We start from the raw sequence: 108854 nt of genomic DNA, 5'->3' as shown, positions 1-108854 counted from the left end.
GGATCGTGTCGGCGGCGTTCAGCACGAGGTTATCCTCGATCTTCGTGTGGACGTCGGCGCTGACGATCGCCTCGATGGTGATCGCGCCCTCGAAGTTTTGCTTGACCGACTCGACGCTCCAGGCCGCATCCGCTTCGCGCAGCTCTTGCAGTTGGTTCTCCAGCGATGGGCCCTCGCTCAGTGTGGGGTTACGCCCGAGGTGGAAGAGATCGGGCGTCCCGTCGCTGTCGGCGTCGACGAGCGAGCCCATGAACGACTGCTCGCCACAGGCCACGAGGGTGCCGGTCCCCGCGCCCGTCATGCTGTACCTCCGCTATACGCGTGTCTCATGATCATGAGTAACTCCTGAAAACCTGCCGCGTGGTGTCCTCGACGCCGGCCGCGGCGACCGACGGGTCATCAGTCTTGCGTGTACTGAAAAAGCGGCGGAGTCACGGCAACTCTTCGAACCCGTCGAAGGCGACGTCGACGCGCCAGTCGTAGAAGTCGGCGTACTCGCTCGACAGATCGGCCTCGTTGGTCAGCAACAGATGCGTGTACGACGTTCCGGTCCGACCGGCATCGGGGTACGTCCGCGCGCCGTACAGCGCCGACCGGATGCGGTCTTGCAGCTCACCGAACGGCACGCCGTTGGTGCCGTCGGGATCGACGTGGCCCCACTCGCTGTGATGCAGACCTTCGGCACGCAGCGAGACGACACGCTCGACGTCGAGGTCGAACTCGGTGCCGATGGGAGACTGCGAGACGTCGGCGGACCCGGCGCTGACGAAGACTCCCGACTGCAGTTCGCCGGAGCGTGAGCGGATCGGCGTCGTCATGTCGACCGCCTGCGACCCCTCGTAGATGCGGCTGTCGTCGCGGTCGACGCGCTTGATCACGACGTCGTCGCCGTTCTCCAGCGTGTAGTCCGTAGCGACGCTACTCACCACGCTGGCGAGTTGGTCCAGCACCCAGTCGACCTCGGTGCTACTCACTGGCTGACCTCCCGGCGGAGCCAGTTGAGCGAGTCCCGGACGGCCCGGCTCTCGGGCAGCCCCGTCGGTTCCGTCTGCGGCAGGAACGCCGTCCCGCCGGGGAACATCTCCGCCAGACCCGGGTACTCGCTCTTGTCGAACTCGAACACCAGCAGCGGGTCGCCGTCGACCGTGTGGTCGCTGGTCCCGAACTCCCAGAACGGCATGGCCTCGTGGCTCCACGACCACTCGGCGTGGATAGACGTCCGGTCTCGGGCGACGTCGACGCCGGCGAAGCTCTCGATGAGCGGGTCGACGTGGTAGTCGTTCGTCGACGCGTAGCTCTCGAGTTGCTCGTGGGCCTGCCGGACACTCCGGAAGACGAGGTTGTTGCGCTCGCCGACCAGTTTGTGTTCGATATCGTCCAGCAGGGCCTGCCGGGCACTCTCCGCCGGCGCGTTGGGAACGGCGATGTCCAGGACGGCGCCGATGGGGTCGGTCTGGAACGCCAGCGAGACGTCGACGGTGACCGGAATCTGGGCGACGGCCACGTCACTCGTAGACCTCCATCAGTTCCTCGGCTTTGCGCTCCAGTTCGTCGGCTTTCGTCTCGACGTTGTAGACCGTGGCGTTCTGGGGGATCTCGATGACGGCCTCCTCGACGAGGTCCGCCGCCGCCCAGTTCGCGACGGCCCGCCGGACGGTCCGCGGGATGCCCTCGTGGCCATAGTCGAAGTCGACGTACACGGCATCGGAGAACGACGGGATGTCGTCGTCCATCGCGTGGACGTCCAGATACAGCTCTGAGACGCCGCCGTTGTTGACGCGGACCCAGTAGTCCTCGCCGCGGTGGGTGTTTCCGACGCCGCCGTCGTAGTCGTTGCTGGCGACCCAGTCGTCGAAGGCGCCCTCTGCGTTGACGACCGACAGCGAGTTGACTGCCTTGGCGTCCTTCCGAGCGAGCGTGATCCGCGTGTACGCCGGGACGGTGTCGTCGACCGGCGGCTCCAGTGACTCGGGGCGGCCGAACGCGATGCGGATCTCCTCTTTCGGATCCTGGTAGTGCTTGCGCCGGCGCTCGTACCGCGGCCCCGATTCGAGGAGTGCGTCGCTGTTCTGTCGATACCGGTAGCGCTCGTTCTCGCTGGCGCCGTGGACCATCCCGCCGTGGGTTGGGATGTCCTCCTCGTCGTCGCGCGTGTTCGTCGACGTCGGGATGTCGACGTTCGACGCCTCGTCGAGGATGGCGGCGCCGGTCGGGGCGTACCAGTGGCGGTCGTAGGTCTTCTCCAGCCACTCGGTCCGGGAGACGATGGCGTCGGCGGCGATCCGCGTGTCCTGGGTGACATCGCCGGGGAGGCTGGCTTTCCGCAGCGCTCGGCGGAGATCCTCGGTCGTACAGTAGCCAGTCGCCATGTCGTGTTACCTCGGGTTGTTCCGAGCTTCGATGCTGTACGTGACGCCGTTGCTGCTGGTCACCTTGACCGTGTCAGCCTGCGGCGCCTCGACGATGTACGAGCCCACCGCCGAGAGCGTCCGTTCGTCGACCTCGTAGGTGCCGGCGGCGCCGACCACCTCGACGGTGATGGTGTCGTCGGCGTTGCCCTCGAGGTCCTCCAGCGCCACGCAGATCGCCGGCGTGTGGTACTGGCTGATGTCGCCAGTGACCGCGTTGCCGGCGGTGAGGCTCTGGGAGTCGGCGAGGACCGTACTGTCGTACCACTTCGGCATCGGTTAGTCCTCCCGGACGGCGTTGATGCGACCCTGAATCGCTTCGATAGCAGTATCCCGGTCCTTTCCAGCCTCCTCGGCGTCGTAGACCGCGGCCAACACGTCGACGTCGTCGATGTCGCTCAGTTTGTCGCGAAGGTCTGCGACCGAGTGGTCGCTCGGGTCAGGAATCGGGCCAGCCCCATCGGGCGGCCCGTCCTCCTCGTGGACGTCTTCGTCGGCTGGCCCGTCCTCAGCAGCGACAGCGTCGTCGACGCGCTCGAAGTCACCGCGCTCGTCACAGAGGTACGCGGCGTCGGCAGCGCCGACGTCGGCACGATCACCGTGGGTGAACTCCCCGATGTCACGGATGGTGACCCGGGCGCCGGACGTCTTCTCAACGACCGGCATGGTCAGGCACTCCCGGTGCCAGCGACGACCCAGCCGCTGGTCGTGCCGTCGATGTTGCGAACCGTTGCGGTCGCGCCGGCGCTGCTGAGGTTCGCTGGCCCGGTCCCGACGAAGTCGGCGTCGGCGAACGACAGCGTCGGCGTGTTGGCCCCGCCGTTGTGGACGACTGTGACCACGCGGCCCTCTTCGGCTGCAGTGTCGAGGTCGACTGCGTTGGTCCCGTCGGCTGTGACCGCATGGACGTCGGCGTCTGCCGGCACTGTCGTCGAAGCGCCGTTCGCCGGCGCGTCGGTCGCGACCTTCCCGGGCGCACCGTCGTTGAGCGGGTCGCCGTTTTCGTAGCGCTCCCGAATCTCGGCGTTGGTGGTCGGTCCAGACATCACTCACCACCTGCCCACTCGAACTCGGGCTCCTGGACGACGTCGTACTCGTCGCAGTTCTCGACCAACTCGGTCGCACACTTCGCCAGTGTCTTGAGCTTCTCCTCGCGGCCGACGGCGTCGGGGTCGATGTGGAGCCGTCCCTCATCGTCGGTGTAGATGTACTCGTCAGGGTGGTTCTCGATGATGTGGCCGGTTTCGTCGTCGAGGTAGAGCGTCATCGCTTACTCACCTCAGGCGATGTTCTCGACGAGGACGCCGGCCTGCATCTGCTTGATCTGGAAGTCGAACTGCCCTTCCAGCCAGTTCCGGGAGTGGAGGCGGTTCTCGTGGACCTTGTCCGTGTCCGTGGTCTGGTCGAGCTCCATCTCCTCGAAGACCCCGAACGCGAGGTTGTCGGGGTCGGTCAGCATCGCGTAGCTGTCGGGCCAGCCGTTGACGCCGACGACGTCGTAGCTGAACGGCGTGATGTCGTTGTCGCCGAAGATGACCGCCGAGCCCAGCGGGTCCTCGCGCTCGGTCAGGCTGAAGACGTACTCCTGGACGACGTCCGGCGACGTCAGGAACACGAAGTTGTCGGGATCGCGGTAGCGCGAGTCCAGCGTCTGGATCGCGTCATTGAACATCTTCGTGTCGACCGACGACGACGCCATGTCGACGGTCGGCATGGTGTCGACCTCGCCGCCTGCCGTCGTTTCGAGACCCATCCGATCCGACGCCGTGTCCTCGCCCTCGGCGATGGCGATCCAGCCGTTCCACGTCGAGTCCAGCGCAGCGGCGCCGCCGATAGACTGCAGGTTACCCGAGTCGGCGTTCGCACGGATCCCGATGAGGCCGACGTCGTTGAACCAGCGCTGGATGAACTGGTCGACGATGTAGTCGCCGAACTGGTCGGGTCCGTAGTGGGTGTTCTTGAGCGCGTCGCGGGTCGGCTCGACGAGGATGTAGTACTGCTGGTCGGTCGCGTTGAACGCGACGTCCCCGTCCGAGTTGGCGGAGTTGGACGTTCGCGTGCCCTCTTCGGCACGGGTCGACCCCGACAGCTGCGGGACGCCGAACATCGGGACGTCCATCTCCAGGCGCTCGAGGACCATGGTGTCGGCCATCTCCAGCACCTGGACTTCTTTCTGGGCCCGATCGAGGAACTCCTCGGTGACGTCGCGCGGGAGCTGGAAGTTGTCGAGCGTCGCGAGGTCGACGTCCTTGCTGACGCCGCCGGCGACCTGGTTCTGCGTACGGACTGCGTCGATGGTGTTAGTGCTCATCTGTAGTCACCTCAGGAGAGGGCCTTTCCCAGGTCGCTGAGTCGGTCGCCGTCCTCACCCTCGCCGGAGCCCTGCGCGAGCTGCTGACTGCCACTGGCCTCGCGAGAGATCGCGTCGAGTCGGGCGTGGAGCGCCTCGATGTCGGCCTTCGTCGCTGCGGCGCCGTCGGCGTCCTTGTTGGCGTCGCCGTCGTCCTCGAACCACGAGTCGACCTCGCTCTTCGAGACTTCGGCCACGGAGCCGTCGGGGAGCTCTACCTCGGCGGTCTTGTCGGCATCCGCGTCGCTTCCGCTGTCGCCGTCGACGGCCTCGGTGAGGCTCTTGACGGCGTCGGTCAGTTCGTTGATCTGTTCTGCGTTCTGCTCGGCGAGGGACTTGTCCTCACCAGTGTTCGTGTCAGAATCGTCGGACATGTCGTCGGCAGCGGTCGTGCTGCCATCGTCGGCCGGCGTGTCGCCGCCGGCGGCGTGCTTGTCGTCCTGGTCGTCTTCGTCTTCATCGCCGCCTTCGTCGTCCTCGAACGACCACGCACGGGCGTCGTGCTCAGAGAGGTCGAAGTCGACGCTGTCCTGATCGGTGAACCGCGTCATGCCGTGGTCGACGCCGGCGTCCTCGAGGACATCCAGCCCGGCGTCGATGGAGGCCATGATCGACTCGCGATTGCCCTTCGAGAGCGTCCGTCCCTCTTTGTCCCGGTTGGTCGGGAACGTCGGGTCTGGGCTCGGGCCGGTCGCATCTGGGGCGGAGAGAACCGACATGGCCGCCTTCCCGACGCGCTCGAGGAACGATTCCTTGCCGGGGTCACCGGCGCCCTCCTCCTCGAGCGCACGAGTCAGGTTGTCCCACATCCGCTCGGCGTCGTCTTCGGAGTGGCCGCGCTCGACGGCCTCCTCGATGAAGGCGTCACGGTCGCCGAGGTGGTCGCCCAGCCGCTTCGTCTCGAGGATCTCCGCGTCGGGGACAGCCGGGATGTCGACGGCGCTGACCTCGCGGATGACGCCGTCGGTCAGCTCCCAGACCATCGCGTCGTCGGGGAGCTGGTCGGGGACGTCAACGTCGTCGACGGCGTCGTCCTCACCGATGAGGTACGGCCCGTCCCACTCGACGGCTTTCGCGCCGATGGAATAGCCGCTGTAGACGCCGTCCTCGACGAGGTCCCAGGTGCCGGCGTCGTCGAACTGCCACTCCTGCACCCACGCACCCTCGGGGGCGGTCTGGCCGCCGATGTCTTCGGCTTCGTCGAGGACCTCGTTGCGCTCGAGGGACATCCACTCCGACGGCCACGCGGCGTGCATGATACCGCCGTCGGCGCTGCCGGAGTCCATCAGCGCGCCGAACTCGTCGGCGAACGCCCGGATGGTCTCCTCGCGAGCGAAGTCGTGCTGCAGGTCCGCCTTGTCGGGGACCATCACGATGCCGACCGCCCGCTGCTCGGCGTCGTCTTTCTCGACGAACTCTACCTCTTTGCGGAAGGCGTCCCCGCCGGCCTTCGTCACAGGTGGCACGGGTCAGCCCTCGCCATCGTCGTCTTCGTCGGCGTCAGCGTCGGCGTCCTTCGTCTTGTCGAGGTTTTTGGCTCGACCGGTCGAGAGGACGCCGCGCTTCTCGCCGCGCTCTGCGTTCTTATCAGTCATGTCGAGAATCCGTTGTGTCCCGGTCGAACCTCGCACAGGGGAGTCGGGCGCTCCCTGGGTCATCGGTCGCGATCGCTACGTCGGGACGTCGTCGGGGACGTCCTCGGGGTCCGGCTCGGGGCCCTCCGGAAGCCGGTCGTGGAAGTTGGTGATCTCCACGTAGGGATACTCCAGCCGGATGTTGTCGTAGTGGTACGAGCCGTGGCTTGACGCCGCCACGAGCGACGACCACTCCGACGCTGGCACGTCGACGTACGCGTACAGCGAGTTGGTCCCGTCCTCGCGGATGAACGAGAGGTACAGCTCCTGCTCGCCGAAGTCGTACAGGCCTTCGTCGAGGTTCGAGCTGTCGAACTGCGTCTGCTCGATAGGGTCCTTCGTCGCGAGGGCGGCCTCGGCCTCGCTCCAGTCACGCTCGTAGAGCTTGTTGTCCGGCGGCGGGGCGTCGTCCGGCCGGCTCTGCTGGACGGCGTCGCCGACGGGCTGGGGCGCCTCGTCCTGACCGACGTTCGCGAGCAGCGTCTCGCCGTCGACGGGATGGTCGTCGGGGAGCGGCTCCTCGCCGATCATCTCCAGGGCACGGTTGACCGGGATGGCGCCCCGCACGGCCTGGATCTTTCGCCGGGCGACGTCGGCATCTTCTTTCGGTCGGTCGGCGCCCCGGAGTTCGTACTCGATGGTCCAGTCGGTGACGCCGAGGTACTGCTGGTGGATGAGCTTGTAGAGTCGCTGGCTGAACTTGTGCTGCTCCGGCGCGATGACGTTGTTGGCGAAGTCGGCGATCTGCTCCTGAGAGTTCGACCGGTTCGACGTCTCGGTGACGCCGATGAGGATGGGCGGGACCTCGTGGACCTTCGCGATCTCGTGTTCGTTCTTTTTGCGGAACTCGCGGAAGTCCATCTCCTCGCTGATGCCCTGCCCCAGTGGCTCCAGTTCGATCTCGACGTCGTCGTCCATGCCGTCGAAGAACTTCTCGACCTCGAGGATGACCGCCCGGTGGGACTCCTCGCGAAGTCCGTGGAGCATCTGTCGGAGGTCGTTCTTGCTCTCCTCGGAGAGCTCGCCGCCGGTCACCTTGATCACGAACCGCGGGATGGTGTCGTTGTCGAAGAACTCGCGGTTGTAGTCCTTCGCCGCCTCGTCGGCGCCGATGGTCCGGATGGCGCTGACCCAGTCGGGGACGCCGTAGTCCTGCTCGATGGGGCTGGGGTTGCGGACGAAGATGAGTTCGTTCGCGGGCCCGTTCTCAAGCGCGCCGGCGTCACCGATTGCGACGTCGCCCGTCTCCCGGTCGACGAAGATGGGTTCCTTGTCGCTGTCGTCGGGGGTGTAGGTGACACGTGGCTCGTCGCCGCCAGTGATGACCACTTCCTGGCCTCGGTGGCGGTCGCCGGCCTCGCCGAAGTAGCGCCGGCGGCCGTCGCGCTCCTGGACGTAGCCACGGGAGGCGTACTCGCCGAGGTCGCCGTCGACGAAGTTACCCGTCTCTGGGTGTCGCGGCTGGTCGAAGCGTGACTGGGGCTTCCGGACGCGGATGGTGTTCGCGGGGACGTGGGCCAGCCCGACCGGGCGGCCCTCCATGTCGGTCAGGATCTCCAGCGCGCACCAGCCGACGGAGTGGTAGTCCTGGCGGGCGAGCTCCTTGACCTCCTCTGGCGTGGTGGGTTCGGCAGACTGGTGCGGGCCGGTTTCCCAGCGCGAGTCGGGACCACGCCAGAACTGCCGGGCCACAGCGCGCTCCTGGTCGTCGGCTTCGTCGACGTCGACATCGGCGTGCGTGGCGAGCTCGAACCCGAAGCCCACCTCGTAGCGCGCCTTCTTCCGGACCGCGGTGGCGTGGGTCTCGTTGAGCTCGAGGAACGACGCCAGCCGGTCGGGGTGGTACGGCGGCTTGACGCCGTGGCCGACCGAGTGGATCCGCCGATCGGAGAGCTGCTGGCTGTTGGTTGCCTTCGAGAGCGTCTGCTCGCCGCCGATGCCTTCGACGTGGACTTTCGTGGCGTCGTCAGATGTCATAGGTAGCTCACTCCGGAGTCGTCATCGTCACCGTCGTCTTCGAGCGCGCCCATGCCCTCGAGGCGACGGATGCCCTGCTCGGCCATGTACCACGCCGCGATGAGGTCCGGCGTGTGGCCCTGCAGTTTCCCGTCGGCGAGCTTCAGCGACATCGCCGCCTGGACGAAGTCCTCGGTCGGGCCGTGCCCACGGTAGAACTGGATGCCGCCGTTCTCGACGAGCCGACGCAGTCGCGGGATGCCGTTCTCCCACGAGTGTTTCTTGCCCGTCGTCGGGATGCCCGTCACCTTCGCCCGCAGCGAGGCCGAGAACTCCAGGGCGTCGTTGGCGACGTACTGCTGCATGCCGTTGGACTCGATCACGACCACCGCGGGGTCGTAGCGCTCGTCCATGTCGGCGAGCTTCGCCTTGACCTCGGAGGGTTGCATCCCCGTCTCGGCGTGGGCGTCGAGGAGACGACGTCGGCCATCGCGACCGACGCGGAACGCGACGAAGGCCGCGTTGTCGCCCGTGTCGGACTGGGCCGGGTCGTGGGCGACGACGGTCGCCTCGCCGGCGCCGGGTGTGAGTTGGCGGGGCGGCTCCTGCCCACGGATCGAGCAGCCGCCGTCGTCGACGAGTTTGTTGACGTCGGCCTCCTCGATGAGGTTGCCCGACGCCCCGCGGATGGTCAGGGTGTACTCGCGCCAGAAGAGGTAGTCCGCCATCTTCGAGCGCTTGTTCGCGAGCCAGTCCGGGCCCCTGGCCTCGGGCCACAGGAGTTGGAGGGTGCCGCTGCCCCAGGGGTTGTCGACCTCGGTGTAGAGCTCCTCGTCGGGCCGGCGGGCCTGCCAGTCGTCGTCCTCCCGGAACTCCTGGTCCCAGATGTCGAGGATGGCCGGGAACTCTCGCAGCGAGTAGCCCTCGTAGTCGCGGTAGTGGCTGTAGATGTCGTCCGGCCGTTTGCGCGTCCCGACGATCACCGTGCGGCCGTCGTCCTTGACCATCGGCTGGGCGACGCCGTCGACCCAGTTGAGGACGCCCTCGGTCGGGCCGTCACCCTGCTCGGAGATGATGTCGTCGAGGATGAGCAGGTGGGCGCGGGCGCCCTCGATAGAGCCCTTCAGCCAGCCGGTGGTCAGCGACGAGCCGTTGGCGAACTCCTTCGTCTTCTTGCTGTCCGTCTCGCGGGGCTTGTTGAGGTTGATCAGCCACGGGTTGCGCTCGATGAACTTGTTGAGCTCGCGGTCGGCCTTCTCGTAGGCCTGCTCCTGCGTGTTCATCGTCCAGATAACGCGGTACCCGTCGAGGTACTCCATGCAGGCGATGGCGAACGCCGTGATGATCGTCGTCTTCAGGCCATCCCGATGGCAGAGAAGTGCGAGGTCGCCGTCGACGTCGGCCTCGCCGGCGAGGTGACGGAGCCACTGTGAGTGGTGGCCGCCGAGCGGGGCCCAGTCGTCGTACTCCGCGTCCATGTACCCCTGCGTGAGTTTGTTGGTGAAGTCCAGCCAGCACCCGTGCTCAAAGGGGTTGTACGCCGCCCGGATCTCCGCCCGGGAGACGTCCATCGTGGTCGTGCCGGCGTCGTCGGTCGTGCTACTCATCGTCGAGTGTCGCCTCCCGGATAGCTGCAGCAGTGTCTTCGGGCAGTTCGATCGACGTCGAAAGCTCGCCGTCGACGTTCATGTTGATGTCCGTCGAGTAGACGCCCAGCGCCTCGCCCTTCGCTTCGAGATGGGCCGACTGCTCGTTGCGGGCCATCGCCTGTCCCTTGAGATCGTCCTGATCGCGCTGGAGGCCGTCGAACTCTTTGGTGTACCGTGGCGAGCCGTCGACGGCCCGGAGCGGGTACTCCTCGCCCGGGCGGACCGACGTCGTCCGGCCGGTGAACCGGATGATGATGTCCCGCTCGGTCGCCCACTCGGGATAGTCCTCGTCGCCGGGCTCGACGATCTCCCACTCGGGCCACTGCATCGGCGTCTCGCGGTCGTCGTCGACGCGGTCGGTCTTCGGGACGACGCGGATGATCGGCTCGTCTTTGACAGCGTCGGCCTCGGCCTGGCGGGCCCGCTGGTACAGTTGCTCCTCGCGCTCGGCGATCTGTAGGCGGACGTCGGCGTGGCGCTGCTCGATGGCCTCGATGACCTCTTCCTTCGGCTTTTCGTTGAGGTAGTCCCGGACTGTCGACCGGGCGTATGAGCCCATGCCCTCGGCCTCGAAACGGTCTCGAATCTCCTCGACGTCGAGATTGTCGAGATGGTGCCACTTCAGGGCGAGCTGTACGCGGCGGTCTCGTGTGCTCATGGTAGAAATCTGTCGCGCTGTGTCGAGACGGGTCTTATAGTTTAAATAGGGCCAGCAGTGGACCGGCTCTCGCGACGTCGGCCGTCGCGATGAGTGTCAGCATTACGAGTTGTCCTCCCCTGAAGGGAGCCGGCGGCGGATAGTCCGACCGACCCGTCGCAGGACCGGTTTGAGGTCCTCGGCATCAGCGCCGGCGGCGGCTTCGATGGTCCGGGCGTCGGCGTAGCGGTAGACTAGGACGAGGCCGGCCATCGCGACGGCCGTGACGGCAGCAGTAGTTCGGTTCCCCAGCACGAGCTGTTTGTAGGCGAACGGTGCCAGCGCGACGAGAAGCCCGACGATGGCATCGCGGGCCCGGCGTTTGGTCTTACTCATGGTCGTGTTCGTGATCGAGGCGGAGGTCGTCCGGCGACGAGCCGTTCAGTCGGTCGGCGACTTTCTGTTCGTCGATGCTTTCGTTCTCCTGGGCGAGAGCGATGACGGCGATGATGACCTCGTCGACTTTCTTCGCGACGCGTTCGAGGCGCCCGTAGTGAATCTCGTAGAAGAGGTACACGACGACGATCACTGCAGTCATCGCGTTCTCGACGAGGAACGAGAGCGAAGGCGTCGCCATCACGTTCCTCCTGTGCAACTGCGACTCATCGAAGGTCCGGTCGGGGAGTTGCACCCCGCGCTCTGAGGAGCGTACTGGGTCCGGACGGGGCGGTCGGCGATGGACAAGCGAGCTGGGAACCGACCGGTTGACGAACGATGCAGACCCTCGCCTCCTGCCACGTGGCAGTCAGCGGGTCATCGGGGCCGCCGGCCTGATCGGACGGCCCTCGCGACGGCCGTCGCGAACGTCGCGAAGTCATCGCCGGCGTAGTCGGGGTTCTGCTTCAGCTCACCCACTTCGACGATCAGTGCCAGCGGGTCGTGGGCGACGCCGAATTCGGTGAGTGTCGCGATGATACCGACCGCCGCCTGCAGGGCCTCCTCGCGAGACCGCGTGGACGGTGATCGGTGCGCGTCGACGGCGCCGCAGTTCGCGCAGGCCGACCCCGAGTCGAGATCGTCGCCCGGTGGGTTGGCCTGAACCGTGCGCTCGCTGAGTAGTTCCTCTTCGTGGTATTCCCGGTCAGTGGTGTTCCACTCAGGTTCGCCCTCGGGGAGTTCGTAGTCGACGAAACTCAGGATATCGCCGACATCCCGGCCCCACTGATGCGAGAAGTTGTGGCGGGCACGGATGCGACGGTAGCACTGTTGGCAGCACAGCGAGGCGTCGGCGACGAGCTGTTCGAAGACGTCCGCCGGGTCGTCGGGGACGCCGACGTCGTCGGTCGCGATGCTCGCCGTAGGTTGGAACTCGATAGACATAGCTGGGGAGGTCACCGCTGGGTCAGAGCGGCTGAGGGTGCGTCGGCTGACAGATGTGAGTGCGGCGGTATAAACGCAGAGATAGCGCCGGTATCCGGACCGGTATCCGGACCGGATAGCGTCATGTGTCGTACTGCCGACACCGGACATCGTTGAGAACGGGACGCTCGTCGACGAGGTCGCAGTCGACGAGGTCGTCGAGTGCCTCGCGCGCGGTGGTGTCTGGGAGTTGAGTTCGGGAGCGTATCTCCGTGAGATCACACGGGCCGTGCGCGTCGAGGACCAGATAGACGAGCTTCGCGCTCGGTCGAAGCGGTGCAACGTCGGGGTCGGAAATGTTGATGCCGGTCATAGATAGAGCGGTAGCTGCCGGACCGCCGGTGAGAACGGCCCGAACTCGGCTGTCTGATCGTCAGTCTGAGGTGTTCCGCCAGTCCCAGACCGAGGTTGCTGGCTGGTCATCGGTACTCGACCCTGTGGTGAGTGCGTCGACGGACGGGGCGGGGTCCCGAATCGCCAACGACCACGTATAGGTATCCAATACGGCATCGTTGGCGGTGTTGCCCAGATCCACGACGCCGGCGTTCGGCAGTCCGTCGTCGGCGTACAGCGTCGCACCGTGCGCGCCGCCTCCCTCGAAGGCCTGCACCGAGTCCATGCCCTCGAGGCGATCGAGCGTCTGCCGGACGTGCTCTTTCGTGACGCCGACGTCGGCGGCGACCTCCCGAGCGGTCATGGACGTCGTCGACGAGCGCAGTGTCTCGACGATATCGCGCTGGACGTCGGTGAACGTCCACTCGATACCCGACACCTGAACGTCGGCGAAGTCAGCAGGCATCGCGTCGGTTCGGACGAACACCGTGGCGTGACTCTCGGGATCGTCGGGGTTCCGGGCGTAGCGACCGGCGGCCTGGGCGGTGTGGTTCTCGCGAACGCTCGCAAGGATCTCCCGAGCCGTGTCGGCATCCGCGCCCTCGAACCCGCGACCGTGGGCCCGTTCCTGCTCGCCGTCGACGTCGACGGTCTCCGGCGCTGCATCCAGATCGAGCTCGGCGAGCAGGTCCAGGACGAACTCGTCGCCGGGGTCGATGCAGCCCTCGACGAGGCCGACACCTTCGTCGGCGAAGTCGTTCCGTGATTTCTCCTCGCCGTAGTGCATGGTCCGGTCGTCGACGTCGTCGACGCCAGCGTCGTCAAGGATGTCCTGCAGTTGGGACTCGACCGACGACGTCGTGATGGCAGTCCGGAACGCGTCGCCGTACTCCGCGCGGAGATGTTCGACGAGCGTCTCGGCCTGGTCGCGCTGGAAGTACTCCCCACTGGCGAGCGGACGGGTGGCGTCGCCCACCTGGACGACGCGGAGGCCGCGCTCGTACCGACGCCACAGTCGGCGTTCCTCGGGATCGAGGACGCTGGTGGTGTCGATGTGGGGGACGGTGTTGACGGCCCACACCGGCTGGGCAGGGTGGGCGTCCAGCCCGATCACGCTGCGGGCCTGTGAGAGGTCCGGCGCCGTCCGGACTGTTCGGACGTCGTTGTCCTCGTCCATCGCGACGGTCACCCAGACACGGTTCCAGCCGTCGTCGTCGCCGGCGTTGGCGTCGAGCCGTGGTGGCTGGTGTGGGGTCTTCCCCACCCGACGTCCGTTGCCGCGGTCCTCGGCGTGGAAGATGGCCCTCGCGAGCGCTGGCGCCAACGTGTGGGCATCGGGATTGCTGATGTACCACTCGCGGTCGGGTTCGTAGTCGAGACAGCCCTGCAGTTGGTCGCGCTCCTTGCCAGCATCGCCGCCCCAGCCGTCGTGCTCGACCAGCGAGATGAACGACTCCCACGTCGATACCGGCGCGTCAGCGGCCTGTAGGTACGCGGTGATGGCGCGCTCGATGCGCTCCTTCGAGAGGTCCTGCGTGAAGTCCGGTTCTTCGTCGACGACGATGTTCGCCGACTGTCGGAGTCCGGGGACGTGCGCGAAGTTGTGGGTCGCGATGACGAGCGGCCACTCACCCTCCCGAAGCGTCTCCCACTGCTCGATGGCCGGGCACTGCGGCGAGTCGCCCTCGTCGAAGTCGCCCTCCTCCTCGTCGTAGGTGGTTTTCGACCCACGACAACACGGCAGTGTGGTCGACTGGTCGTTGTGCTCGGCGAGATACTGGTGGGCTGCCGAGAATGGGAGCCCCTTCCCCTCGCACTGTCGGTCGAGCCACTGGCTGGCGGGCTCGCCATCGATAGTGATGACCTGTCGGTCAGCATCGGCCTCGCGGGCTTCGCGAGGATCGTGGTCACCCGCAGCGACGGGACAGGCCTCGTGCCGACTCTGCAGGACGAAGTGCTCGCCGCCAGCGTCGGCCGCAGCGGCGGCCGCCTCGTCGCGAGCGTCACGGGTGGCCGATAGGTGGACGACCGGCTGCCCGCCGGTGACGTCGTCGAAGGCGTCCCATCGCGTCGTCGCGACGGTGTAGGACTTCCCGAGCGACGTCGGCGCGTCGACGACGGTCTCGTCCTCGTGACGCATCGCCTGTTTGATCGTCGCGAGGAGTTCGTCGCGAGCTTCACCCGTCGACGGCCAGTCCAGTCCCCGTTTCTTCGCGACGCGTTTCCGGTCCTGCTGGGGCAGGGCTTCAAGCTGCCCGAGTGGAAGGGTACTCGTCGGCTCGCCGTCGACGCCCGCGTCCTGGTCGAACGCGTCCTCGAGGAGCGGGTGGTCGGCGCTGTCGGTCTGGTCCTCGTCGTCGACGTCCTCCAGTTCGGGAATACTGAAGCCGAGGTCGCGAAGGTGCTCGACGCCAGTCCACCAGTCGGCACCGGTGACGCCACCGGCGGCCTGCTCGGGACGAAGCTCGCCGGCGTCGATGAGCGCCATAACGACTGGGCCACCGTACCCGCCACGGTCGCCGGTATCCTGCCAGATACGGTCGTTGACGATGTTCGCCGTCCCGTTCGACGATGGCCCCCACGTCGGGGCGAACGCTCGGTACCCATCGCTCGTCGAGGCGCTGTCGTTCCAGCGGTGGACGATAGTGCGCTCGGCGACGCGCTGGGCGTCGAGGTGGTCCAGCGCGGCGAAGATGTCCCGGATATCGGTCGTGGTTTCGTCGGCCGACGTCGCCTCGGGCTCGTAGTCCGAACTGTCGAACTCTTCGCGAGCAGCGTCGACGTCCTCGACACGGTCGCGCTGGCTGGACGCGACCTCGTCGTTGGCTTCTAGGAGGACATCGAGGACGTCGTCGTCCCACTCCCGGACATCGGTCGGCGTGCCCTGGACATGGTCGCCAGTCATCACGCACACGCGCTTGCCGGGGTAGATTTCGATGCTAGGGAGATCGTCGTTGCTCCCCCACGGGTCCTCGTCGAGTTGCCACGAGGCTTGTTTCACGCCCCCGGGCAGGTCACCGCGGTAGATGGCGTGTGCGCCGGTTCCAGACTGGGAGACATCGGCGTAAGTCAGTCCGAGGTGTTCGAGGATGGCGACGAACGCCGGGTGGACGTCGCCGGTCTCGGGATCGCGGACGTCGTCGCCGTCGACGTAGGCGAAGGGGTCATCGGGCTGCTGCAGGAACGCCCGGCCGTCGAGACGTGGGTCGACCTCGGCCATTGCGATGCCCTCGCCGTCGAGATAGTTCTCGGCGAGTCCCCACTTGTAGCGGGCGTCCTCGTCGGCGTCGGCCTCGGAGTGGTCACGGTCGGCCCACGGCGCGAACGGCTTCTTCTCCTGGTGACCCATCCACTGCTCGCGGTCAAGCAACCCTGGTGGGTAGACGTCGATGTCGGGATCGGTCCAGTCGGCACCAGCCCACCGCCCCCATTTGGGGTCTCGCTGCGGCTGTGATGAAGGCCGAGTCTCGTCACACGAATCATCTGGAGTGGGGTCGTTGAGGGCGTCCGCGACGGCCGCCGGGGACTCCCCTAGCGCGCCGGCAATCGCCGGTACCCCGGCGTCGGGATGGCCTTCACGATAGCGTTCGACACGCTCCTGTAGTGAGAGGTCCGTCACGCCGACCACCCCCAGTCGTCGAGTGTTGTCTGCCCGTCGGCGTCTGGCCGCTCGACGTCGGCTTCGGGGACTGGGACGTTCTCGACGGTTTCCTCACCGTCGGGGTCGGGTGTCGCGTCGACGGTCTCGCCGTCGGGCCCCCAGACAGGGCTCTCGGAGATGTGCTGGTAGGTCCCGTCGAGTGGATCGCCCTCGTACGCGCGGTGGCTCACGCCGAACACCCCCTTGTAACCGCAAACGATACAGCGATATGGGGTGTATTGTCGCATGACAGGGCCCGATCCGGTCTCGTCTGGCGATTCTCGCGGTTCGCTTGTGCCTCAGAATCGAGGCAAGATGCGTGGGTTTAACACTCCGGGCCCCGACCCTCGGAGTATGCAGGGTAATCTTCCGCCTGAAGCACAGGAGAAGCTCGAGGAACTGCAGGATCTGCAGGAGACCGCACAGCAGGTCGCTGCCCAGAAACAGCAAGCCGAGACGAACCTTCAGGAGTCCCGCACCGCGCTGGACGAACTCGAAGACGTCGACGAGGACACGACGATGTACCGCGAAGTCGGCGAACTTCTCGTGAAGACAGGCTTCGACGAAGCACAGGACGACCTCGAAGAGAAGGTCTCCAGCCTCGAAGTCCGCGTCGAGACCCTCGAAAAGCAGGAAGAGCGCGTCCAAGAGCAGTTCGAGGACCTGCAGGGCGAACTCCAGCAGATGCTCGGCGGCGGGCCGGCCGGCGGCCCCGGCGCTGGCGCGTAAGTCATGCCGACCGACGACGAGGTCGTCGAGGTGGCCGCTGACGCGGCCGAAAACGTCGTCTTTTCGCGGTTCGACGCGAGCGATGTCGAGGACGTCGACGTGACCGTCACCTTCGAGGACGACGTACTCGAAGTCGACGTCTACGTCAACGCACCGGAGAGTCGCGCCGACGAGAAACGGGTCGCCGACGACGCCGCGCTGGCCGCTCGATCGGCCGTCGACGACCTGTTCGCCGACGACGAGAACTGACAGGTCGTCTCCCACACACCGATTCGGTGTGTGGCGACACTCACTCGGTCAGTGGCGACACTGACACGTCTCATCGACTCACGATAGCGACCAGTACCGAGAACGTAACCGGGGCGATGAGAACAAGATGCCACAGCGTGCGCTCGTCCGTCAGGTCCGGTCGCTCGCGAACCCGGTCCGGAACGCGATCCACCCGAGGACGCTGACGAACAGGATGGGGGGCAGAATCATAAAGCCCCACAGCGGGTCCAGTCCCCATCCGAGCAACAACACGAGGTCGAACAGACCGATAGCCACGAACGGGGCGACGTACTTCGTGGCCTGCCAGCGGTCGACGCCGCCCGTCTCTGAACCCCCGCTTTTGTCGTCATCGTCGGCCGATAGCAGGTCCTCTGTGGTCCGTTCGGCCGTCTCCGCGTGGACGGAGTCGTCCATACCGGCACTGAGTGACGGACGAGCAAAAACACCGCGCTTGGTCGCTACGTGGGTCGCGTGAGCGGAACGGGCGAAGAATCAGCCGGGTTACTGCTCGCTGTCGGTGCTCGTCTCGGTCTCGGTCGTCTCCTCGTCGCTGTCGTCCCCGTCGTCGGGGGTCACGTCGCTGACCTGCGAACCGAGGTCACCGTCGAGGTCGCCAGCGATGTGCTGCTGGACCAGCGAGTGAATCTCGCTGACGAAGTCGGGGACCTGTTCGGGGAGGTCCGCGGGCGGGCCGCGTTCGCCGTCCGGGCCGACGTCAGCGGGCGGGCCCTGACGCTCGGCGCTGGCGTTCGCTGCCTCGGCGTCAGAGTCGGACTCGTTCGACTCGGCCATCGCCTCGCTGTCGGCAGCGTGGTCGTCGGCGTCCGTGGCGTTCTCGTTCGCGTACTCGTCTGCCTGTGCGCCGTCCGCGTTGTCCGAAGCCTGTGCGCCTGCCGCCGCGGGCAGCGCCGCCGCCGACCCCGTGACGACGAGGACGGCCAGCAGCGCGCCGGCAATCGTTGTGAGTTTCATCGTTCGTTGACTCCACCCGACCCTGTGGACCGACTGTACTTGAAGGGGGAAAGCAGAGAACCCGGATAAACTCGATTTAGTCCGTTTTAGCCGTTCTACGTCCCGTTTTAATCCGGATTAAACGGGATTAGCGGGTGGCGTCACTCCTCTGTCTCCGGTAGCGTGTGCTGGCGGCCCGGCGTGTCGGCGCGCGCGACGGTGCGGGTCCGGCCGACGAGGTAGCCGTCGGCGTCGTCGGCCGCCCACGGCGGGGCGTCCTGTAGCCACACGGCGGCCGTCGCGCCCCGACAGGCCCGTGCCCACTCGCGGGCCAGCGGCTTCGAGTCGAAGGTCCGGACTGGTCCCTCACGGTTGACCCAGCGACCGGCGCGGGCGCTCACCCGACGTGCGGACGGCTTCACGACGACACGGTAGGTGTCCTCGGCCACGGACGTCGTTGGGGCCCGCCCCCCGTAAAACCGACCGCGGGCTAGCTTTTCATACCTACCCGCCAAACTGTACCGTATGGAACACGAGGCCACGGTCGAAGGGGTCGGTGTCGGCGTCAGCGAAGAGGGGGCGGGAACGCCGGTCGTGTTGCTCCGCGCCCGCGGGGAGATCGTCCCGATTTTCGTCAGTTCCGATCAGGCCCAGTCGATGCAACTGGCCATCGACGGGGAACCGTTCGAGCGACCGCTCACCCACGACTTGCTGGTCGAGATGGTCGCGGAGTTCGGCAGCGCCATCGACCGTGTCCGTATCGACGACCTTACCGACGGCACCTTCTACGCGAAGATAGACACCGAGCAGTACCTCGACGACCGCCGCAAAGAGATGGTGTTCGACGCGCGACCCTCCGACGGCATCGCAATCTCGTTGCGCGTGGACTGTCCGCTGGTCGTCTCCGACGAGGTGGTCGACGCCGCCGGTCGCTCACCCGAGGAGTTCGACACCGGGGACGAGTTCGGTCGCTGAGTGGAAAGGTACTCGGCGAGCGAGCGCTTTCGCTCGGGTATGGGCTACGAGGCAGTCATCTTCGACAACGACGGCGTCCTGCTGACGCTGACCAGCATGGACGCTCACCGCGACGGGACGCGCGAGGCGTTCGCGCGCGTCGGGGTCACCAACCCGCACCCGGACCACGTCGAGGCGATGAGCATCGGCGTGACGGTGGACCGACTGGAAGCGGTCTGTGCGGAGTACGACCTCGACCCCGAGGCGTTCTGGGCGGCACGCGACGGCGCCATCTCCGAGGCCCAGCGTGCCGAGATGACCGCCGGCGAGAAGCGCCCGTACGACGACATCGACGCACTCGACGCCTTCGACACGCCGCTGGGCGTCGTCTCCTCGAACCAGACGGCGACGGTGGAGTTCGCCTTCGACCACTTCGGACTGGCCCCGCACTTCGAGACGGTCCACGCACGCGACCCGACGGTACAGAGCCTCGAACGCAAGAAGCCACGTCCGTACTACGTCGAACGGGCACTCGCCGACCTCGGCGTCTCGGAGGCGCTGTTCGTCGGTGACAACGAGTCCGACGTGCGGGCCGCCCACGCCGCGGGCATCGACTCGGCGTTCATCCGCCGCCCGCACCGCGTGGACACCGACCTCTCGGTGACGCCCGACTACGAGGTGTGGGGGTTAGACGACGTCGTGAGCATCGCGGAGTGAGTGCCGGGAGAGTCAGGGTTGGTAACTACCTGAGGACCATCGTGGTGTAGCTGACGTAGAGCCCGAAATCACACTTTCCAACGACAGGCACGGACGGCCGTGCATGGAAAAGTCGGTCAGCGATTCATCGGGAGACAGGGCCACCGCGGCCCAGACGTCACAGACACCGCGCGCGTTTCTCGATTCGCTCGTCACTCGGCTCCCCGAACCAGCCGTCGTCGTCGATACGGAGCTGCGCGTGCTCGCTGCGAACGACCACCTCTATACGCTCGTCGAAACCCCGGCCGAGACTGTCCTCAGTCGCTCGCTCCCGGACCTGTTCCCGGCGGCGACCCGCGGCCGCATCGAGGCCAACTGCGCCCAGACCGGCGAGTACGTCACGACCTGCTGTCAGACAGTCGAAGACGACCGCTGGGTCGACCTCGCGTTCGAGCGCCACGAGTCAGAGGGCGAGACGGTGTATCTCGGTATCGGCCACGACGTGACCGAGCGACAGGACCGCGAGCGAACGCTCGAAGCGTACGAACGCATCGTCGAGACCATCGAGGACGGGGTCTACACACTCGACGATACCGCCACTATCCGGACCGTCAACGACGCGATGTCGTCGATTACCGGCTACGACCGGGAGACGATGGTCGGATCGGACGCGTCGTTGCTCGCCGACGAATCGGCCATCGACCGGGCGGCGACGCTGAGTCGACAGCTCAGAGACGGCGACCGGGACGTAGCGACCATGACGACGGAACTCCAGACGGCCGATACTGGGACCGTCCCCGTCGAGACGCGGTTCTCGGCGTACAGCATCGACGACGACCACTACCGACAGGTGGGCGTCGTCAGAGACGTCTCCGACCGCCAGCAGTTCGCTCGTATGCTCGCGGCGCTTCACGACACCACGCGGCAACTCCTCCGAGCCGAGACGAAAGACGACGTGGCGACGGTCATCACGGAGACGGCAGCGGACGTACTGGACCTCTCGGGGGCGACCGTCTACCTGTTCGACCGGAGCGAGAACCACCTCCGGCCGACCGCCGTCGGCCCGGACGCGACTGTCGACGAAACCGACCTGTCCCCTATCGGTCCGGACGGCGGCCTCGTATGGGACGTCTTCGTCGACGACGAGGGGGTGACGCTGGGGACGGGCGCTATCTACCGTTCGCTCACTGACCACGGCGTGTTCTACGCGCAGACGCCCAGCGACGGACTCGACGAACGGACGCGTGAACTCGTGGACTTGCTCGCGAGCAGCGCCGAGGCCGCACTCGCCCGCGTCGACCGCGAGATGGCACTGCGAGAGCGTGAGGAAGAGCGCCGTCAACAGAACGAAGAGCTCAGACAGTTGAAGGAGGTCAACGCCATCATCCGTCGGGTCGACCGCGCCCTCGTCGAGGCCGACACCTGCGAGGCCATCGAGCAGGCCGTCTGTGACGAACTCGCGTCGTCACAGTGGTTCTCGTTCGCGTGGGTCGGCCGGTCGACCGAGGCGGGCGTCGAGCCACGCGCGTGGGCCGGTCGGTCGTCCAGCTATCTCGATGCCGTCACGCAGTCGGCCGCCAGCGACGGCGGACCGCCCGCCGTCCAGACCGCACGGACGGGGACGCCGACGCTCGTCCCGTGTATCACCGACGACCTGCGACGGGAACACTGGCGGACCGAAGCTATCTCCCGTGACTTCCGCTCGGCAATCAGCGTCCCGCTCGCGTACGACGATTTCCTCTATGGCGTGTTGACCGTCTACGCCGACCGGACCGAACACTTCGGCGAGATGCTGGAGTCAGTGTTCGTCGAACTCGGCGAGAGTATCGCGAACGCGATGCGAGAGATAGCGTCCCGCCAGCGACACCTCGGCGACGACGTCGTCGAACTCGCCCTCTCGGTCCCCGCTCCGAAACCGTTCACCACGCAGTTGGCTCGGCGACTCGACCAACCGATCACGTGCGAAGGCGTGGTCCCCGGCGAGGCCGACACCACGCGACTGTTCGTCAGCGTCCCCGACGTCGAGCAAACCACGGTCGCGGAGACGATAGCCGAGATACGGCGAGTCAACTCGGTGTCGTCGGTCTCCGAGGGCCTGTACGAGGTGGTCGTCGAGGGCGATACGGTCGTTCGAGCGGTCACCGACCAGGGGGCACGACTCGGTGGCCTCGAAGCCCGGTCCGACCGCGTCGACGTCGTCGTCCACCTCGCCTCCGAGGTGGACGTGCGGACGTTCGTCGAGCAACTGGAGAGTCGGTACGCCGACGTCACGTTGAACGCCAGACGCGAGAAGACGACGCGCCGGCCGAACCACGGCAGTATCCGCGCCGCCCTCGAAGAGAAACTCACCGACCGCCAACTGGAGGTGCTGCAAACGGCGTATCTCAGCGGCTTCTTCGACTGGCCCCGTGAGACGACCGGCGAGGAAGTCGCGTCGATGCTCGACATCACCCAACCGACGGTGAATCGCCACCTACGTGTCAGCGAGCGGAAACTGCTCGAACTGGTGCTCGGCGACGGCTGATCGGGTCGCTATCTGTATGGTGCGTCTCGTCGACGGGGGCAATCTGTATAGCCAGAACGCGTTTTTTACAACGGGATGATTGGCCGATAGCGGAGTGCAACCGATGACAGGAACCCAACACGTGTACACTACGTCGCCGTCCGAACCACTGAGTCAGACGATCGTCTACGGCATCGCCGACACGAAGGGTATCGACCCGATGGACTTAGACGAGTGTCTCTACGACTGTATCGACCCAGAAGCGCTCGATGAGTTGTTCGACTCCTCGGACGGCAGTCTCGTCGGCACCTTCTCGTTCTCGATGTCGGGGTGTCGCGTCGAAGTCGAACGCGGACAGAAAGTACTCGTAACCGAACGGCAGGACGAGCAGACACGAGTCGGGGTTACCGCCTAACCCGTCGACCTTTCTGTACGATTCCACGTCGCCGAGCGGCGACCCTCTCAGTCGTCGGCGACCAGCGTCTCGTCCTCGTCGGTCACGAGGCGATCCATCGCGTCGACCATCGCCCGCACGGAGGCCCGGGTGATGTCCGAGTCGCTCGCGGAGACGGCGACGTGGTCGTCGCCACGAGACATCTCTATCTCGACGGTGACCATCGCGTCGGTCCCGCCGGTGATGGCGTCGACGTGGTAATCTTCGAGCGTCGCGTCGGCGGTGTGAGAGAGCGCCGCCTCGGCGGCGTTCATCGCGGCGTCGACGGGACCAGAGCCGACGGCGGCCTCCTTGCGTTCCTCGCCGTCGACCGAGAGACGCACGCTCGCCGTCGGCGTATCGGACCCGGAGACGGCCGTCAGCCCGAGCAGTTCGACGCGGCGGTCCTGCTCCTGTCCGGTCACCTCGTCGGCGATGGTCAGCAGGTCGGCGTCGGTGACGCGCTTGCCACGGTCACCGATCTCCTTGACACGGCCGACGATTTCGGAGAGTTGCTCGTCGGTGACTGAGACGTCGTGTTCGTCGAGTGCGGCCTGCACACCGGCGCGGCCGGCGTGCTTGCCGAGTGCGAGACGGCGCTCGCGGCCCACCTTCTCGGGCGGGTACGGCTCGTACATCGCGTCGTCTTTCAGCGTGCCGTCGGTGTGGATGCCCGACTCGTGGGTGAACGCGTTCTGCCCGACGACGGCCTTGTTCGGAGCCAGCGGGATCCCGGTTCGGTTGGCGATGAGGTCGGCGAGGTCGTACACCTCGGTCAACTCCATCGTCTCGACGCCGTAGCCGTGGTCCAGCGCGATGGCGACCTCCTCTAAGGCGACGTTGCCGGCCCGTTCGCCGATGCCGTTGATCGTCCCGTGGACGAGATCCGCACCCGCGGCGATGGAGACCAGCGCGTTCGTCACGGCCAGTCCGAGGTCGTCGTGCGTGTGGGTGCTGACCGGGCCCAACTCGGAGAGCCGTGCGACGCATTCGAGCGCGCGATCCGGCGTCGCGTGGCCGACGGTGTCGGCCCAGCAGATGCGGTCGGCGCCCGCATCGAGCGCGGCCCCGAGCAGTTCTTCGAGGTAGTCGAGGTCCGCGCGCGACCCGTCCTCGCCGATGACCTCGACCCAGAGGTCGTTCGCTTTGGCGTACTCGACGAGTTCGACCGTCGACTGGACGTTGTCCGCCTTCGAAGTGCCGACCTTGTCCTCGATGTGGCGGTCGCTGGCCGGGACGACGAGGTTGACGCCGTCGACCCCACACTCCAGAGCGAGGTCGATGTCGTTCCGGATGCCGCGGCAGAAACTCGTCACCGTCGCGTCCAGATCGAGTTCCGTGACGCGCGAGATGGTCTCGCGCTCGCCCGGCCCGGTACAGGCGCTGCCGGCCTCGATGACGTCGATACGCGCGGCGTCGAGTTTGCGCGCGATGTCGGCCTTGTCGTCCGGCGTCAGCGAGACACCGGGGGCCTGTTCGCCGTCGCGCAGCGTCGTATCGAGAAACTGTACCTCACCGACCTCGTCGAGGGGACGCGTCGCTGGATGGTCCCCGAACAATGTATGCTGGCTCACAGAAGATTCACTTCCGTCACTCTTGGGGGCGAATTTCACACCCAGCCGCCTCGCGGCGACTTCCTCTATCCTCCGTCGGGTGTTCCGACATGGTGTTAGCTACTCACACGTTCATCCTTTAAAATCTGCCGGAAGGACCGCGGGGGCGGTCCACACGCCAGTCAGTCCGCTACGACGACCGTATCGCCCTCGCTGACCCCCGCAGCCGCCCCCGCGGGCAACTCCAGCAGCGTGTCGGCTCTGGCCCACCCGACGCCGTACCACGGCGGGACCGTCTTGACCGCCTGTACCTCGTCGTCGGCCAGCCACAGCACGTCCAGCGGGAACGGGACGAACAGCATGTGGATAGAGCGGGTCTCGGCGTCGTCGAACGGAAAGACGAGCGCGTAGTCGTCGGGAATCGACCGGCGGAACATCAGCCCCCGGGCCTGTGCGAACAGGGACTCGGCCCGTTCGACCTCGTGAGCGAGCGTTCGAGGGGTGCCCTCCGGGTCGTGGACGATGCGCATACGCCGGCCGAGACGGCCGCCGGGCAAAAGCGTTCCGTCGATCGACTGGGAGTCAGATTCAGGTTCCTCCGGGCCCCACCAGCGGACATGGAGAAGGCACCGGGCGGGACGAGCGTCGGCGTCGACGACCCCTACGACCACGTCGACCGCTGTGACTTCGTCACCGACGAGGGGAAGTGCCGGTGGGCGCGCGAACACGGCCACCACGACCCCGACTTTGCCGACGCCCGGAGCGCCGAGGCGTTCCGGTGTCCGGCGGCAGTCGGTCCCGATGGAGAGACTGAAGGGGCGGAGTGGGACTGGGGCGATTGCCCGCACTTTCGCTGTCGGAACCGCGACAGAGAGTGCATCCGGTGCGGGCTCGAAGAACGACGGCTGGCCCACTCCGAGGAGCGGCCGTTACTGGAAGAACATCACCTCTCGTACGACGAGACGCGAGAGGGCGAGGACCTCGCCCACGAAATCACGGTGTACCTCTGCCGGTGGTGTCACTCGAAGGTCCACAACTCGTGGGCGCGGGTCGACGACGACGTGAATCCCGACCCCGAGGCCATCGCCGAGAAGGAGGGTCGCCGCTCGAAAGAGCAGTCGGAGATGGGCTTTCAGTCGGCGGCCGAACGGTACGACGACGAGTGACGGCGGGTCGACCGAAGACGGGTGGGACTGATACTGGTGGCTGTAACAAACTGAAGTACTTCGCCACCCCGGGGTGGCGAATATCGTTACGAACTTACAGCCACCAGTATGAGAAGGGTGAACGGCGCGACGCGTCCGTCGGGACTGAGAGGGACTTTCTGACTGTTCTCGGTCGCTGTGCCAGTGGTTTAGAGGGCAGCCCCGGTCATCGCTAGCCCCGTTTCAGGGGATATATACGCGCCGGTGGCGTGACACTATCCAATGACCCACATCGTCGTCATCGACAATCACGGACAGTTTACGCATCTGGAGCAGCGTGCGCTCCGGGACATGGGCGTCGACGTCGAACTGCTGGACAACGACACGCCGCCCGAGGACATCGACGCGGACGGCATCGTCCTCTCCGGTGGCCCGGACATGGACGACATCGGCAACTGCCCCGAGTACCTCGACCTCGACGTTCCGGTGCTGGGCATCTGTCTCGGGATGCAACTCATCGCGAAGGAACTCGGCGGCCGCGTCGGCAGCGGCGAGTACGGCGGCTACGCCGACGTGACCGTCGAGATCCTGGACGAGGACGACCCACTAATCGGCTCGTTGGCCCCGGAGACGCGCGTCTGGGCCAGCCACGCCGACGAGGTGAAGGAGGTGCCCGAGGGCTTCGAGCGCACCGCGACGTCTGACGTCTGTGGCGTCGAGGCGATGAGCGACACCGACCGCAACCTCTTCGGCGTCCAGTGGCACCCGGAGGTCGCCCACACCGAGGAAGGCGAGGCCGTCTTCGAGAACTTCCTCGCGGTCTGTGACCGGCAATCCGCACCCAAGCAGTAACCGACAGCAAGCGACTGTTTTATGTGCCGACGCGGGGAGTGAGTAATAAATGACTGCGACGCAGGGGAACCTCGCCAGTCTCTCCCGGTTCATCTTCCGGGCGCCGAACTGGTACGCGAGTCTCGCGTTCGCCCTGTTCATCGCCGCGCTGACCGGCGTGGCCGCGTTCGACTCGCGGTTCGTGCTGGACGACGCGTGGCAGGGCGTCTTCTTTATCGGCTTTCCGACGGCTATCGCAGGTGCCGTCACGCCGTGGGTCGACCAGCGACTCGACGGCCAACTCACCCCCAATCGTGCCTCCCTGCTGGCGCTCATCTGCGAACTGGTTACCATCGCGTTCCTGACCACTGCGGGCGTGATAGCCCTCGTCAGCCCGAGGTTCGGTCAGAACTTCGTCTTCGACGTCCTGCTGGTGGCGCTGGCCTCCATCTTCGCATTCCGACTGCTCATCCTGATGGCCGTCTCCCGGCACTCCCTGCTGAAGGCGGCCATTCCCGCGAGCATCCAGACCGTCGCAGCCGCCGGGTTACTGGCCGTCTACAGCGGTGCCACGGCGTTCATGTTAGACGACCCGGTGCTACAGGAGATGTTAGCCCGGGCCGAACAGGCCCCGCCGGAGATTCAGGGGTTCATCCCCGCGGACTTCGTCTTGCTTGGGATCATCTGTGCCATCTACGCGCTTGCAGTGTGGCTCTTCCTCGTCGTCATCGACCGGCCGTGGCGCTCCTCGCTGGGCGTCTCGGCGCTTGACTTCCTCCGTGGCTTCATCGGCCACATCGCCGAGGGCTCGGACGAACTGGAAGCGTTCTTCGAGGACATCGGCGAGGAGGCCATCGTCCCGGTGACCGTCCTCTCGGTCCGGCGGCCAAACGGCGAAGAGAAAGCCCGGTTCGTCCTCCCGATGATACACCCTGGCCCGATGGGCGAGATCGGCGGGGGGAACCTCCCGAAGCGGGTCGCCGAGTCCGCCGACGGCCTCGCCTTCCCGCCCCACGCCACCGCCGGCCACGACTTCAACCTCGTCACCGAACGGGAGGTCGACACGATTCTGGACACCGCAGACCGCGCCTTCGATGACATCGAGTACCACTCGGAGGCGACCGTCGGTCACCGCATCACCGAAGGAGAGGCGACGCTGACCGGGCAGGCCTTCGGCGGCGACGCCTTCGTCGTCACCACGTACGCGCCCGGGTGTGCCGACGACGTGGACTACTCCGTCGGCCTCTCGGCCATGTCCGAGGCCCGGTCGGGCGACATCGAGGACGTCCTGTTGGTCGACGCACACAACTCCAACGACGGACTGGAGGGCGACGACCTCGGCCACGTCGTCCCCGGGAGCCAGCGCTCCTTCGACATGATACACGGGACCGGGAAACTCGCCCGCCACCTCACCGAGGCCGAGACGGGGCCGGTGCGCTGTGGCGTCGCGTGGGACGAGACGCCGTGGGAACCCCAGGAGGGCATCGGCCCGCTGGGTATCCGCGTCTGCGTCTTCGAGGTGAACGGCGACCGCACTGCGTACGCCCTCATCGACGGCAACAACATGGAACCCGGCCTCCGGGACCGCATCGTAGACGCCGTCGACGGGGTCGACACCCTCGAAGTGATGACCAGCGACACGCACATCGTCAACACCGTCGAGGCCGAGAATCAGGTCGGACAGGCCATCCCCGAGAAAGAAGTCGTCGCGCTGGTCGCGGACCTCGTGGGCCGCGCCGTCGCCGACCTCGAACCCGTCGAGGCCGGAATGGCCAGCGACACGGCCGAGGTGACGGTGTTCGGCAACGACCGCACCGAGACGCTGGCGTCGACGGCCAACGCGATGGTGTCGCTCGGCGGGGCGCTGGCGGCGGCGTTCATCATCGTCGTCATGGCTATCAGCGTCCTCATCTTCCTCGTCGCCGGGGTGTGAAGGCGACGGCGGTGTGCCTGCCCACGTACACGGTCGGGACCGACAGCGGCGTCGCTCGGCGGCACGACGCGCTGTAGAACCCTCGTCCGACGCCGCCGACTCGCGACGCTCGTCGGGTAGTGTCGGTAGGAACGCCGAGGAGGAGATTTGAACTCCTGAGTCCGTGAGGACAGTTGCTCTCGAAGCAACCGCCTTGGCCAGGCTAGGCTACCTCGGCTCACCTCTTTGTACCGCAGTTTGCTCTTTAGGCGTTTCGATTCTGGGGGACTGTGTTCTCGACACACATATACCGGATGCATGACATGCACGCGTATGGACGTCACTGCAGCACGCGACGTGACGAGTCAGGTCCTCGACGAAGTCGGCCGTGCAGTCGTCGCCGAACAGGAGTTCTTCGAGACGGTGTTGCTCGGCGTCGTCGGTAAGGGCCACGTCCTGCTCGAGGACGTGCCCGGCACCGGCAAGACGCTCACCGCCCGGAGCGTGGCGACGGCGCTCGGCCTCTCGTTCTCCCGGGTCCAGTTCACACCCGACCTCCTGCCGGCGGACATCACCGGCACGCACGTGTTCGACGAGCAGACCCGCGAGTTCGAGTTCAACCGCGGCCCCATCTTCGCCAACGTGGTGCTGGCCGACGAGATAAACCGCGCGCCGCCGAAGACCCAGTCGGCGCTGCTGGAGGCGATGGAGGAGGGGCAGGTCACCGTCGACGGCGACACGTACGCCCTCCCGGAGCCGTTTTTCGTCATCGCGACGCAGAACCCCGTCGACATGGAGGGGACCTTCGAACTCCCCGAGGCACAGGTCGACCGGTTCCTCGCGAAGAGTTCAATCGGCTATCCCGACGACGAGGGCGAAGTCGAACTCCTCCGCCGGCGGGCCGGCCGGACCGAGCAGAGCCCCAGCGTCGAAGCAGTGCTGGACAGCGACCGGGTGGAAGCGCTGCGCGCCGTCCCCGAGACGGTCACCGTCGACGACGACCTGCTGGCGTATATGGCCGGCATCGCTCGCTCGACCCGCGAGGACTACCGCGTCGAGGTGGGCGTCTCCCCGCGCGGGACCCAGCGCCTCTTCGAGGCGGCCCGCGCGATGGCGACCATCGAGGGCCGCGAGTTCGTCGCCCCGGACGACGTCAAACGGGTCGCCCAGCCGGTGTTGGCCCACCGGCTCGTCCTCACGCCGGACGCGCGCGTCGAGCAAGTCGAGAAACGCGACGTGCTGGCGGACGTACTGGGCGAGGTTCCCGTCCCGACGGTCTAGGGAGCGGCGCGCCCGGTCACTCCGCACCGGGTGTCTCGTCCGGGTCGCCGTAGCCGCCACCGCCGGGCGTCTCGACCCGGACGGTCGTTCCGGGCGGGACCTCCCTTGTCACCTTCGCGGGCACCGTTTCGCCGTCGATTTCGTTGCGTCCGCACGCCCCATCCGCACCGCCGGCCAGCCCCCACGGGGCCGTTCGGCGGCGCTCGGTCAACAGCGAGACGGTCGCGGCCGCCTCGACGGTGAGTTCGCGGACGAGGCCGTCGCCCCCGTGATGTCTGCCCGCGCCGCCGCTGCCCGCACGCAGACTGTACTCCTCGACGCGTAGCGGATAGGCTGCTTCGAGCGCCTCGACCGGCGTGTTCAGCGTGTTCGTCATCCCGACCTGCACGCCAGAGGGGCCGTCGGCGTCGACGCTCGCGCCCATCCCGCCGCCGACCGTCTCGTAGTAACTGAACCCCGGCCCGCCGACGACGACGTTGTTCATCGTCCCCTGTCCCGCCGCGGGCACGCGGTCGGGCACCGCCTCGGCCAGCGCCCGAAACACTACGTCGGTGACGCGCTGACTCGTCTCGACGTTGCCGCCGACCACCGCGGCCGGTGGCTGGGGGTTCAACAGCGACCCCGGCGGGGCGTGGACGCGCACGGGGTCGTAACACCCGCCGTTGGGCGGCACGTCGGGGTCGGTGACCGACCGGACGACGAAGTACACCGCACTCTTTGCGACCGACAGCGGGGCGTTGACGTTGCCCTCGACCTGCGGGTCGGTGCCGGCGAAGTCCACGTCCAGCGTCGCCCCGTCGACGGTCACCGTCGCCTCGATATGCACGTCGGCGTCGGTGACGCCGTCGCCCTCCAGTACGTCGCTGGCGGTGTAGGTGCCGTCCGGGAACTCGCGGAGTTCGGCCTCGACGCGCTGTCGGGAGTAGTCCCGAACGGCGTCGAACGCCGACAACAGGCGGTCGCCGTGGTCGGCCAGCAACTCCGTGACGCGCTCGGCCCCGCGTTCGTTCGCGCCGAGTTGCGCCCGGAGGTCGGCCCGTCGTTCGGCCGGGTTGCGGACGTTCGCTTCGAGGAGGGTCCAGACGCCATCTCGTCGCTCGCCGCCGGCGACGAGTCTCGTCGGCGGGATGCGCAGGCCCTCCTGCTGGATGTCACGCGCGCCCGCGGGCATACTCCCGGGTGCCATCCCGCCCACGTCGGCGTGGTGGGCCCAGGAGACGGCGTAACCGACGACGTCGTCGTCGGGGACGATCGGTGAGACGAGGGTCACGTCCGGGAGGTGCGTTCCGCCGGCAAAGGGGTCGTTCAGGACGAACACGTCACCGGGTTCCGGGTCCCGGTCGAGGACGGCGTCGACGGCCTCGGGCATCGCGCCGAGGTGGACCGGGATGTGTTCGGCCTGTGCCACGAGTTCGCCGTCGGCGTCGAACAGCGCCGTCGAGCAGTCCCGGCGCTCGGTGATGTTCGGGGAGAACGCGCCCCGAATCAGCACCTGTCCCATCTCCTCGGCGACGCTCTCTAGCTGGTTGCGCAGGATTTCGAGTTCCACCGCGTCGAGGTCGTGGTCCGCTGTCTCGTCGGCAGTCATTCGTCACCCTCCAGTCGAAGCGTCCCGCGGTCGTCGGCACGGAGCGTCCAGTTCGGCGGCACGACGACGGTGCTCTCGCCGCCCTCGACGATGGCGGGGCCGTCACGCGTCGTTCCGGGACCGAGCGCCCCCCAGTCGAGGACCGGCGTCTCGTGCCACCGCTCACCGAACGATACGTCGCGGGTACCGGTCTGTGCGGGTCCGTCGCTCGCCGAGTGGGCTATCGGCGGCATCTCGTGGCCGACGGTGGCCGTCGCTCGCAGGGTGACCAGTTCGACGACGGCGTCGGGCAGACGGTAGCCGTGGGCCCGTTCGTGGGTCGCGTGGAAGCGCTCGCGGAGGGTCGCCCGGTCGAAGTCCTCGATTTCGACGCCGAGTTCGTGGCTCTGGCCGGCGTAGCGACAGTCGGCCTCGACGGTGACCGTCGCCGCCTCGGGGTCGCTCGTCTCGGCCAGCACCTCGGCTTCGAGGTCGTCGAGAACCGACGCGACGGCCGCTGGGTCGACCTCGTCGAGATGCGCCCGATAGGTCCGGACGGCGTCGTGTTGCTCGTCGGCCGCCAGCAAGCCCAGCGCCGAGAGGACGCCGCTGGCTCGGGGGACGACCACCGTGGAGACGCCAAGCCGGTCGGCGAGCGCCGCCGCGTGCATCGGGCCGGCGCCGCCGAACGCCGCCATCGCGAACTCGCGGGGGTCGTGACCGCGTTCGGCCGTGACGCTCCGGATGGTTCGGGTCATCGTCGCGTTGGCGACGCGGTAGACGCCGCGAGCGGCCGCCAGCGGATCGTCGAGGCCCGCCTCGGTCGCGAGGTCGGCGAGCGCGTCCCGCGCCGCGTCGACGTCGAGTTCGAGCGCCGCTCCGAGCGTCGTGTCGGCACCGAGATACCCCAACAGGAGCGCCGCGTCGGTGACCGTCGGGTCGGTACCGCCCTTCCCGTAGCAGGCCGGGCCGGGGTCGGCCCCCGCCGACTGGGGGCCCACGCGGAGCGCGCCGCCAGCGTCGACCCACGCGAGTGAGCCGCCGCCGGCACCGACCGTCTCGACGTCGACCATCGGGACCCGGACGGGACGGCCGCCCACGTCCGCCTGCGTGGTCCGCTCCACCTCGCCCTCGCGAACGAGCGAGACGTCGCTGGAGGTCCCACCCATGTCGAAGGTCACGAGGCCGTCGGCGTCGTCCGGTTCGAAGGCGCTCGCGCCGACGACGCCGGCCGCCGGACCCGAGAGCGCCGTCGTCACCGCATGTCGGCGGACTGTGTCGGCGTCGGCGATGCCGCCGTTCGACTGCATCACCCGCGGTTCGGGAAGGCCTCGGTCGGTCGCGCCGTCGACCAGTCGACCGAGGTAGTCGTCGATGACCGGCGTGACGAACGCGTCGGCCACCGTGGTCGCGGTGCGTTCGTACTCTCGGAACGCGGCCAGTACCTCGTGACTGGCCGACACCGGCACGTCGAGTTCCTCGCGGAGTCCCTCGGCGACGCGGCGCTCGTTCTCCGGGTGTGCGTAAGCGTGGAGGAACGACACCGCAACCGCGTCGGCGTCGATATCGGCGGCGAGGTCCCGGACCGCACGCTCGTCGACGGCCGTCTCGATACCGTCGGTGGTCGCCCGTTCGGCGAGTTCGTACCGACGTTCGGCGGGAACGAACGGGTCGGGGCGGGCGACGGACTGGTCGTACAACTCCGGGCGGTCCTGTCGCCCGATAGCCAGTACGTCGCCAAAGCCCTCGGTGGTCACGAGCGCCGTCTCCGCGCCGTCTGCTTCCAGCAGCGCGTTCGTCGCCACGGTCATCGCGTGGCGGAACTGATCGACCTCGTCCGGGTCGACGCCGCCCGTCTCACAGGCCGCGGCGACACCCGAGAGCACGCCCTCGTGCTGTGGGCTCGTCGTCGGTACTTTCGTCGTCGTCATCCCGTCTTCGGCGACGAGGACGACGTCGGTGAAGGTCCCCCCGACGTCGACGCCCAACCTGACCGAATCGTCCATACGTCGTCTCCGGACGCCGGGTGCAAAAACGTCGCCTAGTTCCAGGTCCAGTTCGAGTCCAGCGCGTAGCGGTAGAGCCCCGTCGCAGCGATGGCGATGGCGTTGGCGACCAGATACTCGATGCCGCCCCACGTCACCAGCGCGTACAGCGCGCCCAGTTGGAGCGGGATGGCCGTCCCGCGGACGAGGTTCGTCTTGCCCATCCCCACGAGATACTCCCGCATCGACGTGTGACGCGAGCGATGGAACGTCCACGCGTTGTTGAGGACGTACTGGAACAGGATGGTCACCTCGATGGCCACGAACGCGCTCAACAGGTAGTTGATGCGCCCGATGTCGACGAACACCCAGAGCAAGGCCGTCTGGATAGTCGCCGCTGTCAGGCCGACGAGGAAGAACCGAACGAGTCGCTGTCGTCGCGGCGAGGTGGCGACGGCGAACGACATGGAGCCCTATTTATAACCGAGTGCCTTTAAGCGTGCCGCTATTTCGTCAGACGTCTGTCCGTCATCGCCGGTCTCGTCGGCGTCTGCGGCGGTTTCGAGTCGGTCGACGTGGTCGGCGACGGCCGCCGAAAGTCGGTCGAGGACTGGCGGCGGCGCGGTGTCCGCGGTGGCTGTCGCACACAGGTTTCGCCGTTCATCCGGGTCCTCACGTCGGTCGTACAGTTCCCGGTGGCCCGACTCGGTGTGTTCGACGTACGTCCAGCGGGCGTCGCGGGCGCTCACGAGCAACTCGCCGTCGTCGAGACGGCGTGGAATCGGTTGGCTCGTCACGCTCTCGCCCCGCACCGCGACGGACACCACCGGACTCTGGGACTCGATGGTCTCGCCGTCCAGTGCCGGGGCGACCGACTCGCCCTCCCACGCGGGCGCGGGGTCGACGCCGAGCAGGTCACACACCGTCGGCGCGATGGTGTCGAGGCCGACTGGCTGGTGGACCGTCCCGCTCCCCCCGTCGGGATGGGTCACGACGTAGGGTACCTCGACGAGTTCGCCGTACAGTTTCGGGTAGTGCGCGAGGTGGCCGTGGTCTAGGAACTCCTCGCCGTGGTCGCCGGCGACGACGACGGCCGTCTCCTCGGCCAGTCCCTCGGCGTCCAGCGTGTCGAGCAGACGGCCGACGCTCGCGTCGACCTGCCTCACCGTCCCGTCGTACAGCGTCCGGAGGGTGCCCAGCGTTCGCTGGTCGACGTCCCACCCGAGGCCGGTCCGCAGGTGGGAACCGAGCATTCGGAACAGGCCGAAGTGGGTGTCAGATACCTCTCGGAGGTGTCGCGGCGCCGGGACGTAGGGCGTGTGTGTGTCCATGTAGTGTACCCAGAGAAAGAACCCGTCGTCGGCGGCGCCTTCGAGGAAGTCCGTAGCGTGCTGTTCTAAGTCGCCCATACGCGAGACGTCTGCGAACGGGCGGGCGTCGGACTCACCACGGAGGGCGGCGGCGGCCCGCCGGAAGGGAGACGTGCCGAGTTGGACCCACGCCTGCACCGTCGGGTGCGCCGCGAGGTACTTGCTGTACCCGCCGCTTTCGACGAACGGTTCGAACTCGTCGAAGCCGCGGTCGTACCCCCAGTGGTCCGTGAGGAAGCCGTTGGCGGCGTTGAACCCGCCGGTCTCGACGCCGGCCTCGGATAACTGTTCGGCGAGCGTCGGCGTCGATGCCACGCCGATGTCCGCTCCCTCGTCGAAGACCGGGCGAGATCCGTGAACGCTGGGGAACGAGAAGGGCGTCCAGTTGCCGTGTGCCATCGCGTTCTCGAAGACGACGCCGTCGTCGGCGAGTCCGTCCAGTACCGGAGAGACGCTGTCGTCGCCGCCCACCGCGTCGGCCCGAAGCGAGTCGACAGTGACGAGAACGACGTTTTCAACCTCGGCCGGCACCTACACCACTCCCATGGCTGTCCGCGCCGCGTCCGTTGACAAGGCCGAGTCAGGGCCGGTGTCGCGACCGCACCGTCGCGAATCGTGCATACGTTAGCAACTCGGTACGCGATACTGAAGGTTCTGGTTGCTGTGTCGCCACCGACGACGGAAAGAAGGTTCTCACGACCGCTCACCGGGTTTCGTGGGCCGGCCGCGTCTCATCGCTCCGTGTTTCAATCCGGATTTAACCTTCCAGCGGGGCTTTAGTACGGCCGTACCAACGAATCGAGTGCATGACAGCGAACTGCCCTCCAGACGCCGTCCGACCGCCGGACGGTGTCGGCCCGTCGAACCGCGATACAACCAGCAGGCGGGAGGTGCACCGATGACGACCCGGTCGCTCGCACTCGTCTGCCTCCTGCTTTCGGCTACAGTGGTCGGTATCGGCCCCGCGCTGGCCGACCAGAGCGCCACCGTCGACGACGGTAGCCTCCCGCTGGCCTCGGCCGAGCAACAGGTCGTCACCGGTGAGACGAGTATCGCGCCGGGTACCGAACTGACCGTCCGTCTCCGGTCGAACGACGCCGCGGCACCGTTCCTCCACCAGCAGACCGCCCGCGTCGCCGACGACGGCAGTTTCGCCGCCGTCTTCGACCTGAGCAACGTGGCGCCCAACACGTCCTACGAACTGACGATTCACTACGACGGGCAGACGCTCGCGGAACGCACCGAGACGCTAGTCGCCTGTGACGGCGACTGCACCGACACGGTTCCCGAGACCCCGACGCCGACGCCGGCCCCGAACGACGGGGTCGTTCAGGTGACCCAAGGTGAGGTCGCCGAGATTCCGGTCGCGATTGACGGCACGGAGACGGCGGTGTTCTCGCTCGGTGGCGACGATGTCAACTACCTCGTCAACGCGTCGCTGATCGACGGCGACGGCGACGGGACTGTGACGGTCCGATTCGACACCGCAAACGCCGGGACCGACGGCGAGACGCTGTCGGTGGCCGACGCCAGCGACTCGCTGATGGTCACCCGCGAGGAGACGGAACTCCCGTCGACGCTCGACCCCGCATCCTACGAGTACCGCGTCTTCTACGGCGACGGTACGGACGGCCGTGCGGACGACGTAGGCACGCTCCTCGTCGAAGCGAACGATACCGCCGAGGAGCAGTTCGCCGTCGACGACGGCCCCGAGTTCGGCTTCGAGCGAAGCGTCTACACGACGCGACAGGGCGGGACGGCCCGGCTGACCGTCGTCCTCGCCGACGCCGAGGCGGGGACGGTGTCCATCGGCGGCCGCGAGAGCGGGTACGAGATAAACGCGACCGTCCGCGACGGCGACGGCGACGGCACCGTGACGCTCCTGTTCGACACGGCGGCCGCCGGTCGGGACGGGACGACGCTTACGGCGGCCGCCGAGACCGACTCGGTGACGGTCGAATCCGGGTCGGAGGTAACGCTGGACACGCGACTCGACGCGACCGAGTACGACCTCACGTTGTACCGGGGAGACGGTGCCACCGACGACGCGGCGGACATCGGTACCCTCTCGGTGCAGGCGAGCAACGGGACGACGAACGACCGCGGTTCGACGGCCACCGTCGCCGACGGCCCCACGAACGGGGACGACACGGAGTCCGGCTCCGGGATACCGCTCGAACCGGGGAGTCTCGCACTCGGTGCCGGCGGCCTCGTCGCCATCGTCGGCCTCGGCATCATCCTCCGGCCCCTGCTGTAGCCGGGCCGACCCAGCACTGTCGACAGTTTTTGCTCCGTTACCCGCCGAGAACGCACTCCTCGACTTCGACGGCCGGTACGGTCAGTACGCGGCCGCGTCCTCCCGACGCAACACGAGCGCGACGACGGCCAAAACGACGAGACAGCCACAGAAGAAGAGCAATCCCGGTTCGGCAACTTCGAAGACGAACCACGCAAGCGACCCCGCCGGGTCGGTCTGGGGAGCGTTCGGGCTGGCCGGACCGAGGACGCCGTTCCCGCCGGCAGGGTTGGCGAGTCGTTCGGCCCCCCACTGGACGAACAGACTCGCGAGGCCCAGCAAACCGAGGCCGGCGACCACGTCGGTCAGCGACTGCTGGAGGCGGGGCCGCAAGTCGCGGTTCCCCACCAGTACGATGGGGTCGCTGGCGGGGCCGTAGACGGTCATCTCGTTGCCCTTCTCGGAGTAGACGGTGTCGATAGATTCGACGAGCCCTGCCGCTTCGAGATTCGAGATGTGGTAGTGGACGTTCTGGACGGACGTATCACAGCGGCGCGCTATCTCGGACGCCGTGCCTGGCTGGTCGAACAGGGTCCGAAACAGCGCACGGGCCGTGTCCGAGGAGAGGGCGTCCAACACCTCGTCGGTGTCTGCCTCGTCGACGTCCAACACGCGCGGTCGCTCGTCGGGCGACCCCGTCCGCTCCTGTATCCGGTCGATGAGTCCCGACATGTCTCTACTACGGTGTGACGGAGCCACCACTATAGCCGTTCGGCTGGCTTAAAATCGCGTTTAACCGCCGGCCGTCTCGTTCTCGGCGGCCCCGACAGCGCCCCGCGGGTCGGCGAGGCCGTGTCCCGAGGCGTAGTCGACCCCCGGCGGGCCGACGTCCCGAGCAGTCAGTTCCAGCAGGAGTTCGACGTGGCGCGGCGACAGCGATCCGTCCGCATCGAGCATGAGCGCCGCCACCGCGCCGACGTAGGGGGCCGCCGCGGAGGACCCGACGAACCCGTTTTCGGTCAGGCCGGCAAAGCGACGGTCCGGCGCCACCACGTCGACGCCGGGCCGCCCGTCCAGCGTCGGCCCCCGGGAACTGAACGGTTCGACGCGCTCGACCCGCGTATCGTAGGCGCCGACGGTGACCACGCCACGTGCGGTGCCCGGAGCGACGACGCTCCCGGAGGGCCGCGCCTGCGAGAACTCGTGAGTCGGCGAGACGAGGCGGAGACGGGCGCCGGTCGGGTCGGCGGGGCCTCGGACGACGAGGAAGTACCGACCCGGCGAGACGTCGGCGACGATGCGTTCGTTGGGAACGTCGTCACCGGGATACGGCTGTGATCGGGCGACCAGTCGAGTCGCCGTCCCGTTCGTCCAGTACAGTTCGGCCGTGTAGTCCTCGTCGGCGTGGGCGCGGTCCCACGAGAGCCAGACGGTCACGTCCGTCCCGCCGCCGATGGCGGTACGTCGAACGGGCGACTCGCCGTCGTCGCCGCCGAACAACACCGTGCCGTTCGCGGTACCCGCGGCGTCGTAGGTACCCCGCCAGTGCGAGGCCGCGAGGTTGCCCGCCGGCGCGACGAACACCGTCCCCGCATCAGTCGCTCGTTGGGCGACGCGCGCGGCCTCGCCCGTGCCGTCACCGGGGTGGCCGTAGAACGACACCGGCGCGACGACGACGTCGACGCCCGCCCGTCTGAGCCACCGTACGGCCCGCCGATAGCTGTCGATGCCGTCGACGCGGGCGAGATAGAGCGTCGCGTCCGGCGCCGTCCGGGCGACCACCGTCGCCGCCGCCGTGCCGTGGCCGGTCTGGCCGCCGTCGACGGACCCGGTCCCGAACGCGCGGGCCGCCCGCACGGAGCGAGTCAGCGGCGGTCGGTCCGTGTCGAACCCGGTGACGTCGACGACGCCGACGGTGACGTTCTCGCCGGTCAGCCCGCGGTCGTGGAGACTGACGAACCCCCGGCCACCGTCGGGCTGCTCGCCGGCCTCGGTCGGCGCAGTCGCGGCGGGCCGCTCGGACGGGGGCGGCGTCGGACTGGCCGGCGTCGTCGTCGCGAGCACTCCCAGTGCGCCCGTGAGCGCGACCACCGCGAGTATGGCCACGGCGAGTGCAACCCGCCGGTCAGCCATCGGCCACCTCCACGTCGGCCCGTATATCGGGAACCCAACCGGGACGTGACACCCTGACGCCCCCAGTTCGTGCCAGCCGGTAACTGTACGAGCGAATCCGAGTCTGGCGGCCCCACTTGTTCCGCTCGATGGTGACCAGCGTCGCCGAGAAGGCCGTCACCCGGCCCTCGCCGGTCACGACGGCCTGTGCTTCGTACCGGACCGTATCTGCCTCTCGCGGGTCGCCGCCCGGGGTGGCGTAGGTGGTCGTCGTGAGGACGTACCGCTCGGGCGTGCCGGATTCGATAGCGGCGACGTGGTACCGCCCGGTCGCGAGCCAGCGTTCGAGGCGGGCCGTGCGGTACCGGGCTGTCGGCCCCATCCCGTCGGTGCGGCCGGTCCGGCCGCCGACGACGTGCCGGAACCCGCGTCCCCCGACAATCCATCGCTCGACGCGCCGTTCGTCTCCGTCACCGGCCGTGACGGCGCGCCGCCAGAGCGTGCCGTTCCCGTCGGTCAGCGTCCGCGTTCGAACGGTTCGGTTCGACTCGCCCGGCACGCTACTCCGATGGGTCCACGTCGTCGCGAGGTCGACGCCGACGCCGTCGAGCGACCGTTCGTGGGCGCGGACGAGCGCCGTCGCGTTGACGATGCCGCCGTCGACGCCCGGTGGGGCCTGTCCGGCCGTCGCGACGCTCCCCGTGTCAGAGGCACCGACGCCGAAGCCGACACAGCCGGCGGAGACGACGAGCAGACCGACGATCACCACCCGAAGCAACGCCATCGACGGGGGTTCGGCCCCCGGTACCTAATGTCCACGGCAGACTCAAAGCAGATTTGTAGTGTCGTGTCGCGGCCGATAGCTTTAGGCAGCCCCGCTCGAAGTGCCACGACGATGCCCTCCACAACCCGCCGCGCGTTCCTCGGAGCGGCAGCCACGGGCCTCACCGGCCTCGCTGGCTGTGACTCGCTCGGGGAGAACGACCCGACCGTCGAGTTGACGCTCCACGTCGACCGCCTCGACCGCCCGCTGGCAGCGACGTTGCTCTGGACCCCGCCCGAGCGCGCCGCCGACCACCCTGTCCAGCGGACCCGACGTCGAGCGGTGGCTGCCGCCGTCGACGGCGAGCGGGTCAGCACCTACGGGTACGGCGTCGTCCCCGACGGCGAGTACGTCGAGCACGATGGCCGCTACTACCTCCTGCACGACGTGATTACCGGCAGCGAACGCATCGAGCGGTCGGTGCTGCGTCTGTCGTGGGTCGGCCGCGTCGACTCCGAAGAGACGCCCGAGGGGACGCCGCGAGAGGCCCTGCCGGAGTACGACCAGAACGCGGTGATGCCGGCGTTCTTCGCGGCCAGAGCCGAAGAACACGGCGGCGGCGCCCCGTGGGACTTCATCGAACAGGGTGGGTTCGTCTATCGCCACCTCGACGAGGTCGAGAGCGAACTGGCACCCGACCCCGAACACGAGTACGTCGCCGTCCACGGGACGGTGCTGAAAGTCACGGTGGCACAGGAGACACTCGTCGAACCCGAACACACGGGGTTCGCGACGGAGGTGGCCGACAGCGCCGCAGCGTTCGACGACGTCGCCGACGCCGCCACCGTGGAACGCCGTCTCGCGCCCGACGACCTCGGCCCCGACGTGCGGGACCTGTTCGAGCGCGTCCGGGGACTGGAACGGTACAGCGAGACGATGCCGCTCTCGGACACCTTCGAGTCGCTGGTCGAGACACTTCGGATGCGCGACGCGCTCGACTGTACACCGGAGAACTGCCGTCCGAGGATGTACGAGACGGAGTATCTCGCCTACGACGGCGAGTACTACGACTGCGCGCTCTACACGAACGTCACCGAGTAGCGGCCGCGTCGGCGAGGTCGCGCAACCGCCGTAGCCGAGCGCCCGTCGGGGGATGGGTGGCGAAGGCCCGCGAACGGAGGCGGCGGAGCGCCGCGAGGATGCCGTGGTCCGTCGACGGTTCGGCGAGGGCGACGGCGGCGACCGCTCAGGTCGGATTCGGCTCGTAGGACGGCCCCACGCGGAGGTCCAGCGTTCGCTCGGCCACCGAGACGTCGAGGGTCTCGTGTTCGGCGAGTTCGCCGTCGCGGCTGAACGTCACTGGGTCGCCGTGGCCGTCGATGGAAACGTCCCGTGCGCGGACGTGCGTGACGCCCTCGGTGTCCCGAGCGAGCAGTCGGTGGCCGATGGCTTCGGCGACGAGGTTGCCGGCCGGCATCCGCTCGACGATGGCGACGTCCAGCAGGCCATCCTCCATGTCGGCCTGCCCGCCGCGTTCGACGAACTTCCGGGCGTTGCCGACGAGGAGACAGGTCGCCTCGCCGGACCACGTGAACGGCCCCTCCTCGCCGACGGCCTCGATAGAGAGGTCCAACCCGTCGAACTCAAGAGCCTCCTGCGTGCCGGTGATGAGGAACGCGAGCGTCCCGAACCGACCCTTCAGGTCGCCGGAGGTGGCGACGCTGGCGTCGGCCGGGAGGCCGGCGATACAGGAGACGAGGAACGGTTCGCCGTCGGCGACGCCGACATCGACCGAGCGGGTCTCGCCGGTGTCGGCGACCTCGACGCCGTGCTGGAGGTCCGTGACGCCGATGGTCCCCGCGAGCAGGTTCGCCGTCCCGGCGGGGACGACGCTCAGCGTCACCTCGTCGAGGTGGTCGGCGTCGTGGAGACCCCGAAGCACCTCGTTGATTGTGCCGTCGCCGCCGCAGACAGCGACTTCGGAGACGCCGTCTGCGCCTGCTGTCCGGCCGAACTCGACGGCGTCGCCGGCACCCTGCGTCTCCTCGACGGCGAACCCGCGGGCCCGCATCAACCGTTCGACGTAGTCCGCGTGTTCCCCGTCACCGCTGACGGGGTTGACGATACACCGTCGGGACCCGACTTGCATACCCGGACACAGAGGCCTATCGCACTTAGGTATCTGGTTCTCGGCCAATCCGAGACCGAAGGCACAGCCGACACCCCGTCCGTACCAACTGAAGAACAGAGATGAGCGACCTCCGACTCCGGCCGCTCACCCTGATCTCACGAGGGGGCGTTGTCGCGGTCGGCGGCCTGCTACCGACCGAGGTTGATCACGCCGACGAGTTCGTCGGCCGGAATCCGTCGGTCTTGGAACCGCGACCGCTCGACGCGCCGCGGCAGGCGGGCCACTGCACGCAGTAGCACACAGTGTCCCGAAAGCGTTCGGCCGACCATCAGGACAGGTCGAACTTCTCGGCGGCGGTCTGCATGTCCTTGTCCCCGCGGCCACAGAGGTTGACGAGGATGGTGTCGTGGCGGTCCTCCTCGGCGAGTTTTATCGCGAGTGCGATGGCGTGGCTGGGTTCGAGCGCCGGGACGATGCCCTCGGCCTCGCTCAGCTCACGGAACGCGGCGAGCGCTTCCTCGTCCGTGATACCGTGGTACTCCGCCCGGCCGAGCGACTGGAGGGCGGCGTGTTCCGGGCCGACGGCCGGGTAGTCGAGGCCGGCACTGACGGAGTGGTTCTCGGTGTCCTCGTCGATGACGTGGGTCTTCATCCCCTGAAAAATCTGGGGGTCGTCGTGCTTCGTCGCCGACAGCGGCGCGGAGTGCTGGCCGGAGTCGAGTCCCTTGCCCGCCGGTTCCGCGCCGTACAGCGCCACGTCGTCCTGTTTGAACGCGTGGAACAGGCCAATAGCGTTCGACCCGCCGCCGACGCAGGCGACGCAGGCGTCGGGCAGGTCGCCGTGTAGCTCCTGTATCTGCTCGCGGGCCTCGCGTCCGATGACCGACTGGAACTCCCGGACCATCCGCGGAAACGGGTCGGGACCGACGGCGCTCCCGACGAGATAGTGCGTCTCCTCGGTGTGTGCGACTAAGTCCTCCATCGCGGCGTCGACGGCCTCCGCGAGGCCCTCGTTGCCCCGCGTGACTTCCTCGACGTCGGCCCCCATCAGGCGCATGCGGAAGACGTTCATCTCCTGTCGCTGCATGTCGCGCCGGCCCATGTACACAGTCGTATCGAGGTCCAGCAACGCGCCGACCATCGCCGTCGCGGTACCGTGCTGGCCGGCCCCCGTCTCCGCGATGAGGCGCTCCTTCCCGGCCTTTTTCGCCAGCAACGCCTGTCCGAGCGTGTTGTTGAGTTTGTGCGCGCCGCCGTGGAGCAGGTCCTCGTGCTTGAAGTAGATGTTCGCGTCGTAGCGCTCGCTCAACGTCTCGGCGTGGAACACCGGCGTCGGCCGGCCGCCGAAGTGCTCCAACAGAGAGTCCAGTTCCTCGCGGAACGACTCGTCGTCGCGCACCTCCTCGAACGCCGCCGCCAGTTCCGCGAGCGGTTCTTCCAGCGGTTCCGGGACGTGTCGGCCACCGAACTCCTCGAACGCTCCGGGTGTGGACATGTGACGTACTGACAGCGCATCTCGCTAAAAGCTACTGCCGATTCTGGGCCGGCCGTGAGGATCCGAACGGCTGGTGTGCCCGCGGGAGCGAGCGCGAACGGTCGCGACCGTCCCGCTATCGCTCGTGGCCCGCCCGCGCCAGTCGATGGGCACGCTCGTTCTCCCCGCGCTCGACTGCCCGGTAGGTGACGACCGGCACGTCGGCGACACACTCGTGGATGGCGTCCACGCGGCGGCGAACGACGCGGTCACTCGGGGTCGCCGCCGCCGTCGGGTCCACCGCCCGGAGCACCGCGTCGGCGTCGCCGTGGACGTGCAGCGACGTGACCGTCGTCGGGTACGCTTCGACGGCCCGCACGGCCTCCAGCAACGCCCGGTACTCGAGATGCGCACTGGAGACGAACGCGTCGACGGCCAGCGACCGCTCGATGACCGTCGTCGTCCCGTCCTCGACGAGGAACCCGACCGCCGCAGACGTGGGCGTACCGTCGTCGGACCCGTACAGCACGCTCGCGTCGAAGTACAGCAAGAGCGAAGGACTGGTGGGTGACCCGTCGGCCGGTGGCACAGCCACGTCTCCGACCGACCGCACAAAAGTCCCGTCGGTTGCCGTAGTCAGCCCTCCGAGACCTCTGGCGTCGATGACAGGTCGTCGGTGTAGATACCGACGGCGAAGAACGGCGAGATGCCGAGGGCGGTGTCGAGGTCCGGCGGGATAGGGACGACAACGCAGCCACCGAACCAGACGAAGAGAGGACTCACGATGACGGCGAGGACGACGATCCGGGAGCGCCGTCGCATCCGGGACTGTGCGCGTTGGATTCGCTACACGACCGCTGGATACGGCGCTGTGTCTACACAGTAATACTACGGATACAGCGGCGCCGGTCGACCGCTACTCCCCGCCCCACTCGTCCCTTCCCCGCCTCCCCGTCCCGTCGTTGACCCACGTCTGCACGGCCTCTCGCGAGCCGTCACGGTACGTCGGATACGTCGGTCCGCAGTCGACGTCGCGTCGGAACTGCGCTGCCGTCGTAGGCATCAGTTGCGAGAGGACGGTTGCGGCCGGTTTGCCCACGGAGAACCACACGAACCGCCGGGACACGACCGGGCGACGGTGCATCGAGGCGGTCCGCGAAGCGCTCGAAGTCGTCGACGCCGGCCACCCGTTCCCCGTCGACGACGTGATAGAGCAGAGGCAATCGGCTGTGCCCCGAGTACCGCCGCCGAACACCTCTAGAGAGCTGAGTCGAAGCTACTGAGATCGGTGCGTGACGGCCGATAGATCGTGTGACGGCCACGGAGCAGCGAGACACCGGTCAGTTCGTCGCGGCACCCCACGCAGAGAGCCACCCGTCGAGGTTGCCGCTCACGAACAGCAACACCAGAAACGACGGGATGAGCCCGATGAGACCGGCCGCCGCCAGCAGGTTCGGGTACGCCAGCGCCCAGAACGGGTTGTAGATGTTGTAGATTTCGAGTTGAACGGTCGTCTCGACGGCGCCGTCGCCGACGGTCATGAAAAGCGTAAAGAACTGCTCGGTGTAGGCGGCCACGAAGACGAGGGTGGCGACGCTGACGATGCCGGGCCGTGCCAGTGGGACGACGACCCGCCACAGTGCCTGCACCCGCGTCGCACCGGCTATCCGTGCGGCGTCCTCGAGGTCGTCGGGTATTCCGGCAAAGAACACCGTGAGGAGGCCAAGAGAGAGCGGCATCGCGAACGCGCTGATGGGCAAGACGACGGCCGCCGGCGTCTGGTACACCGTCGGTGCGCTCTCCGAGAGCCCCGGTATCGGGGTTACGAAGAGTTCGTACAGCGGTATCGCTATCGACTGAGGCGGGAACACAGCGAGAAAGAGGACGGCGGCAAACAGCGGCCGGCGGCCGGGGAACTCGAGTCGGCCGAACGCGTAGGCGGCGGGCACCGCGACACAGAGTACCAGTCCCGTCGTCAACAGGGCGATGCCCAGACTGTTCGCGAAGGCCAGTACCCAGTCGACGCGACGGAACGCCATCGCGAACCCCTCGGAGGACACCGCCGGCGGCACGACGCCGACGTGGCCCCAGACGAGGTAATGCGGCGTCAACGCGGTGACGAGCAGCCAGTATATCGGGAACAGCGTCACGAGGAGTGACGCACCGAGCGCAGCGCGGAAGCACAGCCGATAGAAGGGGCCACGATATCGGCTACCGAGCCTCGCGAGCCGTGTACCGGCGACCAGGTCCGAGTCGTCGGTCTCATCGTCTGCGAGCGACGCTGTGGAGGACGACGGAGGCATGTACGCCCACAGCACCCCACGATATTTAATACCACACCGTCCCGGACGGCCCGAATCGCCAGCGACGCCTAGCGGTCGAGTTGCGGCCCGGGTTTCCAGGTGTTCCCTTCGAGGACGACGAGGTCGTAGCGTTCGAGGACCTGCATGGCGTCGACGACGGCCTCCGCGTCGAAGGCCGCGTTCATGTCGGCGGGCAACTGCTCGGCGATAGCGCTGCGAGTGCCGCCGTCGATTCGAACGACCGTCTCCAGCAGCGTCTCGAAGTCGGCCAACACCGGCGTCAGGGAGACGCCGCCGGAGGTATCGGTTTCGAGTTTCGATATGACCTCTTCGTAGCTCCCGGTAATCTCCATCGAGACGGAGACGGTCTCGTCGTCGGTGTCGGTTTCGCCGTCGGTGTCGGGTTCGTCTGCCATTACCTGTGTAGTGTGCGGGCTATCAGAAATACGTTGTCGTATCTCGCGTATCTGGCGAGGAGTGGATTCATTTACCGACAGAGCGACCGGATAAGTCGCCGAATCGCTCGAAGCGGTCGTAGAATCGGTGGCATCTCCGCCGCTGGCACTGGGCGGCTGTCACCGAGAATCGGGCACCGACACGCCCGGGGGTCGACGGCCTCGATAGATCGAGCGCACCGTATCGCCCGCCACAGCGGTGCGTACCCGTCTCTTTTTAGTCGGCGGTCGACACCCACCGGTATGGACTTTCCCGATCGCGACGACGTCGACCACCTCATCGACGCCCAGTCACTCCCGCCGTTCGCGCGGGTCCGGTACGAACCGGCGACCGAGACGGTCTCGGACCCCGCCAGAGCGACGCGGGACGAAGTCGCTACGCTCGCACTCGACGACTTACGCGACGGCGCCACCGTCGCCGTCGGCGTCGGCAGTCGCGGCATCCACGCCATCGACGACATCACAGAAGCCGTCGTCGCCTCGCTCGCCGAGCGCGGGTTCGACCCCGTCCTCGTCCCTGCGATGGGGAGCCACGGCGGTGCGACGGCCGACGGACAGCGGGAGGTGCTGAAATCACTGGACATCACCGAAGAACGAATGGGCGCGCCGATAGACGCCCGGATGGACGTCGAACAGGTGGGGACCGTGACCGTCGGCGACACGGAGATGCCGGTCCACGTCTCGGCCGCGGCGCTGGCGGCCGACGCCGTCCTCGTCGTCAACCGCGTCAAAGCCCACACGAACTTCACCGGGCCGATAGAGAGCGGCCTGACGAAGATGACCGTCGTCGGACTGGGCAAGCAACGGGGGGCGAAGGCGTTTCACTCGACGGCCATCGAGGAGGGATACGTCGAGACGCTGGAACCCGCGCTCTCGGTCATCACGGAGGCCGCACCGCTGCTGGGCGGCGTCGCCGTCGTCGAGAACTTCGAGGAGGAGATAGCCGCCGTCGAGGCCGTCCCCGCCGAATCGTTCGTCGACCGCGAACCCGAACTGCTGGAACTGGCGAACGAGGAGATGCCGACCCTGCCCGTCGACGAGATTGATCTGCTGGTCGTGGACGAACTCGGCAAGGAAGTGTCCGGCGCCGGGATGGACACCAACGTCATCGGCCGCTACCGCGTCCTCAACGCCCCGGACCCCGAGGACCCGTCTATCAAACTCATCTACGCCCGCGGCCTCACCGAGGCGACGAAGGGCAACGGCAACGGCATCGGCCTCGCCGACCTGACCCGTGAGGCGGCCGTCGACCAACTCGACCTGCAGAAGACCTACGCGAACGCCTTCACCAGCGGATCGCTCGCGAAGGCGAAACTCCCGGTCGTCACACCGGACGACGAGTTCGCCATCCGGACGGCCCTCTCGGCACTCGGCGGGTACGACCCCGATACTGTCCGTATCCTCTGGATACAGAACACCGAAGACCTCTCGGAGTTGTCCGTCTCCGAAGCCGTCGTCCCGGACCTGCCCGACGCCGCGACGGTCGTCGACCGGGAATCGCTGACGTTCGAGGACGGGACGGCCGCTTTCAGGGAGTCGTAGGGTCGGCAGTCACCCGCTGGCCCAGCTATTTGTGGCGACGACGCGAGACGGGAGACATGAGCGGGTACGACGACGTCAGCTACGCCGTGGCCGACGGCATCGCGACGATCACCATCGAGCGCCCCGACGTGTACAACGCGTTCACCCGGACCACCGTCCTCGAACTCAACGACGCCGCCCGCACCGCCGAGGCCGACGAGGGCGTCTACGCGGCGGTCCTGACCGGCGCCGGCGACGGCTTCTGCTCGGGCGCGGACACGACAGAGATGCCCGACTGGGACCAGCAGTCACCCGAGGAGTACGGCGCCTACCTCTGGCTCATCCAGCAGTTCGTCTGGCGTCTCCGGACGATGGCGACACCCACCATCGCGGCCGTGAACGGCCCCGCTATCGGGGCCGGCTGTGACTTCGCGTTGGCCTGTGACCTGCGCGTCGTCGGCGAGGAGGGCGTCATGCGCGAGGGATTCGTCGACGTCGGACTGGTGCCCGGCGACGGCGGCGCGTGGCTCCTGCCTCGTCTCGTCGGCGAGTCCAAAGCCCGCGAGTACCTCCTGACAGGCCGTGACATCACACCCGAGGACGCCGTGGACATCGGGCTGGCCGTCGAGCGTGCCGACGACGCGCTGACGGCCGCGGACGACCTCGCTGCCGAGATCCGGGACAAACCCGCGACGGCGGTCCAGCACACGAACCGCCTGGTCGACCCACAGCAGAGCTTCGACGAGTACTGTCGGCAAGCGACGGAGTACCAGTGGGACTGCGTGATCGACGACGAACACAGGGAAGCGGTCGCGGCGTTCAACGAGGGGCGAGAACCCGACTTCGACCGCGCGTACGACGACTGAGACGGCAGGGACTACCGCTTCGAGACGGCCGGGAGGCCGTCGTCTTTCAGCGCTCTGGCGACGGTGTTCAACTGCATCTCGTCGGTGCCGGCGGCGATGCGCCGGCCCCGGGCCAGCCGATAGAGGTACTCCAGCGGATGGCCCTGCTGGTAGGCGCGGGCGCCGACTATCTGGACGGCTTCGCTGACGACGGCCTCGACCATCCGCGAGCAGTGGAGTTTCGCCGTCGACGTCTGGAGGCGGGACGGGGGTTGGCCGTGGCCCGCGGCACCCGCGGCGGCCTGATACACTAGCGCGGCGGCCGTCTCGACCTGCCGATACATCTCCGCGAGTTTCCACTCGATGCCCTGAAAGTCGCCGATGGGGTGGCCGAACTGCTCGCGCTCGCTCGCGTACGCCAGCGCCCGTTCCAACGCTGCCTCGGCCCACGCCACCGTCAGGGCCGAACTGCCCAGTCGCTCCCAGTTGAGCGCGACCAGCTGTTCTTTGAACGCGTCCTCTCCGCGGGTGAGGACGTGGCTCTCCGGGACGACCACGTCGTCGATGGTGAAGTGCGTCTGGGCGTAGCCGGCCATGTTCGTGTACACCTCCTCGATTTCGACGCCGGGGTCGTCGTACGGGATGACCACCGAGCCCAGTCCCTCGGGGAACCGGACCCACGTCACCGCGGCGTCGCCGAACGGGACGCCGCCGACCCACGTCTTCTCGCCGTTGCAGACCAACTGGCCGCCCTCCTCTGTGACTTCCGTCGTCATCGACGCCACGTCGGACCCGGCCGCCGGTTCAGAGATGGCGATGGAGACGAAGCTCTCGCCCGCCGTAACGTCGGGAAGGTAGGCCTCCTTGACGGCCTCGGACCCGAAGCGGTCGATGGCTCGCGGGCCGACGACGCTCTGCATGTAGGTGAACCACCCGGTGTCTGGACACTCGCGACCGACCGCTTCCGTCAGGAGCAACGCCGCCACGTCTGACCGGCCCTGTCCGCCGTACGCCTCGTCGATAGACGGGCAGTAGAGTCCTTCCTCGGCCAGTCGCCGGAGGTTCGCCCACGGGGGGTCGCCGCCCCACGTGTAGGCGTCGTCGGCGAACTCGGCGGCGACCGATTCGGCGCGCTCGGCGAACGCGCGCTGGTCCGTGCTAATCGTTCCCATCGTTCCGTCTTCAGGCGGCCACGAGATAAATCTCGTCCCGGAACGGCAGGCGGGCGAGGTTCGTACACCAAGATACATTACATACGAGTGTAACTCTCCGGTATGGGCGACGCGACGACCGGCACCGAGGGCGGTTCGTCGACGGGACAGTTCACCCTCGACACTGTTCTCGCGGTGTTCGACGACCGGTCGGACCCCGCTCGGCCGCTGACAGCCAACGACGTGATGGAGGCGGTGGACTGTTCGCGGCGGACGGCCCACAACAAACTCAACGAACTCGTCGAACAGGGCCGACTCGCGACGCGGAAAGTCGGGGCTCGCGGCCGCGTCTGGTGGGTCCCCATGGAGACGCCACACACCGGTGACCCGACCGCACAGCACGAACAGGCCCCGCCGGTACGGCGCGAAATCGCCAGCGTCGACCTGCCCGGGTCGGGCGACCGACTGGCGGAGCGGCGGGACGCGCTCCGCGCGGCCTACGACTACCTCAACGAGAACCCGGACGCCTCCGAGACGGAGGTCATCACCGAGGTGTTCCCGGACCATCCGGCCGGCTACGACACGGCCGACAAGTGGTGGGACGTCATCAAACCGGCACTCAAGGAACTGCCGGACGTCGACGTCGAGACCGACCCGGACCACGTCTGGCACTACATCGGTGGCTGAGTGAATAGTTCAACCCCCGGCCCTCGCGGCCGGTGCAGACAGTACGACGAGCGCACACTGGAACACGATGCCTACAGAAACCGACGAGACAGACGCCCCCTCTGAGAGCGGCGGCGATGACGACGGTGACTCCGTGGTGTACGCCACTCCCGAGGAACTCGGCTATCCGACGTCGACCTACACCCCGGTGGCCTACGACAACCTCGACACCGCATCGGCCGACGACGACGACCACCCCGACGCGGGACGCGGCGGGTCGTTCAGACTGCTCGACCTCCCGAAGGTCCCGCGGCTCAAACACGTCGTCGGGCCCAGCGCCATCATGCTCGGTGCGTCGCTGGGGAGTGGCGAGACGCTGTTCTGGCCGCAACTCGTCGCACAGTACGGCTGGGCGCTGTACTGGATATTCGTCGCCGGGGTGTTGCTCCAGTTCGTCGTGAACACGGAGATACAGCGGTGGACGCTCGCCACCGGCGAGAGCGTCTTCCGGGGGATGGAGCGAGTCCACCCGCTCGTCCCGTTCGCGTTCATGCTGGGCGGGTTCGTCAGCCTCGGCTGGCCCGGGTGGGCGGCGAGCGCCGCGAAGGTCGGCGCCGCGGGGCTGTCCCTCGGGACCTACCAACTCGCGGGCGTCGAACTCGTCGGCTGGCGGCTGCTCGGTATCGGCCTGATGGTGTTCATCTGGCTCACCTACCAGTTGACGCCGCTGATGTACAACGTCGTCGAGCGACTGCAACTGTTCCTCGTGGTGCTGTCGCTGACGTTCGCGCTGGTGCTGTTCGTGCTGGTCGGCGCACCCACGTCGCTCCCGGCACTCCCGAGCGGGCCGGCACTCGTCGGCGACCAACCCCCCGCCGCGACCGTCGCGATACTGCTGGGCGGCATCGCCTACGCCGGCGCGGGCGGCTACCTCAACCTCTCACAGAGCCTCTGGGTCCGCGAGAAGGGGTACGGGATGGGACGCTATCAGGGCCGCATCAAGAACCCCTTCGCCGGCGACGACCCCGAGACGGTCCACGAGGACGGGTTCTCGTTCAGGCCGGAGTCGCCGAACACAGAGCGGTGGCGCGGCTGGTGGCGGGTGGCACAGCTCGAACATCTGCTGACTTTCGCCGTCGGCCTCATCGTCGTCACCACCATCCTCGTCGTCATCGCCGGGACGTACGCCCCGGGGACGACGCGGACCGCCGTCGACATGTGGCTGGTCGGCATCGCGCCGTCGGTCAGTCCGCTCGCGGGCGCCACCATCTACGCGACGCTGTTTCTGGCGCTGTTCACCACCGAGTACGCCATCATCGAGTCGTTCGTCCGCAACAGCTCCGACGTCATCTACGAACTGTACGGTCGCGACGCCGGATGGCAGCTCCCGCGGCTGTTCTGGGGGTTGTTGACCGTCTTCTGTGGCTGGGGCATCCTCATCCTGTTGCTCCCGTTCGAGGTGGAGAACCCGTTCAACCTGCTGGTCGTCGGCGCGGCGATGTCCGGGCTCATCATGTGGCCCTACATCGTCGTGATACAGCTCGTCAACGCGGTCAGGCTCCCGGAACACACGATGCCCGGCTGGGGCCGGACGGTCGCGATGTGGGTCGCCGCCGCCTTCTTCGGCTACTTCAGCGTCCTGCTGGTCGGGACCGTCCTCGGCTCGCAACTGGGACTCGCCGTGTTCTCGGTCCAGATGAGTATTCTCGGGAGCGGCCTCGGTGGGATGGTCCTCTGGGCGGGCTACGGCGCCGTACAGGCCTACGTCATCTACCGTACCACGCGAGCGAAGTTCGAGCAGGCGGGCACCGTCGACGGCGCCGACGCCGGCCGGGGCCTGTTCTCGTGAGCGACGCCGACCGGGTGCGCGTCCACCTCCACCATACGATGACGGGCCGTTACCCGCTCCGGTTGCTCGACCTGTTGTTCTACGGCGACCGTGTCCTCGCCGTCGAGTACGACTACCTGACGGGGTTCGACATCGCGACCGGCGGCGCCCGACGACGCGCGGAGGCGTTCGCGGCGACGGTCACCGAGGAGGGCGTGGCGGCCGCCATCGACACCGCCGAGCGATGTCGGGAACTCCCCTACGAGACGCTCGACAGCGTCAGAATCTACGACGGCGGCAGCCTCGGGCGGGTGAAGGTCGTCCTCGACCGAGCGACGGGCTCGTCGCTGACGGTCAGAGTCCACGGCGAGGTCGACGTCGAGTCGTTCGCCGGTGCAGTACGGACCGTGCTCGCGCCGTACGACGCGACGGTCGAGCGAGAATCGGGGCTCGGGCTTCGGGACGCGCTCCCGGTCCTCAGTCGCCGCTGACCCGCTCGGTGCGGGCGGTCGGAGCGACCAGTTCGATGGGGTGTTTCGAGGGGCGCTCCAGCAGGTCGTCGAGTTGGTCGAGACAGGAAGTGCCGCTGGCGACGACCGTCCGGTCGTCGACGCCGTCGGCGGTGAACTGGGCCGCGAGTTCGTCGCCGACGGCGACGCTGACGTCGTAGTACTCCTGTTTGTACCCGAAGCTCCCGGCCATCCCGCAACACTCGACGTCGGACGTGACCACGTCGAAGCCGAGGTCGTCCAACACCGCCTCGGTGTAGCGCTCGACGCCGAGGGTCCGTTGCTGGCAGTGACTGTGGTAGGCGAGACGCCGACCGTCGCCGCTGGCGAGTGCGTCGGCGCTCGCACCGTTGGCGAGCAGGCCGTAGACGTACTCGAACAGCTCGTAGCTGCCGTCGGCCAGCGCCCGGTACCGGTCGGCGTCGAGCAACTGCTCGTACTCCCGCTGGAACAGCGCGTGGTCGCTCGGCTCGATGACGACGACGTCCCGGCCGGCCTCGACGTGGTCGAGGAGTTCGTCGGCGACCGTCTCGGCGTGGTCGCGTGCGGTCGCTATCATCCCCTGGGAGAGCGGGGCGCGGCCGCTCGCGGGCACGTCCGGGACGTGGACGGCGACGTCCAGCGCCTCCAGCGCCCGGACCGCCGCCTTCCCGCGCTCGACCTGCACGTGGTTCGTGTAGAGGTCGGGGAACAGGACCACCTCGCGCTCCGGATTCGCCACGGTCGACCGGCCGTCGGCCCACTCGCGGAACGTCTCCGCGGCAAAGGTCGGGAGGTCACGCCGCCGGTCGATACCGACGAACCGCTCCATGAGTCGCCGGGAGACACCGGTGTCGGCCAACCAGTTCGAGACGGGGGCCGTCGCGCTCCCGAGTCTCGCGAGCGTCGCGAAGTTGCCGAACAGCCGTTTCTGCGGGTCGAGTCCCGAGGGTTCCTCGTCGGGTACCAACCCGTCGACCAGCCAGTCGAGTTCCGCGTCCGCGCCGCGGTTGATGCGGTCCCGGACGACCGTGTTTATCCACGGGATGTCGATTTCGACCGGGCAGGCGTTGACACACCGCGAACACCCCGTACAGAGGTCGTTGAACTCGGCCGCCGTGTCCAACCCCTCGATGCCGGCCTCCCACCCGGTTGCGATACCGCCCGAGTACGTCTCGCCGCCGAAGGCGTGGCCGCCCACCTGCTGGAAGTTCGCACAGGAGTTCGAACAGGCCGAACACCGGATGCAGTACAGCGTCTCCCGCAGGTCGTCGTCCTCGCGCATCGCCAGCCGACCGTTGTCGACGAGCACGAGGTGGAACTCGCGGTCTTCGGCCGACCCGGTCTCGTCGCGCTGGAAGTCCAGCGTCGGCGAGTCGACCGGCGGCGTCAACAGCGAGACGTAGGAGGTGATGTCCTGTCCGGTGCCCGACCGGCCGATGAGTTCGATAAAGGGGCGGAGGTCTTCGACGCTCGGAATCACCTTCTCGACGCCGGCGACGGCGACGTGGGTGTCCGTCGCCGCCACCGTCTTCCGGGCGTTGCCCTCGCTGGTCACCAACGCCATCGTCCCCGAATCGGCGGTGAGGAAGTTCGCGCCCGTGACGCCGACGTCGGCGTCGGCTAGCTGCTCGCCCAGTTTCTCGCGGGCGAACATGGTCAGTTCCTCGGCCGTCTCGGGCGGGTCCTCGGGGTCGAACCGCTCGGTGAACAGCTCGGCGATGCCCTCGCGGGACTTGTGGATAGCCGGCGCGACGATGTGGGACGGCGCCTCGTCGGCCAGCTGCAGGACCCACTCGCCGAGGTCCGTCTCGACCACGTCGCAGTCGTCGGCCAGCGCCTCGTTCAACTCTATCTCCTCGCTGGTCATCGACTTGCTCTTGACGACGCGGTCCCCGTCGGCGTCCTCGACCACGTCGCGGATATACTGGTTCGCGTCGGCCGCATCGTCGGCGAGGTACACCGTCCCGCCGTTGGCCTCGACGGCCGTCCGGAGGTCCGAGAGGAGGTCCGGCAACCGCTCGATGGCGTCCTCCTTGATAGCGCGGGCCTCGCTCTTGAGGTCCTCGTAGGCTTCGAGGTCGGCCACCGACTCGTACCGGCCCGCGTTGAACCCCTGCGTGTTCGCCGCGACGGCGTCGCCCTCCGTCTCGAGGATGTGCCGGATGTGGTCGGCCTTCGACCGGCGGTCGCTCGCGGTCATGACTGGACCACGACGGCGTGGACGGCTTTCGGGCCGTGTGCGCCCTTCACCAGTGCGCCCATGTCGGCCGTCGCGCTGGGGCCGGTGGCGACGATGGCGTCCCCGCCGTCGGCCCGGAACCGGTCTCCGAGGTGGGCCAGCGCCTCGCTCATGCCGGGAACGACGTCGTCCTCGGCGAGGACGGCGACGTGCCGGTCCGGATAGAGGCTCACGGGTTCGGCGCCGTCGGGCGTCGACGGCAGGACGAGGCTGCCGTAGTCGGCGATGCCGAGCGTCGCGTGCGTGACGCCCGTCACGGCCGCTCGCAGGTCGCTCGGCGAGGGGTCGGTCCGGACCACGTCGGGGAGCCGTCCCAGCGAATCGGGCAGTTCGACGCCGACCGCCGGCGAGTCCGACACCGCCTCGATGGCGTCGGGGACGCCGTCCGGCGTGGTCAGCGTGTGCGATACGTCGAAGTCGTCGAGTCGCTCGGTGAAGCGGTCGAGCGTCGTGTGGTCGGTAGTCACGGGTTGGTAGTCTGAATCACGGTCGGTCGGCTGGCAGTGCTGCGGCGAGCGTCTCGGCCGGGTGGGGCGGTTCCGGGTCCTCGCCCCGGTCGCCTAACTGCGTCCGGCAGGAGGTCCCCGGCGCGACCACCTGCTCCCCGTCGCTGTCGTCGACCTGCTCGAAGAGGATGTCGCCGATGGCCTGACTCATCGAGTAGTGTTCGGCCTCGTAGCCGAAACTGCCGGCCATCCCGCAACACCCCGAATCCAGCGGGTCGACGGCGTAGCCCACCCGCCGGAGGACGCCGACGGCGTGGTGGTCCTTCTTCGTCGCCTTCTGGTGACAGTGACCGTGGTAGGTCAGCGCCCGGTCCACGTCAGCCCAGTCGATTCGGCGGTCGAGGTCGTGGCGGTCCAGATACTCACAGAAGCCGTAGGTGTTCGTCGCCACCGTCGCAACCTGCTCGTCGTCGTGGCCCAGCAGGTCCGGGTAGTCGTACTGGACCATGACGGCGTCGGACGGTTCGACGAACACCACGTCCCGGCCGGCCCGGACGTGGTCGACGAGGGCGTCGACGTTCGTCTCGGCCGTTCCCCGCGCGTGGTCGAGCATCCCCTTCGAATATGCGGGGCGGCCGCTGTCGGTGTGGTCCGCGAGGACCGTCACGTGGACGTCGGCCGCTTCCAGGACGCGAACGGCCGCCTTCCCGACGTCGGGGTGGGCGTAGTTCGTGTACGCGTCCGGGAACAGGACGACCGAGCGTGCGGCGTCGGCCGCCGAGACGGTCGGCTCACGACCCTCGAACCAGTCGACGAACGTCTCCCGGTGGAGCGTCGGCGTGTCCCGTTCGCGGGCGATGCCGACGGTAGCTTCGAGTAGCCGGTCGGCGCCGGGGAGCGACGAGAGCGCGTTCGCGACCGGCGCGACGCGGCTCCCGAGCGCGAACAGCGTGTCGACGTTGGCGAACAGCCGGTCCCGGAGGCTCACGCCGTGTTCCTGGTGGTAAGCGTGGGTTACCTCGGCCTTGAGCTTCGCCATGTCCACCCCACTCGGGCAGTCGTGGGCACACCCCTTACAGCCGATACAGAGGTCCATGACCTCCGAGACGAACGCCTCGTCGGTCGGGTCGTCGGGCAGGTCACCGCTCATCGCCTGCCGGAGCATGTTCGCCCGGCCGCGGGTCGCGGTGATCTCCTCGTCGGCCGCGCGATAGGTCGGACACATCACGCCGCCGGTGGTCTCCTGCGGGCCGCGACAGCCACCACAGCCGTGACAGAGTTCGACCATCCCCTGCATCCCGTTCTCGTTGGTCCAGTCCAGCGTCGGCGTCAGCGACTGGTCGAACTCGTAGTCGGGGTCGAACCGGAGCCGCGCCGCCATGTCGACGGTCTCGGCCCGTGGCGGGGCCTCGCCCCTCTCGACGGCCGCCGCGTCGACGCCGACGACCTGTCCCGGATTGAGGAGCCAGTCGGGGTCGAACGCCGTCTTCAGGTCGCGGAACACGTCCCAGACGTCCGTGCCGTAGAGCTTCTCGTTCCAGCAGGTCCGGGCGCGGCCGTCGCCGTGTTCGCCGGAGACCGACCCCCCGTACTCGACGACGAGGTCGGTGACGGCGTCGGCGATAGACACCATCTGCTCGACGCCGTCGACGGACTTGGTGTTCACGAGCGGGCGGATGTGGAGCACGCCCGGCCCGGCGTGGGCGTAGAACGACGCGAACGTGTCGTGGTCCGCGAGCACCTGCTGGAACGCCGCGACGTACTCGGGCAGGTTCTCGGGCGGGACCGCCGTGTCCTCGATGAACGCGACGTGTTTCGCGTCGCTCGTGCGGCTGAGCAGGATGGGGAGCCCCGACTTCCGGAGCTTCCAGAACCGCTCGCGCTCGGCGTCGTCGTGGGCTTCGAGCGCGTCGACGGCGGTGCGCGGCGCGTCGGCCACCGCTTTGGACCCGTCGAGCCGGTCGGCCAACAACCGGTCGACCGCCCGGTGGCCCGCGTCGTCGTCCGCCGCGTAGAACTCGACGACGAGCGTGGCGCGCGTCCCGTCGGGCAACATGGCCGCCACGTCGGCGAACTCCGCGGTGTCGCGTGCGAGGTCCAGCATCGTGTCGTCCAACACCTCGACGGCCGCGGGGTCGTGTTCGAGGATGGGCGCGACGTCGGCCATCGCGGCGACGAGGTCGTCGTAACACAGCAGCGCCATCGCCTTCGTCTCGGGGACGGGTTCGAGCGCGACGGTCGCCTCGGTGACGATAGCCAGCGTCCCCTCGCTCCCGGCCAGCAGGCTGGCGAGGTTGACGGTCCCCGGGTCACCGTACTCCCCTTCGGCTTCGGCGACGAGTCGGTCGAGGTTGTACCCCGAGACGTTGCGCTTGAGGTCGGGGTAAGCCGCCGCTATCTCGTCGCGGTGGTCGTCGAGGACGTCCGCGACCGCCGCGTAGATGCCGCTCTCCAGGCCGTCGGCGTCGGTGGCCCGGTCCCGCAAGTCGTCGACCGCCACCTCGCCGAAGGTCGTCACGGTGCCGTCCGCGAGGACGACCTCACACTCCTCGACGTAGTGGTCGGTCTTGCCGTACTGGAGCGAGTGCGCGCCGGTGGTGTTGTTGCCGATAGCGCCGCCCAGCGCGGACTTCTCGCCCCACGCGGGGTCGGGCGCGAACTTCAGGTCGTGGGGCGCGAGTGCGGCGTTGAGGTCGCCGAGGGTCGTCCCGACCTGTGCGGTGGCCCGTTTCGTGTCCGGGGCGACGGGTCCGAGCGCGTCCATGTGGCGCGTGAAGTCGAGGACGACGGCCTCGTTGACCGTCTGGCCGGCCAGACTCGTCCCCCCGCCGCGGGGCAGGACCGGCACGTCCTCGTCGGCGCAGTACTCGACGACGGCCGCCACGTCGGCCGTCGACTGCGGGAAGACGACACCGATGGGCGGCACCTCGTAGATGCTCGCGTCGGTGGCGTACAGTTCCCGCGAGTACTCGTCGAACCGGACGTCGCCGTCGACTCGGTCGGCCAGCGCCGCGGCGAGTTCGGCGTCGGACCCACCGCTTGCGACGTGGTCGTAGTCGGCCCGCGGGTCCGCGGCGGGCCTCGCGTCGGATTCGTCGGGTGAGTCGTGTCTCGACATGACGGGTCAGAACGTTCCCGGTGCGACGACGTAGACGAACAGGAGCGAGAGGATGCCCGTCATCACCGCATAGTAGGCCAGCGGGATGAGTTCGAGTCTGATGACGCGCCCCTCCTCGCCGACGAGGCCGACGACCGCCAGCGCGGCCACGACGTTGTGGACCGCGATGAGGTTACCGATGGCCCCGCCGACCGCCTGCGCGCCGACGAGGACGGTCCGGGAGACCCCGAGGTCGGCGGCGACGTTGTACTGGAAGGTGCCAAAGAGGATGTCGCTGACCGTGTTCGATCCGGCCAGGAACGCCCCGAAGGCGCCCACCAGCGCGGCGAAGAACGGATAGACGACGCCGGCGGTGTTGGCCGTCGCCTCCGAGAGGACGACCAGCATGCTGTCGACGCCGGCCGTCTCCCCGGACTGGATCATTATCTGGACGGTCGCGACGGCGAAGACCAGCGCCAGCACCGCGGGCGTGACCTTCTCGATGGTCTCCAGCCACGCGGCCGTGACCTCCTCGCGGTCCATCCCGTGCAGGGGGATGGTCAGCAGGTGGACGGCGATAAAGACCGCCCCGGGGAGGTACAACACGGCGAAGCTATTGCCCATCGACGTGCCGAGGATGGACCCCCACTCCAGCACCAGCGTCGACGTGACGAAGTTCGTCACGGGGTCGATGACGCGGGTGACGACCAGCAGGCCGGCCAGCACCGCGTACGGCGTCCACGCACGGGCGAGCGACATCGAGTCGGTGGCCGTGGCGACCTGTCCGCCGTCGGCGGCGACGGTACCGCTACGCCCGGTCGCGGACTCGCCGGGGGCGATGTCGCCGACCCAGTGTTCGGGCCACTGCTCCTCGGGGGCGAAGTCCCACTCCTCGTCGGGGTGGAAGTAGCCCGCCTTGAGAGCGCCGACGGTGATGAGCATCCCGCCCATCGCACCGAACAGGCCCGGGAAGGTCGGGCCGAGGAAGTACGCGGTCAGCCAGTACGGCACGGAGAAGGAGGCCCACGCGAACAGCGTCAGCGGCAGGACCTCCAGCGCCGGTTTGATCGAGCGCTCCTCGCCGAAGAACCGGGTCATCATCGCGACGCCGATAAAGGGCAGCAGCGCGCCGACGATGACGTGGTAGGTGGCCGCCCAGACGGCTATCTGTGCGACCCACTCGGGGATGGTCATCCCCTGTGCCGCGACGGTCGACTGGATGGACTCGGTCGAACTGAAGATGTCCTCCAGGCCGATGATGAGCGGCGTCCCGACGGCACCGAACGTGATGGCCATCAGGTTGCCCGTCAGCGCGACGACGACGGCCGCCAGCGGCGGGAAGCCGAGGCCGACCAGCAGCGGACCGACGACGGCCGCCGGCGTCCCGAACCCGGCCGCGGCTTCGATGAACGACCCCATCAGGAACACGAGCAGGACGACCTGTACGCGTCGGTCGTCGCTGATGGAGGTGAACCCCCGATTGATGACGTCGAACGCGCCCGTCTGCTTGAGCGTGTACAACACCAGTATCGCCCCGAAGACGATGTACAGGATGTTCGAGGCGGTTATCGCGCCGTTTATCGACGCGGCGGCGATCCAGCGGGGCGACATCCCCCAGCCGAAGAAGCCGACGGCGAGGGCGACCACCCACGCGACCGGCATCGCACGCGTGGCCGACCAGTAGCGCCCGATCATCAGGAACGCGATGGTCGCGAGCGGCAGGACTGCCAAGCCGATCTGTGTCGGTGTCGCCATCCTCAGTCGTCACCTCCCCGACGGTGGGATACCGGGCCGTGTCTCCGCCCGTGACGGTACGTCTGTGCGTGTGGGTATGCCGGTGGAACTGGCATAGCCGAGCCATCCCGTTGTGCACTATTTATAACCAACTACCGTTCAGCGGGTTCGAGTGTCTATCAAACGGACTCAGTGAGTGCTAAAGGTGCCGAAACCGATTTTGATAGAATGTTTCTCGAACTTTTTAGTGTAATATTCGGGTGCGAATCCCCCGTTCGATACAGTTGTGTGTACCGGTTGGGCGGAGTGCAGTTGACTGCAAACACCGCGCTACCGGCGGTTCAGCCATGTTACACACAACTGTAATCGATAGACTGGATCGGGTCACGACGTCGAAACCGGTCGGCGGCCACGACGGCCTGTCCCCGACTGCAGTGGCGTCGTCGCTCGAGACGCGCTCCCGGGTCGCCACGCAGACGACAGCGAGGACAGGCCGGGGGTTCAGGCGTCGACACGGGCGCGTTCGGACTCGGGCATCCGGTGGCCGAGGTCGGCCCGTAGCGCCTCGATGGCCTCCTCGGGGTCGGTCTCGGAGTCGAAGACGCGGTCAAACCCCATCGCCTCGAACGTCGCTCGCGTCTCATCGAAGTCGTTCTGTCCGACGGCGAGGTTGCCGCCGATGTACGTCGTGACGTCCAGCCCTGCGGCGTCGACCTGCTCGTGGAACCCCTTGCAGTCCTGTTTTGCGTGACCGTACAGCGAGGAGACGAGGATGGCCTCGGCGTCCCGCGCGTCGGCCGCCGCCACGAACTCCGTCTGGGAGGTCTGGACGCCGAGGTTGACGACCTCGAACCCGGCCGCGGCGAAGGCCCGTTCGAGGATGGTGATACCGACGACGTGCGCGTCGGACCCGATGACACCGAGGATGACTGTCGTCATGTACGCTCACCAAAACGCGCCAGCACGATAAAGTTAATGAAAGACCATGATAGTTAGTACGGCGTCAAAAGAGGTGGGCTTAGGTTCGGGGCGTCCCTCAGTTGCGGCCAACAGTGTGCCGAGTACAGCGAGGCGTGGTCGCGATGGCCCCGACAGACCACCGACGACGATGATTCAGATACGACACGCCCTCGACTCCGACGCCGACGGAATCCGCCGTGTCGCCCGTCGTGCGTGGCACGACGCCTACGACAGCCTCGACCCCGACGTCATCGACGAGACTATCGAAGAGTGGTACGCGGGGCCGGTCGGGAGCGCGCTCCACGGCTGGGCCGACGACATTCCCGCCAGCGACCTCGACGTCGAGGCGACGATGCTGGTCGCACGCGACGACGAACAGGTCGTCGGCTTCGCACAGGGTGTCGTCTACGGGCCGGTCGGGACCATCCTCCGGTTGTACGTCGACCCGACCCGACACCGCAAACGGGTCGGGACGCGGCTCTACGAGCGACTCAGGGAGATATTCACCGAGCAGGGCGTCGAGCGCGTCCGCGCGCTGGACCTGGCCGACAACGACGCCAGCCGGGTGTTCTTCGGGAAACTCGGCTTCGAGCAGACGGCGACGAGGACCGTCACCATCGGTGGCGAACGGCGCGAGGAGGCCGTCTATACGCGCGAACTATAGTAGCCATTGAAAATCAATGCACACCCGACCGCACGACGGCGGTGCGGTCGGTATGTGAATCGTTTCAATTGTTACTATAGACGAATCCGAGGGGTGACCGGACGAACCAGTGGCCCGAAAAACCGACGGCCGACTGCGGCTACCCCGGCGTTGGAGCGCCGGGTCCCGTCGGTGACTCGTCCTCGTCCGGGTCGCCGCGATTGAGAATCGCGTCACGGACGCGCTCGAACGCCGACCTGTCTGTCCGGGCGGTGCGAGGAAACATGCTGCACATCATTGTTAGCACGCAACACACTTTGCTCTGGCGGCGGCCTCGACACGACGGGGCGGCATCGAACAAGATGCAACTGGGCCCGTAGTTAATGTTACTCTAATTATGCTTTTGTGCGTCACCGCCGTGGCTTCTGGCGAGGGACTATGCGAACAGTATCCGTCATCAAAGCTGACGTCGGGAGCAACGCCGGCCACTGGCGGCCAACGGCCGAACTGGTCGCAGCGGTCGAAGACGTGCTGGCGGACGAGGGGGCGTTCCTCGACGACTACTTCGTGTTCACCGTCGGCGACCGACGACTGAGGCGGGGCGGACCGGGGCTTCGAGAACCGCCGCACCCCGTCGCTGGGCCGCCTCACCCGTCCCCATCCTCGCTGGCCTCGTCGAGACGGGCGGCGACGAACGTCGTCGCTTCGGGGACGCCGCGTGCGTACATCGCGATGCGCGTGAACGCCGCGTAGGCGTCGGCACCGTCGTGGTATCCCTCTGCCATCTCTCGAACCGTCCCGCGCTGTCTGTCCAGCGCCGGGTGCAGGAGTGCGACGGTCAGTGGCGACTGTGACTGGTCCAGTACGCCGCGAACCGCCGTCCGTGCGTCTGCCGCGGCCTGCCGAACGAGCGATGCGGTCACCTCCTCGGGGTACTCGCGGTTCCTGACACCCGTGACGATGGCCCGAAGGACTTCGGCCGCTACGAGCGCGCGGCCCGTCTCGACGACGGCCAGCGCGTACTGGTCGTCGTCGTGTAACTCGCGGACCTCCTCCCAGAGATACCGAAACGGCCGGGTCGACTCCGTGACCAGTGCTCGGTCGGCGCCGCTCAGTTCGCGGCCGAACGCCTCCTCTCCCTCTTCGACGTACGGGTGGAGTCCGTTGGCCGTCTCCGAGAGCGACCACCGAAGTCGTTGCGTGGCGGTACCGAGAGCCCCAGCGTGGGGCGACGTATCGCCGTCGACTATCGCATCGCGAATCCGTCGCGCGTCCGCCACGACCGCATCGGCTCGCTCGACGGAGTGGACGACCTCACCGGCTCTGAACGGCGCTGCGACCGGATCCGACGGATACGTCTCTCGCGGCTGGACGAGTCGACGCGCGGTGTCGACCATATCTTCCAGCGGCGCGTGGACGACGGCAGCCGTGAGCGGGTCCGGGGCGCGGTAGGCCTGGGTCGCCCACAGGTCGCCGATGGTACCGCGAATCTCGCGTCGGCGGGTCGCGAGCGCCCCCGCGTCGTCGGTGCCCGTCGCCGCCCGATAGGCGGCCTCGGCCGTCGCCGCGTCGGCCCGGTAGTCCTGCCAGTCGTCGAGCCAGTCCAGCGCCCACTCGCCGTCCGGCAGGGACTCCGGCGGCCGCTCCTCGGGGTCGGGCCGGACGTGGTCGAGTTCCTGTCGGACCGCCTCGTTCGGTATCGAGGGGTCCGACGGCACCCGGTCGAGCAACGTCTCGGCGCGCTCGCGGTGTCGCGTCACGCAGGCTTCGAGGGTGTCGCTGGGGAACGGCGTCGCCGGGAACGCCACCGGGTCGAGGTCCGCGGCCAGCGCCGCCGTGTCCACGTCCGGACCCTCGTCCTCGTTCGTCCACGGCATCGACGAACACCCGGCCAACCCAGTCAGCCCGACGCCACAGGCCGCAAGCAGGTCGCGCCGTCTCACGAGCCATCACTCCCGTTCCGGGGGGTGACCTCGGCCCTGAACGCGACCGGGTCGTCGGGCCGTCGGCAGTAACTGGCCATCCCCGTGCCAAGCCCGGACGACCGCTCGGCGCTGAACGGCAGTCTGACGGCGATAGCCACCGAGTCCGTGTCGTCGGTCGAACAGGTGACGTCGGCGGGCCTGCGTGCCTGACAGAAGTTGCCGTGCGGGTCGCCGTCCGAGTCACGCTCCATCGACGTGATGTGAATCTCGTGGCAGGCGTCGACCGCGGTCGTGAACAGGTAGATGGAATGGGTCTCGAAATCCGTCTCGGCCACGAACGAACGTAACTCGCGGGCTTCGGGGACGGACCCGAAGGTCGCCTCCTCGAACGACGCTCGGGTGACGAGGTGGTCACTCCCGCGGAGCAGGCGTTGCGCGTCTTCGGTATCGGTCGGAATCGTGTCTCGCGTGGTGTACAGGACCGCGCCGTCCGTGTTCCGGACGTGGACCGAGTCGTACTCATCGACGAGTCGGTCGTCGTCTTCGTCGGTAGGCGGGGGTGCGGGACTGTCACCGGTCTCGCAGCCTGCGAGGCCGGCAGCGACACCGCTGGAGAGGGCAGTGAGGATGCGTCTACGGGACCAGGGCATGGCAGACAGCAGTTAGCGGAGCGATAAACGCTTTGTGTCATCGCCTCGTCTCCGGGCGTTCGGTGGCCGGACAGAACGTTAGCTCGTGCCGGCCCCGATTCATATCGCATCTCGAACCCATAATTTAAGTTATAGAGAGAATCCAGACAGTGGTAATGAGTGGAGTGGGGAGACAGGGTGGAACGGCAGCAGTGCCCGCACCGGTACCACCGGACGACGCCGACGCGTGGTACGCGCCGGGCGTCCGCGAGCAGGACGAGATTTACCCGGGCGTCGTCGTCACCGTCCGGCGAGACGACAGGTTCCAGTACGAAGTCCGCGAACCGGTCCTCGGACCAGACGCGACCGAGATGCTGACGACCGTCGAGTCGTACTTCGACGGCGCGAACATCGAGCGACCGCGCACGCGCGAAGGTGCTATCGAACGGATGGACAGCGGCTTCGACCCGAAACACCGCCGCGTCATCGACCGACTGGTCGATTGCTCGCCGGCGACCCGGCGCCGCATCGCCTATCACGCGCTGTGTTCGCTGGCGTGTCTCGGCGAGTTGACGCCGTACGCACTCGACGACCGCATCGACGTCGCCGACGTGACCGACGACGGCGTCGTGGTCCACACCGAGGACTACGCACCCGTCGAGACCGATCTCGGAGCGGACCCGGACTACATCGACCGCTTCGCCAGCGAACGCGTCGGCCGACACACCGTTCGGTTCCACGAGTTCGAGGTGCCGGTGGTCGTCTACCGCGAACACCTGCTCGGGAGCGACCCGTTCACGACGAAGTACGCCGTCCGGGAACCGGACCTGCTGCCCGGCGACGAGGAACTCATCGAGGCGTGCAAAGAGCGCGTCTGGGAGACGAGCGTCGACGGTCTCGTCGAGGACAGCGTCGCGTTCGTTCGCGACCGCGCCAGTTCGCTGTTGGCCCGCCAGTTGACAGTGCGCAACACGACCGAGTGGCTAGATGCCGCACGCTATCGGGTCCGAGCAGCGCTCTCCGAACTGGACCTCGCGGTGCCGCCCGTCGACCGCCGCTTCGCCGACGACAGACTGGACGACCTGCTTTACTACGTCCTCCGCGATCTCGTCGGTCACGGGAAACTCACCATCCCCATCCGAGACCACACGCTCGAAGATATCGAGGCCAACCGCGTCGGCGAACGGGTGAAGGTCCTCCCGCGAACGGACCTCGGCCACGACGGCCGGGTTCCGACGAACCTCTCGTTCGACTCGGAGAGCGCGTTCGTCAACGTCGTCACGCAACTGGCCGCCGACGACGGTACCGAACTCAACGCTTCGAACCCGAGCGCGAAGGTGAACATCGACCCCGAGGGCGGCGTCCACGACAGCGAGGAGACCATCCGGTGTGCAGTGGCACTTCCCACCATCAGCGAGGACGGGCCACACATCTCGATTCGGAAGCAGTCCGCCGACGCGATGACGCCGGTCGACCTCGTCGAACGAGACTCGCTGCCGACGGAACTGGTCGCACTCCTGTGGCTGCTGTACGAGTCCCACGGCGTCGTCCTCTTCTCGGGACCAACCGGCGCGGGCAAGACGACGCTCCTGAACGCCCACATGCCGTTCATCCCGTATCGGGACCGTCCCATCAGCATCGACGAGGGGTCGCGCGAGGTGCGGATCCCACACGAGACGGGGGTGTCACTGACGACCCGCGACCACGAGCGAGACCACCGCCGCGTGACGATGGCGGACCTCATGACACAGTGTAACTACCTGAACCCCGACGTGGAGGTCATCGCCGAGATAAACACGCCGGCCTCCTTCGAGACGTTCGCGGAGACGCTCAACACCGGCCACGGCGTCCTCGGGACGACCCACGCCGCGGACATCGAGACACTCGTGAACCGCGTCATCGAGAAGGGCGTCCCGACGTATCTGCTGGAGGAGATAGACCTCGTCGTCTTCCCGCGCCACGTCGGCGGGGACCGCTACGTCGGCGAGGTGGTCGAGTTCGTCGACGATCCAATCCACGACCGCTGTGAGACCATCGAGAAAGACGGCGAGACGATTCACTACAACACGCTCTGCCGTCGTGGCCGTGACGGCACGTTCGAACTGGCCTACGACCACCCACAGTTGGGCGACGACCATCGACGGGTCGGGACCGACGTCTTCGACCGCCTCGCTACGCTTCGCGACGAACCGGTCGAAGCCGTCGAAGAGACGTTCCACCGCCGCCACCGCTACGTCCAGTATCTCGTCCGAGAGGGTGTCACGGACTTCACCGAGTTGTTCGGCGTCCTCGCGGACTTAGAGACGAACGAGGCCGCGACGGTCGAACGCCTCCGCCGAACGGAAGCGACGGCGGACCCGTTGCACATAGAGGTCGGTGAAGATGGCGACTGACGGCCCGACGCTCGGACTGCTCGACAGAGGGCTGTACGCGCTCTTTGCTCATCACGCCAACGACGAGGGACACGCGACCACCAGAGAGCGCTATCGGGCTGCCAATCCCGACACCGGGTTCGACCTCTACGTCGCCCGCGTGTACGGCCTCGCGTGGTTCGCGCTCGTCACCGGCACGTTCGTGACCGGGACGGTGGCGCTGGCACTGCCGGCCGGAACCTTCGATCGAGCGGTGTCACTGCTCGCTCGAAGCCTCCCAGTCCTCGACAGACTCACGCTCCCGACGGCCCCGCGGGTCGCCGTGGCGCTGTCGGTGGCTCTCCTCGCCGGCGTCGGCCTCCGGTCGCTCGTATTCGTGGCCGGGAACCGCTATCTCGCGTGGGTCGCGGCGGCGCGCCGGGCCGACATCGCGGCGACGCTGCCCGGTGCAGTGCGGTACCTCCGCGTACTCGCGTCGGGGACTCACGACCGACGGGCGATGCTGCGGGCCGTCGCTCAGCAGAACGCGTACGGCGAGACGGCCGTCGCCTTCCGCCGGGCGCTCAACCACGGTACGCTGACCGGGAGCTTGGACGCCGGCCTCGAACGAGTGGCGAGTGAGACGCCCTCCCGCGACCTGCTCGCGCCGTTTCTCCTGAAGTTCCGCGAACACGCGAACCAGAGCGCCGACGCGCTGGAGGGGTATCTGGAGATGGAGGGCCGATTGCTCTCACACGAGCAGAGCCGTCGGCACGAGCGAGCGACCGGCTACCTCGAACTGCTCGCGGAACTGTTCGTCGTCCTGCTGGTCGTCCCGGCGCTCGTCGTCCTCATCGTGACGGTGATGGGCGTGCTCGCACCGGGCCTGTCCCGACCGGTCGCGACGCCCGTCGGTTCGGTGTCGGTCCGCAGCGGCATCGTCTACGGGAGTGCGGCGTTCGTCCTCGCGACGGGGCTGCTCGCGTCGTTCGTCGTCACGACCCTCCGGCCACGGAACACTGCCGCACCGAGTTACGAGCGACCGAGCGGAGTACTCGCGACGCTTCGAACGATACCGTCGAATCCCGCCAGTACCCTCACAGTCTGCCTGCCTGCGGGCGGCGTCCTCGCCGTCGGGTGCTGGCTGCTCGGCTACCGACCCGTCAACGTCCTGCTTCTCTCGTACGTCGGCGTCGGCCTCCCGGTCGGCGCCGTCGCCGTCCGCCGGGCGCGACGGGACGACGCGAAGGACCGCGAGATACAGGACTTCGTCCACGCCGTCGCCGGTCACGTCGCGCTCGGTCGGCCGTTCCCCGAATCCGTCCGTCGCGTCGCCGACGACGTGCAACTCGGCGCGCTCGCCGAAGACGTGGAGTCGCTGGCGTTTACGCTCTCGCTGGGCGACAGTCCGACGGAGGCGGCCGACGACCGGCGAGCAGCGGCCCTAGACCAGTTCGTCGACCGGGTCGGCACGCCGATGGCCGAGCAGACGATCGGGCTGGTCGTCGGCGCCCTCGACGCCGGGAGTGACGCCGAGGACGTCTTCGAGACGCTCCAGACCGAAATCGGTAAACTGTACCACCAGCGCAAGTCGCTCCGGGCCGCACTCATCGTGTACGTCGCCGTCGGCTGGACGACGGCGCTGCTCGTCGTCGGTATCACCGTCGCCGTCAACGTCTACGTCCTCTCGGAGTTCGCGCAGCTATCGTCGGTCGCCAGCGGACAGACGGTCGCCTTCGACCCGTCGGTCATCGACCCCGAGCGAGAGCGCTACCGCTTTTACGTCGTCACGCAGGCGACGATGCTCGCCTGTGGCTGGTTCGCCGGTACCGCCAGCCGCGGGTTCTACGAGGCGCTGTTGCACTCAAGCGCACTGGTACTCGCCGCCTACGTCGTGTTCGCGGGGGTGGGACTCCTGTGAGTCGAGACGGCCGCGAGCAGGGAGCGACCACCCGCGCGCAGTCACACGTCGTCGGCGTCGTCCTCTTGCTCGGGATCACTGCCGTCGCACTCGGCAGCCTCACTGCCGTCGTCGGTAGTGTCGTCGACGGCCAGACGGCGACGGCCGACGAGGCCCGCGTCGCGAGCGCGCTGGCGGAGGGACTGCGACCGGTCGAAGGAACGGGTCCGAACCGAGTCCGCGTTCGGTTCAGTGACGGACGGTTGACGACTGTCTCCCGTGACCTCCGGATACTAACGCCCAGCGGCGTTCAGCGGCACATCGAGGTCGGTGGAGTGGTGTACACCTCTGGCCCGAGCCGGGTTGCCTTCGTGGGCGGCAGCGTCGTTCGGGGGAACCCCGGCAACGCGTGGCAGGTACGGGAGCCATCACTAACGGTCACGCGGGACAACAGCACGCTCGTCCTCGGCGTCCCGACGCTGAACGAGAGCGGGGCGACGGTGAGCGGAACCGGCGGTGTGACCGCACTCCTCCGGACGAACGTGACCCACGACCACGAACGACTCGCTAGCGCCGACTACGGCATCGCAGTCGAAACGGCGACTCCCGGCCCGTTGGTGCGGTACTTCCGGCGGGTCGGCGCGCGAACCAGCGTCAGGGACATCGACGGCGACGGCGTCCCGAGCGTCGTCGCGAACGTCGACGGCCAGCAGACGCTCCATCTGGTCGTCCACGAGATGCACACGGAGGTAGCAAGTGGATAACCGCGGCCTGAGCACCGTCGTCGAGAAGGTGCTCTCGATCGGCATCGTCTTGCTGTACGTCGCGCTCCTGACCACGACGCTGTACGGCGGGGCCGTACCGGCCTATCGGAGCGCGGTCGGTGCGGAACTCGGCGAGCGAACCCTCGCGGAGGCAACCGCACGTATCGAACAGGCCGTCCCGCCATCGGGTCGGTCGGTGACCGCGACGTATCGCGTCGACCTGCCGGCGACTATCGAAGGGGTGGCCTACGAGATACGGACCGACGGCGGTGCGTTAGTCCTCGTTCACCCGGAGGAGGGCGTCGGTGGCCGGACTCGACCGGTCCTATCCGACCGCGTGACCGCACTCTCCGGGACGTGGCACAGTGGCGAGGAGACGGTTGTGACCGTCGGTGGCGGGAACGGGACCGTTACGGTCCGGTTGGAGGAAGCATGAGTCAGTCGCCGACGAGGGCCACGGCGACGGCCCCGAGGACACCCAGCGCGAGGAACGCCGCGCCAAACAGCACGAACGCCCCCCGGAGGGCCGATACGAACGCCGGTAGTCCCGCCGGTGCGGCGACAGTGACGAGACCGGCGATACCCAGACAGAGCACCGCCACGAACCCGCCGACGAACAGGAGGTCCATGGGATCGAGGGTCTGCACGGCCGCGAAAGGACTCGCCAGCGTCAAAACGGCATCGGGACGCGAATCGAAGCCGTCGCCGCGACGCGCACAGACGACCCTCCCAGCGGTCGGCATCGCCCTCGTGCTCCTGACCGTCGTCACCGCGCTGGGACTCGCGATGGCCGATTCGGCCATCACCAGCGCGGACCGGACACCGGACGAGCGCCGGGTCGCGGCGGCGACGGCCGACCTGTTAGTCGACGCCGACGGACCCCTGACCGATCGCGCGAACGTCCTGAGTCAGTCCCGGGTCGCGTCGTTCGACGCGGCGGCGCTGCGCCGAACAGCACCGCCGGCCAGTGAGTACGCCGTCGCCGTCGAACTCGACGGTACCCGACTGGCGGCCACCGGTGACACGGTAGATGGGACCACCATCCGCCGACTCGTCCTCGTCGAGCGACGGACGCGAGCGACGGTCGAACCGAACGGGACGAGCGTCACGCTCCCACGCCGGGCCGAGAACGCGACGGTAACCATCACCCCACCGCCCGGAACGAGCGTCTGGACCGTCAGGGCGAACGACAGAGTCCTGCTGCACAACGGGAGTGGGCTTCGAGGGACCTTCGCCGTCGACCTGCCGACCTACGAGACGACGCAACTGCAGTTCCAGACGGCGGGGCAGTTACCGGACGGGAGCGTCCGGATCACCTACGACGCCCCGCGGACGACCAAGGCCACGCTGGCGGTGACCGTCGATGCGTAGGGCGCAACTGCCGCTGTCGCTCGTCGAGGTAGCGCTCGGTGCCGTCCTGATTCTGGGCGTCGCACTCGGGTTCGCGCTCGGGACGCCCGCGCCGGACACTCGGGTCCCGCAACTGGAGGTTTACGCCGAGGACACCGCGACGATACTGGCGACCGAACCGCCGCGCCACGACAGGACGACTCGGCTACAGGAGGTCGTCGTCAGCGAACGCGCCTTCGAGCGTGAGCGGCACGCACTCGACCGACGCGTCGCGCGTATCCTCCCCGAGAACGTCCTGTTCCACGTCGAGACGCCACACGGGTCGGTCGGAACGCCGGTTCCCGGACAGGTGACGACGGGGACGGCGACAGTCTCGACCGGGTCCGGGACCGTCCGAATCGAGGTGTGGTACGCGTGAGACGGCGCGGCCAACTGGTGCTCGTCGCCGCGGCGCTGGTCGCCGTGGCTCTCGCGCCCGTCGTCCTCGCGTACCTGCAACTGGGGTATCACGACGACGTGCGCGCGACGGCCGAGTACGGCGACCCGACGGCGGAGACGCTCCGAGTGCTCGACCGGGCCGTCGCGACGACGAGCAGTGACGTTCCCGGCGACTACTCGTGGGCCCGTCGCACCGTCGCAGTCACGTCCGTCCGCGACGAGTTGCGACCGACGCTGGCGCGTCTCCGAACCGACCGCATCGAACGCGGAACCGTCACTGCGATAGCGTACAACGCGAGCGTCGCGACCGCGTGGGCCGACGCCAGTTGTCCGAGCGGACCGGACCGTCAGTTCGGGGACTGCGTCGCCGACCGCGGCGTCGTCGTCCAGAACCGGACCGACCGCACGCACGTCCTCGGCGTCGCCGTCGACGTGACCACGACCACGGAGCGAGGAGAAACGACTATCACCGTGGTGGTCGATTCGATGGGTCACTGACCAGTGAGCCGACCGATTCACTAACAATGCAGGCCAACAATGAACGAACAACGGGTATGCAACCAGGTACTGAAGATTTCGAGGACGTCCAGTTCCTCACCGGCTCGCCACAACGCTACGGCGTGCTGTCCTCGCTGTGTGAATCGTCCGCCCGTCCCTGTGAACTCTGTGACGAGGTCGACGCCACGCGGACGACGATTCAGCGCATCTTAGCGGGGTTCCGAGAGCGGCAGTGGGTGGTGAAACGCGACGGCGAGTATCGGCCGACGGTGACTGGCCGGCGCGTCTGCGAGCAGTACCAGTCGCTCCTCTCCGAGATTGAGCGGGCACGTGATTTCGGGCCGCTGGCGACCCACCTCGACACCATCGACGACGACCTACCGACCGAGGCCCTAGAGAGCGGGCGACTGACCGTCGGGTCGGACGGAAACCCGCTGGCCGCGGTCAATCGGTTCACCGAGTGGTTCCGGGCGGTCGACGGCGACGTCCGCGCGGTCTCGCCGATCGTCGCACAGCCGTTCAACGAAGTCGGTGCGGAGTTGCTGGCCTCGGGTACGTCTATCGAGTTCGTCATCGACCAGACGGTCCTCGAACGGTCCGAACAGGAGTACGGAGAGGCGCTCGAACACGGGCTGGATCACGACCGGATTTCGATATACATCCACGAGGACCCGCTCATGTTCGGCCTCGTCGTCGACGGGGCGAGTCGCTGTTGTCTGGCGGCCTACGACGAACACAACAACATCAGGGCGTTGCTGGAGACGGGCGGTGCGGAAGTCGTCGACTGGGCAACTGGGGTGTTCGAACGACATCGAGACCGAGCAAAACCGCTCTCGGCGGTTTACTCTTGAAAAGACGCCAGTTGATGGAGTGCAACCCTAACTGACGTCAGCGGGGGGAAGGCCGAAGCGGAATCGCAAACGTGAGCGCACCACGGACACCAGCGTGAGCGCCCACATGAGGTGGAGGGGTTCTCCCCATCGAGTTTTCCGGGGGGATACGTTCTATACTTATCCGCTGATATATGTTACAGCCCCTGTAACACCGCGCAGAAATCACCGGCTTTGCAGGCGTCGTCCGCACGTTCTTGACCGACGCGTCCGTAAAGTGTGTGTGGGTCCCACGCATAGCATTGGCTTCGAGACACAGCGCGAGGAAGTCCTCGGCGAGCGTCTCCCCGTGGAAGGCGACCTGCCGGCGTGGCTCACCGGCCGGTACGTCCAGAACGGCCCGGGGCAGTTCGAAGTCGGTGAGACGGCGCTTCGACACTGGTTCGACCCGCTGGCGATGCTGCGCGGGTTCCGCATCGACGACGGGGTCGTCTACACCAACCGCTTCGTCCGGAGTCGGGACTTCGAGTTCGCGCGGGACCGCGGCCGGGTCAGAACGCCGTTCCCCGGCACGCCGCCAGACCGTCCCGTCTGGACCCGCGTTTGGCAGGCCCTCTCCAGTGAGTTCCCGGACAACCCGGTCATCGGCGTCGCCAGATTCGGCGACGAACTGGCGGCGGTCACCGAGTCGGCCGTTGCGCTGACCGTCGACCCCGAGACGCTCGCGACGACGGGTCGAATCGACCTGACCGACGGTGTCGACGCCGACCTGACGCTGGGCCACCCACACTACGACCCGGCACGCGAGACGCTGGTGAACCTCGGCGTCAGTTACGGACTCGAGACGACCTACACGCTGTTCCGACGGGACGACACCACCGTCGAGACGACGGCGAGCCTCACGTTCGACGACGCCCCGTACGTCCACTCGTTCGCCCTGACCGAGCGGTTCGCCGTGATCCCGTCGATGCCGTTCGGACTGGACCGCACCGCGTTGCTCGTCGGGACCGCGACGCGACAGACGCTTCTCGACGCGTTCGAGCGGTTCGACCGGGTCGGCGAGTTCGTCGTCGTGGACCGCGAGACCGGGGCAGTGGTCGCGCGGGTCGAGGCGGACCCGATGTTCGTCTACCACCACGCCAACGCGTTCCGCGACGGCGACGACTTGGTCGTGGACCTCGTGGCCTATCCCGACGAGCGGGCGGTGACCGACCTCGTACTGGCGAACCTCCGGAGCGAGTCACCCTCGGTACCACAGGGGGACCTCCGGCGCTACCGACTCCCACTGAACGGTGGCCGGGCCACGTTCGAGACCGTTCGCGAGGGCCAACTGGAGTTCCCCGTCGTCGACTACCCTCGCCGTCTCGGCCGGCCCTACGACTACGTCTACGTCGCCGAGACGAGTTCGAAGAGCGGGGCCAGCCTCCCCACTCGGGTGGCGAAGGTGTCGGTTCCCGACGGCAAAGCGGTCGCGTGGTCCGAACCGGAGACGTATCCGGGCGAACCGATGTTCGTCCGGCGGCCCGACGCCCGGAGTGAGGACGACGGCGTCGTGCTGAGTCTGGTGTTAGACGGCAGGCGTGACCGGTCGTTCCTCCTCGTACTGGACGCGGCGACCATGTCAGAACTGGCCCGTGCGCCGCTCCCGCATCGCGTGCCCTACGGATTCCACGGCCAGTTCTACGCCGACGACGCTCCCACGCGGAGTATGGCGTGACTGTCCCGGGCGACAATTAAGTACCCGGCAGCCGTTCTCTCGTCTATGTCACCGCCCGGACGTGAGGTCCAGTACACCGAATCGGACGTCATCGAAGTGTTCAAAGACCGGGGCGACTACGCCGAACCCCTGACTGCGTCGGAAGTCGCCGACCGGCTCGGCTGTTCCCGCCGCACCGCGTTGAACAAACTCCACAGTCTCGAATCGGACACGGACATCACGAGCAAAAAGGTCGGCGGCCGCTCGCGCGTCTGGTGGATTCCGGTCCGGACTGACTGACGCCGCAGGTCAGAAGTCCCACTCGTCCGCTCGGGCGCGCGCCTCCTCGCGGGCCTGTTCTCGAATCGCCGCTATCTTCTCCTCGTTCTCCAGGAACGCCTCGACAGCACTGTGGTCGTCTGCCGTCTGGGCCGTCGTCGGCGTCCGGTCGTCCGGGGCCGCACGCCGCGTACTGTCTGCCAGTGCCGGGTCGCCTGCGAGTCGTTCGGCGGGCATCCCCGGGGGGACCCGAAGTTCCGCCGCCTCGTGGGCGGTGGCGAGGTCCGCCGTATCGAGTTCGAACACGGAGACGTGGTACGGGCCGGGGACGGCGAGGTCGGCCAGCGCCCTCGGCCCGCCGCGGTCGGTGCCAGTGTGGTAGGCCAGCACCGGGACACCGTCCTCGAAGGTGACGACGCCGCGCCCGTCGGCATCGAGCAAGAGCGTCTCCTGTGACTCGAAGACGGCGTAGCCGGTCACCGTCCGGTCGAGGACGTCCGCGAGCGTCTCGCGTGGATCGCTCACCACGCGGGACTTCCGGAGCGTTCCGCGGGGTAGCTTCATGGCGTCTCCGGGATGACCGCGCTGCGGAACCGGTCGGCGACGTCGCCGGACTCTCCGTGATCGACCGAGAGCGCGTCGGCCGCGCGGTGGTACGCTGTCGCGGCCGCACAGTCGGGTGCGTGAGCGAGGAGCGGTCTGCCGGCCCGGCGGGCCTCGCGGGCCCGTTCAGTCTCCGGGACGGCGGCGAGCGTCGGGCCGTCGAAGTAGCGTTCGGTCTTCGCTGTGACGTCGTCGATGCGTTCGTCCTCCCGGACCTTGTTGAACAGGAGGCCAGCGATGCCAGTGCCGTAGGACGTGGCGTACTCCTGTACTTTCAGGCCGTCCGAGATGGCGGGAATCGTCGGCTGGAGGACCACCACGATGCGGTCGGCCATCACCACCGGCAGGACGGCCGCCCGGCTATCGAGCGCCGGCGGGGAGTCCAGCAGGATGACGTCCGTATCGGCCGCGAGCGTCGCGACCACGTCCCGCAGGCGCGTCGGGTCGGCGTCACGGAACCCGTCGAGACTCGTCCCGCAGGGGATGACGGTCATCCCGAAGCGCTCGTAGGCCGCGTCGGCGACGGCGGCGTCGTCGGCCAGTACGTCGTGGAGTGTCGTCTCCGCCTCAGAGAGACCGGCGTGAAAGAGCAGGTTCGCCATCCCGGTGTCGGCGTCGACGACGGTCACGTCGTAGCGCTCGGCGAGCGCCATCCCCAGTGCGACCGTACTCGTGGTCTTACCAGTCCCCCCCTTGCCACTGGCGACCGCGAACACTTCGACCATGCTCCCTACTGCCCGCTCGCTCGCATATAAAGTTCGTGGAAGCGCGTGGTGAAAAAACTACCACTCGACCGGCAGCGGCCCGTGGTCGACGTGGGACTCGACGAGCGTCGCCGCTCGGTCGTACGGGTCGGGCCGGGCTACCTCGGAGCCGTCTGGAGAGTCGTTTCCGACCGTTTCGAACGCGTTTCTCACGAAGGCATCGCGTGCGCAGTCGTTCACGAAGAGGTCGTGGAGGTACGTCCCGACGGCGGTGGTCGTGGCCGCGCCGCCCCCGCCGAACGGACGGGCCACGTCGGCCGTCGGTTCGGAGTCCCCCATGTGGATCTCGTAGCCCTCGACGGTCCCCGCTGCGCCGTCCAGCGGGCCAGCGCCGTCCAGTTCCCGCGTGACGTGTTCGACCGTCTTCTCCGCCGAGAAGGTGGTCCGGACCGGGAGGACGCCGAACCCGTCGACGCGCTCCTGCCCCCCGGAGCCTTCGATAGCCGCGTTCAGAATCACCTCGCCGAGCATCTGGTACCCACCACAGAGGCCCACGACCGGTCCGTCGAAGGCCGCGAGCGCGTCGCCGAAGCCGGCCGCTCGAAGCGCCAGCAGGTCGTCGACGGTGTTCTTGCTCCCCGGCAGGACCACCGCGTCGGCGTCGGCAAGCGAATCAGAAAGCGGGACGTAGGCGACCCGGACGCCGGGTTCGGCGGCGAGGGGCTGGAGATCCGTGAAGTTCGAGATGTGCGGGAGTCGCGGCACCGCGACGGTGACGCTCCGGTCGTCGGGGACGCCGTCGTCGGCACCCCGGACCGACCGCTTGCCGACGGATGGCAGGGCGACGCTGTCCTCCTCGGGCAGGCCCGGGTCGTCGTAGGGGAGGACACCGAGGACCGGGACGCCGGTGCGGTCCTCGAACGCGTCGAGGCCGGGGTCGAGCAGCGAGCGGTCGCCCCGGAACTTCGTAACGACGGCGCCGACGACTCGCTCGCGTACGTCCTCAGGGACGAGTTCGAGCGTCCCGACGAGCGAGGCGAACACGCCGCCGCGTTCGATGTCGGCCACCAGCAGAATGTCCGCGTCGGCGAAGCGGGCCGTCTCCACGTTCGCGAGGTCGCGGTCGTGGAGGTTGATTTCGGCGATAGAGCCGGCCCCCTCGGCGACGACGACGTCGTGGTCGGCGGCGAGTCGCGCGTGGGCCTCGCGGGCGGCGTCAAGGGCCATCTCCCAGTGACTCTCGTAGTACTCGCCCGCGGCGACGTCGGCGACAGCCTCGCCGTCGACGACGAGTTGGGACTCGCCGTCGCCGCGGGGTTTGAGTAGGACGGGGTTGTGGTCCGTCGTCGCCGGGACGCGGGCGGCGCGGGCCTGCACGTACTGCGAGACGCCGACTTCCCCGCCGGGCGTCGCTCGCGCGTTCGTGCTCATGTTCTGGGCCTTGAACGGCGCGACGGAGACACCGCGATCGGCCAACAGGCGACAGAGACCGGCCGCAACCGTACTCTTTCCCACGTGTGAAGCAGTGCCGGCGACGAGGACGGTATCGGCCATCGACCGGTTCTCGGTCCCCCACGACAATGAGTGGTTCGTCGGCGGGCTTTTCCGGTCGCCGGTCGAAGCCGACGGCGTGACCGACGACCGAGTGCGTGCCGTCTACGACCACCTCGCCGCGACCGGCGAGCGCCCCGTCGAGCGGACCGCAAGTCGGTGGCTCGGCGAGGCGGAGGCCGTCGCGCGCGACGTGGCGGAGGGGGATCTCGACCCGGCGGTCCGGCGGCGACGACTAGAGACGATTGCCGAGTTGCTAGACAACGTCGCCGGGACCGGCGACGAGATAGCCGACGACCACATCGCGGCGGCACGGGTCCACCTCGAGGAGTTGCGCTCGGAGTCGTAGCCGGCCGACCGTCAGTACTCGGTGCCTTTCCGCGCCGGGTGGCCGGCCTCAAGCGGGTGTTTCACTTTCCCGACTTCGGTGACGAGGTCGGCGCGTTCGAAGACGTACTCGGGGCGCTCGTGGCCCCCGGTGAGGACGAGTTCCACGTCGTCTGGTTTGGCCTCGACGAGCGAGACGACGTCCGCCGGGTCGACGAGGCCGCGATTGGCGGCGTACAGAATCTCGTCTACGACGAGCATATTGACGCCATCTTCGGGCGGTCCCTCGGGGTCGAGCGGTTCGGAGAGGTCGGCCTCGCCGCTGGCGTCGAGGATCTCCCGGGCGCGAGCGAGTGCGCCCTGTGCGCGAGCCTCGTGTTCGCCGTCGTCGCTGCCGTCCATGAAGCCGTGCCAACCGTAGTGGCCGGCGTTCTCGTAGGAGAACCCCGGCAGGGCGGCGATAGCGTTGTACTCGCCGCGAACGTCCTCGACGGTGCCGGTGCCGCCCTTCATGAACTGGAGGAGGTGGACGCGGTAGCCGTGGCCGACGGCGCGGGTCGCCATCCCCAGCGCCGCCGTGGTCTTGCCCTTGCCGTCGCCCCACCACACTTGCACGAGGCCGAACTCCTCGGGCGCGCTCGGCGTGATGGATTCGGCGGTCGGACCGGCGGTGTTGTCGCTCATACCCGGAGTTCAGGGGGCGCGAACATCGGTCTGACGGTCAGTGATCACGCCGTACTCGGCCTCGTCGACGCCGGGCGGGCCCTCGTCGTAGCGGGCATCGAGACTCGCTACCACGGCGTCTCTCACACAGGCCCGGGCCGCGGCCCCAACCGCCGTGGCGCTCCCGGTGAACGCGACCCGGTCGGCGTCGGGTACCGATCCGACGAGGACGGCGTCCGACGTGGTCCCCGGGACGCCGGCCACGTCCAGCAACGTCGCCGCCTTCGCCTCGACGGCCGTCGCGAGGAGGGTGGCGAGCGCACCCTCGGAAAGCGCCCGGTCGGCGCCGACGACGAGGTTGACGGTGCCGGGTCGCCAGTCGGCGGCGTCGCCGCTCTCGGTGCCGGCTTCCGCCTCGTCGGCCATCGGCAACGCCGCTGGATTCGAGAGGCCCGCTGTCGCCAGCACTGTCACCGGCCCGCTGTCCGCACGGCGGGCATGGTCCATGTGGACACCGGTGAGCAGCGTCGGCCCGACAGAGAACCCGGCGTCGGCCAGTCGCTCCGCGCGGTAAGCGTCGAGGTCGGTGCGTTCGAACCCGGTCGGCACCGTGACGTTGTAGACGGCGTCGGCGTCGCGGTAGCCCCCGTCCCACGCCGTCGAGAGCCAGCGCGCTCCCTCTCGTCGGGCCTGTACGATGCCGTCCCGACGGGTCGTCTCAAACACCCAGCGCCTCCAGCAGTCGGTCGTTCTGTTCGGGGGTGCGAACCGCGACCCTGACGTGGCTGTCGAGTCCCCGGAAGGTGCGGGCGTCCCGGAGCGCGATACCCCGTTCCCGGGCGGTCAGCAACAGGTCGTCTACGGTCGTATCCGTCACCTCGAACAGGAGGAAGGGCGCGTCGGACGGATACACGCCAAAGCGCGAGGACAGGCGCTCGTACATCCGTTCGCGCTCGTCACCGACCCGCTCTCGGGTCCGTTCGACGAAGGCCTCGTCCCGGTAGCAGTGCTCGCCCACCGCCGCCGCTGGTTCGCTCATCGACCACGCGCGCCGGGCGGTCGCCAGTCGGTCCCGGGCCGCCTCACTGGCGACGGCGTAGCCCATCCGGACGCCCGGCAGGCCGAACAGTTTCGTCAGCGAGCGAGCGACGACGACGCCCGTCCGGCCGGCCAGCGAGGGGTCGTCAGTGAACCCGAGGAACGCTTCGTCGACGAGCAGCGTGGTGTCTGCCGCCCGACAGCGGTCGGCGAACGCTCGCAGAGCCTCGGCGTCGTAGCAGTCGCCGGTTGGGTTGTTCGGGTTGCAGACGATCGCCATCGCGTGTGGCGCGGGGTCACTGTCGAGCATCTCGTCGTGACCGACGAGCGCGGGTTCACCGCCCTGTAACCGCACCTCGCGGACGTACTCGCCGAAACTGGGCGTCGGAACGAGGACGCTCTCGCCGCGCCGAACCGTCGTCTGTATCGCGAGTCGAATCGCTTCGAGGCCGCCCGCGGTCGGGATGACTTGCAGCGGGTCACAGCCGACGAACTCGGCGGCGGCCGTCCGAAACTGCACGTAGTCGTCGGCCGGGTACGACCGTGACGCCGCGAAGGCCGCGCTGAACACTCGGGCGGCACCCGACGGTACCTCGGGGTTCGTGTTCGCGCTGAAGTCGAGCAGGTTCGGGTCGTCGCTGCTGCCGTGCGGGACACGCCCATCGGCGTCGACGTGTGAGTCCGACTCGCCAGCGGCGCGCAACTGCTCGACTGTGTCCGGGTCCATGCCGTCCTCAAAGGGAAGGACCGACGAGAAAGTTTCGCGCGCTACAGAAACTGCTCGGCGACGCGGGCGTCCGCGAGGGTGTTGACGTTGACCGCCACCCGAACGTCGTCGGTGAGCCACGCGTCCTCGCCCGTCTCGTCGACGACGTTGACCCCCGTGGGCGCCACTTCACGACCGTCACGCTCGAAGGTCGTGTCGTCGCTCACGCCGAGGTCGCGCTTGCGGGCGGCAGGTGTCAGCACGGACATCGACCCGCCATCGTGAGCAGCGAGCACCCGGTCGAGTATCTCGCCGTCGAGCAAGGGGAGGTCCGCGGCGACGGTCAGCGCCGGCGTCGAGAGGCGGTCGTCCGAAAGCGCCGCGTCGAGGTCCGCGACGTAGCCGTCGCCGGGCGTCTCGATAGCCGGGACGTCGAGGTGGGCGCTGGTCGCCGGTGCGTTCGGTGACGTGGCTGCGTACACCTCTTCGACGCCGCTCTCGGCGAGTGCAGCGACCACCCGGTCGACCATCGGGACGCCGCCGACCCGAAACAGGGGCTTCTCCACCGCTGTGTCGAGTCGGGTGCCCCGCCCGCCACACAGCACTAGGGCGTCCACGCGAGCACCCCCCAGTCGGTCAGCGCCCACGTCGCGACAGCGGCGTGGAGTGCAACGACGCGAGCGAGTTCGTTGGCCGCGCCGAACACGTCGCCGCCGACGCCGCCGAGTCGACGGTCTGCCCACCGGTTCAGCGAAACGGCCACAGCGACGCTCGCGACGCTCGCGACGGCCGTCGCGGGGAACGCGAGGAGGGCCGACGGACCCGCCGCGAGAAGCGGAACGACGAGGTCCGTCGCCTCGTTGCCATCGAGCATCGTCGACCCGAATCCCTCGTGACTCGGTGTCCCCAGACAGGCCAGCGTCGCCATCGCGAGTTTCGCGCCCACCTCGGCGGCGAGGACGACGGCGACGGCGGTCAGCAGCGGGAGTCGCGCCACCGCCAGCGCACCCAGTCCCAGTCCGAGCAGGACCGTTCCGAGTGTGAGTACCGCGCCGACGCCGACGGTGGTATCACGCATCACCTCGCGGCGTTCGGCGGGGTCGCCGTGGACGACGGCGGCGTCCCCGAGGTCGGCGAGGCCGTCGGCGTGGTTGACGCCGGTGACGACGACGACAGCTGCGAGGTACGCCCCCGCGACGACTGGCGCCGGCAGCACTCCGGCGGCGAGGAACGGAATCGCGACCAGCGCGCCGACGACGTACCCTGCAAGCGGGAAGGCGGCAGGCGTCGCGGTGAAGGCGTCCCACGCCGTCTCGCTGTGGCCGACGGGGAGTCGCGAGAGGAATCCCAGCGCGCCGCGGAGCGCGCTCAGAGCCACGTCACCACCCCTGCCAGCGCGTAGGAGAGGAGGCCGGCGAGGCCGACCCGTCGAACGCCGCGTCGGGCGCTCGCGACGGTCGGGAGCGGCGCGTCGGCGTTCAGGACGTAGACGCCGGGCTTCTCCAGTCGATTGTCGAGGGCGGCCGCCGCGACGCCCATCGGCCACCCGGAGTTCGGCGAGGGGACGCGGTCCAGCCACGAGTGAGCGCGCGTAAGTGAGCGCAGGTCCCCGAACGCGACGGCGAGCAAGAGCGCACTCACGCGGGCCGGAAGCCACATCACGGCGTCGTCGAGTCGTGCGGCCGGGGTCCCGACGCGTTTCGAGCGGTAGCCCAGCATCGAGTCCATCGTGTTGACCGCCTTGACCCACGCGGCCGCCGCGGCGGCCAGTGCGAGCGCCGAGATCCCGACGAGCGGCGCGAGAACGGCCGCGAGGACGAACGCCCCGAGCGAGGCGACCAGTCCGTCGGCGAGGTTCTCGGCGGCGCTCTCGACGGCCGCACTCCGCAAGAGGGCGGGCGAGAGGTCGCCGGCGTCCCGGCCGGCCAGCGCGAGCAGTCCCTCTCGGGCGGCCGCGAGGTCCGTCTCGGTGTCGTCGACGACCGACCGGGCGGCGTCCAGCAGGCGCCGGAGGCTGGTCGTCAGGAAGAGGACGACGCCGGCGAGGAGAACGCCAAGTGTCGGCTGGACCGTACTGCCCGTCGCGACGGTCGCGACGGCAACGAGCGCCGCGAACAGGGGGAGCGCCAGCGCCGCGAGCGAACCCACTGCGAGCGGGCGCGACCACTCGCGGTCCAGCGGCGCGACCAGCGACCCGAACCACGCGACGGGGTGGAGCCGCGTCGGTGGCTCGCCGATAGCCGCTTCCAGCACCGCCGCGACGACGACGGCGGCGGCCACGGTCAGCACAGCGACCCCTCCCGGAGTCGGTCGGCGACTGTCGCCAGCGACGCGTCGTCGAGGAGGACCGACGTCGCCCCGACCCGGCCGGCCCCGCCGTCCGTGCGGGCGTCGTCGCCGACGTGGACCAGTTCCGACAGCGGGACGCCGAGCGCGTCGGCCGCCGCCTGAAAGATTCGCTCGTGGGGTTTGCGCCAGCCACAGTCGACGCTCGTGACGACGCTATCCGGCCCGAGGTCCGTCTCGGGGCCGAGGTCGGCCCGAGCGAGCGTTCGCTCGACCAGTCCGGGGACGCTGCAGTTCGAGCAGACGGCGACTCCACCGCGGTCGTGGGCGGCCCTGAGAACGTCGCGAGCGCCGTCCCTGACGGTGACCGGCGCGTCGAACGCCGCCAGCACGGCCTCGCGTGCAGTGTCGGGCGAGACGTCGACGCCGCGGCTCGCCAGCGCGAGACGGACGTGTTCGTCCAGCGGGGCCTCCCGACCGCGCTCGTACTCGCGGTGGGAACGCCGGTAGGCGGCTTCCCAGTCGTCGGGGACGCGGACGTCCCGCGCAGCGAGGCTGTCGGCCACGGCGTCCCACGGCGCGTCGGGCCGGTCGGCGTCCACGAGCGTCCCGAACAGGTCGACGGAGAGTGCCACGTCCGTGTGGTTACTGCAATCACACTTGAACTGTGCGGTGGCGTGGAGGAGTCGACGAGCGAACCGCTGTGCTAGTGGGGTCGAAGCGCGTCGAAAACGGAGTGCACTGCAGACGGCGTTACAGGTCCGACCGCAGTCGCACCTCGTCGTCTGTGACGGTGGCTATCGACGCTTCCTGAAGCGGATAGCCCTCCTCCTCGTCGACGTTCTCCCAACCGAGCGCCGTCTTGAGCTTGGTCGTTATTCCCGGGTCGGGGTCGACGTAGGCCGTCCCGTATCTGTAGCCGCTGACGAGGCCGACCGCGGTGCCGTCGGCGGCGACGACCTGCTTCCCGATGTCGTCGTTCGTGAGTTGGACTGTCGACATTGCACTCGACCGGAGGAGTGCGCCGTACACCACAGTAGTGCTTGCACACGCAACTCCACCAGCGGTGACCCAGCCAACGGAAAGTTGTAAACGCCCGCCAGTCGCATATCGGCCACTGATGCCCACCATCGTATCCGGGACGGTGCCGGCCAGTGATCTGGCGCTCAACCACTCGCTGGAGGCGTTACCGGAGTTGCTGTTCGAAGTCGAGCGAATCGTGACCAGCGGCGACGACGCACTCATGCCGATGCTGTGGGTTCGGGGGAGTTCACGGGCGGAAATCGAGGCGACGCTGGAGGAAGACCCGACGGTCGACGAGGTCACACTCCTCGGCGACTTCGACGACGAGTGTCTGTTCAGGATGGAGTGGGTCAGCCGCATCGACCTCATCATGCAGATGCTCACGAACTCCGAGGCGACTGTTCTCGACGCCGTCGGACAGGGCGATCGCTGGAAGGTTCGGGTCCTCTACCCTCGCCGGTCGCTGTTCTCGAAGACGCACGACTTCTGTACGGAACACGGCGTGGAGTTCGAGGTGTCGTCCATCCGCGAACTGGACGAAGGCCCGGCAGGTCGCTACGGGTTGACCAGCGCACAGTACGAAGTGCTCTCGGAGGCGTCGCGACAGGGATACTTCAAAGTCCCGCGGGAGGTGAGCCTCTCGGAACTCGCCGACGACCTCGACATCTCACATCAGGCGGCGTCCGAGCGTCTCAGGCGGGCGACGGACGCGCTCGTCGAAGATACGCTGTTCGTCGGGATGGCCGAACTGGAGTGAGCGCTCCGAGACGACGAGACGGCCGATAGGTCACCCCTCGGTCGTGCCCGACCGGCGCCGACGCCGGAGGTAGACGAAGAGTGCGAGGACAGCGACAGAGAGCACTCGCCGGGACGGCAGTCGACGGCCCGAACTCGTCTGTATCTGGTCGCCGTCGTCTGCCGTCGACTCGGACTGAGCCGGTTCACTCGGGGGCTCCGAGTCCGTCTCGGCGGCGTCGGCGGCGTCCGACTGTGCGCCCTCGGCGAGCACCTCGCGGACGGCCTCTTTGACCGGTTGTTTGAGCAGCTGTTCGACGCTCGTCTGTACGCGGGCCCGCGGTCCGCGCTGCAGTGACGCTGAATCGCTCATCTGACGATCGAGGAGACGGGTGCCGCGAGGAGGTGCGTACTGCTTGCCAGCGCAAGTCACCGGTGGGGTCCAGTGAACGGCGTCCCCGTCTCCTCTCGTGACCGTCGCGAGCGCTGCGCTGTCCGGTCTCACGCTCAGACGCCCGGCGAACGTTACCAGTCGACCGCCGCGTTGACCACGACGCCGAGGAGGAACACGATGGCGGCGAGATAGAGCGCGGTGACGAACAGGAGAATCGCGCCGATGTACCCGTAGGCCGCGTACTGGCCGACGGCCCCGGCGTAGTAGCGGAACGCGACCGGAATAGCGACCCAGCCAAGGGCGGCGACGACGGTCCCGGGGAGCACGTGCCGGAGGGTCGTGTCGACCGGCGGGAGGACGTAGTAGATGGGGACGAACGCGACGACGAGGACCACCAGTGCCGCGACCGCACCGACGAACAGCGGATGGGGTATCCGGAGGTCGGCGTAGGTGAGGACGACGCTAGTCGCCGACAGGAGCGCGACCGCAGCGAGCAGCAAGCCCATAACCAACAGGCTCCGAGCCAGTCGGGCGGGGAGCGAGACGTTCGAGACGCTGCCGTACACCTCCGTGAAGGCGATGGTGAGGCCACGAAACACCTTGCTCCCGCTCCAGACGGCGGCCGCCAGTCCGAGCAGCCCGGCGGTGCTGTGACCGCGGGTGTTCGCCAGTACCTGCTCGAACACGGCCTGCCAGTGCTCCGTGAGCGCCGACCGGAGCAGGTCCAGCAGGGTCTGCGTCCCGCCGACCACCGAGAGGAGGGCCAGCGAGACGACGAGCAACGGGACGATGGAGGCGAGGCCGTAATAGGCGATACTCGCCGCCATGAACGGGACGTTCTCCTCGCGGACCGTCCCGACGACGTCGCGCCCGGTCTCGAAGACACTCATCGTCGAGAACGGGTTGTGTCCGGAGACCGGATATCGTCGCCATACGACGGCCAGACGGCGTGCATAGGTCGACGTGGATCCGTAGAGGAAAGTGCGGACGGCAGGCGCTGGCAAGCACAGGGAGCGCCCGACAGAACGGGACTGTGTCGGCCGCCGAACCGACGCGGGCCGCGCCGCACTCGTCGCCGACCGAGACGGCAACGAATCCGACGGCGACTGTGAGCACAGCCACCACTGTCGCGGGGAGCAGGACTCGACCGGCGCCCGAAAAGTGTCTGAATTAGTATACAGTTAGATGAGGAAATTGTCTGATTTCGTATATATGGTCTGTCGCATACAGTCAGAATACGTAAATGAATCGCTGGACAGGGGCAGTCCCCGTTGGCAGCCATCTAGACGAAACAGTGGTTTCTGGGCCGTGTGAATTTCCGGTCACAGAATGGTACGTAAACTGGTTCGAGTTCGCTACCAGCGGTGGTGGACGGCGTCGAAGACGTACTCCTCGTAGACGTCGCGTATCGCCCCGTGGGTCTGGTGAGGGAGTGGGTCCATTTCGCTGACGGCCGCGTTGGCCTCGATGTGCTCGGGCGTCGTCGATCCGGGGATGACCGTCGACACCGCGTCGTGGTCGAGAATCCAGCGCAGCGCCATCTGGGCCATCGACATCCGCTCGGGGACGTGGCTACGCAGTTCGTCGACGGCGTCGAACCCATCGTCGACCGGCAGGCCCGCGAACGTCTCGCCCCGGTCGAACGCCTCGCCCTCGATGTTGAAGTTGCGGTGGTCGTTCTCCGGGAACTCCGTGTCCCGAGAGAGCTCCCCGGTCAGCAGGCCCGACGCGAGCGGGACGCGAACGATGACGCCGACGTCCCGTCGCGCTGCCTCCTCGAAGAACAGTTCCGCGGGACGCTGGCGGAACATGTTGAAGATTATCTGGACCGTCTCGACGCCGGGGTACTCGATTGCCTTCAGCGCCTGTTCGACCTTCTCGACGCTGACGCCGTAGTGGTCGATCCTCCCCTCGTCTTTGAGGCGGTCCAGCGCCTCGAACGTCTCTGGCTGGTAGTACGCCTCCGTCGGCGGGCAGTGGAGCTGGACGAGTTCCAGCGAGTCGACGCCGAGGTACTCTCGCGAGCGGTCGACGAACTGTGAGAGGTTCTCGTAGTTGTACCGGTCGGCGGTATGCGGATCCAGCCGCCGTCCGGCCTTCGTCGCGACGGTCACCTCGTCGCGAACGCCGCGTTCGTCGAGCACCTCGCCGATGCGCTGTTCGCTGAAGCCGTCGCCGTAGACGTCTGCGGTGTCGATGAAGTCGATACCCGCATCGAGGGCGGCCCGAACCGCCGCACGGCCGTCCTCTTCGTCGACGTCGCCCCAGTCGCCGCCGATGTTCCAGGTGCCAAAGCCGACGTCTGTCACGTCGTAGCCTGTCGTCCCGAGTTGGCGTCGGTGCATACCCGACGGTACGATTTCCGGACACTTGTGGCTGTGGCAAGCGGCACGCTAACCGTCGTACACGACCGAAAAGGGCAGTGAAGCCCGATAGCGTTGGCAGGGACGTGCCAGCGTGGACGCCGAGGGCTATTCGACCCACTTGGCCCGGCGGATGTCGTATCCACCACAGACGGGACAGGAGTGGTGCTGGACTTCCAGTGACGCCTCACATACGATACATATGTACGGACGCCTCGTTCGCTCCCCGAGTTGGGAAACGGTGCGTGCTTTGTCAAAGACTCCCATCGACGACCACACCCACGCTTAGATCCACACTGTCAAAAAGAGCGAGGATAGTTTACGCCACTCGTCCGGTCGCAGTCTGGTGGTTCTCGGATTCGAGATGGTCCGGATTTGGGAGCGTGCGCTGTCTCGCTACCCACCCGAATACGTAGGAGTATAGACACCACTCCCACACCGCTCTCTGGACGGATACCCCACTGTTCTGATACGACAGTCCGTATGGTGCGTACTATGATGTTTCCGGCAGCGATGAGTTGGTCCCGAACCACATTCTTCATAAAAATTGGGCCGCATTCGACGAGTATGGTGGAGAAACCAGACGTCGGAGAGTTGGCACCGCCGAACCGCACGCTGATGGGCCCCGGGCCGAGCGACGTCCACCCGCGCGTGTTGCGGGCGATGAGTACGCCGCTCGTCGGCCATCTGGACCCCTCGTTCATCGACATCATGAACGAGGTGCAGGAACTACTGCGGTACACCTTCCGCACCGACAACCAGTGGACGATTCCCGTTTCGGGCACCGGGTCGGCGTCGATGGAGGCCGCCGTCGGCAACCTCGTCGAACCCGGCGATACGATGCTCGTCCCGACGAACGGCTACTTCGGCGACCGGATGGCCAGCATGGCCGAACGCGCCGGCGGCGAGGTCGTCACCGTCGACGCCCCGTGGGGCGAACCGCTGGACCCCGTCGCCGTCGAGACGGCCTTCGACGAGTACAGTCCCGACGTGTTCGGCTTCGTCCACGCGGAGACGAGCACCGGCGTCCTCCAGCCGTCGGTCCCGGAACTGACGAGCATCGCCCACGAGAACGACGCGCTCGTGGTTGCGGATACGGTCACCTCGCTGGGCGGCGTGGAGTTCCGCGCCGACGAGTGGGACGTCGACGTGGCCTACTCCGGCCCGCAGAAGTGTCTCTCGTGTCCGCCCGGCGCGAGTCCGCTGACGCTCAACGACGCCGCGATGGACAAGGTACTCTCTCGCGAGACCCAGCCTCGCTCGTGGTACCTCGACCTCTCCCTGCTCGAAGGCTACTGGGGCGAGGAGCGTGCCTACCACCACACCGCGCCCATTACCAACGTCTACGCCCTGCGCGAGGCGCTCCGACTCGTCGCCGAGGAGGGTATCGAGGAACGGTGGGCGCGTCACCGCTCGATCGCGAGCGCGCTCAAGGCCGGCGTCGAATCGATGGGACTGGAGATGAACGCCCCCGAGGAGTACTGGCTCCCGAGCCTCAACACCGTCCGCGTCCCCGACGGCGTCGACGACGGCGCGGTCATCGAGTACCTGCTGGAGGAGTACGACCTCGAAATCGCGAGCGGCCTCGGTGCGCTGGCGGGCGACATCTGGCGTATCGGCTGCATGGGCCACTCCGCCCGCGCGAAGAACGTCAGCTACCTCATGACCGCACTCGGCGACGCGCTCACCGAACAGGGCGCCGGCGTCGACGTCGAGGCCGGGCTGGCCGCGACCAGCGACGCGCTGTGACGCCCTCGCACTGAGGCACCAATTTTGCATAGTCGGTCGCCGTCATCTACGTCTCGCAGGCACAGACCAGCGGCGAGGTCTCGGCGACGGTCCGGCGTGCTGGCGATCTTTCTGACCGGACGTGGTCGTTCCCGCAGGGTGAAGCCGAAGTGGCGCGGGCGATCTCCGAGCAGGTGGCGACGTTGAACGAGCCGGCGTAGAAACTACAGGCTGTCTGGTCTGGTGAACGGTCTGTGGCACGAAGGGCGTGCTGAATACAGAGGGTATATTCAGTGATGTATCCGATTCGGTGAGATAATAATTGCCCAGGCTTCGTGATGTGATTTAGTTGTTCGTGATCGTGCTCTACGTGCTTGAAACTGTTATTTGCGGCCTCGCACCCTATGTTTATTGTCTCTCAAACTACACACGTAGCTATGATTGGAAACGGAAACCAAACGTATCAAACCGTCATTGAACTGGTTGAAGCGTGGCGGCCTGCAAAGAACTACGGGCACGAGAGCAAGTTCCAGAACGACCTCTCCGACTTCCTTGACGAGGAACTGAACAAACAGAACGACAGCGGGATGGGTGAATTGATGGGTGGCGGTGGAAGCGGAGGATACGTCGTTAGTCGTGAACGCGGGAACTCTCGGGGCGATGTGGTTATTGATGACACGGTCGGTATCGAAATGAAGCGCCACTTCTCCAACGACCAGAAGAAGAAACTCCGGGGACAGTTGGAAGATTACGCTGATAACTACCCCTACGTGATTGCCCTCGCCTGCGGCATTGACGATATGGACGGCTGGCGCGAACTGGAGAACAAATTCTCCAACAGGGGCGGGATGGGGATGGGAATGGACCAGACCGAGTTTGCGTTCATCATTAAGGACCGAGACAACTTCGGCGATCCACACGACTTCGGCGGTGGCGGTGGACTGGGAGACCTCCTCGGGTTCTAACGATGAGTATGAATGCAGGTGGGGAACTCGGCCCGATTGGTGCCGCGCTCGTCGCGTGGGTAGGTGCGGGATATCTGTTCACGATGGATACGCTATCGTTCAACATCAAACTGTTAGTCGGCGGAGTCCTCGTCGTGTTCGGTATTGCATCGATTCTCGGTGGACTTCGGTAGTAGAAACCGCTCGAACCTGTCATTCACGTGTCTAACTAGTGACCGACATGCGCTGTGTATTCAGCACGGCGTCGACGAACTATCAACGACGGAAAATCTCGACAGAGCTGACTGTCTCTATCGCTTGCCCACGACCGAGTACGAATTCGTCTCCACCTTATCGATCAACTCCTCGTATCGATAGGCGTGGTTGCACCGTTCGCAGTACACGGTCGGCCCCTGCTGGTCTTTCAACTGGTGGTGATGCTGTGGGCACATCATCCGCCACTCGTCGTCGAGTTTCTCGCTGACAGACTCACTCATCGCCCGTCTCCGAGATCTTCCGGCAGTACTCGGCGGCCGCCTCTGCCGCCGTCGACGCGACGCCCTCGACGGCGACGCCGCCCTGCGTCGCCAGCCACTGGCCGTCGTCCCGCTCTTCGAGGACGATGGTCGTCCAGTAGTCCCCGTGCGTGTGCAGTTCAGCGGTTTCGTGGACTTCGCTGTCGTCGTAGGTCGCTCCCATACGTGGCTCTGTGGAGCGGATGCTAAAGGGGGTGAGCCATGGGTGCAGAGTGGAAGTGAAAGTGAAATCCACAGCAATGTTTCGAGAGAAGCGAGGCTCAATTCACGAGCTAGAAGGTAGTTTCAAGTCCTATCCCTCTATACCCGGGCCTGTTAATGCAACGACGAGACTTGCTTGCAACTTTTTCTGCCAGTGCGGTTTCTGTTCTGGCGGGTTGCCCTGGAACTCTCTCTAGTGAAGATACGACTCCCGTTTCGGAGTCTACTGCTACACCAACCTCCACTCCGAAGCCACAGCCGAAGGTCTCCTGGTCAGAAGATTGGGTGAGTGGAACCAAATACCGAGTGACCGCTACTGTCCAACTCGACGGTGCGGAAAAGGTCCTCGTCAAACGGGGAACCACGTCGGGAGAGACCGTTGCGACGATTACCTCCAACGGCAATCACACCATCGTTGGTCCGAACACGAGCAACGGGCCGATTGAGATGGGCCGGACACTCTTTCTCGTAAGACCGACCGATTCGGAGCTTGAAGGGCTGAATACGAGCGACGTGGTCGGGAATCACGCAGTTGGTAGTCAGCAACAGCCGACGTTTCCCCTCCATCTACGGGGTCTCCACGGCAGCACAGATCCGAATCTCGAAACGAGCGGGACACTCTCCAGAACGTTCGAACAGCAGACCGACAGCGGCCCGACAGCGCTCTCGATTAGCGTCCCGGAAGTTCTCTATCAATACTACAAGAGCAGAGACCGGACTCGTGAATACGGCGCGTACGTGTCCGATACGTACGATGACCAGTATATCAAGAGCATAGTGGACGAATTCGAGCGGTTTGGTGAGGAACAAGGGTTGAACGATGTCGGCGTCATCAACCTCATGACGAGCTTCGTACAGAATCTGGAGTACACCAGCGATACGGTCTCTGCTGGCTACAACGAGTACCCAAAGTACCCAATCGAGACGTTGGTTGATCGAGAAGGAGACTGCGAAGACAGTTGTATCCTTCTGGCCTCGATGCTTGAGCAGTTCGGGTACGGTTCAACACTCCTCGTCTTCCGTGACAAGCAACACATGGCCCTCGGTATCGCTGGTGGTGAAGACGTCCCCGGTACGTACTACAAAAAAGACGGACAGCGTTACTACTACGTTGAGACGACTGCGCCGGGGTGGGAGATCGGTCAACTACCACCCGACATGGAGGGCGGCACTCCAGAGTTCAGGCCGATAAATGATAGCGGCGTACTGGTCTTCTCGTACGCTGTCGATACACCAGCCTCCGGCGGCGCAGCCGTTGAGATGAGTATGCGGAACGTGGGTGACGGGGTAGGAACTGCTCAGGCAAAGGTCGTGTTCCAGAATGCGGATGAGAATCTCGTCGCATCTGCCCAGAGTCAGAAGGTCCAACTCGAACCTCAAGGCGAGTACAGTACCACACTCAATCTACTTCCGCCGGACGACCAGAAACTACGCGCGAAGGTTCAGGTGATTATGGACGGTACTGTGCAAGATACTCTGACGAGCGAGTGGAGGCAACCGGAGTCTTAGAAGTCGATACAGACTGCTTGTTCTATCTCGATCTCGTAGGTACCGGGAACTCGTAGCGTTTCAGCGGTTTCTCGCTTCTGCTGAAGCGTCAAGTCATCTCGCGACAGCACTTCTCGAATTCGCTCGTCGATCCGCCACGAGAACTCGGCGGACTTCATCAATGCAGTCGTCTTGTTGCAGTCCAAGAACTCGGCGGCCTGCTCGATGGTGTCCGTGCGGTGCGCGTGCTTGCCGTCTTCGCGGATTCGCATACCCACCGCTCGTGAACACGAGGGCAAAAGCGAGGTATTCTCGACCAACTCGAAGCCCGATTACTGATAAAGACCGGCGCGGCCCATGCCCATCGCTCGTCGACGTCTTCCACTCAGCCCGATACCCACCCGAATATGCACACGGCCATTTCGGGCTCGTGTGCATATCGCGTCGACGCCGATCTTCGAGTTGCGACCCCATGGGATCTCATAAAAACTGGTTGCCCTCCTTCGTTTCATAAAGCTCGTGTTGTGGAATACATCAAGAGCGCACCCTCCGCCATCCTATTATGGTTGGGAGAATTGAATTAAGCCATGATATCCCGCGTTCGAGCATTTCTGTACCGGAATCATTTAACACCAATACTCATACTCGGAATGATTGGTATCCTACAGGTAGAGATATACGTTTCTAGAGTCTCTGAATCACTATTCAAGTTCTGGTTTGTCGCACAACCAAGTCTGACGCCGGGATTATTAATCGCACCACTTTCTCACAGCTCATTTCTCTTCCATTTGCTCCCAAACATGGCACTTTTTGTGATATGGGGCTGGTTGACTGAAGACCAGCTAAAATCACGAGAATACATAGTTTACACAGCCCTAACAGCCTACTTATCAATATACCTCCAAGTGCTTTATTCTGCCATAATCACAGGGCAAGCGGGGACACTCGGGTTCAGCGGGGCTGTATATTCATTCCCGCCAGCCTACGCATTTCTTGCGTTCCGCAGCCAGATATATGAAAATAATAGCCTCGAATTTGGATTGTTCATGGGAGCGATCGCCGTCTCTCTCGCAATACCGCTATCGATTGCGGGATATATCAGTTCAGTTCCGGGTATGACATCAAGCGCTAATGTGGCGCACTCTGCCGGATTTGCTATCGGAACGATATACGGTGCGTGGAAATACTGGAATTGGTAGCATAGGCTGTCCTGGGATCTAAGTTTCGTCTATATTACAAGGAGCTACCTGACTTTTACCGGACTACCCGAGAGCGGCGGGCATGGCCGCACTCGCGGCCACTCGCACTATGTTCGGGAAAATCGACATCGAAGACGCACTGGCAGGGGTCATCTTCACGGCCAGCGCGTTCGTCACCAACGGAATCGCTTCTATCAGTATGCTCGGGTACGACCTGAGCGCCGCCGTCGTCACCGTCCAGAACACGGACATCCGTTCGCGTTCCTCCTCTCGCTCGCCGCGCTCGTCGCGGCGTACGCGACCAACCGCGTCAACGAGAGCAAGAACAAGACCTACGAAGTGGAAACGGACCTCTACGAGATCGTCCGTGGCTCGGCCACGGTCGAAACGTACCTCGCCGGGGGGACGCTTCTCATCGTCCTGCTGACCGGGCTGAACATCCTCGGTATCGGTGACGCCGTCGCCGGGACCGCCGCCTTCGGCCTGGTCGTCGTCGCCGTCGAGGCCGCCGGCTACTACGTCATCAGCTACCTCGGGCGACCACCGATGAAACGCACTCTCAGCTACGGTTTGGTCGGCACCATCGGTGTGTCGGCGTCGACCTCGCGCGCCGTCGACGCGCTCCGGCTCACGCGCACCACCTCCGGTCAGCTATGGAACTCGACAGACAACGAAGACCCCCCACTGGAGACAAGCTCCAATCAGGATTTTCTGGTACTTCGCGCGAATGTAATATCGGAAGTAGAGGACTACAAAGACGTGTAAACGTGGCGTACGCTATCAGCCATAGTTCGGCTGAAAATGTAGTCCGCCCTCCCCGATTTGAACGGGGGACAAGTCGATCTACAGTCGACTGCTCTACCAGTCTGAGCTAAGGGCGGGCTGTACCCGAAATTACCCCGCCGTCCAGACTTAAGGATTGTTATTCGACAGTGGTTCGCGGGGCAGTCACACGGTCGGCCCACACAACACGTAAACCACCGCTCGTTGTAACTGGATGTACACGTGCTCACCGACTGCCCATACTGTGGTGACCCGCTGACCAACGAGCAACAGTCGGTGACGTGTGACCACTGCGGCGAGGGGTTCCACGTCCCGTGTGCTCGTGACGCGGGTGAGTTCGCTGTCGAGGAAGAAACACACTTCCTGCGGTCGAACACCTATCGCATCGACTGTCCGAACTGCGGCGACGCTTGGAGCGCCGGGTTCGACCCCCGTGAGTAACTGTTTCGTCAGCATCGGCAGACGCCCGTCAGACACAGCGGGAAGATTGAAATACCCGGGTGACAACGTGTATGACGAGTCGGATGAGCAAGATCACGTTCCGCGCTGACGACGACCTCATCGAGCGACTCGAGGCGTTCGACGCCTCGAAGAGCGAGGTCATGCGGGAGGCGCTCCGAGCGTACCTGAACGACGACGCAGAGTCGTCAGACACCCGCTCGACCGATGCAGACCCGGTGACAGACACCGAGAGCATCGACGAACTCATCGCGGAGCGTGTCGACACCATCATCGCCGACCGACTGGCGGAGGCGGTCCCGGACCGCCGACCACAAGACGTCAACGTAAACATCAGCCTCGACGGCGATACAGGCGCTGTATCGTCCGGTCAAGGTGAGACTGCCACCGCGTCAGACCGCGTGTCTAACGGCGTGTCGGAAGACGTATCACACGACCGCGACGGTCGTAAGACAGCGGCCGCCGGACGTGAAAACGCGCCGGAAGTGGAGCCCCAACCGTGCGCCCAATGTGGCGAGAACCTGTCTCCAGACCACGTTTACTGCCCGAACTGTGGAGAGAAGGCGTCCCGGCGCGTGTTCTGCGATTGCGGGGACGAACTCCGGTCTGATTGGGGTTTCTGCCCGAGCTGTGGTCGACGGACGCCAGCCGCCGACGTCCTCGATCAGACGCGAAGTGGTGCAAACGAACGGTAGCGGGCGTTCTAAACTCGTAAACGCGATTTTGTCATACACTCGGCGGTAGTTTTAATATCCCCCAGTCTGTGGTACCTTGTGCGTAAGACGGTCGTCTTACACAGCGGGCGTCGGGGTGGCATCCCCGTCACCGTCCGGCGATTTCGCTGTGTAAACGGTCGTGCGGGTCGTAAACACGCCCCGTTCGGACCGTCTTACCCAAAGGGGACAACTAACCATGGAGCGTGTGACACTACGGATTCCGAAGCAGCAGATCGAAGAGGTCGAACAGATGGTCGAGACGGGGGAGTACCCCAACCGGAGCGAAGCGATCCGGTCGGCCGTCCGTGAGATGCTCGCAGAACAGGACGGTTCCGAACGTGCCTCCGAGAAAGGCAAGCGCAAGCGAACCTGGGCGAGGGCGTAACGATGCAGGATATCGTCAACGAGGCCCTCGAACGCGACGAGCAGGAACAGAAGCAACTGTCCGACGAGGACGTCGACGGATTCGGCGACCCGCGCATCGTCATCGTCGGCTGTGGTGGTGCCGGGAACAACACCGTCAATCGGCTCTACAACATCGGCGTCGAGGGTGCCGATACCGTGGCCATCAACACGGACAAGCAGCACCTGAAGATGATCGAAGCCGACACGAAGATTCTGGTCGGCAAGTCCCTCACCAACGGCCTCGGTGCCGGTGGCGACCCCTCGATGGGTGAACGCGCCACCGAGATGGCACAGGGGACCATCAAGGAGGTACTCGGCGACGCCGACCTCGTGTTCGTCACCGCCGGGATGGGTGGCGGGACCGGAACCGGTGCCGCCCCCGTCGTCTCGAAGATCGCGAAAGAACAGGGCGCAATCGTCGTCGGCATGGTGTCGACGCCGTTCAACGTCGAGCGTGCCCGCACGGTCAAGGCCGAAGAAGGGCTGGAGAAGCTTCGCAACGAAGCGGACTCCATCATCGTGCTGGACAACAACCGCCTGCTCGATTACGTCCCGAACCTGCCCATCGGCAAGGCGTTCTCGGTGATGGACCAGATCATCGCCGAGACCGTCAAGGGCATCTCCGAGACCATCACCCAACCGAGCCTCATCAACCTCGACTACGCCGACATGACCTCCATCATGAATCAGGGCGGGGTCGCGGTGATGCTCGTGGGTGAGACCCAAGACAAGAACAAGACAGAAGAGGTCGTCAAGGACGCGATGAACCACCCGCTGCTGGACGTGGACTACCGCGGTGCCAGCGGTGGGCTGGTCCACATCACCGGCGGTCCGGACCTCACCCTGAAGGAGGCGGAGGGCATCGCCCAGAACATCACCGAGCGCTTAGAGGCCTCGGCGAACGTCATCTGGGGCGCCCGGATTCAGGAAGAGTACAAAGGCAAGGTCCGCGTCATGGCCATCATGACCGGCGTCCAGTCCGCACAGGTGCTCGGTCCGACCACCCAGAAGCAGGCCAACAAGTCCCGCGAGGCCATTCAGGAGGTCGGCGACGACACCTCCTTCGACGCGAGCGACAACGTCGAGAGTTTCGACGGCGCCAGTGCCGGCGGCAGCAGTTCCGGCGGTCACACCGGCTACGGCGAGACCGACGGCGGCCGCGACCAACGCGAGAAGAACAACGGCCTCGACGTCATCCGGACCAACGAGTAATCGGCTCTTTCGGTCGACGGGACGTTCTTTTTCAGCGGCAATATGGCGAGCGATGCGGCCGTCAGGCGGGGCTGCCGACCGACCGCTCAGTGATCGAGAAACGTCCGGACGAGATGCGCCTCGGCCTTCTGGAGGTGTTCGGAAGCGGTACTGGGCGCACAGTCGAGTCTGGCGGCGACGTCGTCCCGGTTCGCGGTTCGGGGTACGTCGTAGTAGCCGGCGTCGAGTGCGACGGCGAGGGCGTCCCGCTGTCGTGGCGGGAGCGCGGGCGGAATCGGTGGTCGGCCCAAATCGTACTCGCCGACCTGTTGGATGACTGTATCGACTCCCGAGGGCGTCGCGTCGACGGCCGCTTGCAGGCGCTGGTGGGGGCCGACGATTCGCATCGTCAACGATCCGTCGTGGTGATACTGGACTGGAAAGACCGGGAGCAACCCTTCGATCATGCCGACTTCGAACAGTTGCCACTCCGTGGGATGGGGAACGGAGTGGACGTAGGCGTAGCCCCGACCGTCGCCGAACGGCGTCACGTCGTATTCGAGGACGAGGTCGGTGTCGGCGAGGACGGACTCGAACCGGTCGAGGTCGCCGTCGAGATAGAGGAGGACGGTCGCTCGTTTCGGATCGAACGACGGCATCCAGTCGACCATCTTCGCGTCCCTAAAGAGGTCCGGGTCGGTGAGCGTCGCGACCAGTGGGTGTAACGTCGCCTCCTCGCCGGCCAGTCGGAGGTGGAGATAGCGCACGGTCGCCGTGAAAGTGCGACGAGTATCCTCTTAAATGGCCCGACCAGCGTGGGCAGTGACCGTTTGCTGATCCGCGGGTAATCAGCGCGTATGAAAGTATTCGTAGCCGGATCGACGGGTGTCCTCGGTCGGCGAATCGTCGAGACGTGTACGGCACGAGGGCACGACGTTGTCGGATTGACGCGTGACGAGCGCGGGGATCAGATCGTTCGCGACCGCGGTGGGGTCCCCCACCGTGGCGACGTCCTCGACCGAGCGTCGCTGATCGAAGGGGCCGCCGATGCCGACGCGGTCGTCCACGCCGCGACGAAGATACCCACCGATACCGACCCCGACGACGAAGACTGGGAGCGAAACAACCGAATCCGTCGAGTCGGAGCGACGAACCTCGTCGCGGCGGCGGCCTCGGCCGACGCCGAGCGTGTCCTCCTACAGAGCGTCGTCTGGCTAGCGCGCCAGCCAGACGGGGGCCACTTCGACGAGGAGTCCGCGCCGAACCCCGACCGCTCGACGCAGTCGGCGCTCGACGCCGAGCGAATCGTCGACGACGGAGCCACGACGCACGGCTTCGACCCGGTCGTCCTCCGTGGCGGCTACTTCTACGCACCCGATGCCGCACACACGCGGCTGTTCGGCGAGCGACTGCTCGGTCGGCAACTCCCCATCGTCGGCCGCGGACTCCTGGGTCGACGGGACACGCCCTTCTCGTTCGTGCACGTCGACGACGCCGGCCGCGCGTTCGCCGACGCCATCGAGGGCGAGGCGACGGGGACCTTCCACGTCGTCGACGACGAACCGACGACCTACGGGCAGTTTCTCCGGACGCTTGCCGAGCGACTGAACGCTCCCCGGCCCCGGCGCGTGCCCGCCTGGCTCGCCCGATTCGCCGTCGACGACCAACTCGTTCGCCTGCTCACCAATCCGATGCCGACGACGAACGAGCGCTTCCGTGCGGCGTTCGACTGGTCGCCCCGATATCCGACTGTCGAAGACGGCCTCGATCAGGTCGTCGATCAGTGGCGTGAAACCGGGACGATCCGGGAACTGGAGGCGAGCGTACGATGAATCGACAGGTCGGTCTCTCGGCGGCGCTCGCCGTCCACCTGCTCGTCGCGGCCGGCCACGGTGTGACCCACGGACTCGTGGCGGTGTCGCTGCCGGCCTGGCAGAACGTCATCGTCGTCGGCACGACGTTCGTCGGCCCCATCGCTGGCGTGCTCCTCGCCCGGCGCGGCCATCGGCTGGGCGCGCCGCTGTTCGCGATGTCACTGGTCGGGGCACTGGCAGTCGGAGGGTATCTGCACTTCGTCCTCGACAACCCCGACCACGTCCACGCGATTCCGGCCGGCGACTGGCGGTTACCCTTCCAGGCCAGTGCGGTCGCGGTCGCACTCACCGAGGCCGTCGGCACTGTCGTCGGGGTGCAAGCGTGGCAGGGGACGGACAAAGGGTGACGCATCCGAGAGTCAGATCGTCCGGGGTTCAGACCGCTTCGAGCGCGTCCAGCAGATTGCACTTCCGACACAGGTCCCGGGCCGTGGGCGCCCCGCACTGCTCGCACTCGCCGAAGTCTTTCTCGCTGTCCTCGCCGCCGTACGCCTCGGCCGCGAGCGCCGCGAGTTTCTCGTAGCCGGCCATGATGGAGTGGCGGGTCCCGGGATGGTTTTCCTCCAGACCGAGCATCAACTCCTGAATCTCGCCGCGATAGGCCTCCTCGGCGTGTGGGCACTCGGTGATGTGGGCCGGAAGGTCGCGGAACCGGGCGTACAGCGCGATTTCCTTCTCGGGGACGTCCCGGAGCGGTTTCGCGCGCGGGACGTGGTGGTCTTGCTCCTCACGAGTCCGCTCGGTCGGCGCCCCGTCGTGGTCCGCGAACGGCCCCAGCGAGGCGTCGAAGTGTTTGGCTATCTGGTCGACGTCGCCTTCGAGGAAGTTCATCAGCGCCGTCTCGGCCTCGTCGTCGAGATTGTGGCCGGTCAGCAGTTTGTCCGCACCCAGTTTCTCGGCGTACCGCGAGAGGACGTCGCGGCGGAACACCCCGCAGTACGCACAGGCGGCCATCCCTTCGGGGTCCTTCTCGACGACGTCGTCCATCTGCACGTCGAACTCGTCGGCGTAGGCGACCACCTCGTGGCGGATACCGAGGTCGTCGGTCAGTTCCTCGCAGGCCTCCAGGCTCTTATCGCGGTACCCCTCGATGCCCTCGTGGATAGACAGGGCCACGAGTTCGATTCGGGGGTCCTGCTCGAACACGTCGTGGAGAATCTCCGTGAGGACGACGCTGTCTTTCCCGCCCGAGAGGCCGATTACCCACGTCTCGGGGTCCTCGGGCGTTGCGTCGTCCGGAACCAGACCGTCCTCCCGGATGCGCCGTCGGACGCGCTTCTCGACGGCCCGACAGAGGTGGTCCTCACAGAGGTAGAGTCCAGAGTAGGCCGCGTGCAGCACCGCGTCGTCCCCGCACTTGTCACACTCCATTGTCTGGGATATTCGTGCGGGCGGTGGTGAGAGTTTCGTCTCGGCACAGACGCCCGACTCAGAGCGCCGCCGGCCCGTCTGTGAGGGCGTCGAGGACGGTGTCGACGTGGCGGTCCCGAGAACTGGAACTGAACAGTTCGTGTCCCCCGTCGTAGAGACGGATGCGGTCGGCGGACAGTCGCGCGCCGATGGCCCGCGGGTCAACGACCTCGTCGGTGAGCGTACAGAACGCGACGGCGTTCTCGCGGGCGGGCGGCAGCGTGGCGTGTGCCCGGCGAGTCGTCCGCAGGAACGCCGGCGAGGCGGCGTCGGGACCGTCCGCCAACTGGGCCGCCGTCGCGAGGTTACCGATGGCTTCGGCTTCGAGGCCCCCGGTCGGGATGAAGGGCTTGCTCACAGGCAGACTCGCGATGGCGTCGACCACCGGGTCGGGCAGGGGAAAGTCGCTCCCCCACCACGGGCTCAGATACACGCGGTTCGTCACCCCGTCGAAGTCGGCGTGTGCCGTCGTCAACCCGCCGGCGCTGTGGGCCAGCAGCGCGAACTCGTCGAGGTCTTCGGCGTACTCTCGGACCGGTGTGACCCACTCCTGTCGAACGTCTGTGATGTGCGTCGGGAGTTCGACGGCGTGGACCCGGTACCGCTCGGCGACGCGGTCGACGAGCCACTGGACGTTCTCGTGGCGACAGCGGTTCCCCCACCCGAGGACGAACAGACAGTCCCGTTCGGCGCCGTCGTCGTAGACCCGGACCTGCATAGCTCACCGTTCAGCCGCGGACGACAAAAGCGCACGTGAACGCCCGACACAGGCCACCGAGTTTCCTACGCCCGCCAGTCGACCCACGCGCCGTGGGGGTCGTAGTCGGCGAGACGCGTCCGCTCGACGCCGTTCCCTTCGGCCCGGACCCAGTCGAGTCGCACCGAGTCACCGCCCGACAGCTCCGTCTCGCCGGTGAGCCAGTGGAGCGGCCGACGGGCCATCTGCCCGGTGAGATACGTCTCCAGTTCCGCACAGACCGCCTGGGGGACCTGGTACAGGACAAGCGTGTTGACGACACAGACCGGTACGTCCTCGGGTATCTCGTCGAGGACACCGGGCAGGTCCTCCAGCAAGTCGCCCGCGACCAGCCGTGGCGGGTCCGTGCGGGCGACGGTGAGCGCGGCGTCGAGGACGGCCCGCCGGTCCTCGTGGGCGGGCCAGACGAGCGCCCGGAGCCAGTCCGCGTCGGCGTCGTCGGTCACGTCCAGCGGGTTCAGGTCGACCCCGACGCGCGAGTGGAGGGTGGGCGGGTCGGTCGGGAGCGGCGGGTCGCCGCCGCGGACCTCGCTCTCGATAGTGACAGGTGACTCCGAGGCCCCGACCACACGGTCGCCGTAGTCGTAGCGATAGCGGTCGAACAGGAGGTTCAACCCGGCACTCGGGCCGAGTTCGACCAGCGCGAGGGGACCGTCGACGCGCGAGGCCACGTGTGCGATAGCCGGATACAGGACGGCGGTCCGTCGGACCGAGTTCGTCTGCGTGCGGCGTCGCCGAAGGAGCGAGCGGACTTCGTCGGCGTGGTCGAGACAAAAGTCACGGAACGCCGGATAGCAGTCGTCGTCGGGACTCCGCGCGTCGTCGGTGAGGGTCGGATAGTAGGCGGCAAGGGGATGGTCCGGAGACCGCTCTAGGAGGAAGTGGACCGCGGCGAAAAGCAGGTTCGCCGTCGCTCGGTCCTCGGGGGCCGCCTCGGCCACGGCCAGCAGGTCCGGATCGGCGTCAGCGGCGATGCGGTGGGCGAGATGGGCATAGAGCGGGTCCGATCCCTCGGCCCACTCGACGAACGACCGGAACGTCTCGGCAGTGTCGGTCATACGCGTGCATCCAGTGCCCGCTGTATCAGCGTTTCGTCCGTGGCGACCGGACCGAAAGATTCCCCGGCCCAGAGCGTCAGCGATTTGCCCGCCCGTCCACTAGCCAGCGACGATGAGTATGGACCGCGCGGCGGCCGTCGAACGGGTCGAGGACATCGTCGCGACCGTCGAGGACGAGACGATGCCGGTTCCGGTCCGCGAGGTGTGGGTGTACGGCGACGTGGCGCTGGGACTTGACCCCGTCGAGCGACTGGACGTCTACGTCACCAAGGACATCCTGTTCAAGGACGCCCCGGAGCGTGCCGAAGAGTTCCAGCGGAGCCACGGCGTCGACGGCGTCGGGAAGACGGTCCGAGCGGCGTGGGCCGAGGAGTACCCAGAGTACCTCCGGGCCAACACGAACGGCCACGCAGCCCCGGAGAAGTGCCTCGCCGCCCACCTCCTGCCGGACGACGAGGACGAACCCATCCACCTCGAAGTGTGTAACGCCTCCTTCGACGACAACGTCACCCAGCGTCTGAAGGGCGCGATGGCACGCGACGACTACGAGCAGATTCTGGACCCGCGCGGGGCGTGTCTGTGGGTCGACGGTGAGTCGAGCGGACGATCCTCGTCGGACACGGCAGACGGCGGCCAGCGGTCCGAGGACGCTTTCCAGAAGTTGCGCGACGGCGAGTTCGTCCTGCCGACGCTGTCGGGCGCACTGGAGATGCTGGGGATGGACGCCGAGGCGGCCGACGAGGCGGCCGACGCGGTGCGGGCCTACCGGGAGCGTCAGGAAGGGGCGACGGTGCGCGGCGACGTCGTCTGAGTCGACCCAGCTATTTTGTGTCGGCCGCCGTAGAGCAACCGATGGCCCAGCTGGTCTCCCTCGCGATACGGACCCTCCACGTCCTCGCGATAACGGTCGTCGTCGGCAGTACCGCCGCCCTCTGGTACGGCTACCGCACCGGTGTGACAAAGGGCATCGCCGCCGCTCGGCGGTACGAGTGGCTGTTCTGGGGTGCCCTCGGCGTCGTCGTCCTCACCGGCGTCGGCAACCTCGGCGCACTCGGGCCGCCCGGACCGGCAACCGACTGGGGGCGGACCCTGCTCGCGAAACTTGCCCTCGTCCTCGCCCTCGTCGTGGGGTCGGCCGTCCGGACGCTCGTGGTCGCCAGAGCCGACGACAACCGTTATTCCCACGAAGGTATTACCCAGGTGCGGCGAGCGCTCGGCAAATACTACGGCGCGACGACGGGAGTATTGCTCACCCTCGTCGTCCTCGCGGAGGTGCTGGCCCATGGCTGAGGCCGACCCCGGCGACCCCGCGCTCTCGCTCACCACGTGGGCGCTCGCGACGTTCGACGTCGCCCTGTTCGTCCTCGCCGCCCTCCTCCCGATTCACGCCGCCGGTGCGCTCGCGGACCTGCTCTCGGGGCTGAACACCCTGCTTGGCGTCGCGGTATTCTGTTACCTGTGGGCGCTGTTCGTCCTCGCGGTGCGCTGGGTGTTGTCGGACGCGGTGCTGTCCGACCCACTGCGGTCGCTGGTTCCGCGCGGCGTCGCCGCCGGGAGCGCCGCCGGCGTCGTCTTCCTCCTCGGCGTTCTCCTCGTCGCGGCGGGGCCGGGCGTCGTCGCCGGCCGCATCGAACCGCTGTCGGCGTTCCTCATCGCGCTCATCGGCGGCGCCGTCGCCGCGGTGGTCGGGAGTCTGGTCGGTCTCTTGCTGGGCGCTGTCGACGTGGCGCTCTACAAGATTTCGAGCGCCGCGCTCCCGGACCCGCCGACCCGCCGCGAGGACTCGGCGTCGGCTACACCCGACCGACCGTGACGAAGAAGGGAACCGTCTCGCGGCGCTCGTAGGCCTCGTCTTGCATCTGTGCGACGACGGTCCGCCCCATCTCCCGCCAGCGCTGGCGGAGCGCGTCGTACTCTTCGGGCGTCGTCTCGCCGTCGAGGATGGTCGCCCGGTCGGTCGCGAGTCCCTCGCCCGTAGCCTTCCGCCGAGCGGCCCGGACCGCCGCCTCGTCGTACGGTGGCTCGACGGTCCGGTGCTGGTCGTAGCGGCGCGTCGACACCACGTCCAACCCGGCGGCGTCGAATACGTCTGCGGCCCCGGCACCGAGCGTCACGTCGGTCCGTACCCCGTCTAAGAAGTAGCGTCTGGCACGTCGAGCGAGACGGGGTTCACTGTCGACGGTGGACTCGACGGTGACCGCGCCGTTGTCGGGTTCGACGGCGGCGACCCGGCCGCTGGCGACGCGGGCGAACTCCCGCACCGCCGCCTCGGGGTCGGGCAGGTTGATGAGGAGCGCCTGACACACCACGAGGTCGAAGGCGTCCTCGGCGAAGGGGAGTCTGGTGGCGTCGCCCTGCACGACCGGTCCCGGCACGGATTCGAGGAGGACCGCGTCGGCGTCCAGTCCGACGACGGTCCCGCCTGACTCCTCGCGGAGGACGCGCGTGAGTTCGCCGGTACCACACCCGACGTCCAGCACCCGGTCACAGTCCGGCAGGTCGAGGTCTGCGAGCGCCTCGCGGGAGTCGGCCCACATCCCGGTGCGGGTGGTATCGAGGTAGTCGGCGGAGAACCTGCGCACTATCGGGTACAGTCGATTCGGCGGCAAAAAGTTCGCGGTCGGTCGTCGTCGAGGACGTTACTCCTCGCGCAGTTCCCGGACCCGCTGGATGTTCCACTCGAAGCTCTTGCCGTTCTCGGTGGGTGTCTCCAACACGAGCGGGACGTCTTCGACGGCGTCGTGATTGACGAACGCGCGCATCCCTTCCTCGCCGATCTCGCCCTCGCCGATGTGGGCGTGTTCGTCCTTGTTCGTCCCGCAGGCGTGTTTGGAGTCGTTGAGGTGGACACACGCGAGGTCGTCCAGGCCGACCACGTCGTCGAACTCGGCGAACGTCTCGTCGACGCCCGCCGCCGTCGAGAGGTCGTAGCCCGCGGCGAACATGTGAGCGGTGTCCAGACAGAACTCGATGTCCTGCTCGGTTCGCTCACGGACCGTCGCCAGATGCTCGAACTGGCCGCCCAACTTGGTCCCGCTTCCGGCGTCGGACTCGACGAGGACCGTCACCCCGTCCGGGATATCGAGGTCGTCCAGCACGCTCGCGGCGTTGTCGAGGCCGCCGTCGACGCCGGCGCCGGTGTGGGCGCCCAGATGGACGTTGACGTACTCGATGTCCAACTTGGCGGCGGCGTCGACCTCCTTCTGCATGGAGTCCCGGGACTTCTCGCGGAGGTCCTCCTTCGGCGTACAGAGGTTGACGAGGTACGACGAGTGGATGACCCACGGGCCGACCCCGTTTGCTTCGCTCAGCGTGCGGAACTGTTCTGCCTCCTCGTCCTCTATGTTCGGGTCCTGCCAGACCTGTGGGGAGTGAGAGAAAATCTGGCCGCAGTTGCCGCCGTACTCGACCTGTTCGTCGACGGCGTTGTACGCGCCGCCGGCGATAGAGGTGTGTGCACCGACTCTAACCATGTCACCGGGTCGGGTTCGGGTCGGCAAAGCGGTTTCGGAGTGGGCACAGCGGGGTCAGAGCCAGTCGCGAGCGGGCGGAATCACGCCCAGCGTGGCGGCCGTAAGGTAGAGGCCGCCGAGAGCGATGGCGACCGACAGACCCATCGCACCGAATCCGTCGGCGCCGAAGAAGGCGCTGACGCCGACCAGAAACAGGACGACGCCGACGCCCGATAGCAGGACCGTGCCGATGGCGCCCAGAATCGCGTCCTCGGTCGCGAGACGAACGATGCGGTACAGTTCGGCGTCCGAGCGCTGAGCGGGCGCGCTCTCGGCGGCGCTGTCGTCGGCATCGGATGGGGAGGGGACCATAGTGGTCGTTCACTCCGGACTGAAATAAACGGTCGTGGTGAGGGCGGGTCAGGGCGACCGGCGGACCCACTCGTCGCTCGCGTACTTCGAGTTCGCGCGCTCGCGTGCGCGAGAGAGTTCGTCGTCAGTCCACCCGCCCGCCTCGGCGTCGACCCACTCCGCCAGCGTTGCGCGAAGCGTCTCGACGACCGTCTCGCGGTCGACGTCGACGTACTCGTCGATAGCCCCGACACGCTCCCGGAAGGCCTCGGAGTCGGGCTTGCCGGCGAAACAGTCACAGTGACGCTCCGGACGGGTCGACACCGACAGCGACCCGTGCTGGATGACCGCGTCCTTCTGGCGGTACTGGGCGTTGCCGGCGAGTTTGCGGCCGTCGGGGCCGACGACGTCGTGGGCGGGGTGGAGCGCCCGGAGGTAACAGGCCGGTTGATGTATCGCGTCGCGGTCGGCCTCGACGAAGTCGGCGTCGACCCCTATTCTCTCGAAGGCCTCGAGTATCGGCTCGCAGAACAGTTCGTAGCACGCCATCAGGTCGCCGGGGACGGCGTCGGCGGGCGCGACGATGCCGTAGGAGAGGTCCGCGTAGTGGTCGTGGTAGATGGCGCCGCCGCCGGTGGGCCGGCGGGTAACGCCGATACCCTCGCGCTCACAGAACGCCCAGTCGACACTGTCGGGGTCCTGACGGTATCCCAGCGAGAGCGTGTCGGGCCACGTGTACACCCGAACCGTCGCGGGGCCGCCCTCGGCCGCCGTCTCGGCGGCGATCTCTTCGAGCGCCATCGTCAGCGGCCCGTCGTGGGACTCCTCGCCGACGACGCGCCACTCTAAGTCCGCGAGTGTCATCGTCGGCCGTAGGTCGGGGGCGGCGTTATGGGTTGCGGGCCGACCCCGGCCCTGAGTACTCGTCGACCAGTCGCGCCATCACGCGGGCCTCTGCCTTGCGGAGGTGTTCGGCGGCGGTTCCCGGCGAGCAGTCCAGTCGGTCGGCCACGTCCGCGGTGGTCCCCGCCCGCGGGTCGTCGTAATAGCCGCAGTCGACGGCGGCGGCGACGGCCGCGAACTGGCGGTCGGTCAGGGCGGCGGCGGTGTCCAGCCGCCGGCTGTCGTACTCGCCGACCGACAACACGTCGACCGAGATGCCCGTCGGAACCGACTCCGTGGCCGCCTGGACGGCCTCGCCGGGGCCGACCAGCGTCAGGCGGACGGTGCCGTCGGCGTGGTAGCCCACCGGCGAGGCCGGACAGAGCCGCGAGCGCCGCATGGCGTCGACGAGGCCGGCCCCCACGTCAGAGGGCCGGTCCCGGACGTAGAGGTAGAACGTCTCGTCGGGACACGTCGAGATCGCGTACTCCGCGACCTCGTCCGTCGCCTCCAGGGCCGCCCGGTAGGGGTCGGGCGGCCAGCCGTCGACGTGGAAGAGGAGCGTCTGGACGTCTGCGCCGACCTCGTTGCCGCGCAGGAGGTAGCTGGCGTCGTAGCCGTCGGTCTCGACGACGAACTGGTGCATCGGGTGGCGCTTGGCCGGAGCCATCGAGAGCGAGAGCCTGACGTATTTCACACCGGCCGTTCCTCCGCCGAATATAAATGTGCCTCGCCGTCGAGGCAGTACGACGAGGGAGGTGGGCACCGACGAGACGGCCATGTCCCAGACAGTCGCGGGTGCCACCCAGGAGACCCACACCGACCTCCTCGCGCCGATACGCGAATACGTCGTCGACGAGGAACGGCACCTGAACGCGCCGGCCGTCGTGGTCCGTGCCGACGAGGTGCAGACCGTGCTCTCGACGCTGAAGGCAGAGGCCGATTTGGACCACTGCGCCTGCGTCACCGCACAGGAGTACGCCGACCGCTACGAGACCATCTACCACCTGCGAAGCTACGACGACCCGACGCGGGAACTCTCCGTCGTGGTGCCGACGACGAGCGACGACCCGACCAGCGAGTCCGCGGCGCCGGTGTACCCGACGGCCGCGTGGCACGAACGGGAGGCCTACGACCTCGTCGGCATCCACTACGAGGACCACCCGAACCTGCGGCGCATCCTCCTGCCCGAGACGTGGCAAGGCCACCCGCTCTCGCGGGACTACGACCAGAGCCAGCCCCAAATCGTCACCTACCGCGAACACCAGCGCCTCCTCGAAGACGAGCGCACCGGCCCCGACCGGATGCACCTCAACATGGGGCCACACCACCCCTCGACCCACGGCGTCCTCCACCTCAACGTCGAACTCGACGGCGAGGAAGTCGCCGCCGTCGACCCGGACATCGGCTTCATCCACCGCTGTGAGGAGCAGATGTGTCAGTCCAAGACCTACCGCCACCAGATAATGCCCTACCCCGACCGGTGGGACTGGAGCGGCGCCGGCCTCCTGAACGAGTGGGCCTACGCCCGCGCGGCCGAGGACTTCGTCGACATCGAGGTGCCCGAGTACGCGCAGGTCATTCGGACGATGTGTGGCGAGTTCTCCCGCATCCTCGGTCACATGCTGGCCGTCGCCACCTACGCGCTGGACGTGGTCAGCGAGTTCACCGCCGTCTTCCAGTGGGGCATCCGGGACCGCGAGATCGTACAGGACATCCTCGAAGACCTGACCGGCCAGCGCCTGATGTTCAACTACTTCCGACTGGGCGGCGTCGCGTGGGACCTGCCCGAACCCCGTGCGGCCTTCTTCGAGAACATCAGGGAGTTCCTCGACGGCCTCCCCGAGAAACTCGAAGAGTACCACGACATGCTGACGAGCAACGAGATCATCCAGATGCGGACCGTCGATACCGGATATCTCTCACCCGAGACGGCCAAGGCCTACGGCTGTACCGGCCCGGTCGCCCGTGGCTCCGGCGTCGACTACGACCTCCGGCGGGACGACCCGTACGGCTACTACGACGAACTCGACTGGTCGGTCGCCACCGAGGACGGCGGCGACAACTTCTCGCGCCTGCTGGTCCGGATGCGCGAAGTCGAGGAGTCCGCGAAGATAATCGAGCAGTGCGTGGACCTACTGGAAGGGTGGCCCGAGGACGACCGGGAGATTCAGGCCAACGTCCCGCGCACGATTCGGCCCGACCCCGACACGGAGATATACCGTGCCGTCGAGGCCGCGAAGGGCGAACTCGGCATCTACATGCGTTCTGACGGCACCGACACGCCGGCCCGCTTCAAGATTCGCGGCCCCTCCTTCTCACACGTCCAGACGCTCCCGGTGATGGCCGAGGGCGAGTACATCCCGGACCTCGTGGCGACCATCGGGAGCTTAGACCCGATCATGGGCGACGTCGACCGGTAGGCCGGCGACGGGCCTCAGGAGGAGACCGGGACGTCCCCGATGGCGACGGTGTACTGCTGGGCCGAGGCGGTGCCGTCGTCTGGGGTGGTCACGACGGTGACGACGACGCTGGCCGGTCGCTGGCCCTTCGGGAGCATCCACGACCCGGTGACGGACCCCGTTTCGCCGGGTGGGAGTTCTCCCGTCGTGGCGTCGCTGCCCTCGACGGTCCGGCCCGCCCGCGTCGTCGCCGTGCCGAGTCGGAGTTCGTAGGTGCTGTTCCCGGTGTTGTCGACCGCCACCGCGAGGGTGAACCGCCAGCCGTCGTTACCGGTGACGACCGAGGCGCTGTCGACGCGTTCGACGGCGGCCGTCTCCGCGAGTATCTCGTCGCCGGCCGTCGCGCCCTCGACGTCGGGCGTCGGCGTCGCCGCCGCACCGCCGTCGCCACCGCCGCCGGCGACGTAGTGACCCAGCAGGCCGCCGAAGGTCACCACCTCGATGAGTATCGGGATACCGATAGCGAGGATGATGAGTATCCGTACCCAACTCGTCTGCTCAGGCCCTTCGACGTCGTCTAACATAGTGGAATAGGGAAGTCGACCTCAGACCGGTATCGGCGGACTCCCGGGCATCGTGACACCGTCGGCGAGCATGCTCGCCA

Annotated in this window: 122 protein-coding genes, 2 tRNA genes and 1 pseudogene (2 of these 125 only partly in view); 48 read left to right on the top strand and 77 right to left on the bottom strand. The window is 67.2% G+C overall.

Features of this window, described 5'->3' with window-relative positions:
• From IEY28_RS18385 to IEY28_RS18295, 20 genes are all read right to left on the bottom strand, one after another.
• Nucleotides 1-301 carry the start of a phage tail tube protein gene (locus IEY28_RS18385; RefSeq protein ID WP_189001361.1) on the bottom strand. The gene continues 629 nt to the left of window position 1, outside the view, so 301 of the gene's 930 nt are visible here — the first part of the coding sequence; it begins with the start codon at nucleotides 299-301; the stop codon falls past the left edge of the window.
• A 130-nt stretch (nucleotides 302-431) separates the two neighbouring features.
• Nucleotides 432-974, bottom strand: a complete 543-nt coding sequence (locus IEY28_RS18380; protein ID WP_189001359.1) for a hypothetical protein — start codon at nucleotides 972-974, stop codon at nucleotides 432-434.
• Nucleotides 971-1504: a hypothetical protein gene (locus IEY28_RS18375; protein ID WP_189001357.1), complete on the bottom strand. Its 534-nt coding sequence runs from the start codon at nucleotides 1502-1504 to the stop codon at nucleotides 971-973. Before IEY28_RS18375 ends, IEY28_RS18380 begins: the two co-directional genes overlap by 4 nt.
• 1 nt (nucleotide 1505) lies before the next feature.
• Nucleotides 1506-2369, bottom strand: a complete 864-nt coding sequence (locus tag IEY28_RS18370) for a hypothetical protein (RefSeq protein ID WP_189001355.1) — start codon at nucleotides 2367-2369, stop codon at nucleotides 1506-1508.
• Nucleotides 2370-2375: 6 nt separating this feature from the next.
• Nucleotides 2376-2684, bottom strand: coding sequence for a hypothetical protein (locus IEY28_RS18365; RefSeq protein WP_189001353.1), 309 nt, complete (start codon nucleotides 2682-2684; stop codon nucleotides 2376-2378).
• A 3-nt stretch (nucleotides 2685-2687) separates the two neighbouring features.
• Nucleotides 2688-3074, bottom strand: coding sequence for a hypothetical protein (locus tag IEY28_RS18360; protein ID WP_189001351.1), 387 nt, complete (start codon nucleotides 3072-3074; stop codon nucleotides 2688-2690).
• A 2-nt stretch (nucleotides 3075-3076) separates the two neighbouring features.
• Nucleotides 3077-3454: a hypothetical protein gene (locus tag IEY28_RS18355; protein WP_189001349.1), complete on the bottom strand. Its 378-nt coding sequence runs from the start codon at nucleotides 3452-3454 to the stop codon at nucleotides 3077-3079.
• The gene (locus IEY28_RS18350; RefSeq protein ID WP_189001347.1) at nucleotides 3454-3675 is read right to left on the bottom strand and encodes a hypothetical protein; all 222 of its coding nucleotides are present in this window, start codon (nucleotides 3673-3675) and stop codon (nucleotides 3454-3456) included. The genes IEY28_RS18355 and IEY28_RS18350 overlap by 1 nt, the downstream gene beginning before the upstream one ends.
• 12 nt (nucleotides 3676-3687) lie before the next feature.
• Nucleotides 3688-4719 carry a hypothetical protein gene (locus tag IEY28_RS18345; protein ID WP_189001345.1) on the bottom strand — a complete coding sequence of 344 codons (1032 nt, stop codon included), beginning with the start codon at nucleotides 4717-4719 and terminating at the stop codon, nucleotides 3688-3690.
• An 11-nt stretch (nucleotides 4720-4730) separates the two neighbouring features.
• Complete coding sequence (locus tag IEY28_RS18340) at nucleotides 4731-6224, bottom strand: XkdF-like putative serine protease domain-containing protein (RefSeq protein WP_189001344.1); 1494 nt, start codon at nucleotides 6222-6224, stop codon at nucleotides 4731-4733.
• 3 nt (nucleotides 6225-6227) lie between these two features.
• The gene (locus tag IEY28_RS20805) at nucleotides 6228-6353 is read right to left on the bottom strand and encodes a hypothetical protein (RefSeq protein ID WP_268239455.1); all 126 of its coding nucleotides are present in this window, start codon (nucleotides 6351-6353) and stop codon (nucleotides 6228-6230) included.
• A 75-nt stretch (nucleotides 6354-6428) separates the two neighbouring features.
• On the bottom strand, nucleotides 6429-8369 hold the full coding sequence (locus tag IEY28_RS18335; protein WP_189001342.1) for a phage portal protein: 1941 nt from the start codon (nucleotides 8367-8369) through the stop codon (nucleotides 6429-6431).
• Nucleotides 8366-9955, bottom strand: a complete 1590-nt coding sequence (locus tag IEY28_RS18330; protein WP_189001340.1) for a phage terminase large subunit family protein — start codon at nucleotides 9953-9955, stop codon at nucleotides 8366-8368. The genes IEY28_RS18335 and IEY28_RS18330 overlap by 4 nt, the downstream gene beginning before the upstream one ends.
• Nucleotides 9948-10655: a hypothetical protein gene (locus tag IEY28_RS18325; RefSeq protein WP_220639466.1), complete on the bottom strand. Its 708-nt coding sequence runs from the start codon at nucleotides 10653-10655 to the stop codon at nucleotides 9948-9950. Before IEY28_RS18325 ends, IEY28_RS18330 begins: the two co-directional genes overlap by 8 nt.
• 102 nt (nucleotides 10656-10757) lie before the next feature.
• Nucleotides 10758-11030, bottom strand: coding sequence for a hypothetical protein (locus IEY28_RS18320; RefSeq protein WP_189001338.1), 273 nt, complete (start codon nucleotides 11028-11030; stop codon nucleotides 10758-10760).
• Complete coding sequence (locus IEY28_RS18315; RefSeq protein ID WP_189001336.1) at nucleotides 11023-11271, bottom strand: hypothetical protein; 249 nt, start codon at nucleotides 11269-11271, stop codon at nucleotides 11023-11025. The genes IEY28_RS18320 and IEY28_RS18315 overlap by 8 nt, the downstream gene beginning before the upstream one ends.
• Nucleotides 11272-11447: 176 nt before the next feature.
• Nucleotides 11448-12014, bottom strand: coding sequence for a hypothetical protein (locus IEY28_RS18310; protein WP_189001334.1), 567 nt, complete (start codon nucleotides 12012-12014; stop codon nucleotides 11448-11450).
• A 121-nt stretch (nucleotides 12015-12135) separates the two neighbouring features.
• Complete coding sequence (locus IEY28_RS18305) at nucleotides 12136-12366, bottom strand: MarR family transcriptional regulator (protein WP_189001332.1); 231 nt, start codon at nucleotides 12364-12366, stop codon at nucleotides 12136-12138.
• A 60-nt stretch (nucleotides 12367-12426) separates the two neighbouring features.
• A complete protein-coding gene (locus tag IEY28_RS18300) occupies nucleotides 12427-16005 on the bottom strand; it encodes a hypothetical protein (protein ID WP_229783183.1) in 3579 nt (1192 codons plus the stop codon).
• Nucleotides 16002-16217: a hypothetical protein gene (locus IEY28_RS18295; RefSeq protein WP_189001328.1), complete on the bottom strand. Its 216-nt coding sequence runs from the start codon at nucleotides 16215-16217 to the stop codon at nucleotides 16002-16004. Before IEY28_RS18295 ends, IEY28_RS18300 begins: the two co-directional genes overlap by 4 nt.
• Before the next feature lie 163 nt (nucleotides 16218-16380).
• Between IEY28_RS18295 and IEY28_RS18290 the strand changes: the two genes are divergently transcribed.
• Together IEY28_RS18290 and IEY28_RS18285 are read left to right on the top strand one after the other, a co-directional pair.
• Nucleotides 16381-16755 carry a prefoldin subunit beta gene (locus tag IEY28_RS18290; protein ID WP_189001326.1) on the top strand — a complete coding sequence of 125 codons (375 nt, stop codon included), beginning with the start codon at nucleotides 16381-16383 and terminating at the stop codon, nucleotides 16753-16755.
• Nucleotides 16756-16758: 3 nt separating this feature from the next.
• Nucleotides 16759-17004, top strand: coding sequence for a DUF3194 domain-containing protein (locus IEY28_RS18285; RefSeq protein ID WP_189001324.1), 246 nt, complete (start codon nucleotides 16759-16761; stop codon nucleotides 17002-17004).
• A 150-nt stretch (nucleotides 17005-17154) separates the two neighbouring features.
• Here IEY28_RS18285 and IEY28_RS18280 read toward each other — a convergent pair whose 3' ends face one another.
• The 3 genes from IEY28_RS18280 to IEY28_RS18270 form a co-directional block, all read right to left on the bottom strand.
• Nucleotides 17155-17439: a DUF8142 family protein gene (locus tag IEY28_RS18280; protein WP_189001322.1), complete on the bottom strand. Its 285-nt coding sequence runs from the start codon at nucleotides 17437-17439 to the stop codon at nucleotides 17155-17157.
• An 87-nt stretch (nucleotides 17440-17526) separates the two neighbouring features.
• Nucleotides 17527-17997, bottom strand: coding sequence for a hypothetical protein (locus IEY28_RS18275; RefSeq protein ID WP_189001321.1), 471 nt, complete (start codon nucleotides 17995-17997; stop codon nucleotides 17527-17529).
• A gap of 140 nt (nucleotides 17998-18137) precedes the next feature.
• Nucleotides 18138-18425 carry a DUF8081 domain-containing protein gene (locus tag IEY28_RS18270; RefSeq protein WP_189001319.1) on the bottom strand — a complete coding sequence of 96 codons (288 nt, stop codon included), beginning with the start codon at nucleotides 18423-18425 and terminating at the stop codon, nucleotides 18138-18140.
• Nucleotides 18426-18501: 76 nt separating this feature from the next.
• On the opposite strand from IEY28_RS18270, the gene IEY28_RS18265 reads away from it, so the two are divergent.
• The 4 genes from IEY28_RS18265 (at nucleotide 18502) to IEY28_RS18250 (ending at nucleotide 22544) form a co-directional block, all read left to right on the top strand.
• Nucleotides 18502-18951, top strand: coding sequence for a bifunctional nuclease family protein (locus IEY28_RS18265; RefSeq protein ID WP_189001316.1), 450 nt, complete (start codon nucleotides 18502-18504; stop codon nucleotides 18949-18951).
• A 39-nt stretch (nucleotides 18952-18990) separates the two neighbouring features.
• On the top strand, nucleotides 18991-19647 hold the full coding sequence (locus IEY28_RS18260; RefSeq protein WP_166968457.1) for an HAD family hydrolase: 657 nt from the start codon (nucleotides 18991-18993) through the stop codon (nucleotides 19645-19647).
• Between the two features lie 103 nt (nucleotides 19648-19750).
• Nucleotides 19751-22150 carry a bacterio-opsin activator domain-containing protein gene (locus IEY28_RS18255; RefSeq protein ID WP_189001314.1) on the top strand — a complete coding sequence of 800 codons (2400 nt, stop codon included), beginning with the start codon at nucleotides 19751-19753 and terminating at the stop codon, nucleotides 22148-22150.
• Between the two features lie 103 nt (nucleotides 22151-22253).
• Complete coding sequence (locus tag IEY28_RS18250; RefSeq protein WP_189001312.1) at nucleotides 22254-22544, top strand: HalOD1 output domain-containing protein; 291 nt, start codon at nucleotides 22254-22256, stop codon at nucleotides 22542-22544.
• Between the two features lie 47 nt (nucleotides 22545-22591).
• Here IEY28_RS18250 and IEY28_RS18245 read toward each other — a convergent pair whose 3' ends face one another.
• Entirely contained in the window at nucleotides 22592-24136 is a 1545-nt protein-coding gene (locus tag IEY28_RS18245; RefSeq protein ID WP_229783182.1) for a (R)-citramalate synthase, read from the bottom strand.
• Nucleotides 24137-24297: 161 nt separating this feature from the next.
• Nucleotides 24298-24645, bottom strand: a complete 348-nt coding sequence (locus IEY28_RS18240; RefSeq protein WP_189001311.1) for a DUF192 domain-containing protein — start codon at nucleotides 24643-24645, stop codon at nucleotides 24298-24300.
• Between the two features lie 87 nt (nucleotides 24646-24732).
• On the opposite strand from IEY28_RS18240, the gene IEY28_RS18235 reads away from it, so the two are divergent.
• From IEY28_RS18235 to IEY28_RS18225, 3 genes are all read left to right on the top strand, one after another.
• Nucleotides 24733-25281, top strand: coding sequence for a DUF7097 family protein (locus tag IEY28_RS18235; protein ID WP_166968452.1), 549 nt, complete (start codon nucleotides 24733-24735; stop codon nucleotides 25279-25281).
• 261 nt (nucleotides 25282-25542) lie between these two features.
• Complete coding sequence (locus tag IEY28_RS18230) at nucleotides 25543-26112, top strand: GMP synthase subunit A (protein ID WP_166968451.1); 570 nt, start codon at nucleotides 25543-25545, stop codon at nucleotides 26110-26112.
• A 49-nt stretch (nucleotides 26113-26161) separates the two neighbouring features.
• Nucleotides 26162-28024 carry a DUF2070 family protein gene (locus IEY28_RS18225; RefSeq protein WP_189001309.1) on the top strand — a complete coding sequence of 621 codons (1863 nt, stop codon included), beginning with the start codon at nucleotides 26162-26164 and terminating at the stop codon, nucleotides 28022-28024.
• A 132-nt stretch (nucleotides 28025-28156) separates the two neighbouring features.
• Here IEY28_RS18225 and IEY28_RS18220 read toward each other — a convergent pair.
• Nucleotides 28157-28241, bottom strand: a tRNA-Ser gene (locus IEY28_RS18220).
• A gap of 95 nt (nucleotides 28242-28336) precedes the next feature.
• Here IEY28_RS18220 and IEY28_RS18215 point away from each other — a divergent pair.
• Nucleotides 28337-29284, top strand: coding sequence for an AAA family ATPase (locus IEY28_RS18215; protein WP_189001307.1), 948 nt, complete (start codon nucleotides 28337-28339; stop codon nucleotides 29282-29284).
• A 16-nt stretch (nucleotides 29285-29300) separates the two neighbouring features.
• Here the strand turns inward: IEY28_RS18215 and IEY28_RS18210 are convergent, their stop codons facing one another.
• From IEY28_RS18210 to IEY28_RS18195, 4 genes are read right to left on the bottom strand one after another with little or no spacing between them, the layout of a single operon-like run.
• A complete protein-coding gene (locus IEY28_RS18210; RefSeq protein ID WP_189001305.1) occupies nucleotides 29301-30872 on the bottom strand; it encodes a hydantoinase B/oxoprolinase family protein in 1572 nt (523 codons plus the stop codon).
• Nucleotides 30869-32857 carry a hydantoinase/oxoprolinase family protein gene (locus IEY28_RS18205; RefSeq protein ID WP_189001303.1) on the bottom strand — a complete coding sequence of 663 codons (1989 nt, stop codon included), beginning with the start codon at nucleotides 32855-32857 and terminating at the stop codon, nucleotides 30869-30871. The genes IEY28_RS18210 and IEY28_RS18205 overlap by 4 nt, the downstream gene beginning before the upstream one ends.
• A 35-nt stretch (nucleotides 32858-32892) precedes the next feature.
• The gene (locus IEY28_RS18200; protein WP_189001301.1) at nucleotides 32893-33303 is read right to left on the bottom strand and encodes a GtrA family protein; all 411 of its coding nucleotides are present in this window, start codon (nucleotides 33301-33303) and stop codon (nucleotides 32893-32895) included.
• 6 nt (nucleotides 33304-33309) lie between these two features.
• Entirely contained in the window at nucleotides 33310-34737 is a 1428-nt protein-coding gene (locus tag IEY28_RS18195; protein WP_189001299.1) for a sulfatase, read from the bottom strand.
• 367 nt (nucleotides 34738-35104) lie between these two features.
• Between IEY28_RS18195 and IEY28_RS18190 the strand changes: the two genes are divergently transcribed.
• Entirely contained in the window at nucleotides 35105-36463 is a 1359-nt protein-coding gene (locus IEY28_RS18190; protein WP_189001297.1) for a DUF7827 domain-containing protein, read from the top strand.
• Nucleotides 36464-36544: 81 nt separating this feature from the next.
• On the opposite strand, the gene IEY28_RS18185 is transcribed toward IEY28_RS18190, so the two are convergent.
• From IEY28_RS18185 to IEY28_RS18175, 3 genes are read right to left on the bottom strand one after another with little or no spacing between them, the layout of a single operon-like run.
• Nucleotides 36545-37174: an ArsR/SmtB family transcription factor gene (locus tag IEY28_RS18185; RefSeq protein ID WP_189001295.1), complete on the bottom strand. Its 630-nt coding sequence runs from the start codon at nucleotides 37172-37174 to the stop codon at nucleotides 36545-36547.
• A gap of 60 nt (nucleotides 37175-37234) precedes the next feature.
• Nucleotides 37235-38575, bottom strand: a complete 1341-nt coding sequence (locus tag IEY28_RS18180; RefSeq protein ID WP_189001293.1) for a S8 family serine peptidase — start codon at nucleotides 38573-38575, stop codon at nucleotides 37235-37237.
• A complete protein-coding gene (locus IEY28_RS18175) occupies nucleotides 38568-39338 on the bottom strand; it encodes a hypothetical protein (RefSeq protein WP_189001291.1) in 771 nt (256 codons plus the stop codon). Before IEY28_RS18175 ends, IEY28_RS18180 begins: the two co-directional genes overlap by 8 nt.
• A gap of 111 nt (nucleotides 39339-39449) precedes the next feature.
• Here IEY28_RS18175 and IEY28_RS18170 point away from each other — a divergent pair, with 111 nt between their 5' ends.
• Nucleotides 39450-40418, top strand: coding sequence for a hypothetical protein (locus IEY28_RS18170; protein ID WP_189001289.1), 969 nt, complete (start codon nucleotides 39450-39452; stop codon nucleotides 40416-40418).
• A 145-nt stretch (nucleotides 40419-40563) separates the two neighbouring features.
• Here the strand turns inward: IEY28_RS18170 and IEY28_RS18165 are convergent, their stop codons facing one another.
• The 4 genes from IEY28_RS18165 to IEY28_RS18150 all read right to left on the bottom strand — a co-directional run bounded on the left by IEY28_RS18165 (nucleotide 40564) and on the right by IEY28_RS18150 (nucleotide 43744).
• Nucleotides 40564-41466: a diacylglycerol/lipid kinase family protein gene (locus IEY28_RS18165; protein WP_189001287.1), complete on the bottom strand. Its 903-nt coding sequence runs from the start codon at nucleotides 41464-41466 to the stop codon at nucleotides 40564-40566.
• Nucleotides 41467-41776: 310 nt separating this feature from the next.
• Nucleotides 41777-42943, bottom strand: coding sequence for a tryptophan synthase subunit beta (gene trpB / locus IEY28_RS18160; RefSeq protein WP_189001286.1), 1167 nt, complete (start codon nucleotides 42941-42943; stop codon nucleotides 41777-41779).
• Nucleotides 42944-43058: 115 nt separating this feature from the next.
• Nucleotides 43059-43511 carry a ribonuclease H family protein gene (locus IEY28_RS18155; protein ID WP_189001284.1) on the bottom strand — a complete coding sequence of 151 codons (453 nt, stop codon included), beginning with the start codon at nucleotides 43509-43511 and terminating at the stop codon, nucleotides 43059-43061.
• A 47-nt stretch (nucleotides 43512-43558) separates the two neighbouring features.
• The gene (locus IEY28_RS18150) at nucleotides 43559-43744 is read right to left on the bottom strand and encodes a hypothetical protein (protein WP_189001282.1); all 186 of its coding nucleotides are present in this window, start codon (nucleotides 43742-43744) and stop codon (nucleotides 43559-43561) included.
• 269 nt (nucleotides 43745-44013) lie between these two features.
• Here IEY28_RS18150 and IEY28_RS18145 point away from each other — a divergent pair, with 269 nt between their 5' ends.
• Entirely contained in the window at nucleotides 44014-44205 is a 192-nt protein-coding gene (locus IEY28_RS18145; protein ID WP_189001280.1) for a hypothetical protein, read from the top strand.
• Between the two features lie 57 nt (nucleotides 44206-44262).
• Here IEY28_RS18145 and IEY28_RS18140 read toward each other — a convergent pair whose 3' ends face one another.
• Both IEY28_RS18140 and IEY28_RS18135 read right to left on the bottom strand, forming a co-directional pair.
• Nucleotides 44263-45225 carry a carbohydrate ABC transporter permease gene (locus IEY28_RS18140; protein WP_189001278.1) on the bottom strand — a complete coding sequence of 321 codons (963 nt, stop codon included), beginning with the start codon at nucleotides 45223-45225 and terminating at the stop codon, nucleotides 44263-44265.
• 68 nt (nucleotides 45226-45293) lie between these two features.
• Nucleotides 45294-45641: a hypothetical protein gene (locus tag IEY28_RS18135; RefSeq protein WP_189001276.1), complete on the bottom strand. Its 348-nt coding sequence runs from the start codon at nucleotides 45639-45641 to the stop codon at nucleotides 45294-45296.
• A 282-nt stretch (nucleotides 45642-45923) separates the two neighbouring features.
• Between IEY28_RS18135 and IEY28_RS18130 the strand changes: the two genes are divergently transcribed.
• Entirely contained in the window at nucleotides 45924-47222 is a 1299-nt protein-coding gene (locus IEY28_RS18130; RefSeq protein ID WP_189001274.1) for a nickel pincer cofactor-dependent isomerase, group 22, read from the top strand.
• 56 nt (nucleotides 47223-47278) lie between these two features.
• Nucleotides 47279-48067 carry an enoyl-CoA hydratase/isomerase family protein gene (locus IEY28_RS18125; protein WP_189001273.1) on the top strand — a complete coding sequence of 263 codons (789 nt, stop codon included), beginning with the start codon at nucleotides 47279-47281 and terminating at the stop codon, nucleotides 48065-48067.
• An 11-nt stretch (nucleotides 48068-48078) separates the two neighbouring features.
• On the opposite strand, the gene IEY28_RS18120 is transcribed toward IEY28_RS18125, so the two are convergent.
• Nucleotides 48079-49218, bottom strand: coding sequence for an acyl-CoA dehydrogenase family protein (locus IEY28_RS18120; RefSeq protein WP_189001271.1), 1140 nt, complete (start codon nucleotides 49216-49218; stop codon nucleotides 48079-48081).
• 102 nt (nucleotides 49219-49320) lie between these two features.
• Between IEY28_RS18120 and IEY28_RS18115 the strand changes: the two genes are divergently transcribed.
• The 3 genes from IEY28_RS18115 to IEY28_RS18105 all read left to right on the top strand — a co-directional run bounded on the left by IEY28_RS18115 (nucleotide 49321) and on the right by IEY28_RS18105 (nucleotide 52182).
• Nucleotides 49321-49884, top strand: coding sequence for a helix-turn-helix transcriptional regulator (locus tag IEY28_RS18115; RefSeq protein ID WP_189001269.1), 564 nt, complete (start codon nucleotides 49321-49323; stop codon nucleotides 49882-49884).
• A 67-nt stretch (nucleotides 49885-49951) separates the two neighbouring features.
• Nucleotides 49952-51712, top strand: coding sequence for an Nramp family divalent metal transporter (locus IEY28_RS18110; protein WP_189001265.1), 1761 nt, complete (start codon nucleotides 49952-49954; stop codon nucleotides 51710-51712).
• Nucleotides 51709-52182 (top strand): hypothetical protein, encoded by a 474-nt coding sequence (locus tag IEY28_RS18105; RefSeq protein ID WP_229783181.1) that lies wholly within the window; start codon nucleotides 51709-51711, stop codon nucleotides 52180-52182. The genes IEY28_RS18110 and IEY28_RS18105 overlap by 4 nt, the downstream gene beginning before the upstream one ends.
• Here IEY28_RS18105 and IEY28_RS18100 read toward each other — a convergent pair.
• From IEY28_RS18100 to glmS, 5 genes are all read right to left on the bottom strand, one after another.
• Complete coding sequence (locus IEY28_RS18100) at nucleotides 52169-54382, bottom strand: LUD domain-containing protein (protein WP_189001262.1); 2214 nt, start codon at nucleotides 54380-54382, stop codon at nucleotides 52169-52171. The two genes, IEY28_RS18105 and IEY28_RS18100, sit on opposite strands and share 14 nt — an antisense overlap.
• Nucleotides 54379-54888 carry an LUD domain-containing protein gene (locus tag IEY28_RS18095; RefSeq protein WP_189001259.1) on the bottom strand — a complete coding sequence of 170 codons (510 nt, stop codon included), beginning with the start codon at nucleotides 54886-54888 and terminating at the stop codon, nucleotides 54379-54381. Before IEY28_RS18095 ends, IEY28_RS18100 begins: the two co-directional genes overlap by 4 nt.
• Nucleotides 54889-54904: 16 nt before the next feature.
• Nucleotides 54905-57985 (bottom strand): FAD-binding and (Fe-S)-binding domain-containing protein, encoded by a 3081-nt coding sequence (locus tag IEY28_RS18090; RefSeq protein WP_189001256.1) that lies wholly within the window; start codon nucleotides 57983-57985, stop codon nucleotides 54905-54907.
• A 6-nt stretch (nucleotides 57986-57991) separates the two neighbouring features.
• On the bottom strand, nucleotides 57992-59719 hold the full coding sequence (locus IEY28_RS18085; protein ID WP_189001253.1) for an L-lactate permease: 1728 nt from the start codon (nucleotides 59717-59719) through the stop codon (nucleotides 57992-57994).
• Between the two features lie 480 nt (nucleotides 59720-60199).
• Complete coding sequence (gene glmS, locus IEY28_RS18080) at nucleotides 60200-60637, bottom strand: methylaspartate mutase subunit S (RefSeq protein WP_166968425.1); 438 nt, start codon at nucleotides 60635-60637, stop codon at nucleotides 60200-60202.
• Nucleotides 60638-60806: 169 nt separating this feature from the next.
• Here glmS and IEY28_RS18075 point away from each other — a divergent pair, with 169 nt between their 5' ends.
• Both IEY28_RS18075 and IEY28_RS18070 read left to right on the top strand, forming a co-directional pair.
• A complete protein-coding gene (locus IEY28_RS18075) occupies nucleotides 60807-61322 on the top strand; it encodes a GNAT family N-acetyltransferase (protein WP_189001250.1) in 516 nt (171 codons plus the stop codon).
• Between the two features lie 417 nt (nucleotides 61323-61739).
• The gene (locus IEY28_RS18070) at nucleotides 61740-62054 is read left to right on the top strand and encodes a fructose 1,6-bisphosphatase (RefSeq protein ID WP_189001247.1); all 315 of its coding nucleotides are present in this window, start codon (nucleotides 61740-61742) and stop codon (nucleotides 62052-62054) included.
• Here IEY28_RS18070 and IEY28_RS18065 read toward each other — a convergent pair.
• The gene (locus IEY28_RS18065; protein ID WP_189001244.1) at nucleotides 61949-63244 is read right to left on the bottom strand and encodes a hypothetical protein; all 1296 of its coding nucleotides are present in this window, start codon (nucleotides 63242-63244) and stop codon (nucleotides 61949-61951) included. The two genes, IEY28_RS18070 and IEY28_RS18065, sit on opposite strands and share 106 nt — an antisense overlap.
• Nucleotides 63241-63876 (bottom strand): hypothetical protein, encoded by a 636-nt coding sequence (locus IEY28_RS18060; RefSeq protein ID WP_189001242.1) that lies wholly within the window; start codon nucleotides 63874-63876, stop codon nucleotides 63241-63243. Before IEY28_RS18060 ends, IEY28_RS18065 begins: the two co-directional genes overlap by 4 nt.
• A 155-nt stretch (nucleotides 63877-64031) precedes the next feature.
• Between IEY28_RS18060 and IEY28_RS18055 the strand changes: the two genes are divergently transcribed.
• From IEY28_RS18055 to IEY28_RS18040, 4 genes are read left to right on the top strand one after another with little or no spacing between them, the layout of a single operon-like run.
• Nucleotides 64032-66248 (top strand): type II/IV secretion system ATPase subunit, encoded by a 2217-nt coding sequence (locus tag IEY28_RS18055; RefSeq protein WP_189001239.1) that lies wholly within the window; start codon nucleotides 64032-64034, stop codon nucleotides 66246-66248.
• On the top strand, nucleotides 66238-68127 hold the full coding sequence (locus tag IEY28_RS18050; protein ID WP_189001236.1) for a type II secretion system F family protein: 1890 nt from the start codon (nucleotides 66238-66240) through the stop codon (nucleotides 68125-68127). Before IEY28_RS18055 ends, IEY28_RS18050 begins: the two co-directional genes overlap by 11 nt.
• On the top strand, nucleotides 68124-68870 hold the full coding sequence (locus tag IEY28_RS18045; RefSeq protein WP_189001233.1) for a DUF7289 family protein: 747 nt from the start codon (nucleotides 68124-68126) through the stop codon (nucleotides 68868-68870). Before IEY28_RS18050 ends, IEY28_RS18045 begins: the two co-directional genes overlap by 4 nt.
• On the top strand, nucleotides 68863-69306 hold the full coding sequence (locus IEY28_RS18040) for a DUF7266 family protein (RefSeq protein WP_189001230.1): 444 nt from the start codon (nucleotides 68863-68865) through the stop codon (nucleotides 69304-69306). The genes IEY28_RS18045 and IEY28_RS18040 overlap by 8 nt, the downstream gene beginning before the upstream one ends.
• 1 nt (nucleotide 69307) lies before the next feature.
• On the opposite strand, the gene IEY28_RS18035 is transcribed toward IEY28_RS18040, so the two are convergent.
• A complete protein-coding gene (locus IEY28_RS18035; RefSeq protein ID WP_189001227.1) occupies nucleotides 69308-69517 on the bottom strand; it encodes a hypothetical protein in 210 nt (69 codons plus the stop codon).
• Here IEY28_RS18035 and IEY28_RS18030 point away from each other — a divergent pair.
• From IEY28_RS18030 to IEY28_RS18005, 6 genes are all read left to right on the top strand, one after another.
• Nucleotides 69498-70241, top strand: coding sequence for a DUF7263 family protein (locus IEY28_RS18030; protein WP_189001224.1), 744 nt, complete (start codon nucleotides 69498-69500; stop codon nucleotides 70239-70241). The two genes, IEY28_RS18035 and IEY28_RS18030, sit on opposite strands and share 20 nt — an antisense overlap.
• Nucleotides 70234-70638: a DUF7262 family protein gene (locus IEY28_RS18025; RefSeq protein WP_189001221.1), complete on the top strand. Its 405-nt coding sequence runs from the start codon at nucleotides 70234-70236 to the stop codon at nucleotides 70636-70638. The genes IEY28_RS18030 and IEY28_RS18025 overlap by 8 nt, the downstream gene beginning before the upstream one ends.
• Nucleotides 70635-71156 carry a DUF7261 family protein gene (locus tag IEY28_RS18020; RefSeq protein WP_189001218.1) on the top strand — a complete coding sequence of 174 codons (522 nt, stop codon included), beginning with the start codon at nucleotides 70635-70637 and terminating at the stop codon, nucleotides 71154-71156. Before IEY28_RS18025 ends, IEY28_RS18020 begins: the two co-directional genes overlap by 4 nt.
• 56 nt (nucleotides 71157-71212) lie before the next feature.
• Nucleotides 71213-72007: a helix-turn-helix transcriptional regulator gene (locus IEY28_RS18015; protein WP_189001215.1), complete on the top strand. Its 795-nt coding sequence runs from the start codon at nucleotides 71213-71215 to the stop codon at nucleotides 72005-72007.
• Nucleotides 72008-72269: 262 nt separating this feature from the next.
• Entirely contained in the window at nucleotides 72270-73703 is a 1434-nt protein-coding gene (locus IEY28_RS18010) for a carotenoid oxygenase family protein (RefSeq protein ID WP_220639464.1), read from the top strand.
• A gap of 45 nt (nucleotides 73704-73748) precedes the next feature.
• Entirely contained in the window at nucleotides 73749-73982 is a 234-nt protein-coding gene (locus IEY28_RS18005) for an HTH domain-containing protein (RefSeq protein WP_189001209.1), read from the top strand.
• 9 nt (nucleotides 73983-73991) lie between these two features.
• Here IEY28_RS18005 and IEY28_RS18000 read toward each other — a convergent pair whose 3' ends face one another.
• The 3 genes from IEY28_RS18000 to IEY28_RS17990 are packed head-to-tail and all read right to left on the bottom strand — an operon-like array spanning nucleotide 73992 to nucleotide 76822.
• Complete coding sequence (locus tag IEY28_RS18000; RefSeq protein WP_189001206.1) at nucleotides 73992-74525, bottom strand: DUF8054 family protein; 534 nt, start codon at nucleotides 74523-74525, stop codon at nucleotides 73992-73994.
• Nucleotides 74522-75289, bottom strand: coding sequence for a nucleotide-binding protein (locus IEY28_RS17995; RefSeq protein WP_189001203.1), 768 nt, complete (start codon nucleotides 75287-75289; stop codon nucleotides 74522-74524). Before IEY28_RS17995 ends, IEY28_RS18000 begins: the two co-directional genes overlap by 4 nt.
• A 57-nt stretch (nucleotides 75290-75346) precedes the next feature.
• Entirely contained in the window at nucleotides 75347-76822 is a 1476-nt protein-coding gene (locus IEY28_RS17990) for a cobyric acid synthase (protein WP_189001200.1), read from the bottom strand.
• 76 nt (nucleotides 76823-76898) lie between these two features.
• On the opposite strand from IEY28_RS17990, the gene IEY28_RS17985 reads away from it, so the two are divergent.
• Complete coding sequence (locus IEY28_RS17985; protein WP_189001198.1) at nucleotides 76899-77168, top strand: DUF8152 family protein; 270 nt, start codon at nucleotides 76899-76901, stop codon at nucleotides 77166-77168.
• 11 nt (nucleotides 77169-77179) lie between these two features.
• Here the strand turns inward: IEY28_RS17985 and IEY28_RS17980 are convergent, their stop codons facing one another.
• From IEY28_RS17980 to IEY28_RS17945, 8 genes are all read right to left on the bottom strand, one after another.
• On the bottom strand, nucleotides 77180-77830 hold the full coding sequence (locus IEY28_RS17980; RefSeq protein ID WP_189001196.1) for a cob(I)yrinic acid a,c-diamide adenosyltransferase: 651 nt from the start codon (nucleotides 77828-77830) through the stop codon (nucleotides 77180-77182).
• 9 nt (nucleotides 77831-77839) lie between these two features.
• Entirely contained in the window at nucleotides 77840-78535 is a 696-nt protein-coding gene (locus tag IEY28_RS17975; RefSeq protein ID WP_189001194.1) for an adenosylcobinamide amidohydrolase, read from the bottom strand.
• Entirely contained in the window at nucleotides 78528-79574 is a 1047-nt protein-coding gene (gene cobD / locus IEY28_RS17970; protein WP_189001192.1) for a threonine-phosphate decarboxylase CobD, read from the bottom strand. The genes IEY28_RS17975 and cobD overlap by 8 nt, the downstream gene beginning before the upstream one ends.
• Before the next feature lie 41 nt (nucleotides 79575-79615).
• On the bottom strand, nucleotides 79616-80155 hold the full coding sequence (locus IEY28_RS17965) for an NTP transferase domain-containing protein (RefSeq protein ID WP_189001402.1): 540 nt from the start codon (nucleotides 80153-80155) through the stop codon (nucleotides 79616-79618).
• 2 nt (nucleotides 80156-80157) lie between these two features.
• A complete protein-coding gene (cobS, locus tag IEY28_RS17960; protein ID WP_189001190.1) occupies nucleotides 80158-80931 on the bottom strand; it encodes an adenosylcobinamide-GDP ribazoletransferase in 774 nt (257 codons plus the stop codon).
• On the bottom strand, nucleotides 80922-81839 hold the full coding sequence (cbiB, locus tag IEY28_RS17955; RefSeq protein ID WP_189001403.1) for an adenosylcobinamide-phosphate synthase CbiB: 918 nt from the start codon (nucleotides 81837-81839) through the stop codon (nucleotides 80922-80924). The genes cobS and cbiB overlap by 10 nt, the downstream gene beginning before the upstream one ends.
• Nucleotides 81836-82474, bottom strand: a complete 639-nt coding sequence (locus IEY28_RS17950) for an HAD family hydrolase (RefSeq protein WP_189001188.1) — start codon at nucleotides 82472-82474, stop codon at nucleotides 81836-81838. Before IEY28_RS17950 ends, cbiB begins: the two co-directional genes overlap by 4 nt.
• A gap of 118 nt (nucleotides 82475-82592) precedes the next feature.
• Nucleotides 82593-82841 (bottom strand): PRC-barrel domain containing protein, encoded by a 249-nt coding sequence (locus IEY28_RS17945; protein ID WP_189001186.1) that lies wholly within the window; start codon nucleotides 82839-82841, stop codon nucleotides 82593-82595.
• Nucleotides 82842-82959: 118 nt separating this feature from the next.
• Between IEY28_RS17945 and IEY28_RS17940 the strand changes: the two genes are divergently transcribed.
• Complete coding sequence (locus IEY28_RS17940; RefSeq protein ID WP_166968398.1) at nucleotides 82960-83619, top strand: helix-turn-helix domain-containing protein; 660 nt, start codon at nucleotides 82960-82962, stop codon at nucleotides 83617-83619.
• Nucleotides 83620-83649: 30 nt separating this feature from the next.
• Here the strand turns inward: IEY28_RS17940 and IEY28_RS17935 are convergent, their stop codons facing one another.
• From IEY28_RS17935 to IEY28_RS17925, 3 genes are all read right to left on the bottom strand, one after another.
• Nucleotides 83650-83970: a hypothetical protein gene (locus tag IEY28_RS17935; RefSeq protein WP_189001184.1), complete on the bottom strand. Its 321-nt coding sequence runs from the start codon at nucleotides 83968-83970 to the stop codon at nucleotides 83650-83652.
• Between the two features lie 152 nt (nucleotides 83971-84122).
• Nucleotides 84123-84881, bottom strand: coding sequence for a YihY/virulence factor BrkB family protein (locus tag IEY28_RS17930; protein WP_189001182.1), 759 nt, complete (start codon nucleotides 84879-84881; stop codon nucleotides 84123-84125).
• Nucleotides 84882-85346: 465 nt separating this feature from the next.
• Entirely contained in the window at nucleotides 85347-86336 is a 990-nt protein-coding gene (locus IEY28_RS17925; RefSeq protein ID WP_189001180.1) for an aldo/keto reductase, read from the bottom strand.
• Nucleotides 86337-86921: 585 nt separating this feature from the next.
• Here IEY28_RS17925 and IEY28_RS17920 point away from each other — a divergent pair.
• The 3 genes from IEY28_RS17920 (at nucleotide 86922) to IEY28_RS17910 (ending at nucleotide 89220) form a co-directional block, all read left to right on the top strand.
• Entirely contained in the window at nucleotides 86922-88103 is a 1182-nt protein-coding gene (locus tag IEY28_RS17920; RefSeq protein WP_189001177.1) for a pyridoxal-phosphate-dependent aminotransferase family protein, read from the top strand.
• Between the two features lie 416 nt (nucleotides 88104-88519).
• Nucleotides 88520-89047 (top strand): hypothetical protein, encoded by a 528-nt coding sequence (locus tag IEY28_RS17915; RefSeq protein ID WP_189001175.1) that lies wholly within the window; start codon nucleotides 88520-88522, stop codon nucleotides 89045-89047.
• A gap of 2 nt (nucleotides 89048-89049) precedes the next feature.
• Nucleotides 89050-89220, top strand: coding sequence for a hypothetical protein (locus IEY28_RS17910; RefSeq protein WP_189001151.1), 171 nt, complete (start codon nucleotides 89050-89052; stop codon nucleotides 89218-89220).
• Between the two features lie 117 nt (nucleotides 89221-89337).
• Here the strand turns inward: IEY28_RS17910 and IEY28_RS17905 are convergent, their stop codons facing one another.
• Together IEY28_RS17905 and IEY28_RS17900 are read right to left on the bottom strand one after the other, a co-directional pair.
• Complete coding sequence (locus IEY28_RS17905; protein ID WP_189001148.1) at nucleotides 89338-89523, bottom strand: hypothetical protein; 186 nt, start codon at nucleotides 89521-89523, stop codon at nucleotides 89338-89340.
• Nucleotides 89516-89725 carry a hypothetical protein gene (locus IEY28_RS17900; RefSeq protein WP_189001145.1) on the bottom strand — a complete coding sequence of 70 codons (210 nt, stop codon included), beginning with the start codon at nucleotides 89723-89725 and terminating at the stop codon, nucleotides 89516-89518. The genes IEY28_RS17905 and IEY28_RS17900 overlap by 8 nt, the downstream gene beginning before the upstream one ends.
• Nucleotides 89726-90069: 344 nt before the next feature.
• On the opposite strand from IEY28_RS17900, the gene IEY28_RS17895 reads away from it, so the two are divergent.
• Nucleotides 90070-91272, top strand: coding sequence for a transglutaminase-like domain-containing protein (locus IEY28_RS17895; RefSeq protein WP_229783180.1), 1203 nt, complete (start codon nucleotides 90070-90072; stop codon nucleotides 91270-91272).
• On the opposite strand, the gene IEY28_RS17890 is transcribed toward IEY28_RS17895, so the two are convergent.
• Nucleotides 91269-91523: a DUF7692 domain-containing protein gene (locus tag IEY28_RS17890; protein ID WP_189001142.1), complete on the bottom strand. Its 255-nt coding sequence runs from the start codon at nucleotides 91521-91523 to the stop codon at nucleotides 91269-91271. The two genes, IEY28_RS17895 and IEY28_RS17890, sit on opposite strands and share 4 nt — an antisense overlap.
• A 315-nt stretch (nucleotides 91524-91838) precedes the next feature.
• On the opposite strand from IEY28_RS17890, the gene IEY28_RS17885 reads away from it, so the two are divergent.
• Nucleotides 91839-92450: a rhomboid family intramembrane serine protease gene (locus tag IEY28_RS17885; RefSeq protein ID WP_189001140.1), complete on the top strand. Its 612-nt coding sequence runs from the start codon at nucleotides 91839-91841 to the stop codon at nucleotides 92448-92450.
• Between the two features lie 109 nt (nucleotides 92451-92559).
• Nucleotides 92560-92987: pseudogene (locus IEY28_RS20860) on the top strand (DUF8023 family protein); the annotation flags it as partial.
• A 270-nt stretch (nucleotides 92988-93257) separates the two neighbouring features.
• Here the strand turns inward: IEY28_RS20860 and IEY28_RS17875 are convergent.
• Nucleotides 93258-93331: transfer RNA gene (locus IEY28_RS17875), tRNA-Tyr, on the bottom strand.
• A 124-nt stretch (nucleotides 93332-93455) separates the two neighbouring features.
• On the opposite strand from IEY28_RS17875, the gene IEY28_RS17870 reads away from it, so the two are divergent.
• The 4 genes from IEY28_RS17870 to ftsZ all read left to right on the top strand — a co-directional run bounded on the left by IEY28_RS17870 (nucleotide 93456) and on the right by ftsZ (nucleotide 96025).
• Complete coding sequence (locus IEY28_RS17870; RefSeq protein ID WP_189001130.1) at nucleotides 93456-93674, top strand: RING finger protein; 219 nt, start codon at nucleotides 93456-93458, stop codon at nucleotides 93672-93674.
• A gap of 83 nt (nucleotides 93675-93757) precedes the next feature.
• Complete coding sequence (locus IEY28_RS17865) at nucleotides 93758-94387, top strand: double zinc ribbon domain-containing protein (protein WP_189001128.1); 630 nt, start codon at nucleotides 93758-93760, stop codon at nucleotides 94385-94387.
• Between the two features lie 217 nt (nucleotides 94388-94604).
• Entirely contained in the window at nucleotides 94605-94793 is a 189-nt protein-coding gene (locus IEY28_RS17860; protein ID WP_166968393.1) for a ribbon-helix-helix domain-containing protein, read from the top strand.
• Between the two features lie 2 nt (nucleotides 94794-94795).
• Nucleotides 94796-96025, top strand: a complete 1230-nt coding sequence (ftsZ, locus tag IEY28_RS17855) for a cell division protein FtsZ (protein WP_189001126.1) — start codon at nucleotides 94796-94798, stop codon at nucleotides 96023-96025.
• Nucleotides 96026-96111: 86 nt separating this feature from the next.
• On the opposite strand, the gene IEY28_RS17850 is transcribed toward ftsZ, so the two are convergent.
• Complete coding sequence (locus tag IEY28_RS17850) at nucleotides 96112-96771, bottom strand: helix-turn-helix domain-containing protein (protein WP_189001124.1); 660 nt, start codon at nucleotides 96769-96771, stop codon at nucleotides 96112-96114.
• A 90-nt stretch (nucleotides 96772-96861) separates the two neighbouring features.
• On the opposite strand from IEY28_RS17850, the gene IEY28_RS17845 reads away from it, so the two are divergent.
• Both IEY28_RS17845 and IEY28_RS17840 read left to right on the top strand, forming a co-directional pair.
• Entirely contained in the window at nucleotides 96862-97836 is a 975-nt protein-coding gene (locus IEY28_RS17845) for an NAD-dependent epimerase/dehydratase family protein (RefSeq protein ID WP_189001122.1), read from the top strand.
• On the top strand, nucleotides 97833-98225 hold the full coding sequence (locus tag IEY28_RS17840; protein WP_189001120.1) for a hypothetical protein: 393 nt from the start codon (nucleotides 97833-97835) through the stop codon (nucleotides 98223-98225). The genes IEY28_RS17845 and IEY28_RS17840 overlap by 4 nt, the downstream gene beginning before the upstream one ends.
• Before the next feature lie 28 nt (nucleotides 98226-98253).
• Here the strand turns inward: IEY28_RS17840 and ncsA are convergent, their stop codons facing one another.
• The 3 genes from ncsA to IEY28_RS17825 all read right to left on the bottom strand — a co-directional run bounded on the left by ncsA (nucleotide 98254) and on the right by IEY28_RS17825 (nucleotide 101103).
• The gene (gene ncsA, locus IEY28_RS17835) at nucleotides 98254-99249 is read right to left on the bottom strand and encodes a tRNA 2-thiolation protein NcsA (protein WP_189001118.1); all 996 of its coding nucleotides are present in this window, start codon (nucleotides 99247-99249) and stop codon (nucleotides 98254-98256) included.
• A gap of 58 nt (nucleotides 99250-99307) precedes the next feature.
• The gene (locus IEY28_RS17830) at nucleotides 99308-100006 is read right to left on the bottom strand and encodes an alpha/beta hydrolase (protein ID WP_189001116.1); all 699 of its coding nucleotides are present in this window, start codon (nucleotides 100004-100006) and stop codon (nucleotides 99308-99310) included.
• Nucleotides 100007-100071: 65 nt separating this feature from the next.
• A complete protein-coding gene (locus IEY28_RS17825; protein WP_189001114.1) occupies nucleotides 100072-101103 on the bottom strand; it encodes a DUF2332 domain-containing protein in 1032 nt (343 codons plus the stop codon).
• Between the two features lie 118 nt (nucleotides 101104-101221).
• On the opposite strand from IEY28_RS17825, the gene IEY28_RS17820 reads away from it, so the two are divergent.
• From IEY28_RS17820 to IEY28_RS17810, 3 genes are read left to right on the top strand one after another with little or no spacing between them, the layout of a single operon-like run.
• Nucleotides 101222-101914, top strand: a complete 693-nt coding sequence (locus tag IEY28_RS17820; RefSeq protein WP_189001398.1) for a DUF7095 family protein — start codon at nucleotides 101222-101224, stop codon at nucleotides 101912-101914.
• Between the two features lie 41 nt (nucleotides 101915-101955).
• Entirely contained in the window at nucleotides 101956-102393 is a 438-nt protein-coding gene (locus IEY28_RS17815) for a CopD family protein (protein WP_189001112.1), read from the top strand.
• Nucleotides 102386-102916, top strand: a complete 531-nt coding sequence (locus tag IEY28_RS17810) for a DUF7965 family protein (RefSeq protein WP_189001111.1) — start codon at nucleotides 102386-102388, stop codon at nucleotides 102914-102916. Before IEY28_RS17815 ends, IEY28_RS17810 begins: the two co-directional genes overlap by 8 nt.
• Here the strand turns inward: IEY28_RS17810 and IEY28_RS17805 are convergent.
• From IEY28_RS17805 to IEY28_RS17785, 5 genes are all read right to left on the bottom strand, one after another.
• Nucleotides 102897-103640, bottom strand: a complete 744-nt coding sequence (locus IEY28_RS17805; RefSeq protein WP_189001395.1) for a class I SAM-dependent methyltransferase — start codon at nucleotides 103638-103640, stop codon at nucleotides 102897-102899. The genes IEY28_RS17810 and IEY28_RS17805 overlap by 20 nt on opposite strands.
• 102 nt (nucleotides 103641-103742) lie before the next feature.
• Nucleotides 103743-104576 carry a deoxyribonuclease IV gene (locus tag IEY28_RS17800; RefSeq protein ID WP_189001109.1) on the bottom strand — a complete coding sequence of 278 codons (834 nt, stop codon included), beginning with the start codon at nucleotides 104574-104576 and terminating at the stop codon, nucleotides 103743-103745.
• A 54-nt stretch (nucleotides 104577-104630) separates the two neighbouring features.
• The gene (locus tag IEY28_RS17795) at nucleotides 104631-104927 is read right to left on the bottom strand and encodes a hypothetical protein (RefSeq protein ID WP_189001107.1); all 297 of its coding nucleotides are present in this window, start codon (nucleotides 104925-104927) and stop codon (nucleotides 104631-104633) included.
• Nucleotides 104928-104975: 48 nt separating this feature from the next.
• Complete coding sequence (locus IEY28_RS17790) at nucleotides 104976-105770, bottom strand: lipoate--protein ligase family protein (protein WP_189001105.1); 795 nt, start codon at nucleotides 105768-105770, stop codon at nucleotides 104976-104978.
• 25 nt (nucleotides 105771-105795) lie between these two features.
• Nucleotides 105796-106485, bottom strand: a complete 690-nt coding sequence (locus tag IEY28_RS17785) for a helix-turn-helix domain-containing protein (protein ID WP_189001103.1) — start codon at nucleotides 106483-106485, stop codon at nucleotides 105796-105798.
• Between the two features lie 82 nt (nucleotides 106486-106567).
• Between IEY28_RS17785 and IEY28_RS17780 the strand changes: the two genes are divergently transcribed.
• Nucleotides 106568-108211 (top strand): NADH-quinone oxidoreductase subunit D, encoded by a 1644-nt coding sequence (locus IEY28_RS17780; RefSeq protein WP_189001101.1) that lies wholly within the window; start codon nucleotides 106568-106570, stop codon nucleotides 108209-108211.
• Between the two features lie 14 nt (nucleotides 108212-108225).
• Here IEY28_RS17780 and IEY28_RS17775 read toward each other — a convergent pair whose 3' ends face one another.
• Nucleotides 108226-108774, bottom strand: coding sequence for a hypothetical protein (locus tag IEY28_RS17775; protein ID WP_189001098.1), 549 nt, complete (start codon nucleotides 108772-108774; stop codon nucleotides 108226-108228).
• Nucleotides 108775-108795: 21 nt separating this feature from the next.
• A protein-coding gene (locus IEY28_RS17770) for a b(o/a)3-type cytochrome-c oxidase subunit 1 (RefSeq protein ID WP_189001095.1) crosses the window boundary here: on the bottom strand, nucleotides 108796-108854 show its 3' end. The gene runs 1630 nt beyond the window's last position; 59 of the gene's 1689 nt are visible here — the last part of the coding sequence; its start codon lies off the right edge, out of view; it ends in the stop codon at nucleotides 108796-108798.

This window comes from Haloarcula pellucida (assembly GCF_014647235.1).
Classification (GTDB): domain Archaea; phylum Halobacteriota; class Halobacteria; order Halobacteriales; family Haloarculaceae; genus Haloarcula; species Haloarcula pellucida.
Note: the sequence above shows the minus strand (reverse complement) of the source record. Positions and strands in the feature narration are given on the sequence as shown.

What these genes read in the sequence shown, in the direction of transcription:
- IEY28_RS18015 (WP_189001215.1), top strand. Translation starts at nt 71,213, where the DNA reads ATGCAACCAGGTACTGAAGATTTCGAGGACGTCCAGTTCCTCACCGGC.
- IEY28_RS17820 (WP_189001398.1), top strand. Translation starts at nt 101,222, where the DNA reads ATGGACCGCGCGGCGGCCGTCGAACGGGTCGAGGACATCGTCGCGACC.
- IEY28_RS17830 (WP_189001116.1), bottom strand. Translation starts at nt 100,006, where the DNA reads ATGCAGGTCCGGGTCTACGACGACGGCGCCGAACGGGACTGTCTGTTC.
- IEY28_RS17790 (WP_189001105.1), bottom strand. Translation starts at nt 105,770, where the DNA reads ATGACACTCGCGGACTTAGAGTGGCGCGTCGTCGGCGAGGAGTCCCAC.
- IEY28_RS17890 (WP_189001142.1), bottom strand. Translation starts at nt 91,523, where the DNA reads ATGCGAATCCGCGAAGACGGCAAGCACGCGCACCGCACGGACACCATC.
- IEY28_RS17900 (WP_189001145.1), bottom strand. Translation starts at nt 89,725, where the DNA reads ATGGGAGCGACCTACGACGACAGCGAAGTCCACGAAACCGCTGAACTG.
- IEY28_RS18110 (WP_189001265.1), top strand. Translation starts at nt 49,952, where the DNA reads ATGCCTACAGAAACCGACGAGACAGACGCCCCCTCTGAGAGCGGCGGC.
- IEY28_RS18170 (WP_189001289.1), top strand. Translation starts at nt 39,450, where the DNA reads ATGCCCTCCACAACCCGCCGCGCGTTCCTCGGAGCGGCAGCCACGGGC.
- IEY28_RS18085 (WP_189001253.1), bottom strand. Translation starts at nt 59,719, where the DNA reads ATGGCGACACCGACACAGATCGGCTTGGCAGTCCTGCCGCTCGCGACC.
- IEY28_RS17905 (WP_189001148.1), bottom strand. Translation starts at nt 89,523, where the DNA reads ATGAGTGAGTCTGTCAGCGAGAAACTCGACGACGAGTGGCGGATGATG.
- IEY28_RS18150 (WP_189001282.1), bottom strand. Translation starts at nt 43,744, where the DNA reads ATGCGACGGCGCTCCCGGATCGTCGTCCTCGCCGTCATCGTGAGTCCT.
- IEY28_RS18125 (WP_189001273.1), top strand. Translation starts at nt 47,279, where the DNA reads ATGAGCGGGTACGACGACGTCAGCTACGCCGTGGCCGACGGCATCGCG.
- IEY28_RS18185 (WP_189001295.1), bottom strand. Translation starts at nt 37,174, where the DNA reads ATGTCGGGACTCATCGACCGGATACAGGAGCGGACGGGGTCGCCCGAC.
- IEY28_RS18190 (WP_189001297.1), top strand. Translation starts at nt 35,105, where the DNA reads ATGACGACCCGGTCGCTCGCACTCGTCTGCCTCCTGCTTTCGGCTACA.
- IEY28_RS18200 (WP_189001301.1), bottom strand. Translation starts at nt 33,303, where the DNA reads ATGTCGTTCGCCGTCGCCACCTCGCCGCGACGACAGCGACTCGTTCGG.
- IEY28_RS18225 (WP_189001309.1), top strand. Translation starts at nt 26,162, where the DNA reads ATGACTGCGACGCAGGGGAACCTCGCCAGTCTCTCCCGGTTCATCTTC.
- IEY28_RS18205 (WP_189001303.1), bottom strand. Translation starts at nt 32,857, where the DNA reads ATGGACGATTCGGTCAGGTTGGGCGTCGACGTCGGGGGGACCTTCACC.
- IEY28_RS18250 (WP_189001312.1), top strand. Translation starts at nt 22,254, where the DNA reads ATGACAGGAACCCAACACGTGTACACTACGTCGCCGTCCGAACCACTG.
- cobD (WP_189001192.1), bottom strand. Translation starts at nt 79,574, where the DNA reads ATGGACCCGGACACAGTCGAGCAGTTGCGCGCCGCTGGCGAGTCGGAC.
- IEY28_RS18280 (WP_189001322.1), bottom strand. Translation starts at nt 17,439, where the DNA reads ATGGACGACTCCGTCCACGCGGAGACGGCCGAACGGACCACAGAGGAC.
- IEY28_RS18345 (WP_189001345.1), bottom strand. Translation starts at nt 4,719, where the DNA reads ATGAGCACTAACACCATCGACGCAGTCCGTACGCAGAACCAGGTCGCC.
- IEY28_RS18180 (WP_189001293.1), bottom strand. Translation starts at nt 38,575, where the DNA reads ATGGCTGACCGGCGGGTTGCACTCGCCGTGGCCATACTCGCGGTGGTC.
- IEY28_RS18230 (WP_166968451.1), top strand. Translation starts at nt 25,543, where the DNA reads ATGACCCACATCGTCGTCATCGACAATCACGGACAGTTTACGCATCTG.
- IEY28_RS18285 (WP_189001324.1), top strand. Translation starts at nt 16,759, where the DNA reads ATGCCGACCGACGACGAGGTCGTCGAGGTGGCCGCTGACGCGGCCGAA.
- IEY28_RS17860 (WP_166968393.1), top strand. Translation starts at nt 94,605, where the DNA reads ATGGAGCGTGTGACACTACGGATTCCGAAGCAGCAGATCGAAGAGGTC.
- IEY28_RS17845 (WP_189001122.1), top strand. Translation starts at nt 96,862, where the DNA reads ATGAAAGTATTCGTAGCCGGATCGACGGGTGTCCTCGGTCGGCGAATC.
- IEY28_RS17910 (WP_189001151.1), top strand. Translation starts at nt 89,050, where the DNA reads ATGAGTATGAATGCAGGTGGGGAACTCGGCCCGATTGGTGCCGCGCTC.
- IEY28_RS18275 (WP_189001321.1), bottom strand. Translation starts at nt 17,997, where the DNA reads ATGAAACTCACAACGATTGCCGGCGCGCTGCTGGCCGTCCTCGTCGTC.
- IEY28_RS17925 (WP_189001180.1), bottom strand. Translation starts at nt 86,336, where the DNA reads ATGCACCGACGCCAACTCGGGACGACAGGCTACGACGTGACAGACGTC.
- IEY28_RS18140 (WP_189001278.1), bottom strand. Translation starts at nt 45,225, where the DNA reads ATGCCTCCGTCGTCCTCCACAGCGTCGCTCGCAGACGATGAGACCGAC.
- IEY28_RS17935 (WP_189001184.1), bottom strand. Translation starts at nt 83,970, where the DNA reads ATGAGCGATTCAGCGTCACTGCAGCGCGGACCGCGGGCCCGCGTACAG.
- IEY28_RS18315 (WP_189001336.1), bottom strand. Translation starts at nt 11,271, where the DNA reads ATGGCGACGCCTTCGCTCTCGTTCCTCGTCGAGAACGCGATGACTGCA.
- IEY28_RS17775 (WP_189001098.1), bottom strand. Translation starts at nt 108,774, where the DNA reads ATGTTAGACGACGTCGAAGGGCCTGAGCAGACGAGTTGGGTACGGATA.
- IEY28_RS18240 (WP_189001311.1), bottom strand. Translation starts at nt 24,645, where the DNA reads ATGCGCATCGTCCACGACCCGGAGGGCACCCCTCGAACGCTCGCTCAC.
- IEY28_RS18370 (WP_189001355.1), bottom strand. Translation starts at nt 2,369, where the DNA reads ATGGCGACTGGCTACTGTACGACCGAGGATCTCCGCCGAGCGCTGCGG.
- IEY28_RS18210 (WP_189001305.1), bottom strand. Translation starts at nt 30,872, where the DNA reads ATGACTGCCGACGAGACAGCGGACCACGACCTCGACGCGGTGGAACTC.
- IEY28_RS17800 (WP_189001109.1), bottom strand. Translation starts at nt 104,576, where the DNA reads ATGGTTAGAGTCGGTGCACACACCTCTATCGCCGGCGGCGCGTACAAC.
- IEY28_RS18235 (WP_166968452.1), top strand. Translation starts at nt 24,733, where the DNA reads ATGGAGAAGGCACCGGGCGGGACGAGCGTCGGCGTCGACGACCCCTAC.
- IEY28_RS18005 (WP_189001209.1), top strand. Translation starts at nt 73,749, where the DNA reads ATGTCACCGCCCGGACGTGAGGTCCAGTACACCGAATCGGACGTCATC.
- IEY28_RS18305 (WP_189001332.1), bottom strand. Translation starts at nt 12,366, where the DNA reads ATGACCGGCATCAACATTTCCGACCCCGACGTTGCACCGCTTCGACCG.
- IEY28_RS17995 (WP_189001203.1), bottom strand. Translation starts at nt 75,289, where the DNA reads ATGGTCGAAGTGTTCGCGGTCGCCAGTGGCAAGGGGGGGACTGGTAAG.
- IEY28_RS18115 (WP_189001269.1), top strand. Translation starts at nt 49,321, where the DNA reads ATGGGCGACGCGACGACCGGCACCGAGGGCGGTTCGTCGACGGGACAG.
- IEY28_RS17795 (WP_189001107.1), bottom strand. Translation starts at nt 104,927, where the DNA reads ATGGTCCCCTCCCCATCCGATGCCGACGACAGCGCCGCCGAGAGCGCG.
- IEY28_RS17930 (WP_189001182.1), bottom strand. Translation starts at nt 84,881, where the DNA reads ATGAGTGTCTTCGAGACCGGGCGCGACGTCGTCGGGACGGTCCGCGAG.
- IEY28_RS18365 (WP_189001353.1), bottom strand. Translation starts at nt 2,684, where the DNA reads ATGCCGAAGTGGTACGACAGTACGGTCCTCGCCGACTCCCAGAGCCTC.
- IEY28_RS18055 (WP_189001239.1), top strand. Translation starts at nt 64,032, where the DNA reads ATGAGTGGAGTGGGGAGACAGGGTGGAACGGCAGCAGTGCCCGCACCG.
- IEY28_RS18215 (WP_189001307.1), top strand. Translation starts at nt 28,337, where the DNA reads ATGGACGTCACTGCAGCACGCGACGTGACGAGTCAGGTCCTCGACGAA.
- IEY28_RS18320 (WP_189001338.1), bottom strand. Translation starts at nt 11,030, where the DNA reads ATGAGTAAGACCAAACGCCGGGCCCGCGATGCCATCGTCGGGCTTCTC.
- IEY28_RS17840 (WP_189001120.1), top strand. Translation starts at nt 97,833, where the DNA reads ATGAATCGACAGGTCGGTCTCTCGGCGGCGCTCGCCGTCCACCTGCTC.
- IEY28_RS18355 (WP_189001349.1), bottom strand. Translation starts at nt 3,454, where the DNA reads ATGTCTGGACCGACCACCAACGCCGAGATTCGGGAGCGCTACGAAAAC.
- ncsA (WP_189001118.1), bottom strand. Translation starts at nt 99,249, where the DNA reads ATGGAGTGTGACAAGTGCGGGGACGACGCGGTGCTGCACGCGGCCTAC.
- IEY28_RS17865 (WP_189001128.1), top strand. Translation starts at nt 93,758, where the DNA reads ATGAGCAAGATCACGTTCCGCGCTGACGACGACCTCATCGAGCGACTC.
- IEY28_RS17780 (WP_189001101.1), top strand. Translation starts at nt 106,568, where the DNA reads ATGTCCCAGACAGTCGCGGGTGCCACCCAGGAGACCCACACCGACCTC.
- IEY28_RS18265 (WP_189001316.1), top strand. Translation starts at nt 18,502, where the DNA reads ATGGAACACGAGGCCACGGTCGAAGGGGTCGGTGTCGGCGTCAGCGAA.
- IEY28_RS17990 (WP_189001200.1), bottom strand. Translation starts at nt 76,822, where the DNA reads ATGGCCGATACCGTCCTCGTCGCCGGCACTGCTTCACACGTGGGAAAG.
- glmS (WP_166968425.1), bottom strand. Translation starts at nt 60,637, where the DNA reads ATGACGACAGTCATCCTCGGTGTCATCGGGTCCGACGCGCACGTCGTC.
- IEY28_RS18070 (WP_189001247.1), top strand. Translation starts at nt 61,740, where the DNA reads ATGCGAACAGTATCCGTCATCAAAGCTGACGTCGGGAGCAACGCCGGC.
- IEY28_RS18290 (WP_189001326.1), top strand. Translation starts at nt 16,381, where the DNA reads ATGCAGGGTAATCTTCCGCCTGAAGCACAGGAGAAGCTCGAGGAACTG.
- IEY28_RS17945 (WP_189001186.1), bottom strand. Translation starts at nt 82,841, where the DNA reads ATGTCGACAGTCCAACTCACGAACGACGACATCGGGAAGCAGGTCGTC.
- IEY28_RS18335 (WP_189001342.1), bottom strand. Translation starts at nt 8,369, where the DNA reads ATGACATCTGACGACGCCACGAAAGTCCACGTCGAAGGCATCGGCGGC.
- IEY28_RS18030 (WP_189001224.1), top strand. Translation starts at nt 69,498, where the DNA reads ATGGGATCGAGGGTCTGCACGGCCGCGAAAGGACTCGCCAGCGTCAAA.
- IEY28_RS17810 (WP_189001111.1), top strand. Translation starts at nt 102,386, where the DNA reads ATGGCTGAGGCCGACCCCGGCGACCCCGCGCTCTCGCTCACCACGTGG.
- IEY28_RS18310 (WP_189001334.1), bottom strand. Translation starts at nt 12,014, where the DNA reads ATGTCTATCGAGTTCCAACCTACGGCGAGCATCGCGACCGACGACGTC.
- IEY28_RS17825 (WP_189001114.1), bottom strand. Translation starts at nt 101,103, where the DNA reads ATGACCGACACTGCCGAGACGTTCCGGTCGTTCGTCGAGTGGGCCGAG.
- ftsZ (WP_189001126.1), top strand. Translation starts at nt 94,796, where the DNA reads ATGCAGGATATCGTCAACGAGGCCCTCGAACGCGACGAGCAGGAACAG.
- IEY28_RS18165 (WP_189001287.1), bottom strand. Translation starts at nt 41,466, where the DNA reads ATGCAAGTCGGGTCCCGACGGTGTATCGTCAACCCCGTCAGCGGTGAC.
- IEY28_RS18050 (WP_189001236.1), top strand. Translation starts at nt 66,238, where the DNA reads ATGGCGACTGACGGCCCGACGCTCGGACTGCTCGACAGAGGGCTGTAC.
- IEY28_RS17920 (WP_189001177.1), top strand. Translation starts at nt 86,922, where the DNA reads ATGGTGGAGAAACCAGACGTCGGAGAGTTGGCACCGCCGAACCGCACG.
- IEY28_RS18360 (WP_189001351.1), bottom strand. Translation starts at nt 3,074, where the DNA reads ATGCCGGTCGTTGAGAAGACGTCCGGCGCCCGGGTCACCATCCGTGAC.
- IEY28_RS18325 (WP_220639466.1), bottom strand. Translation starts at nt 10,655, where the DNA reads ATGAGCACACGAGACCGCCGCGTACAGCTCGCCCTGAAGTGGCACCAT.
- IEY28_RS18255 (WP_189001314.1), top strand. Translation starts at nt 19,751, where the DNA reads ATGGAAAAGTCGGTCAGCGATTCATCGGGAGACAGGGCCACCGCGGCC.
- IEY28_RS18130 (WP_189001274.1), top strand. Translation starts at nt 45,924, where the DNA reads ATGGACTTTCCCGATCGCGACGACGTCGACCACCTCATCGACGCCCAG.
- IEY28_RS17885 (WP_189001140.1), top strand. Translation starts at nt 91,839, where the DNA reads ATGATATCCCGCGTTCGAGCATTTCTGTACCGGAATCATTTAACACCA.
- trpB (WP_189001286.1), bottom strand. Translation starts at nt 42,943, where the DNA reads ATGTCCACACCCGGAGCGTTCGAGGAGTTCGGTGGCCGACACGTCCCG.
- IEY28_RS18060 (WP_189001242.1), bottom strand. Translation starts at nt 63,876, where the DNA reads ATGCCCTGGTCCCGTAGACGCATCCTCACTGCCCTCTCCAGCGGTGTC.
- IEY28_RS18090 (WP_189001256.1), bottom strand. Translation starts at nt 57,985, where the DNA reads ATGTCGAGACACGACTCACCCGACGAATCCGACGCGAGGCCCGCCGCG.
- IEY28_RS18330 (WP_189001340.1), bottom strand. Translation starts at nt 9,955, where the DNA reads ATGAGTAGCACGACCGACGACGCCGGCACGACCACGATGGACGTCTCC.
- IEY28_RS17815 (WP_189001112.1), top strand. Translation starts at nt 101,956, where the DNA reads ATGGCCCAGCTGGTCTCCCTCGCGATACGGACCCTCCACGTCCTCGCG.
- IEY28_RS18075 (WP_189001250.1), top strand. Translation starts at nt 60,807, where the DNA reads ATGATTCAGATACGACACGCCCTCGACTCCGACGCCGACGGAATCCGC.
- IEY28_RS20805 (WP_268239455.1), bottom strand. Translation starts at nt 6,353, where the DNA reads ATGACTGATAAGAACGCAGAGCGCGGCGAGAAGCGCGGCGTCCTCTCG.
- IEY28_RS18025 (WP_189001221.1), top strand. Translation starts at nt 70,234, where the DNA reads ATGCGTAGGGCGCAACTGCCGCTGTCGCTCGTCGAGGTAGCGCTCGGT.
- IEY28_RS17980 (WP_189001196.1), bottom strand. Translation starts at nt 77,830, where the DNA reads ATGAGCGACAACACCGCCGGTCCGACCGCCGAATCCATCACGCCGAGC.
- IEY28_RS18260 (WP_166968457.1), top strand. Translation starts at nt 18,991, where the DNA reads ATGGGCTACGAGGCAGTCATCTTCGACAACGACGGCGTCCTGCTGACG.
- IEY28_RS17915 (WP_189001175.1), top strand. Translation starts at nt 88,520, where the DNA reads ATGATTGGAAACGGAAACCAAACGTATCAAACCGTCATTGAACTGGTT.
- IEY28_RS18000 (WP_189001206.1), bottom strand. Translation starts at nt 74,525, where the DNA reads ATGAAGCTACCCCGCGGAACGCTCCGGAAGTCCCGCGTGGTGAGCGAT.
- IEY28_RS17940 (WP_166968398.1), top strand. Translation starts at nt 82,960, where the DNA reads ATGCCCACCATCGTATCCGGGACGGTGCCGGCCAGTGATCTGGCGCTC.
- IEY28_RS18135 (WP_189001276.1), bottom strand. Translation starts at nt 45,641, where the DNA reads ATGGCAGACGAACCCGACACCGACGGCGAAACCGACACCGACGACGAG.
- IEY28_RS18350 (WP_189001347.1), bottom strand. Translation starts at nt 3,675, where the DNA reads ATGACGCTCTACCTCGACGACGAAACCGGCCACATCATCGAGAACCAC.
- IEY28_RS17805 (WP_189001395.1), bottom strand. Translation starts at nt 103,640, where the DNA reads ATGTGGGCCGACTCCCGCGAGGCGCTCGCAGACCTCGACCTGCCGGAC.
- IEY28_RS18175 (WP_189001291.1), bottom strand. Translation starts at nt 39,338, where the DNA reads ATGGCGTTGCTTCGGGTGGTGATCGTCGGTCTGCTCGTCGTCTCCGCC.
- IEY28_RS18120 (WP_189001271.1), bottom strand. Translation starts at nt 49,218, where the DNA reads ATGGGAACGATTAGCACGGACCAGCGCGCGTTCGCCGAGCGCGCCGAA.
- IEY28_RS18100 (WP_189001262.1), bottom strand. Translation starts at nt 54,382, where the DNA reads ATGACCGCGAGCGACCGCCGGTCGAAGGCCGACCACATCCGGCACATC.